The organism is Blautia sp. LMAG:36, assembly GCF_008680535.1.
Taxonomy (GTDB): domain Bacteria; phylum Bacillota; class Clostridia; order Lachnospirales; family Lachnospiraceae; genus Blautia_A; species Blautia_A fusiformis.
Map to the genome: position 1 here is coordinate 1 of NZ_NALB01000010.1, position 115343 is coordinate 115343.

Annotated in this window: 100 protein-coding genes, 1 tRNA gene, 1 pseudogene and 1 riboswitch (1 of these 103 running past the window's edge); of the genes and pseudogenes, 97 read left to right on the forward strand and 5 right to left on the reverse strand. The window is 44.8% G+C overall.

All coding sequences use genetic code 11. The annotated features are described in order from the left end of the window. The 56 genes from CCC17_RS12480 to CCC17_RS12755 all read left to right on the forward strand — a co-directional run. On the forward strand, positions 1 to 1118 hold a 1118-nt coding region (locus CCC17_RS12480; protein WP_287083205.1), incomplete at its 5' end, for an efflux RND transporter periplasmic adaptor subunit. Then, positions 1115 to 1786 carry an ABC transporter ATP-binding protein gene (locus CCC17_RS12485; RefSeq protein ID WP_015524653.1) on the forward strand — a complete coding sequence of 224 codons (672 nt, stop codon included), beginning with the start codon at positions 1115 to 1117 and terminating at the stop codon, positions 1784 to 1786. The genes CCC17_RS12480 and CCC17_RS12485, both read left to right, overlap by 4 nt. Before the next feature lie 4 nt (positions 1787 to 1790). Next, positions 1791 to 3872: a hypothetical protein gene (locus tag CCC17_RS12490; protein WP_110102462.1), complete on the forward strand. Its 2082-nt coding sequence runs from the start codon at positions 1791 to 1793 to the stop codon at positions 3870 to 3872. Between the two features lie 21 nt (positions 3873 to 3893). Continuing rightward, entirely contained in the window at positions 3894 to 5156 is a 1263-nt protein-coding gene (locus CCC17_RS12495) for an ABC transporter permease (protein ID WP_021650388.1), read from the forward strand. Between the two features lie 269 nt (positions 5157 to 5425). After that, on the forward strand, positions 5426 to 7042 hold the full coding sequence (ptsP, locus tag CCC17_RS12500) for a phosphoenolpyruvate--protein phosphotransferase (RefSeq protein ID WP_015524657.1): 1617 nt from the start codon (positions 5426 to 5428) through the stop codon (positions 7040 to 7042). 297 nt (positions 7043 to 7339) lie between these two features. Further along, positions 7340 to 8209, forward strand: a complete 870-nt coding sequence (locus CCC17_RS12505; protein ID WP_015524658.1) for a DegV family protein — start codon at positions 7340 to 7342, stop codon at positions 8207 to 8209. A 39-nt stretch (positions 8210 to 8248) separates the two neighbouring features. Then, the gene (argS, locus tag CCC17_RS12510) at positions 8249 to 10015 is read left to right on the forward strand and encodes an arginine--tRNA ligase (RefSeq protein ID WP_287083206.1); all 1767 of its coding nucleotides are present in this window, start codon (positions 8249 to 8251) and stop codon (positions 10013 to 10015) included. A gap of 275 nt (positions 10016 to 10290) precedes the next feature. Then, a complete protein-coding gene (locus CCC17_RS12515; RefSeq protein WP_279201404.1) occupies positions 10291 to 11532 on the forward strand; it encodes a serine/threonine protein kinase in 1242 nt (413 codons plus the stop codon). Next, the gene (locus CCC17_RS12520) at positions 11510 to 12418 is read left to right on the forward strand and encodes a hypothetical protein (RefSeq protein ID WP_287083207.1); all 909 of its coding nucleotides are present in this window, start codon (positions 11510 to 11512) and stop codon (positions 12416 to 12418) included. Before CCC17_RS12515 ends, CCC17_RS12520 begins: the two co-directional genes overlap by 23 nt. A 46-nt stretch (positions 12419 to 12464) precedes the next feature. Beyond that, positions 12465 to 13112 (forward strand): HAD family hydrolase, encoded by a 648-nt coding sequence (locus CCC17_RS12525; RefSeq protein WP_059085566.1) that lies wholly within the window; start codon positions 12465 to 12467, stop codon positions 13110 to 13112. Between the two features lie 32 nt (positions 13113 to 13144). Beyond that, on the forward strand, positions 13145 to 13939 hold the full coding sequence (locus CCC17_RS12530) for a CPBP family intramembrane glutamic endopeptidase (RefSeq protein ID WP_022427116.1): 795 nt from the start codon (positions 13145 to 13147) through the stop codon (positions 13937 to 13939). Between the two features lie 280 nt (positions 13940 to 14219). Then, on the forward strand, positions 14220 to 14594 hold the full coding sequence (locus tag CCC17_RS12535; RefSeq protein WP_279200381.1) for a GntR family transcriptional regulator: 375 nt from the start codon (positions 14220 to 14222) through the stop codon (positions 14592 to 14594). Beyond that, positions 14587 to 15489: an ABC transporter ATP-binding protein gene (locus tag CCC17_RS12540; RefSeq protein ID WP_021650396.1), complete on the forward strand. Its 903-nt coding sequence runs from the start codon at positions 14587 to 14589 to the stop codon at positions 15487 to 15489. The genes CCC17_RS12535 and CCC17_RS12540 overlap by 8 nt, the downstream gene beginning before the upstream one ends. Beyond that, positions 15464 to 17647: a DUF6449 domain-containing protein gene (locus CCC17_RS12545; protein ID WP_173733209.1), complete on the forward strand. Its 2184-nt coding sequence runs from the start codon at positions 15464 to 15466 to the stop codon at positions 17645 to 17647. The genes CCC17_RS12540 and CCC17_RS12545 overlap by 26 nt, the downstream gene beginning before the upstream one ends. Beyond that, a complete protein-coding gene (locus CCC17_RS12550; RefSeq protein WP_279031404.1) occupies positions 17647 to 18414 on the forward strand; it encodes a pseudouridine synthase in 768 nt (255 codons plus the stop codon). Before CCC17_RS12545 ends, CCC17_RS12550 begins: the two co-directional genes overlap by 1 nt. Before the next feature lie 179 nt (positions 18415 to 18593). Further along, complete coding sequence (rpsB, locus tag CCC17_RS12555; RefSeq protein ID WP_044960678.1) at positions 18594 to 19337, forward strand: 30S ribosomal protein S2; 744 nt, start codon at positions 18594 to 18596, stop codon at positions 19335 to 19337. A gap of 36 nt (positions 19338 to 19373) precedes the next feature. Next, positions 19374 to 20312 (forward strand): translation elongation factor Ts, encoded by a 939-nt coding sequence (gene tsf / locus CCC17_RS12560; protein ID WP_173741048.1) that lies wholly within the window; start codon positions 19374 to 19376, stop codon positions 20310 to 20312. Between the two features lie 290 nt (positions 20313 to 20602). Further along, positions 20603 to 20717, forward strand: a riboswitch (FMN riboswitch). 275 nt (positions 20718 to 20992) lie between these two features. After that, a complete protein-coding gene (gene ribD / locus CCC17_RS12565) occupies positions 20993 to 22120 on the forward strand; it encodes a bifunctional diaminohydroxyphosphoribosylaminopyrimidine deaminase/5-amino-6-(5-phosphoribosylamino)uracil reductase RibD (protein WP_173722393.1) in 1128 nt (375 codons plus the stop codon). After that, a complete protein-coding gene (ribE, locus tag CCC17_RS12570; protein ID WP_004844978.1) occupies positions 22102 to 22755 on the forward strand; it encodes a riboflavin synthase in 654 nt (217 codons plus the stop codon). The genes ribD and ribE overlap by 19 nt, the downstream gene beginning before the upstream one ends. 18 nt (positions 22756 to 22773) lie before the next feature. Next, positions 22774 to 23991 (forward strand): bifunctional 3,4-dihydroxy-2-butanone-4-phosphate synthase/GTP cyclohydrolase II, encoded by a 1218-nt coding sequence (locus tag CCC17_RS12575; RefSeq protein WP_015524672.1) that lies wholly within the window; start codon positions 22774 to 22776, stop codon positions 23989 to 23991. A 29-nt stretch (positions 23992 to 24020) separates the two neighbouring features. Beyond that, on the forward strand, positions 24021 to 24494 hold the full coding sequence (ribH, locus tag CCC17_RS12580) for a 6,7-dimethyl-8-ribityllumazine synthase (RefSeq protein ID WP_006427673.1): 474 nt from the start codon (positions 24021 to 24023) through the stop codon (positions 24492 to 24494). Positions 24495 to 24509: 15 nt separating this feature from the next. Then, the gene (locus tag CCC17_RS12585; protein WP_059085572.1) at positions 24510 to 25160 is read left to right on the forward strand and encodes an HAD family hydrolase; all 651 of its coding nucleotides are present in this window, start codon (positions 24510 to 24512) and stop codon (positions 25158 to 25160) included. Between the two features lie 104 nt (positions 25161 to 25264). Beyond that, a complete protein-coding gene (locus CCC17_RS12590) occupies positions 25265 to 26344 on the forward strand; it encodes a tetratricopeptide repeat-containing glycosyltransferase family 2 protein (RefSeq protein WP_173760949.1) in 1080 nt (359 codons plus the stop codon). Positions 26345 to 26466: 122 nt separating this feature from the next. Then, positions 26467 to 27090 (forward strand): collagen-like protein, encoded by a 624-nt coding sequence (locus CCC17_RS12595; RefSeq protein WP_173760947.1) that lies wholly within the window; start codon positions 26467 to 26469, stop codon positions 27088 to 27090. A gap of 126 nt (positions 27091 to 27216) precedes the next feature. Further along, on the forward strand, positions 27217 to 28599 hold the full coding sequence (locus CCC17_RS12600; RefSeq protein ID WP_334296240.1) for an MATE family efflux transporter: 1383 nt from the start codon (positions 27217 to 27219) through the stop codon (positions 28597 to 28599). Positions 28600 to 28738: 139 nt separating this feature from the next. Continuing rightward, positions 28739 to 29875: a flagellin lysine-N-methylase gene (fliB, locus tag CCC17_RS12605; RefSeq protein WP_059086870.1), complete on the forward strand. Its 1137-nt coding sequence runs from the start codon at positions 28739 to 28741 to the stop codon at positions 29873 to 29875. 139 nt (positions 29876 to 30014) lie between these two features. Beyond that, the gene (locus CCC17_RS12610; RefSeq protein ID WP_114002638.1) at positions 30015 to 30497 is read left to right on the forward strand and encodes a LeuD/DmdB family oxidoreductase small subunit; all 483 of its coding nucleotides are present in this window, start codon (positions 30015 to 30017) and stop codon (positions 30495 to 30497) included. A gap of 3 nt (positions 30498 to 30500) precedes the next feature. Then, positions 30501 to 31751 (forward strand): 3-isopropylmalate dehydratase large subunit, encoded by a 1251-nt coding sequence (locus CCC17_RS12615; RefSeq protein WP_114002618.1) that lies wholly within the window; start codon positions 30501 to 30503, stop codon positions 31749 to 31751. Positions 31752 to 31886: 135 nt separating this feature from the next. Beyond that, a complete protein-coding gene (locus CCC17_RS12620; protein ID WP_015524680.1) occupies positions 31887 to 32378 on the forward strand; it encodes a LeuD/DmdB family oxidoreductase small subunit in 492 nt (163 codons plus the stop codon). A gap of 21 nt (positions 32379 to 32399) precedes the next feature. After that, the gene (locus tag CCC17_RS12625; RefSeq protein ID WP_114002619.1) at positions 32400 to 33644 is read left to right on the forward strand and encodes a 3-isopropylmalate dehydratase large subunit; all 1245 of its coding nucleotides are present in this window, start codon (positions 32400 to 32402) and stop codon (positions 33642 to 33644) included. A gap of 215 nt (positions 33645 to 33859) precedes the next feature. Further along, the gene (locus CCC17_RS12630; protein ID WP_287083208.1) at positions 33860 to 35299 is read left to right on the forward strand and encodes a L,D-transpeptidase family protein; all 1440 of its coding nucleotides are present in this window, start codon (positions 33860 to 33862) and stop codon (positions 35297 to 35299) included. A 375-nt stretch (positions 35300 to 35674) separates the two neighbouring features. Continuing rightward, positions 35675 to 36469 (forward strand): CoB--CoM heterodisulfide reductase iron-sulfur subunit B family protein, encoded by a 795-nt coding sequence (locus tag CCC17_RS12635; protein ID WP_022426047.1) that lies wholly within the window; start codon positions 35675 to 35677, stop codon positions 36467 to 36469. Further along, the gene (locus CCC17_RS12640) at positions 36466 to 36855 is read left to right on the forward strand and encodes a 4Fe-4S dicluster domain-containing protein (RefSeq protein ID WP_015524685.1); all 390 of its coding nucleotides are present in this window, start codon (positions 36466 to 36468) and stop codon (positions 36853 to 36855) included. The genes CCC17_RS12635 and CCC17_RS12640 overlap by 4 nt, the downstream gene beginning before the upstream one ends. A gap of 4 nt (positions 36856 to 36859) precedes the next feature. Continuing rightward, entirely contained in the window at positions 36860 to 38848 is a 1989-nt protein-coding gene (locus tag CCC17_RS12645) for a CoB--CoM heterodisulfide reductase iron-sulfur subunit A family protein (protein ID WP_059085575.1), read from the forward strand. After that, a complete protein-coding gene (locus CCC17_RS12650) occupies positions 38839 to 39282 on the forward strand; it encodes a hydrogenase iron-sulfur subunit (protein ID WP_015524686.1) in 444 nt (147 codons plus the stop codon). Before CCC17_RS12645 ends, CCC17_RS12650 begins: the two co-directional genes overlap by 10 nt. Then, positions 39270 to 40244 (forward strand): 4Fe-4S dicluster domain-containing protein, encoded by a 975-nt coding sequence (locus tag CCC17_RS12655; protein ID WP_118063564.1) that lies wholly within the window; start codon positions 39270 to 39272, stop codon positions 40242 to 40244. The genes CCC17_RS12650 and CCC17_RS12655 overlap by 13 nt, the downstream gene beginning before the upstream one ends. Before the next feature lie 3 nt (positions 40245 to 40247). Then, positions 40248 to 41285, forward strand: coding sequence for a 4Fe-4S dicluster domain-containing protein (locus CCC17_RS12660; RefSeq protein WP_195656003.1), 1038 nt, complete (start codon positions 40248 to 40250; stop codon positions 41283 to 41285). Then, positions 41278 to 42132 carry an FAD/NAD(P)-binding protein gene (locus tag CCC17_RS12665; protein ID WP_015524689.1) on the forward strand — a complete coding sequence of 285 codons (855 nt, stop codon included), beginning with the start codon at positions 41278 to 41280 and terminating at the stop codon, positions 42130 to 42132. The genes CCC17_RS12660 and CCC17_RS12665 overlap by 8 nt, the downstream gene beginning before the upstream one ends. Positions 42133 to 42401: 269 nt before the next feature. Further along, positions 42402 to 43079 carry a 2Fe-2S iron-sulfur cluster-binding protein gene (locus tag CCC17_RS12670; RefSeq protein ID WP_021652990.1) on the forward strand — a complete coding sequence of 226 codons (678 nt, stop codon included), beginning with the start codon at positions 42402 to 42404 and terminating at the stop codon, positions 43077 to 43079. A 13-nt stretch (positions 43080 to 43092) separates the two neighbouring features. Further along, a complete protein-coding gene (locus CCC17_RS12675) occupies positions 43093 to 44703 on the forward strand; it encodes an FAD-dependent oxidoreductase (RefSeq protein ID WP_022426050.1) in 1611 nt (536 codons plus the stop codon). 50 nt (positions 44704 to 44753) lie between these two features. Further along, positions 44754 to 45596, forward strand: coding sequence for a fumarate hydratase (locus CCC17_RS12680; RefSeq protein ID WP_015524694.1), 843 nt, complete (start codon positions 44754 to 44756; stop codon positions 45594 to 45596). Position 45597: 1 nt separating this feature from the next. Next, positions 45598 to 46161 carry a Fe-S-containing hydro-lyase gene (locus CCC17_RS12685; RefSeq protein ID WP_022426051.1) on the forward strand — a complete coding sequence of 188 codons (564 nt, stop codon included), beginning with the start codon at positions 45598 to 45600 and terminating at the stop codon, positions 46159 to 46161. A gap of 251 nt (positions 46162 to 46412) precedes the next feature. Continuing rightward, on the forward strand, positions 46413 to 47468 hold the full coding sequence (locus CCC17_RS12690; RefSeq protein ID WP_161208510.1) for a Fic family protein: 1056 nt from the start codon (positions 46413 to 46415) through the stop codon (positions 47466 to 47468). A gap of 14 nt (positions 47469 to 47482) precedes the next feature. Next, a complete protein-coding gene (locus CCC17_RS12695; protein ID WP_161208508.1) occupies positions 47483 to 48985 on the forward strand; it encodes a class I SAM-dependent DNA methyltransferase in 1503 nt (500 codons plus the stop codon). 49 nt (positions 48986 to 49034) lie between these two features. Continuing rightward, complete coding sequence (locus CCC17_RS12700; RefSeq protein ID WP_287083209.1) at positions 49035 to 50189, forward strand: restriction endonuclease subunit S; 1155 nt, start codon at positions 49035 to 49037, stop codon at positions 50187 to 50189. A 16-nt stretch (positions 50190 to 50205) separates the two neighbouring features. Then, positions 50206 to 50664, forward strand: a complete 459-nt coding sequence (locus tag CCC17_RS12705) for a DUF3990 domain-containing protein (RefSeq protein ID WP_161208501.1) — start codon at positions 50206 to 50208, stop codon at positions 50662 to 50664. Then, positions 50665 to 51126 (forward strand): hypothetical protein, encoded by a 462-nt coding sequence (locus CCC17_RS12710; RefSeq protein ID WP_021651847.1) that lies wholly within the window; start codon positions 50665 to 50667, stop codon positions 51124 to 51126. 48 nt (positions 51127 to 51174) lie between these two features. Then, positions 51175 to 52143: a site-specific tyrosine recombinase/integron integrase gene (xerA, locus tag CCC17_RS12715; protein ID WP_021651848.1), complete on the forward strand. Its 969-nt coding sequence runs from the start codon at positions 51175 to 51177 to the stop codon at positions 52141 to 52143. Between the two features lie 35 nt (positions 52144 to 52178). Next, positions 52179 to 53336: a restriction endonuclease subunit S gene (locus CCC17_RS12720; protein WP_287083210.1), complete on the forward strand. Its 1158-nt coding sequence runs from the start codon at positions 52179 to 52181 to the stop codon at positions 53334 to 53336. 95 nt (positions 53337 to 53431) lie between these two features. Continuing rightward, entirely contained in the window at positions 53432 to 54367 is a 936-nt protein-coding gene (gene rhuM, locus CCC17_RS12725; protein ID WP_287083211.1) for a RhuM family protein, read from the forward strand. A gap of 28 nt (positions 54368 to 54395) precedes the next feature. Further along, positions 54396 to 57743 (forward strand): DEAD/DEAH box helicase family protein, encoded by a 3348-nt coding sequence (locus CCC17_RS12730; RefSeq protein WP_287083212.1) that lies wholly within the window; start codon positions 54396 to 54398, stop codon positions 57741 to 57743. 541 nt (positions 57744 to 58284) lie between these two features. Then, on the forward strand, positions 58285 to 59679 hold the full coding sequence (gene mgtE / locus CCC17_RS12735) for a magnesium transporter (protein ID WP_227573802.1): 1395 nt from the start codon (positions 58285 to 58287) through the stop codon (positions 59677 to 59679). 248 nt (positions 59680 to 59927) lie between these two features. Further along, positions 59928 to 61319: an alanine/glycine:cation symporter family protein gene (locus CCC17_RS12740; protein ID WP_015524707.1), complete on the forward strand. Its 1392-nt coding sequence runs from the start codon at positions 59928 to 59930 to the stop codon at positions 61317 to 61319. 135 nt (positions 61320 to 61454) lie between these two features. Further along, positions 61455 to 62057: a bifunctional phosphoserine phosphatase/homoserine phosphotransferase ThrH gene (gene thrH, locus CCC17_RS12745; RefSeq protein ID WP_287083213.1), complete on the forward strand. Its 603-nt coding sequence runs from the start codon at positions 61455 to 61457 to the stop codon at positions 62055 to 62057. 16 nt (positions 62058 to 62073) lie between these two features. After that, positions 62074 to 62922: an alpha/beta hydrolase gene (locus tag CCC17_RS12750; RefSeq protein WP_173754270.1), complete on the forward strand. Its 849-nt coding sequence runs from the start codon at positions 62074 to 62076 to the stop codon at positions 62920 to 62922. Positions 62923 to 63099: 177 nt separating this feature from the next. Beyond that, entirely contained in the window at positions 63100 to 64206 is a 1107-nt protein-coding gene (locus CCC17_RS12755; protein ID WP_287083214.1) for a DUF362 domain-containing protein, read from the forward strand. A 599-nt stretch (positions 64207 to 64805) separates the two neighbouring features. Here CCC17_RS12755 and CCC17_RS12760 read toward each other — a convergent pair. Further along, on the reverse strand, positions 64806 to 65393 hold the full coding sequence (locus tag CCC17_RS12760; RefSeq protein ID WP_021650917.1) for a cytidylate kinase-like family protein: 588 nt from the start codon (positions 65391 to 65393) through the stop codon (positions 64806 to 64808). 309 nt (positions 65394 to 65702) lie between these two features. On the opposite strand from CCC17_RS12760, the gene CCC17_RS12765 reads away from it, so the two are divergent. The 11 genes from CCC17_RS12765 to CCC17_RS12815 all read left to right on the forward strand — a co-directional run bounded on the left by CCC17_RS12765 (position 65703) and on the right by CCC17_RS12815 (position 77469). After that, positions 65703 to 66035 (forward strand): ABC transporter permease, encoded by a 333-nt coding sequence (locus CCC17_RS12765; protein WP_287083215.1) that lies wholly within the window; start codon positions 65703 to 65705, stop codon positions 66033 to 66035. 163 nt (positions 66036 to 66198) lie between these two features. Continuing rightward, positions 66199 to 68244 (forward strand): M28 family peptidase, encoded by a 2046-nt coding sequence (locus CCC17_RS12770; protein WP_287083216.1) that lies wholly within the window; start codon positions 66199 to 66201, stop codon positions 68242 to 68244. A 20-nt stretch (positions 68245 to 68264) separates the two neighbouring features. Then, positions 68265 to 68900: a GNAT family N-acetyltransferase gene (locus CCC17_RS12775; RefSeq protein WP_173739986.1), complete on the forward strand. Its 636-nt coding sequence runs from the start codon at positions 68265 to 68267 to the stop codon at positions 68898 to 68900. 11 nt (positions 68901 to 68911) lie between these two features. Continuing rightward, entirely contained in the window at positions 68912 to 70588 is a 1677-nt protein-coding gene (locus CCC17_RS12780) for an alpha-glucosidase (protein ID WP_287083217.1), read from the forward strand. A 122-nt stretch (positions 70589 to 70710) separates the two neighbouring features. Next, complete coding sequence (locus tag CCC17_RS12785) at positions 70711 to 71523, forward strand: FAD binding domain-containing protein (protein ID WP_015524716.1); 813 nt, start codon at positions 70711 to 70713, stop codon at positions 71521 to 71523. Then, on the forward strand, positions 71520 to 71990 hold the full coding sequence (locus CCC17_RS12790; protein WP_015524717.1) for a (2Fe-2S)-binding protein: 471 nt from the start codon (positions 71520 to 71522) through the stop codon (positions 71988 to 71990). The genes CCC17_RS12785 and CCC17_RS12790 overlap by 4 nt, the downstream gene beginning before the upstream one ends. Continuing rightward, positions 71987 to 74281: a xanthine dehydrogenase family protein molybdopterin-binding subunit gene (locus CCC17_RS12795; protein ID WP_287083218.1), complete on the forward strand. Its 2295-nt coding sequence runs from the start codon at positions 71987 to 71989 to the stop codon at positions 74279 to 74281. The genes CCC17_RS12790 and CCC17_RS12795 overlap by 4 nt, the downstream gene beginning before the upstream one ends. A gap of 1 nt (position 74282) precedes the next feature. Continuing rightward, positions 74283 to 75347, forward strand: coding sequence for a DUF6077 domain-containing protein (locus CCC17_RS12800; protein WP_195635104.1), 1065 nt, complete (start codon positions 74283 to 74285; stop codon positions 75345 to 75347). Between the two features lie 34 nt (positions 75348 to 75381). Continuing rightward, a complete protein-coding gene (locus CCC17_RS12805; protein WP_015524720.1) occupies positions 75382 to 76212 on the forward strand; it encodes a hypothetical protein in 831 nt (276 codons plus the stop codon). A 207-nt stretch (positions 76213 to 76419) separates the two neighbouring features. Next, positions 76420 to 76491: transfer RNA gene (locus CCC17_RS12810), tRNA-Arg, on the forward strand. Positions 76492 to 76548: 57 nt separating this feature from the next. Then, positions 76549 to 77469, forward strand: coding sequence for an SH3 domain-containing protein (locus tag CCC17_RS12815; protein WP_022426066.1), 921 nt, complete (start codon positions 76549 to 76551; stop codon positions 77467 to 77469). 65 nt (positions 77470 to 77534) lie between these two features. Here CCC17_RS12815 and CCC17_RS12820 read toward each other — a convergent pair whose 3' ends face one another. Then, positions 77535 to 78071, reverse strand: a complete 537-nt coding sequence (locus tag CCC17_RS12820; RefSeq protein WP_114002560.1) for an N-acetylmuramoyl-L-alanine amidase family protein — start codon at positions 78069 to 78071, stop codon at positions 77535 to 77537. Between the two features lie 112 nt (positions 78072 to 78183). On the opposite strand from CCC17_RS12820, the pseudogene CCC17_RS12825 reads away from it, so the two are divergent. From CCC17_RS12825 to CCC17_RS12860, 8 genes and pseudogenes are all read left to right on the forward strand, one after another. Then, positions 78184 to 78834: pseudogene (locus CCC17_RS12825) on the forward strand (pseudouridine synthase); the annotation flags it as partial. Positions 78835 to 78919: 85 nt separating this feature from the next. Next, positions 78920 to 80881, forward strand: coding sequence for an NAD-dependent DNA ligase LigA (gene ligA, locus CCC17_RS12830; RefSeq protein WP_287083219.1), 1962 nt, complete (start codon positions 78920 to 78922; stop codon positions 80879 to 80881). A 91-nt stretch (positions 80882 to 80972) separates the two neighbouring features. Then, positions 80973 to 81905 (forward strand): homoserine O-acetyltransferase MetA, encoded by a 933-nt coding sequence (gene metA / locus CCC17_RS12835; protein WP_287083220.1) that lies wholly within the window; start codon positions 80973 to 80975, stop codon positions 81903 to 81905. Positions 81906 to 82231: 326 nt separating this feature from the next. Next, the gene (locus CCC17_RS12840) at positions 82232 to 83047 is read left to right on the forward strand and encodes a methyltetrahydrofolate cobalamin methyltransferase (protein ID WP_021650848.1); all 816 of its coding nucleotides are present in this window, start codon (positions 82232 to 82234) and stop codon (positions 83045 to 83047) included. A gap of 54 nt (positions 83048 to 83101) precedes the next feature. Further along, entirely contained in the window at positions 83102 to 83734 is a 633-nt protein-coding gene (locus tag CCC17_RS12845) for a corrinoid protein (protein WP_015524728.1), read from the forward strand. Between the two features lie 91 nt (positions 83735 to 83825). Then, positions 83826 to 85526 carry an ASKHA domain-containing protein gene (locus CCC17_RS12850; RefSeq protein WP_287083221.1) on the forward strand — a complete coding sequence of 567 codons (1701 nt, stop codon included), beginning with the start codon at positions 83826 to 83828 and terminating at the stop codon, positions 85524 to 85526. 16 nt (positions 85527 to 85542) lie between these two features. Then, positions 85543 to 86082 carry a DUF2284 domain-containing protein gene (locus tag CCC17_RS12855; protein ID WP_161208484.1) on the forward strand — a complete coding sequence of 180 codons (540 nt, stop codon included), beginning with the start codon at positions 85543 to 85545 and terminating at the stop codon, positions 86080 to 86082. A 15-nt stretch (positions 86083 to 86097) separates the two neighbouring features. Next, entirely contained in the window at positions 86098 to 86880 is a 783-nt protein-coding gene (locus tag CCC17_RS12860) for an arylamine N-acetyltransferase family protein (RefSeq protein ID WP_287083222.1), read from the forward strand. 21 nt (positions 86881 to 86901) lie between these two features. On the opposite strand, the gene CCC17_RS12865 is transcribed toward CCC17_RS12860, so the two are convergent. Further along, positions 86902 to 88482 (reverse strand): PucR family transcriptional regulator, encoded by a 1581-nt coding sequence (locus tag CCC17_RS12865; protein ID WP_287083223.1) that lies wholly within the window; start codon positions 88480 to 88482, stop codon positions 86902 to 86904. A gap of 261 nt (positions 88483 to 88743) precedes the next feature. Here CCC17_RS12865 and CCC17_RS12870 point away from each other — a divergent pair, with 261 nt between their 5' ends. The 8 genes from CCC17_RS12870 to ybaK all read left to right on the forward strand — a co-directional run bounded on the left by CCC17_RS12870 (position 88744) and on the right by ybaK (position 98097). Then, on the forward strand, positions 88744 to 90144 hold the full coding sequence (locus CCC17_RS12870) for an MFS transporter (RefSeq protein WP_110102181.1): 1401 nt from the start codon (positions 88744 to 88746) through the stop codon (positions 90142 to 90144). Positions 90145 to 90198: 54 nt separating this feature from the next. Continuing rightward, positions 90199 to 91212, forward strand: coding sequence for a uroporphyrinogen decarboxylase family protein (locus CCC17_RS12875; protein ID WP_092068993.1), 1014 nt, complete (start codon positions 90199 to 90201; stop codon positions 91210 to 91212). Positions 91213 to 91303: 91 nt separating this feature from the next. Further along, complete coding sequence (locus CCC17_RS12880) at positions 91304 to 91726, forward strand: hypothetical protein (RefSeq protein ID WP_287083224.1); 423 nt, start codon at positions 91304 to 91306, stop codon at positions 91724 to 91726. Positions 91727 to 92118: 392 nt separating this feature from the next. Next, complete coding sequence (locus tag CCC17_RS12885) at positions 92119 to 92715, forward strand: zinc dependent phospholipase C family protein (RefSeq protein WP_022426477.1); 597 nt, start codon at positions 92119 to 92121, stop codon at positions 92713 to 92715. Between the two features lie 263 nt (positions 92716 to 92978). After that, positions 92979 to 94991 (forward strand): C40 family peptidase, encoded by a 2013-nt coding sequence (locus tag CCC17_RS12890; protein WP_278654541.1) that lies wholly within the window; start codon positions 92979 to 92981, stop codon positions 94989 to 94991. Between the two features lie 85 nt (positions 94992 to 95076). Further along, positions 95077 to 96285: a transglutaminase domain-containing protein gene (locus CCC17_RS12895; RefSeq protein WP_278654540.1), complete on the forward strand. Its 1209-nt coding sequence runs from the start codon at positions 95077 to 95079 to the stop codon at positions 96283 to 96285. Between the two features lie 49 nt (positions 96286 to 96334). Next, positions 96335 to 97594 (forward strand): DUF4203 domain-containing protein, encoded by a 1260-nt coding sequence (locus CCC17_RS12900; RefSeq protein WP_059085598.1) that lies wholly within the window; start codon positions 96335 to 96337, stop codon positions 97592 to 97594. 23 nt (positions 97595 to 97617) lie between these two features. Further along, the gene (gene ybaK, locus CCC17_RS12905) at positions 97618 to 98097 is read left to right on the forward strand and encodes a Cys-tRNA(Pro) deacylase (RefSeq protein WP_278654539.1); all 480 of its coding nucleotides are present in this window, start codon (positions 97618 to 97620) and stop codon (positions 98095 to 98097) included. Positions 98098 to 98182: 85 nt separating this feature from the next. Here the strand turns inward: ybaK and CCC17_RS12910 are convergent, their stop codons facing one another. Then, a complete protein-coding gene (locus tag CCC17_RS12910) occupies positions 98183 to 99823 on the reverse strand; it encodes an ABC-F family ATP-binding cassette domain-containing protein (protein ID WP_021650411.1) in 1641 nt (546 codons plus the stop codon). A 341-nt stretch (positions 99824 to 100164) separates the two neighbouring features. On the opposite strand from CCC17_RS12910, the gene CCC17_RS12915 reads away from it, so the two are divergent. The 14 genes from CCC17_RS12915 to CCC17_RS12980 all read left to right on the forward strand — a co-directional run bounded on the left by CCC17_RS12915 (position 100165) and on the right by CCC17_RS12980 (position 115065). Then, positions 100165 to 100578, forward strand: coding sequence for an RrF2 family transcriptional regulator (locus CCC17_RS12915; RefSeq protein WP_110102187.1), 414 nt, complete (start codon positions 100165 to 100167; stop codon positions 100576 to 100578). A 244-nt stretch (positions 100579 to 100822) separates the two neighbouring features. Beyond that, the gene (gene nifJ / locus CCC17_RS12920) at positions 100823 to 104368 is read left to right on the forward strand and encodes a pyruvate:ferredoxin (flavodoxin) oxidoreductase (RefSeq protein WP_015524748.1); all 3546 of its coding nucleotides are present in this window, start codon (positions 100823 to 100825) and stop codon (positions 104366 to 104368) included. A gap of 113 nt (positions 104369 to 104481) precedes the next feature. After that, positions 104482 to 107256, forward strand: coding sequence for a YfhO family protein (locus CCC17_RS12925; RefSeq protein WP_287083225.1), 2775 nt, complete (start codon positions 104482 to 104484; stop codon positions 107254 to 107256). Continuing rightward, entirely contained in the window at positions 107253 to 108200 is a 948-nt protein-coding gene (locus CCC17_RS12930) for a glycosyltransferase family 2 protein (protein WP_287083226.1), read from the forward strand. Before CCC17_RS12925 ends, CCC17_RS12930 begins: the two co-directional genes overlap by 4 nt. Continuing rightward, positions 108181 to 108609: a GtrA family protein gene (locus CCC17_RS12935; protein WP_287083227.1), complete on the forward strand. Its 429-nt coding sequence runs from the start codon at positions 108181 to 108183 to the stop codon at positions 108607 to 108609. The genes CCC17_RS12930 and CCC17_RS12935 overlap by 20 nt, the downstream gene beginning before the upstream one ends. Further along, complete coding sequence (gene cobT, locus CCC17_RS12940; RefSeq protein WP_015524753.1) at positions 108609 to 109661, forward strand: nicotinate-nucleotide--dimethylbenzimidazole phosphoribosyltransferase; 1053 nt, start codon at positions 108609 to 108611, stop codon at positions 109659 to 109661. The genes CCC17_RS12935 and cobT overlap by 1 nt, the downstream gene beginning before the upstream one ends. Before the next feature lies 1 nt (position 109662). Beyond that, positions 109663 to 110190 carry a bifunctional adenosylcobinamide kinase/adenosylcobinamide-phosphate guanylyltransferase gene (locus CCC17_RS12945; protein ID WP_270614513.1) on the forward strand — a complete coding sequence of 176 codons (528 nt, stop codon included), beginning with the start codon at positions 109663 to 109665 and terminating at the stop codon, positions 110188 to 110190. Next, positions 110187 to 110963 (forward strand): adenosylcobinamide-GDP ribazoletransferase, encoded by a 777-nt coding sequence (gene cobS / locus CCC17_RS12950; protein ID WP_287083228.1) that lies wholly within the window; start codon positions 110187 to 110189, stop codon positions 110961 to 110963. Before CCC17_RS12945 ends, cobS begins: the two co-directional genes overlap by 4 nt. A 27-nt stretch (positions 110964 to 110990) precedes the next feature. Continuing rightward, positions 110991 to 111371 (forward strand): bifunctional adenosylcobinamide kinase/adenosylcobinamide-phosphate guanylyltransferase, encoded by a 381-nt coding sequence (locus CCC17_RS12955; protein WP_287083229.1) that lies wholly within the window; start codon positions 110991 to 110993, stop codon positions 111369 to 111371. Then, positions 111364 to 111963, forward strand: coding sequence for a histidine phosphatase family protein (locus CCC17_RS12960; RefSeq protein ID WP_270486606.1), 600 nt, complete (start codon positions 111364 to 111366; stop codon positions 111961 to 111963). The genes CCC17_RS12955 and CCC17_RS12960 overlap by 8 nt, the downstream gene beginning before the upstream one ends. A gap of 3 nt (positions 111964 to 111966) precedes the next feature. Next, positions 111967 to 112782 carry a DUF975 family protein gene (locus CCC17_RS12965; RefSeq protein ID WP_287083230.1) on the forward strand — a complete coding sequence of 272 codons (816 nt, stop codon included), beginning with the start codon at positions 111967 to 111969 and terminating at the stop codon, positions 112780 to 112782. Continuing rightward, positions 112754 to 113617, forward strand: a complete 864-nt coding sequence (gene yqeB / locus CCC17_RS12970) for a selenium-dependent molybdenum cofactor biosynthesis protein YqeB (RefSeq protein WP_330577342.1) — start codon at positions 112754 to 112756, stop codon at positions 113615 to 113617. Before CCC17_RS12965 ends, yqeB begins: the two co-directional genes overlap by 29 nt. Positions 113618 to 113671: 54 nt before the next feature. Then, complete coding sequence (gene yqeC, locus CCC17_RS12975) at positions 113672 to 114364, forward strand: selenium cofactor biosynthesis protein YqeC (RefSeq protein WP_287083231.1); 693 nt, start codon at positions 113672 to 113674, stop codon at positions 114362 to 114364. A gap of 116 nt (positions 114365 to 114480) precedes the next feature. Further along, on the forward strand, positions 114481 to 115065 hold the full coding sequence (locus tag CCC17_RS12980; RefSeq protein ID WP_287083232.1) for a nucleotidyltransferase family protein: 585 nt from the start codon (positions 114481 to 114483) through the stop codon (positions 115063 to 115065). 223 nt (positions 115066 to 115288) lie between these two features. On the opposite strand, the gene CCC17_RS15120 is transcribed toward CCC17_RS12980, so the two are convergent. Further along, a protein-coding gene (locus CCC17_RS15120; protein WP_334296242.1) for a DUF6783 domain-containing protein crosses the window boundary here: on the reverse strand, positions 115289 to 115343 show its end. Its footprint extends 215 nt past the window's final position; only the last 55 of its 270 coding nucleotides appear in the window; the start codon falls outside the window, past its right edge; its stop codon occupies positions 115289 to 115291.

A 115343-nucleotide genomic window follows, 5' to 3' on the forward strand; every position in this document is an offset into this window, starting at 1 on the left:
AAGCACAGCTGGCTTTGGACCGCCTGAAAAACGAACAGTTAAGTATATCTGATCAGATCACCACACTGGAAGCTGAGAAAAAGAAAGCTACAGCGGATAATCAGCTTTCCTATACAATAGAGATCGAAACACAGAAAATGAATCTCAAGAAGAATGAATATGATCAGAAAAGCAAACAGGCAGAAATCGATAAGCTTTCCCAGGCAACGCAGAATACCGAGGTGCGCAGTGAGATCGATGGAGTGATCCAGAAGATCGATACCTCCAAGATGGGCGGTGATGATTCTGAGGGCGTGGAGGATACGCTGACAGAAGGCACGACGGATTCCACAGATTCCAGTTCCGGAGACAGTTCCGGCAATGCATTTATCACGATCCTGAGCACAGGCGCTTATCGTGTAAAGGGAACGGTAAATGAAATAAACCGTGATTCGATCATAGAGGGGACACCTGTGATCATCCGTTCCAGAGTGGATTCTTCAAAAACCTGGAAGGGCACCATGGGCTCTGTTGACATGGATAATTCTACCAGCAACAGCAGTTCGGATATGGCAATGTTCGGAATGTCCAGTGCCAGTGATGATCAGACATCATCCAGTACCTATCCGTTTTATGTGAATCTGGATTCATCTGAGGGTCTGATGCTGGGGCAGCATGTGTATATTGAACCGGACGAAGGACAGGATGAGAAGAAGTCCGGTATCTGGCTGAACGATTATTTTATCGTGGATGCGGATACAGACAGCCCATATGTCTGGATCGCAAACGGTCAGAACAAGCTGGAGAAGAGAGATGTCATATTAGGACAGTATGATGAAGATCTTGGGGAATATGAGATCGCAGACGGACTTTCTGAAAAAGATAAGATCGCATTTCCGACAGATGAGCTGAAAGAAGGTATGTCTGTCACAGAAGGTACTGCAGATCAGACTACAGCGGCGATGTGGGATGATTCCGAGGATGATGAAAGTATTGATGATTCTGCGTACACGGAAAGTGATGGCTCAGAGCCTGAAATGATCGAAGATGGAGCGATCGACAGTGACATGATGGATGCGACAGACGATATTTCTTCGGGAGATGACCTTGTTCCGATGGAAGGAGCGCCGACAGAATGATTTTGGATTTAAAAGGAATATATAAGGATTATCAACAGGGGAAAATGACGGTACCTGTATTGAAAGATGTAGATTTTTCCATGGAGGAGGGAGAATATGTGGCGATCATGGGACCTTCCGGTTCCGGAAAGACTACACTGATGAATATTATTGGATGCCTGGACAAACCTACCAAGGGAACTTTTCTCCTGAATGGAGAAGATATTGCCAAATGTACAGAGAATGAGATGTCAGATATCCGTCTGAAAACGATCGGATTTGTATTTCAGAGCTTTCATCTCCTTCCAAGGCAGAGTGCGTTGACAAATGTGGAACTGCCGCTGAATTATGCAAGGGTTCCCAAAAAGGAGCGCCGGGAACGTGCACGAAAAGCTCTGGAGCGTGTAGGCCTTGCCGACAGGGTGGATTTTAAGCCCAACCAGCTTTCCGGAGGACAGATGCAGAGAGTGGCTATTGCAAGAGCGATCGTAAACAATCCCAAGCTTTTGCTTGCAGATGAGCCTACCGGGGCACTGGATACGAAATCGGGGGCACAGGTTATGGAACTGTTTCAGAAGCTGAACGATGAGGGAGTTTCTGTGCTGATGATCACACATGACCCGGAGATCGCGGCACATGCCAAACGGGTTGTTATGATCCGTGACGGTGAGCTGCAGGAAAAGAGGTGATAGAATGAAAGTGGTGAAGAGAGTGATCGTTGGTGTACTGGTTGCGGCATTGGCAGCCGGAGGAATCTACACAGGGCTTATGCATGTGAAAGAATCCAAGGTAACAGAGGTGCCGGTAACCAGCGTCAGCAATCTTCAGACGGACTGGTATTCGGAGACAACACTGGATGGAACCATCACCACGAATGTTTCTCAGAATGTAAATATGGATAAAGATATGATCATCGAGAAAATATATGTATCCCAGGGTGATGATGTAAAAAAAGGCGATAATCTGATCTCCTTTGATATGACACTTGTAGAGATGGAACTGAATATTGCAAAGCTGAAACAGCAGAAGCAGGAGCAGGATCTGACCAAAGCACAGAACCGTCTGACAAGTCTTCAGAATGGAGGTCCCATCGAAGACAGTACAGACAGTACTGATGATACGGACCTGAATCTTACAGGTGGTGATACAGGAGGTGACGGAGAAATGACAAATACCGATACACCTTCCGGAAGTGACGGAGACGAGGATATGCAGTCAACTACCGGTTCCGCGGCTACTACAGATGGTAGCTATCTTGCAGCGGCTTCCTCCAGGCCATTACTTCTCAGTGCCTTTACAGATACAGAAGGAGATCTTGAAGATTCTGCAGAGGAAGTTACCGAAGAAATGCCGTCCGGAGAAACGACGGACAGTGAAACAGAGCAGATGACCGGAGATGACACAGCGGATATGGAAGAGGATACAACTGCATCCGATGAGGATCTGATCATGGATCCGACCTACCAGGATCCTACTGCCAATGATATTACAGACGGAGAGACTACGGACTGGGGTTCCGGAGAAGATGACACCCCAACGGTATCTCCGACACCGACTCCCACACTGGGACCCAATGAGCTTCCTGATCCCAATATAACAGAACCGGAAATTCCGGGGATCACAGATGGTGAACCGGAATTTTATCAGAAGCTGGATTATACTTCTCAGCCGTTTACAGGAACCGGTACGGAAGAAGATCCCTATGTTTTTCTTGTAAGCAGTGCCAAAGGCAAAGTTACGGTGATGGGATCCTTCTTTAACAGAATGGCGGGATACAGTGAGGATGGAACCAAAGTGGTCCAGAAAGGCGGCAGCTGGTTCCAGCTGGAGTTTCATGAGAATGATACCATTGCTGATTTTCAGGACAGAACACTTTCCTGTACAGGATATTATCTGATCGATGGAAGTCTTCTTGAAAATCCGGTATATATGTATGCGGAAACAGAATTTACACTGGACGAGGCTTCCAAATATGACAAAAATGATGATGAGATACCGGATGACAGCGGTGATGGAGATGACGGTACTGATGGCACAACCATGTCAAGAGAGGATGCGATCAAGATCCAGAAAAACAAGATCGCAAGTTTGAAACTGGATATTGAGGAAAATAATCTGAAAATCACTAAGCTGGAGAACAAAATAAAAAACAAGCTGATAACAAGCAAACTGGATGGAACGGTTGCTTACATCGGAGATGAAGTCACAGGTTCTTATAATGGAGATGCTTTTCTGAAAGTAAAAAGCAAAGATGGTTTTTATGTTACCGGAACGGTCAGCGAACTGATGCTGGATCAGATGAAGGAGGGAACACTTCTTCAGTGTACCAGTTATAATTCCGGCAGCTTTGAGGCGAAGGTACTGAATGTATCCGATTACCCGGTGGATTCTTCAAATGCTTATTATGGTGGAGATTCTAATCCCAATGTATCGTATTACACCTTTAATGCAGAGATCACAGATCGTTCATTGCAGTTTACCGACCAGGATTATGTGACGGTATCTCTGAAGTCAAATAAACTTGCCGAAGGCAGTATGGTTGTGATGAAGGCATTTATCCGTACGGAAAATGGAACCAGCTATGTATACAAAGACGTGAAGGGAACACTGAAAAAGCAGCAGATCACAGTGGGAAGCATTGTAAACAGCGGATATTATGCAGTTGTAACTTCAGGTCTGAAATCCGATGATCTTCTTGCTTTCCCATATGGTGATGCCGTGAAGGAGGGAGCCAAGACAAAAGAAGTGACTTTGGATGATATGTACAATGAATAAATAACAGGAAGGAGAAATTTCATGTTTGAAAATATACGCCTGGCTTTTCAGGGAATATGGTCACATAAGATGAGATCCTTTCTGACCATGCTGGGTATTATTATTGGTATTGCATCTATTATTGCAATTGTATCTACGATCAAAGGTACCAGTGAGCAGATCAAGGAAGATCTGATCGGGTCCGGAAACAATACCGTACAGGTTATGCTCTATGACGGAGACAGTACATACGATATGGATTATGGTTCTTACGGAAGCTCGGCCACACCGCCGGTTATTTCTGATTCCCAGAAAACGGCGATCGGAGACTTGGATCATGTGATCAGTTCTACATTTTATTACAGTAGCCAGTCTGCCAGTGTTTATTATAAAAACACAAGCTTTCAGGGCGGAACCGTGTACGGGATCGACAGCAATTATCTGAAAACGATGGGATACCTGGTCCAGTCCGGGCGGGGATTTGTACAAAAAGATTATGACAGCTACCGAAAGGTTGCTCTTGTGGATTCCAATGCTGCACAGAATATTTTCGGAAGTGAGAGCCCTGTAGGGAAAACCATTGAGGTGGGATCAGAACCGTATATCATTGTAGGTGTGATCACTCAGAGTGAGGACAGCATGCCGAAGATCAATACGATTTCTGAATACGAGGAATATTCGCAGACGATCATGGGAAGCGTGATGATCCCGGATACTACCTGGCCTGTTGCATTTAAATTTGATCAGCCGCAAAATGTGACAGTCCGTGCAGACAGCACAGATAATATGAGTTCTGTAGGAAAAGCAGCAGAGGATATTCTGAATACAGGAATCCAGAATGAAAAAAACAAATCGAACTTTAAATATAAAGCGGAAGACATTATGGAGAAGGTTAAGAATCTCCAGAAGCTCAGCGAAAGTACCAATCAGCAGCTGATCTGGATCGCAAGTATCTCCCTGCTTGTTGGTGGTATCGGTGTTATGAATATTATGCTTGTATCTGTCACAGAACGTACCAGCGAAATCGGACTGAAAAAAGCTATCGGAGCAAGAAAAAAAGTGATCCTGGGACAGTTTCTGACGGAAGCTTCGGTGCTGACCAGTATCGGAGGAATCATTGGTGTGGTCCTTGGGATCATCCTGTCAAAAATGGTGTCTCAGGTGTCAGGAGCACCAACAGCCATCAGCGTTCCGGCAATTATCGGTTCGGTGGTATTTTCCATGCTGATCGGTCTGATCTTCGGACTTCTCCCATCTGTAAAGGCAGCTAATCTTAATCCGATCGATGCCCTTCGAAGTGAATAAAAAGATATACATACATATAGCATCTGCAATTGCCGGAAGGATTCCGGCGGCAGATGCTTATTTTTATATCTGAAAGTATTGTTCAGGTTTTATGAAGCTCTGCGGTCTTTATTTTGTCACTTTTGCTGTATATATGACAAAAAAAGAAAGTATAAATAGAGTTTTTACAGGTTTTTTAGAGATCATAAAAAAATCGTGGCAGAATCTTTGGATAGTATGATATAATACACCATAAGTGGGCAAATATAAAAACAGAAGGAGATAATTTCATGAAGGTTTTGGAAGGTAAATCTGTATTTTCCGGTATTGCGATCGGTAAGATCTCAATCCTCCAGAAAGTTGACGCCAGTGTTAAACGTGTTCACGTGGAGGATCCGGAAGAAGAGGTAAAGCGTGTGGAGGCAGCCAGAGAGCAGGCTGTGGCACAGCTTCAGAAGCTTTATGACAAGGCTCTTCAGGAAGTTGGAGAGTCCGGAGCGGCAATCTTTGAGGTTCATCAGATGATGCTGGATGATGATGACTATCTGGATTCCATCCACAACATTATCCGTACAGAGTCTGTAAATGCAGAATATGCGGTTGCAACAACTGGTGATAACTTCTCATCAATGTTCGCACAGATGGACGACGATTATATGAAAGCAAGAGCAGCTGATGTAAAGGATATCTCAGACCGTCTGGTACGTGTGCTTTCCGGCCATGGAGATGGAGAGCTTGAAGCATCCGAGCCGGTGATCGTGGTTGCAGAGGATCTTGCACCAAGTGAGACTGTACAGATGGATAAGAGCAAGGTTCTTGCTTTTGTCACAAGAAAAGGTTCTTCTAACTCACATACTGCGATTCTTGCGAGAACCATGAATATTCCGGCGCTGATCAATATTGAATACGATGAGTCCATGGACGGTAAGATGGCAGTCGTAGACGGAAAGAGCGGAAATCTGATCGTTGAGCCGGATGCAGAGACCCTTAAAAAATATGAGGATATGCGTGCCGATGAACTTGCACAGCGTGCAATGCTCAAAGAACTGAAAGGTAAAGAAACTGTTACCAAGAGCGGTCGTAAGCTCCACCTTTATGCCAACATCGGAAGTACAGGTGATGTTGCGAATGTACTTGCCAATGATGCGGAAGGCATCGGACTTTTCCGAAGTGAGTTCGTATACCTGGAAAAAGAAGACTATCCTACAGAGGAAGAGCAGTTCCAGGTTTACAAGACCGTAGCTCAGAATATGGCCGGCAAAAAAGTTATCATTCGTACTCTGGATATCGGAGCGGACAAGCAGATCGATTATTTTAATATGGCGCATGAGGAGAACCCTGCAATGGGATATCGTGCGATCCGTATCTGTCTGGACCGTCCGGAAGTATTTAAGACACAGCTGAGAGCGCTTTTCCGTGCAAGCATGTTCGGAAATATTTCCATCATGTATCCGATGATCATCTCTGTAACAGAGGTGAAGCAGATCAAGGCTATTGTAGCAGAAGTAAAAGCAGAGCTTAAGGAACAGGGGATCCCGTTCCGTGATGACGTGGAGCAGGGTATCATGATCGAGACTCCGGCAGCTGTTATGATCAGTGATCTTCTTGCAAAAGAGGTTGATTTCTTCAGTATCGGAACCAATGATCTGACCCAGTATACACTGGCTATTGACCGTCAGAATGCAAAGCTTGACAACATTTATGATTCCCATCATGAGGCAGTTCTCCGTATGATCCAGATGGTTGTGGATAATGCACACAAAGAAGGTATCTGGGCCGGAATCTGTGGTGAGCTTGGTGCGGACACTACACTTACTGAGAGATTTGTAGAGATGGGACTGGATGAGTTGTCCGTATCTCCGACATTTGTTCTTCCGGTTCGAAAGATCGTAAGAGAAATGAAATAAAACACAGATCATAAATAGATAAGGATATTTTTGATAAATAGTGTGACAGCTGCTGTGCATAAATATTTGTATGGCAGCTGTTTTTTTTAGTTACTGTTTGCGGTTACTGTTCACTGGTAATATTCCGCGAGGTGTTTTTTGTGAGCGAAGGTCACAGAAAATTTCCAATTGTGATATAGAAAAAAATATGATACACTAACATCATGGCTTTCTACAGCAGTTCAAAGAATTAGTTCATCAGGGGCTGATGCATTAATTCTTTGAACTGTGAGATAACAGACCAGGAGGAGAGAAAGAATGGGCAAAATTGCCATTGTAACAGACAGCAACAGCGGTATCACACAGGCCCAGGCCGAAGAGCTTGGCGTTTATGTGATACCGATGCCGTTTTATATTAATGAAAAAATGTATCTTGAAGGTGTAACTCTCACACAGGAAGAGTTTTATGAGAAGCTTAAGAAGGATGAACCGATCTCCACATCTCAGCCAAGTCCGGCTGATCTCTGTGATCTGTGGGACAAGCTTCTGAGAGATTATGAGGAAATCGTTCATATTCCGATGTCAAGCGGATTGAGTGCATCCTGTTCTACTGCAATGGGACTTGCTATTGATTATAATGGTCGTGTTCAGGTAGTGGATAATCAGCGGATTTCCGTAACACAGAGACAGTCTGTAATGGATGCTAAGATGCTTGCCGAGGCAGGAAAAAGTGCTGCAGAGATCAAGAAGATCCTTACAGATCAGAAACTCGATTCCAGTATTTATATCACACTTGACACCCTGAAATATCTGAAAAAAGGTGGCAGGATCACACCGGCAGCAGCAGCCATCGGAACAGTTCTGAACCTGAAGCCTGTACTTCAGATCCAGGGAGAGAAGCTGGATGCCTACGCCAAGGTCCGTGGCAAGAAGCAGGCCAAACGTGCCATGCTGAAGGCAATGAAGAATGATTGGGAAACACGTTTTAAGGAATACGCATCTGACGGTGAGATGTGTCTTCAGGCTGCTTATACAGGAAATCTGGAAGAAGCAGAAGAATTTAAAAAAGAGATCCAGGAGGTATTTCCAGGAATGGAGATACATATGGATCCCCTTTCCTTAAGTGTTGCCTGCCATATCGGTTATGGTGCCCTTGCAGTCGCATGTTCAAGAAAAGTGACGTTATAAGCATAAAATACAGAAACAAAGATATGAGGAGTTTGAAACATGAAGAAGATTATGGAACAGATGGCGGAAGAACTTTCCGCAGCATTTGAAAAAGCAGGTTATGATCCGTCCTACGGAAAAGTTACTGTTTCCAACAGACCGGACTTATGTGAGTATCAGTGTAACGGTGCTATGGCAGGAGCCAAAGCATATCACAAGGCACCGTTTATGATCGCTGATGATGTGGTAGCACAGCTGTCAGACAGCCGGATCTTTTCCAGAGCAGAAGTTGTAAAGCCTGGATTTATCAACCTGGATGTGAAACCGGAATTTGTTGCAGAATACATGAATAAGATGGCAGAGGACGAGAAGCTTTCTGTTGAGACTGCCAAGAATCCGAAGACGATCATTATCGACTATGGCGGACCAAACGTTGCCAAGCCGCTTCACGTAGGACATCTCCGTTCTGCGATCATCGGTGAGAGCATCAAGCGTATCGGACGTTTTGTAGGACATAAGGTGATCGGTGATGTACATCTTGGAGACTGGGGCCTTCAGATGGGACTGATCATCACCGAGCTGAAACACCGGAAACCGGAGCTGGTATATTTTGATGACAGCTTTACCGGTGAATATCCGGCAGAAGCACCGTTTACTATCAGCGAGCTGGAAGAGATCTATCCATGTGCCAGTGGGAAGTCAAAAGAGGATGAGGCTTACCGTAATGAGGCACTTGAGGCAACCCATCTTCTTCAGCAGGGAAAACAGGGATACATGGCTCTCTGGAATCATATTATGAATGTATCTGTAACAGACCTTAAGAGAAACTATGCGAATCTGAACGTAGATTTTGACCTCTGGAAAAAAGAATCCGATGCACAGCCATACATTCCGGATATGGTAGAGGATATGAAGAAGCGAGGATTTGCCTATGAGGATCAGGGCGCTCTTGTTGTAGATGTAAAAGAAGAGAGTGATACCAAGGAGATTCCTCCATGTATGCTTCTGAAATCAGACGGAGCTTCTCTCTATACGACCACAGACCTTGCTACTATCGTAGAGCGTATGAAACTCTTTCAGCCGGATGAGATCCTTTATGTTGTTGACAAGCGTCAGGAGCTGCATTTTATCCAGGTATTCCGCTGCGCAAGAAAAACCGGTCTTGTAAATCCGGAGACCAAGCTTTCCTTCCTTGGTTTCGGTACCATGAATGGAAAAGACGGTAAACCGTTTAAGACAAGAGAAGGCGGTGTTATGCGTCTGGAGAATCTGATCGCAGATATTGATGAGGAAATGTATCGTAAGATCGTGGAGAATCGCAGTGTAAAAGATAAAGATGCAAAGGATACTGCCAAGATCGTAGGACTTTCCGCAATCAAATACGGAGATCTTTCCAACCAGGCGACCAAGGATTACATCTTTGATGTTGACCGCTTTACATCCTTTGAGGGAAATACAGGTCCGTATATCCTTTATACTATCGTTCGTATTAAGTCGATCCTGAACCGTTATGTGCAGGAGGGAGGAGATTTAAGTACAGGTAAGATCCTTCCGGCAGTCAATGCCAGTGAGAAGAACCTGATGCTTCAGCTTTCCGGCTTTGCAGCAATGGTTGAGAACGCTTTTGAAGAAAAAGCACCACATAAGATCTGTGCATATATCTATGAGGTATCCAATGCATTTAACAGCTTTTACCATGAGACCAAGATCTTAAGCGAAGAGGATCAGGCACAGAAGGAATCCTTCCTTCAGTTGCTCCAGCTTACAAGAAGAGTGCTTGAGACAAGCATCGATCTTCTTGGATTCTCTGCACCGGATCGTATGTAAGGTATAGCTTTGCAGATACAAACACTATGAATAATGACAGACCGCCGGATAAAGAGACATTTTTGTCTGCTATATTCGGCGGACTTTTTTATATAGAAAGTTCTTTGCAAAAAGAACAGGACGTGCTATAATAGGACTTATCCTAAACGAGGGCAGATCACGAATTTCTGCCTGACTATAAGTTATCTGATTTTTTTCAAACCGGAATTCACCGGATTATCCCAAATCAATAAGAAACGTAATCATAAATATTGTCTGACAGAAATGAGAGGAAGGTGATCTGTCTGATCGGAAATGTTCTGAAAGAACGTTATTGCATTGTAGAACAAATTGGACATGGCGGAGGTGGAAGCCTTTATCTGGCAAAAGATATGGAGCTTGGTATCTGCCGTGCAGTGAAAGAGATACCGATCGCAAAGAAAAAAGAAGCCAGACTCATGCAGCATCTGGAATATCCTGCAATACCGAAGATTATCGATTATGTGGAAACAGGGGAGTATTGTTATCTGATCATGGAATATATCAAGGGTCAGTCGCTGGGAGAACTTCTCCGTTCAGGAAAACGGTTTTCTTTACGGGAAATCCTTGCTCTGGGAAAGGAGATTGCCAGAGTATTGGAATATCTTCACAGTCGGAAGCCACCGGTCTGTTACGGGGACCTGAAACCGGATAATCTTATGTTTTCTGAAACCGGGCATCTGTATCTGATAGATCTTGGAAGTGCCATGTTCGATCATGGAAAAAGAAAACAGATCTGTGAAGGAACGAAAGGCTATGCGGCGCCGGAGCAGTATCAGGGCTACTTAAGACCGGGAAGTGATATTTATGCTCTGGGGAAGACCCTGGAAAAGCTTTGCGGAAAAAAGAAATGGCAGTGGTTTTTATATCCGGATTTTTTCTGGCTTCTGTTCCGATGTACCAGAAAACAGGAAAAATACAGATATTCGGATATGTCAGTGGTTCAGAAGAAAATCCAAAAGCTGGAAAACAGATATCGGATGATCACTTGGAGAAAACGATTTCTGGAAGCGGCAGCTGCAGGGATTCTGATAGGAACACTGATCTTGATAGCAGGATTGCTGAAAACGGAAGAATTTTCTGTGGCGATCTCAGAAGTAACAGATTTGTATTACGAAGCCAGACAGTATCCGGAAGACTCAAAAGATCGGGAAAAGTGCTGTATGGCAGCGGAAAAGAGACTCCAGAGGTTAAGTAGAAATTATGGGGAAAAAGAACAGCAGCGTCGTATTGAGCTATTGCTGGCATGGAATGCGGAGCTTTTGTGTGAACCGGAAAAAGCGGCTTTATATTATGAAAATCTTCTTTTGTATGATGCAGAATATCCTGTGGCCTACGGGGAATATGGGATGTTTCTTATTCGGACCGGTCAGAAAGAGGCCAGCAGAAAGCTGTGGGAAGATTATAAAGAGAAAGAAAAAGCGGAATTACTGGATGACAGTGAAAGCAGAAATCTGCAGCTTTGGGAGGAGATCAATGAGAAAAAGAAGAGAAAGTGATCAGAAAAAACCAAAAGAAATGAAAATTCCTAGTAGGAAAACCTGTTTTATTGTTTTGTTTCTGCTGGTCTTATGCAGCTGGATGATCCCTTCCATTGCTGTCTATGGATTTGATGTGTCAGGAATGGATAGTTTTGATACCGGCGGATTTGATATGAATGTGGGAGAAGGAACCGGACAGCTGCCGGAAGACTGGGAAGAAAGCTATGCAGGAGAAGGAAGTGATGATAGTAATTGGAACAGAGAAGAAGGAAATACTGAGGAGTATTCCGCTGCCTGGGTAGAATCAGAGAATGATCAGGAGGAGTCTGCACAATGGAATTTAGATTTTCAGACAGATGAGGTACGTTCTCAGGAAGAAAGCTTTATGGAAAATGGAAATACTGCGGCAGAAGTAGAGATAGCTGATACACCTGCGGAAAAACTGACGGAAACGCCGATACCAACAAAACTGCCAATACTGACTGAACAACCAATCCCCATACAGACAGTGACAGCAAGTCCATCTGTAACGTTGACTCAAAAACCAGTTCGAAAGTCAGTGACAGATGCATCAAAGAGGGAGAAGAAGCAAAATCCGGCATTATCTTACTATCGGACAGAACCAACAGGAACGTCGGATAGGAAAAAAGAAAAAGAGCAAAAACCGGTGATCCGAATGAAAACAGACGGTAACAGGATCCGGATAGAGATCAGTCCGGATATTCCGTTCCAGATCCTTTCATTTCGGATCAATGGAAAAGAATGTGATTTTTACTGGCAAGGAAAAAAGCTTCTGGCGGAATTACCGAAAAAAAGCAGAAATCCCTGGAAAGTAGAACTCATAGGTTTTGTGAAATCCGGGAAGCTGTACTATGAAACCATGGACTTACCAGAAAAACAGTGATACAATAGGCATACTTACTGATTATTTTATACAACAGGAGGAATTTATGTATAAGGCAATCTTTTTTGATCTGGACGGAACACTGACAGAATCCGGAGAGGGGATTACGAAATCTGTACAGTATGCACTGGAGAAGCTTGGAGTTTCGGCACCGGAGCTGGAGCCATTGAAGGTTTTTGTGGGTCCGCCGCTTCTGGAACAGTTTATGAAATATGCGGGATTTGATAAAGAGACAGCACAGAAGGGAATTGAATATTACAGAGAGCGGTATTCAGAAAAAGGAATGTATGAGAACACCGTTTATCCGGGTGTGGAAAACACTTTGGCAGAACTGAAACGTCGTGGCTACCGGCTGGCAGTGGCGTCTGCGAAACCGACCTTTTACGTAACACAGATCATGGACCATTTTAATCTGAGCCGGTATTTTGAGGTGATCGCCGGGACGGACCTCAATGGACCGAAAGTAACCAAATCTCAGGTGATCGAGGAAGCTCTGGAAAGAATGAGCCTTTCTGACCACCGTGACCAGGTGATCATGGTGGGTGACAGAGAACATGACATTCTTGGAGCCAGACGATGCGGGATCCAGTGTGTGGCTGTATCTTACGGATATGGAAGCAGAGAAGAACTGGAAAAGGCACAGCCTCTTCAGATCGTAGCTTCCGCAGATGAACTTCTGAATTTTTTCGTCTGACCCCTCTGCACAGACAGAATATTTTTCAAATAGTGTGGAGGGAGCTTTATCCGGCAGGAATCCATTATCTTATCGGACAGATCCTCGGAAGCGCCGTGCTTCTCTGGCTGGCAGGGCATGTCGGCAACGCACAGGAAAGGTACTATAGTTATACGCTGGTGATCACCGGACTTACCGGAGTGTTGGTTATGTTTCCGGCAGTATATTTTTATCGGAAGGATCGTATAGGAAGGCTGATCGGCGGTTTGACTTCCGTTGAGGAACAAAGGCTATCTATTCCTGAAATGCTGCTTCTTCTTGCTGCTGGAGCCGGATTTGCCCAGTATGCCAATGTGCTAGTGGCGATCCTGCAGAACTGGATCTCATCCAGCTATGGAGAGACGATGACGAAGATTACTTCAGGAAAGAGTTTATTTATGATGATCTTCTGGATGGGAATCATAGCGCCTGTTGCAGAAGAAATGATCTTTCGCTGGCTGATCTATCTGCGACTTCGGGATCACTTTTCAGTGCTGGTTTCCGCTGTGATCTCTGCGGCGTTTTTCGGAATTTATCACGGAAATGTCCTGCAGGCTGTGTATGCGTTTGTTCTGGGAGGGATTTCTGCGTGGTTTCTGGAGATGGGCGGTAATAAGTGGACCAGTGTGCTGATGCACATCGGAGCCAATACCTGGATACTTATTTTCAGTGAATACGCCCAGACTCTGGTGGAAAAAGCCGGAGCAGGAAGCCTTCTGATGATCTATGGTGTTTTTGCGGCAGCGATGATCGGAGGATATCAGTATTTTGCACGCCGGGGAGAAAAACGTGGCTACCGGGCTGTCTGATCCAATGTGGAACACGAATGTCTGCCTGCTACTGGATCAGGCAGAGTGATAGATGAATATTTGCTTTACAGAGAATCTGTAGTGGAATCATAGTATAAGGATGCCATTACAGATTTTTTTTATAAAAATATGCCGGAATCTTTTGCTGCCGGTAAATTTATATAGATTTTATATTTATTTAAGAGACCATTTCTTGCGTACCTTTGTATCATGTGCTATCATAAGTGTATTAAAAGAATTAATACACTTAATACACAGATTACAGAGAAAGGAGCGTCGTATGTTATTCTTGGACTATCAGGACAGACGTCCCATTTACGAACAGATCGTAGAGAAATTCCGGATGCTGATCCTGTCAGGAGCTGTGGAGCCATCTTCCAAGATGCCGTCTGTGCGGCAGCTGGCCGTGGAATTATCCATCAATCCCAATACCATCCAGCGGGCATATATGGAACTGGAGCAGCAGGGGCTGATCTGTCCGGTGAAGGGAAAAGGTAGTTTTGTCACAGACAGCAGCAGGATCAGGCAGATCGGTGTGGAAGAAACCTTAAGTGAGCTGAAAAAGATCACAGAAAAGGGAATGGCTCTGGGAGTAGGGGAGGAAGAAATGATTGATGTGATCTGCTCATGCTATAAGGAGGGAAACGATGATTGAGATAAAAAACTGTAGCAAAGCTTTTGGTAAGATACAGGCAGTAAATAAGGTCACCATGGATATCGGGGAACGGGAGGTTTTTGGACTGATCGGTTCCAACGGTGCGGGAAAAAGTACTCTGCTTCGTATCATGGCCGGGATCATCCGTCAGGACAGAGGAGAGGTGCTGATGGATGAAGAACCGGTTTTTGAAAATGAAAGGATCAAAGAGCATTTTTTCTACATCCCGGACGATGCATATATTCCGGCAAATTACAATGCTCTGGACATGGCAGAATTTTACCGTTGTATTTATCCGGGATTTCAGCAGGCGCGTTTTGAGACAATGATGAAGCAGTTTCATCTGGATGGAAAACGAAAAATCAGCACTTTTTCCAAGGGAATGAAGAAACAGCTTCTGGTGATCCTGGGAATCAGTACAGGAACGAAATATCTGTTTTGTGATGAAACCTTTGATGGCCTGGACCCGGTAATGCGCCAGGCAGTAAAAAGTATTTTTGCATCGGAGATCATGAGTCGTGAATTTACGCCGGTGATCGCTTCCCACAATCTTCGGGAGCTGGAAGATATCTGCGATCACATCGGGCTTCTTCATCAGGGAGGAATTCTCCTTTCCAGAGATCTGGAGGATATGAAATTCCACATCCATAAGATCCAGTGTGTACTTACTGACAAAAAGAAAGAAGAAGAATTAAAGAAAGAGCTGGATGTTTTGAAAACAGAGCATCAGGGCTCCCTGTTGCTTATTACTGCAAGGGGAACAAGAAGAGAGATCATGGAGAAGATACAGGCAAAAAATCCTCTTTTCTGCGAAGTGCTCCCACTGACTCTGGAAGAAATATTTATCAGCGAAACGGAGGTGGCAGGCTATGAAGTCAAAAATTTATTCCAGTGAGTATATGAAATCCTCTTCTAAAGGACAAAGATGGATCCCGGCATTTGCCATGATCGCATTTCTCCTTGCATTTCCGGTAGCGGAACTTATTCTGATGGGAAAATGGAATGAGCGCAGTTATACTCAGAGTCAGCTTTCCTATCTGTATTCCAGCCTGTGGAACAGTGACTTTCTCACAATGGGAGCAGCTGTGGCTGCGGTAACCGCATTTTTTGCAGCAGTAAGCGGCTTCTGGTATCTGTATTCCCCGAGAAAAGTGGATTTCTATCACAGCCTTCCGGTAAAGCGAAGTGCACTGTTTCTGCACAGAGTATTGTTGGCTGTTCTTTATTATCTGGTGCCATATGTGATCATGGAATTTGCTGCGGTATGCATCGGGGCAGCCAGAGGATATTACAGCCTTTCCATTATGAAAAAGGCACTGATCCTGCTGGTGCTCCATCTCCTGATGTATCTTCTGGTGTATTTTTCCACAGTGCTGGTGATCGCCTGCACCGGTACCATGTTGATGGGAGCACTTGCATGGGCAGGGCTGTTTACCTACAGTATCGTTCTGGCAGTGATGCTGCAGTTAAGCGGACATTTATTTTTTGATACCTGGTACGAGGGCAGTTACGGAATTCTGGCAGCAGTGCGGAATCTGGGATCTCCTCTTATGGTGATCGTAAGCTTTATAGATAGATACAGCAGCGGAAGCTTTGGAAAGCAGTTGCTGATACTGATCCTTACGCTGTTTATCATGGCAGCACTTTCCTGGATGGCATTTTGTAGACGAAGGTCAGAGAATACCGGAAAAGCTCTGGTATATACCTGGATGGAGCCGGTCTTAAGTGCCCTGATCACAATACCATCCGGACTGGGGATCGGTCTGATCTTTTATATGATTCCGGAAGATTCATCCAAAACAGCATGGTGGATCTTCGGAATGATACTGGGAACGATCCTGGTCCATGGAATTCTGGAAGTGATCTATGAAATGGATTTTCGCAGATTTTTCCGCGGAAAAGTGCAGCTTATGATCTTTGGAGGTGTTGTGGCAATCTGTGCGCTGACCATGAAAATGGATCTTCTGGGATATGACAGTTATTTTCCGGCTTATGACAATCTTCAGGGAGTTGTGATAAATGTAAGCAATCTCTCATATGCAGAGCAGCTTTGCAATGTGGAAAAAAAAGAAGACGGAATCTATAAGATCCGGTATACTGCTACCTCAGACAATAGTTCTGGTCTGCTGGATCAGCCGGTAATGAAAAGTAAAGCATTATATAACAGTCTGAAGGATATCAGGCTTCAGAATGAAAAAGGAAAAAAATCAGGAAGGCGCATGTATGTGCGCTACATAAATAAACAGGGATTCAGTGTATGCAGAGGCTATATTGTATCCTCTGCACAGGCACAGAATCTTATGGAAGCCCTGTATGATGAGCAGACATGGAAAGAAGACAGATATTCATTTTTTCAGCTGGACAAACAGTATCTGAAAGAGGTCACCGGTATTTTCTGTGACGGAGATATTCAAACCTTATTTGAGAAAAATGCAGAGAAGCGTCAGGCGCTGGCAGAGGCGTTGAGAAAGGACATTCTGGAAAACGGCGGTCAGACAGTAAAAGACCAGCCATGTGCAATGCTGATGTTCGATTATGCGGGAATTCCGTCAGAAGGATACATGGATGAATGGGGAATGAATGTACCGGCTGTGCAGGAAGGAGAGAGGGTGTCTACCTCCGTTCTGGTGTATCCGGCATATAAGAGAACACTTGCAATTTTGGAAGAAACAGGATATCCTCTTTCTATGGATAAGCTGTCTGTTGAGTATATTGATGTTTATTACTTCAGCTCCGAAGCTGCCGGCGAAGATGATGAAGTTTTTTCCGACACTGAGCCCATTTCGGATCTTGAAGAAACAGATAACGGTTATAAAGTCCGTTACGATAAAAAGGAACAGCTGGAAGCTCTGAAAAAATGTATCCGTCCATCACAGCTGGTAAACGGATGGACTATCTGGAATGCAGATGCCACAATGGAAGTGGTTCTGGAAGGACAGGAGAGCACCGGCGGGGATTCCGGACTTTATATGACATTTGCCGGTGAGATCCCGGATTTTATCAAAGCAGATGCAAAGGCAGCCCATGTAACAGAATGGGAGGTAAATGATTAATGGAAAAACCAGTCCGGCTAGATAAATTTCTGGCAGATGCCGGCGCAGGTACAAGAAGCGAGGTAAAAAAATACATACAGAAGGGTCAGGTGCAGGTTAACGGGAAACCTGTGAAGAAACCGGAGCTGAAAGTAACAGAAGAAGATCAGGTGGTTATGAACGGGCAGGAGATCCATGCTGCACCGGAATATGTATACTATCTTTTTAACAAGCCGGCAGGCTGTGTCAGCGCAACGGAGGACTCCAGAGATAAAACGGTTCTCGACTACATTGAAGAGAAAGACAGAAGAAAGGGTCTTTTTCCGGTGGGACGCTTGGATAAAGATACAGAAGGCTTTCTTCTGATCACAGATGACGGTCCTCTGGCACACGAGCTTCTTTCTCCGAAAAAGCATGTGGATAAGACCTACTATGCAAAAGTATCCGGGAAAGTGACAGAAGAAGATGTCGTGAAGCTGGCAGAAGGCGTGGATATCGGGGAAAAAGATCTCACACGACCGGCAAGGCTGGAGATCCTTTCCACCTGGGAGTCCGGTACAGAATCTGCAGAAGCCGGTAAGAACTGGGAATCTGAGATCCGACTTACCATCCACGAGGGAAAATTCCATCAGGTAAAACGGATGATGGAGGCACTGGGAAAAAAAGTAACTTATTTGAAAAGACTATCCATGGGGCCGCTGGCGCTTCCTTCAGATCTTCCGACAGGAAAATATCGTTCGCTCACCGAAAAAGAGCTGGAGCTTCTGAAGTCTGCCGGAAACCGCTGAAAAACAGAAAAAAATTGGAAAAATCCCCTTTACATAAGGGGATTTTCTATGCTATAATTCAGAAGTTGCAAAAATAAGCACGCACGGCGATTCTATAAGGATGGTGCCCTACGGTGTGAGGATGGGTCCAGAGAGAAGGCGACCTGTGCGGAAGAATTTAACCAAAAAGGAGAAAAGACATGAGCGTTATTTCAATGAAGCAGCTTTTAGAGGCAGGTGTTCATTTCGGACATCAGACAAGAAGATGGAACCCTAAAATGGCTCCGTACATCTACACAGAGAGAAATGGTATCTATATCATCGATCTTCAGCAGTCTGTAGGAATGGTTGACGATGCTTACAATGCAGTAGCAGATATCGTTGCCAACGGTGGACACATCCTTTTCGTAGGAACTAAGAAACAGGCTCAGGATGCTATCCGTACAGAGGCAGAGCGTTGTGGAGAGTTCTTCGTAAATGAGAGATGGCTTGGTGGTATGCTTACAAACTTCAAGACAATCCAGAGCCGTATCGCAAGACTGAAAGAGATCGAGACAATGGAAGCTGATGGAACATTCGACGTACTTCCTAAGAAAGAAGTTATCGAGCTTCGCAAAGAGCTTGTTAAGCTTCAGAAGAACCTTGGCGGAATCAAAGAGATGAAGAGAATCCCGGATGCTATCTTTATCGTAGATCCTAAGAAAGAGAGAATCTGCGTACAGGAGGCTCATACACTTGGAATCCCGCTTATCGGTATCTGCGATACTAACTGTGATCCGGAAGAGCTTGACTATGTGATCCCGGGAAATGACGATGCTATCCGTGCAGTAAAACTCATCGTTTCCAAGATGGCTGACGCTGTTATCGAGGCTAAGCAGGGAACTGCTGAGGCAGATGGCGAGATCGAGGCTGAGTCTGAGGAGTTTGCAGCTACAGAGGAATAATTCGTATAAACAGAATATTTCAGGAGGAAACGAACAATGGCTATTACAGCAGCACAGGTAAAAGAGTTAAGAGAGATGACCGGCGCCGGAATGATGGATTGTAAGAAAGCTCTTACATCTACAGATGGTGATATGGATAAAGCAGTTGAGTTCCTGCGTGAGAAGGGTCTTGCTACAGCACAGAAGAAAGCAAGCCGTATCGCAGCAGAGGGTCTTTGCAAAACTCTGGTAACAGAGGATGGAAAGAAAGCAGTCGTTGTTGAGGTTAATGCTGAGACAGACTTCGTTGCAAAGAATGAGAAATTCCAGAGCTATGTTGCAGATGTTGCAGCACAGGCACTTAACACAACAGCAGCTGATATCGATGCTTTCCTTGCTGAGGCATGGGCACTTGATACAACTAAGACTGTAAAAGAGGCTCTTGCAGCTCAGATCGCAGTAATCGGCGAGAACATGAACATCCGTAGATTTGCTCAGGTTGAGGAGCAGAACGGATTCATCGCTTCCTACACTCATATGGGTGGAAAGATCGGCGTTCTTGTAGACGTTGAGACAGATGTTGTTAACGATGCTGTTAAAGAGATGGCTAAGAACGTAGCTATGCAGATCGCAGCTCTGAAACCGCAGTACACAAGCGACAAGGAAGTAAGCGCTGACTATATCGAGCATGAGAAAGAGATCCTTATGGCTCAGATCCAGAACGACCCGAAGGAGTCCCAGAAACCGGCTAAGGTTATCGAGGGAATGATCACAGGACGTATCAAGAAAGAGCTCAAAGAGATCTGCCTTCTTGACCAGACATACGTAAAAGCAGAGGACGGAAAACAGTCCGTTGCTAAATACGTAGAGCAGGTAGCAAAAGAGAACGGCGCTAAGATCCAGATCAAAGGCTTCGTTCGCTACGAGACAGGCGATGGCCTTGAGAAGAAAGAAGAGAACTTCGCTGAGGAAGTTGCAAAACAGATGAACGCATAATCTTACAGTTCGCATAAGAATTTGAATCGTAATTTTATCATGTAAATCAATGAAAAACCTTGAATTTCCTATGAAAATGGGATGATTCAAGGTTTTTTTGCGTATTGGGGAATAAATTCGAGACTGTGAGAAAAAGTCTGTAAATAAGATTCTTCTATGATATGCAAGGGTGGCAAGCCTGAAAATCAGGCTTCTCACCCTTGTTTTATATATAACAGTGGTAGGGCGGTGGAATTTAAATAAAAAATTTACACTTTACAAATAACAGATAAAGTATTAAAATAAACAAAAGATATCTTCAGGGCAGGGTGTGATTCCCTACCGGCGGTAGAGCCCGCGAGCCGAAAGGCATGATCCGGTGAGATTCCGGGGCCGACAGTATAGTCTGGATGGAAGAAGATGATAGTACAGTTGATTTTTGTATGAATGAATGTAGTATCAGAGCTCTGAGATGGTGATCCATTTCAGAGCTTTTTATGTAGGAAATAATCAGACATTCATTTATTGATCATATGTAACAGATCAATTCCACCCTGCAGATATTTCTGCAGGCTTTTTTTGTATTTGGCACATCGTTTTTGAAATAAATATACCACTCACTTGTCTGTGAATCCGATTGCACAGGTCTAAAAGCCTTAGCGTACCAGACAAAGAACAGGAATAAGAAAGAAGGAATAGAAATGACGGATCAGGAATATATGCTTCGGGCGATTCAGCTGGCCAAAAAAGGAGAAGGCTGGACGAATCCCAATCCGATGGTAGGGGCAGTGATCGTAAAAGACGGAAGGATCATCGGGGAAGGCTATCATAAAAAGTATGGAGAACTTCACGCAGAACGTAATGCTATTGCTTCTCTTACAGAACCAGCAGAAGGTGCGGTGATTTATGTTACACTGGAGCCTTGCTGTCATCATGGAAAAACACCTCCATGTACGGAAGCGATCATTGAACAGAAGATCAGAAAAGTGGTGATCGGTTCCCGAGATCCGAATCCGAAAGTGGCAGGAAAAGGTGTACAGATGTTAAGGGAAGCCGGTGTAACAGTAGTTGAAGATTTTATGAGAGAAGAATGTGATCAGCTGAATCCGGTGTTTTTCCATTATATTACTACGAAAACCCCATACGTGGTGATGAAGTATGCCATGACACTGGATGGGAAGATCGCAACGAAGACAGGAGCATCAAAATGGATCACCGGAGAAGCGGCAAGAAAAGAAGTACAGCATATGCGGCATCAGTACATGGGGATCATGGCAGGTATTGGAACTGTGCTTGCAGATGATCCGATGTTAAACGTCCGGGTAGAAGGCTGGAAAAGTCCTGTCAGGATTGTGTGCGACAGTAAGCTCAGGATCCCGCCGGACAGTCAGATCGTAAAAAGTGCGGAAAAGTACCGGACGATCGTGGCTTATGCAGATCAGAAAAATACAGAAGAAAAAATAAAAATATTACATACCATGGGAGTTGAGACCATTTACTGTCCGGATGAAAAGGATCAGATAGACCTTAAGAAGCTGATGACAGATCTTGGAAACAGGGGTATTGACAGCATCCTCCTGGAGGGAGGCGGTACGTTAAATGACAGTGCCCTGCGAGCCGGAATTGTAAAGGAAGTACAGGCTTTTGTGGCACCAAAGCTGTTTGGTGGTGTGGCCGGGAAGACACCGGTAGAAGGTATCGGAGTTGAATTCCCGTCTGAAGCAGTAGAACTGAAATATACAGATATCTGCCAGATCGGTGAGGACATCCGGATAAGATGTCAGGTGTGTGAGAAAAAACAGGAGGAATCATGTTTACAGGAATCGTAGAAGAGAAAGGAAAAGTCCGTTATATACAGCTGACAGGAGAATCAGGGATCCTGGCAGTGAAAGCCCGGAAAGTCCTGGAAGGGACAAGGATCGGTGACAGTATTGCTGTGAATGGTGTGTGTCTGACAGTTACGTCGATCCAGCCGGACGGATTTACTGCCGATGTGATGGCAGAGACGATCAGAAGAAGCAGTCTTGGCAGTTGTAAAGCTGGAAGCCAGGTAAACCTGGAACGTGCAATGGCTGCAGATGGCAGGTTCGGGGGACACATAGTAAGCGGTCATATTGATGGAACTGGAGTGATACGTTCCATGCTCCGGGAAGAAAATGCCATCTGGGTATCAATTGAGACATCGCCACAGATCTTGCATCTGATCGTGGAAAAAGGATCCGTTTGTATTGATGGAATCAGCCTGACAGTTGCAAGGGTTGATGAAGCTGGTTTTCAGGTGTCGGTCATTCCACATACAGGAGAAGAAACCACCCTTTTGGAAAAGGTGCCGGGGGATCTGGTTAATCTGGAAAATGATGTGATCGGAAAATATGTAGAAAAACTGCTTGGCATCAGAAAAAATGAAGAAGAGAAAAAAGAATCCGGAATTACGATGGAGTTTCTTGAAGAATTCGGCTTTTAGAACAGGAGGATATACAGTATGTCACAAAATTATCAGTACAACACAATTGAAGAGGCACTTAGGGATCTTAAGGAAGGAAAAATAATTCTGGTCACAGATGATCCGGACAGAGAAAATGAGGGAGATCTGATATGTGCGGCAGAGTTTGCGACCCGGGAAAATATTAATTTCATGGCGACTTATGCAAAGGGTCTTATCTGTACACCGATGAGTGCAGAAATTGCGGCGAGATTGAATTTTCCGCCGATGGTTGCTGAGAACACGGACAATCACAGTACAGCATTTACCGTGGCAGTGGATCACGCAGATACAACCACCGGTATCTCTGCGGCAGAACGCTCCTATACCATTATGAAGTGTGTGGATGATCAGTCAAAACCGGAGGATTTCAGAAGACCGGGACATGTATTTCCGCTTATTTCCAGAAAAGGCGGGGTTCTGGTACGAAATGGTCATACGGAGGCAACAACAGATCTTATGAGACTTGCCGGACTGAAAGAATGCGGCGTGTGCTGTGAAGTTATGAAAGAAGATGGCACTATGATGCGTACATCACAGCTATGGGAAATGGCAAAAGAGCATAACCTTACATTTATTACGATCCGTGATCTGCAGGATTATATAAGAATACATGAAAAGCATGTAAAGGAGGAAGCAGCTGCAAACCTCCCAACGCAGTACGGTGATTTTAAAATGTATGGCTATATCAATGACATTACAGGAGAGCATCATCTGGCACTGGTAAAAGGTGATCTAGGAGATGGTGAGGATGTGCTTTGCCGTGTACATTCGGAGTGCCTGACAGGAGATGCATTCGGATCGCTCAGATGTGACTGCGGCCTGCAGCTGCAGACAGCGATGCGCCAGGTAGAGGCGGAAGGCAGAGGGATCATTCTGTATATGAGACAGGAAGGCAGAGGGATCGGACTGATCAATAAGATCAAAGCCTATGCGCTTCAGGAACAGGGATATGATACCGTGGAGGCTAATGTGAAGTTAGGGTTTGCACCGGATCTCAGAGAGTACTGGGTTGGGGCACAGATACTGTCAGACCTTGGTGTGAAATCATTAAGATTACTGACCAATAACCCGGATAAAGTCTATGGGCTTGGCGAATTCGGGCTGAAGATCAATGAGAGAGTACCTTTGGAGATTCCGGTACAAAAATATGACCGGAAGTATATGAAAACGAAGCAGGAAAAGATGGGTCATATTTTTAAAGAAATAAATTTATAAAAAACAGCAAATAGCAGGAGGAAGAAAAAATGAGACAGATCAATTTAGTAGAAGGAAAAGTAGTAGCACCGGAGGGAATGAAAGTTGGTATCGTGGCAGCGAGATTCAATGAGATCATTGTGAATAAATTATTGGGAGGGGCAGTCGACGGACTGGTAAGACATGGAGTAGAAGAAGAGAATATTACTGCAGCATGGGTGCCGGGAGCATTTGAGATTCCGCTTACAGCACAGAAAATGGCACAGTCAGGAAAATATGATGCAGTTATCTGCGTGGGAGCTGTCATTCGTGGAGATACTTCACATTATGATCTGGTGTGCAATGAATCTGCCAAGGGGATCGCACAGGTTGAACTTGCAACAGGGATCCCGGTCTTATTCGGAGTGATCACGACTGAGAATATCGAGCAGGCTATTGCGCGTGCAGGAAGCAAAGCGGGAAATAAAGGCTATGACTGTGCGTTATCTGCGATCGAGATGGTCAATCTGATGAAGCAGCTCTAATAGACAGGAAAATAAATGATGACAAAAACGATCATATTCGATTATGATGGAACGATCCATCATACCCTTGGAATCTATGAACCGGCATTTCGCGAAACCTATCAGTGGCTGACAGAACAGAAGGCTGCAGAAGAACGGGAGATAGGCTCGGCGGAAATTGCCGGCTGGCTGGGATTTAACAGTAAGGAGATGTGGAATACATTTTTGCCGGAGCTGGATCAGAGCTATAAAGAGCAGGCGAGCAGGATGGTAGGAGAACTGATGGTCAGACAGATCAGGAAGCATAAGGCAGTGTGGTATCCGGGAGCAGAGGAGATGCTTACAGCCTTGAAGAACCGGGGATATCATCTTGTGATCTTAAGTAACTGTAAAGCTTCCTATCGTGAGGCGCATTGGAAGGAATTTGGGATGGAACGATGGTTCGATCATTTTTATGACTGCGAATCGTATGGATTCCGTCCAAAGACAGAAATTGTGCAGGAAATCATCCGGGAATATACAGGCCCTTATCTGGTGGTCGGAGATAGGAGGCAGGATCTGGAATGTGCCAGAGCCTGCAAAAGCCCATTTATAGGATGCCTGTATGGATATGGTGAGAGCGGGGAGCTGAACGGAGCAGATCGTCTTGCGGAACATATAGAGGATATACCACAGTTGGTGATATGAGGATGAGTTCAGCTTTATCCGAAAGTAGAAGCTGTACACTGACAGAAGGCATAGGACTGACGGGAACGGCATAAATATTATAAAAATCCGAAGGATCCTAAAATATGATTTCCCTCAGTCTATGTATGATCGTAAAAAATGAAGAAGCAGTTCTTGAGAGGATCTTGAAGCCGGTTTCTCAGGTGATGGATGCGATCTTGATCGCAGATACCGGTTCTTCAGACAGAACAAAAGAGATCGCGGAGCAGTATACGTCGCAGGTGTTTGATTTTCCCTGGTGTGATGATTTTTCTGCTCCGCGTAATTTTCTTCTGGAAAAAGTCCGCACCGATTACTGGATGTGGCTGGATGCGGATGATGTCCTAGATGAAGAAAATCTGGAAAAACTGAAGAGTCTTAAAGAAACTCTGGATCCCGGAACAGATGTTGTAATGATGGAATATGCGGCAGGGTTTGACCAGAGCGGGAGAACAACATTTTCTTATTTTCGGGAGCGGATAATGAAAACATCCAGAAATTTCAGATGGAATGGGGCAGTTCATGAAACTGTGATTCCGGAGGGAAATATCATTTATTCAGATGTGGTGATCCGGCACCGGAAATGTGGAAAAGGTGATCCGGACCGTAATCTTCGCATTTATGAAAAAATGCTGGCAGGAGGAGAAACGCTGGAACCTAGACATCAGCTTTATTATGGGAGAGAACTGTATTATCATCAGCGTTATCCGGAGACAGAGGCTGTGTTGGTGGAGTTCCTGAAAAATCCGTCCGGATGGCTGGAAAATAAGATCGATGCCTGTTTTGTACTTGGACAGTGCTACCGGAAAATGGGAGAAAAAAAGTACGCACTGGAAGCTTTTCTGTACAGTCTGACTATGGATGTGCCGAGGGCGGAAATCTGCTGTGAGGTCGGTAAGATCTTTCTGGAAAGAGAGCTGCCCAGACAGGCTGCCTACTGGTACGGGCAGGCGCTCACTGTGCCTTCAGATAAGAAAAAGGGTGGATTTTTTATGGCTGAGTATCATGGGTTTGTGCCATATATGCAGCTTTGCGTTTGTTATGATAAAATGGGATGCCCGGAGCAGGCATTCTTTTTTCATAAGAAAGCGATGGAACTGAAGCCGGAAGATCCGGGAGTATTGTATGACCAGAAATATTTCCGGGAAAAATATGGTCTGGCATAAAAGAAAAGATATCTTTATTATATTTTTCTGGCAGGGTACAAGCTTGCGGGGATCCTATGCACAGGTAAAAGCTGTTGTCATATACTGTAGGGAAAGTTATTTTCCTATGAGGTGATCGAAGAATGCTGTTCAGGCATCGAAAACGTAAGGAAATGGAAATGCAGCAGGACAGTCATGAGGATTTGTCCTGTATGTCCTGTTATGGAAATCATAGTTCCTGTGGATGTGACAGATGTGGAACAAGAGGCTGCCCAGGCCCTGTGGGACCTACAGGACCAACCGGTCCCAGAGGCTGTCCGGGAGTTCCGGGTCCTATGGGTCCTCAGGGACCGCAGGGGGAACCGGGAATACAGGGATATACGGGAGCCACTGGTCCGGCTGGAGCAACGGGTCCAGCGGGAGTCATCGGTCCGACGGGAGCAACAGGAGCCACCGGTCCTGCAGGAGTAACAGGTCCGACGGGAGCAACGGGAGCCACCGGTCCAGCGGGAGCAATGGGAGCGACAGGAGCAACAGGAGCAACAGGAGCCACGGGTCCAGCGGGAACGACGGGGGTAACAGGTCCGGCTGGTGCGATCGGAGCCACCGGTCCAGCAGGTCCAACAGGAGCAACAGGAGCCACCGGCCCCGCCGGAACAGTAACCCCGGCAGCTGCTGTTGGAAATGCAACAACGGTAGATGATATTGTGGAGGATTTTAATGCACTTCTTGCAAACCTTCGTGATGCAGGACTCCTGGAAAGATAGTGAAATGATAAACACACGTTACTGTGCGGCTGCGTATTTTATGCAGCCGCTGCATATTCTCCATAAAAATATTTCATTGTAGCTTTCCGACGAAAGGTGCTATAATATTCTTATGTAAGTATGAACATGGGGGATGAAATCGTGAAAAAAAACAAGTATGAGATCGATATGTGTAATGGGTCGATCATGGACAAGCTGATCTCGTTTTCACTGCCGCTGATGCTGTCCGGTATCCTGCAGCTGATGTTCAATGCAGTGGATATCGTGGTAGTGGGACGTTTCAGTGGAAGTGAGGCGCTGGCGGCAGTAGGCTCCACTACCGCACTGATCAATGTGTTTACCAACCTTTTTATCGGGATCTCTCTTGGTGCCAATGTGCTGGCAGCCAGATTTTATGCTGCCGGTAAGGATGAAGAAATGTCAGAAACAGTACATACATCGATCCTGCTGGCTCTGATCAGCGGGATCATCATGGCATTTCTGGGAGTGATCTTTGCCAGAATCTGCCTGGAGCTGATGGATACGCCGGAGGATGTGATCGATCTTTCTACTCTTTATATGCGTATCTATTTTCTGGGAATGCCGTTTTTTATGCTGTATAACTATGGCGCAGCAATTCTGCGTGCAGTGGGAGATACCAAGCGGCCGTTGGTCTTTTTGATCATTTCCGGTTGCGCCAATGCGCTTCTGAACCTGTTTTTTGTGATCATTTGTCATTTAAGTGTGGCAGGTGTCGGAATCGGAACCGTGATTTCTCAGCTGATCTCCTGTATCCTTGTTCTCCGATGCCTGTATCAGACAGAGGGAAGCTATCAGCTGCGTTTTTCGAGTCTGTCCATAAATATGGAATATCTGAAACAGATCTTTCAGGTAGGGCTTCCAGCAGGAATCCAGAGTACAGTGATCAATTTTTCCAATGTGCTGCTCCAGTCCTCTGTAAATTCTTTTGGCTCCATTGCAATGGCAGGATATACGGCAGCAAACAATATCTTCGGATTTCTGTATGTGTCTGTAAATTCAGTTACCCAGGCCTGCATGAGCTTTACCAGTCAGAATTATGGTGTGCGAAAACCGAAACGTATGGACCGGGTGCTTGTTGACTGTATGATCCTGTCCTTTGTCGTATCCTTTGCCATGGGCTGTGGTGCATACTTTTTCGGTCCGCAGCTTCTGAAGATCTATACGGAAGACCCTAAGGTTATCCAATGCGGAATGGAGATTCTTGTCTATACCACAGTTACCTATTTCCTTTGCGGACAGATGGATCTGTTTCCGGGAGCACTGCGCGGAATGGGACGCTCTGGTGTGCCGATGATCCTGTCTATTATCGGAACGGTCGGCCTTCGAATTGTGTGGATTTTTGGAATTTTCCCGGCTCACAGATCACTGAAAGTACTGTTTATTTCTTATCCGGCATCCTGGATCCTTACGATCATCATGCAGGTGACCTGTTTCTGGTTTGTAAGGCGGAAAGTTCACAGGCAGCTTCTGGGAGAGACTGCAGAATAAAAACGAATACACAGAATATCAGAAAAAGCGGATAGAATTCCGCTTTTCTGTGTTTACGGGGAAAATAAAACAGGTCAACTCATGTCCATTTTGCAAACAGGAGACATTGGAGCTGGAAAATAAAGAATATGGAGGAAACATGGAATTATTAAAACCTGATTATTACGACGAATTTACCTGTATTGCAGACAAATGCACCATCAGCTGCTGCAGGGAATGGAAGATCAACATAGATGATGAAACCTACAGAAACTGGAAAACCATCCAGCCGCCGTCAGAGGTGCCCGGACACAGAAGCTGCCTGCAGGCCTATACCATGAAAAAGGACGGCAGCCGGATCATGAAGATGACGGAAGAGCACGACTGTCCTTTTCTTGCAAAGAACAGACTGTGCTATCTGGTAAGTGCTTATGGGGATTCGATGCTTTCAGAGACCTGCCAGATTTTTCCAAGGGAGATCCATGAATTTCAGGATCATAAGGAAGCGACCATGATGCCCTGTTGCCCGGCTGTCCTGGACATCTGGAAGGAGAAGAAAAGAATCGCTTTTCCGGAAACTCCAAAAGAAAAGGAACAGCCGCTTTTTCTTGTGCGCCGGAAGGTTATGGATCTTATAATGGATCCTGAAAAAACACCGGAGGAAATCCTTCTTGAAAGTTTTTATGTTCTGAAGGAACTTCACTGGAACATGCCGCTTACCACAGAGCTTGTGGAAGATTATTTTTCAGAGAAAACGATTCGCCAACTGGAACATGCTATTAATGAAATAGAGCTGCCTGTTCTGGATACCATGGACGAATGCAATGAACTTTTGCAGGACCTGGCTGTAAATTACCGGAAAGAGGGACTTTACCGGAAATATCTGGAGCCGGTGATGGAACTTGCGGAGGAATTGTCCGAAGAATATGAGGAAGAGGAACTGGTGGAAGCCCGGGAGGATTTTTATCGGAAATTTCGTGTATATGAAGACCTTCTCCGGAGCTTTCTTGCCAACGAAGTATATTCAGATCTTCTGACACCGGAGGGAGATTTGGAAGATGCCCTGGTCCATATGCAGTGGATCGGTATGGAATATGCCACCATCCGCCAGGCTGTTTTTCTTCGGTGGCAGAAAGATGGACGGGGATCTCTTCCCTACGAAACACTCCGGGATTATATGGTAGTGATCTCCAGAATGACCGGATATGAGGAAGACGATATCCGGGAATATCTTGAGAACAGTTTTGAAGAGCTTCTGTGGGAGTGGGGATATTTTGCGCTGATCACAGGGAAATGACTTTATAACTTAAAGTTATATTAAGTATTAAAAATATACATTTTAATTATATGACGTTTTGTGTTAGAATATAGGACGAAAAGGGTAACAGAGGAATGTTAACCCGGAAATGGATAACGATCAGAAAGGAACTTGTTTTATGGATAAGGGAACAATTTTTAAATTTCATAATGACCTTGATACCGATCAGATCATTGCATCCCAGTATCTGCTTCTGCCGAATTTGGATGAAATGAAGGACCACACATTTGAATCACTGGATCCGGATTTTTCCAAAAAGGTTAAACCGGGAGATTTTGTAGTTGGAGGAGAGAACTTCGGATGCGGATCCTCCAGAGAGCAGGCACCGGGTGTTCTTAAGGCACTTGGAGTAAAGGCAGTTATTGCGAAATCTTTTGCTCGTATTTTTTTCCGTAATGCCATTAATATCGGACTTCCGGCAATTGTCTGTAAGGATCTCCCGGATGCTGTGAAGACAGGAGATACCCTGGAGCTTCATATGTCCGAGGGAACTGCTGTTGCCAATGGTAAGACTTATTCCTGCACAAAACTGCCGGAATACATGCAGAATATACTGAATCAGGGCGGCCTTATCGCTTCTCTGAACCGTGAGGAGGAATAAGAGATGGGAATGACGATCGCAGAAAAAATCATCGCGGCAGCGGCTGGAGTGGACAGTGTAAAACCCGGAGATATCTATACGGTTTCACTGGATCATCTGATGAGCAATGACGGAACCACACATCTGACTGTTGATATGTACAACAATAAATTAAAAAATCCTCATATTGCAGATACAAAGAAGCTGGTATTAATCGTAGACCATAACGTACCGTCTGACAGCCCGAAAACAGCGGCATCCCAGAAAAAGATGAGAGATTTTGCAAGAGAAAATAATATTGATTTCTGGGAAGGAAAGGGTGTCTGCCACCAGATCATGATCGAGAATTATGTCCGTCCGGGACAGCTGATCTTCGGTGCTGACAGCCATACCTGTTCCTACGGAGCACTTGGTGCTTTCGGTACCGGTGTAGGATGCACAGATTTCCTTTACGGAATGGTGACCGGAACATCCTGGGTCATGGTTCCGGAAACCGTAAAATTTAACCTGACAGGGAAGCTTCCTGAGGGTGTTTACGCAAGAGATCTGATCCTTACCATTATCGGTGAGATCGGGGCAAACGGCTGCAACTATCAGGCAATGGAGTTTACCGGTGAGGGCGCCAGAACCTTAAGCATCAGCGACCGTATGGCACTTTGCAACATGGCTGTTGAGGCTGGTGCGAAGACAGGAATCTTTGAGGCTGATGATAAAGCTCTGGAATATCTGAAAGAGCATGGACGTGAGCCAAAAGCGGTATATCATAGCGATCCGGATGCTGTTTACGCAAGAGAGTATACCTTTGATCTTTCAAAAGTCCGTCCGGTTGTAGCGAAGCCAGACTTTGTTGACAATGTGGTTCCGGCTGAGGAAACCTGCGGCATCAAGATCAACGAAGCGTTCCTTGGCTCCTGCAATAACGGCCGTATTGAAGACCTCCGTGTAGGCGCAGAGGTGATCAAAGGCAAAAAAGTTGCAGAGGGAGTTCGTTTCCTGGTTGTTCCTGCAAGCCAGACCATTTATCGTCAGGCATTAAAGGAGGGGCTTATCGATATCTTCATGGAAGCAGGGGCTATTGTTATGAACCCGAACTGCAGTGTATGCTGGGGAAGCTGCCAGGGTGTTATCGGCGAGAATGAGGTTCTGATCAGCACAGGAACCCGTAATTTCAAGGGACGTGCAGGGCATCCGAGCTCCAAGGTTTACCTGGGATCTGCGGCAACAGTTACTGCATCTGCCGTTGCAGGTGAGATCGCAACTGCTGACAGAGTATAAGAGTTTCAGAAAAGATTTAAATAATATATTCAGAAATTATCAGAGGATGATCCGTTTCGGCGTGGGTTCTTATAACAGAGCAGACAGAAAACATTTGCCTGATGATACGGAACGGAATAAACAGGAGATATACATATGGAAGCATTTACAGGAAAAGTGTGGGTACTTGGTGATGATATTGATACGGATATCATTATCCCGACGGAGTACCTTGCACTGAAAACCATTGACGATATGAAACAGTACGGATTCAGCCCCCTTCGTCCGGAGCTGGCCGGACAGATCCAAAAGGGCGACATTATTGTAGCAGGAAAGAACTTCGGATGCGGATCCTCCAGAGAGCAGGCACCGGAGATCATCAAGGCACTGGGTGTGCAGTGTGTCATTGCGAAATCTTTTGCCCGGATCTTTTTCCGCAACTCCATTAACAACGGCCTTCTTCTTATTGAGCAGCCGGATCTTCATGACAATGTAAAAGAGGGAGATCAGGTTACGGTAGTAATGAATGAGCATGTAGAGCACAATGGAAAACAGTACCCGATCGCTTCTCTTCCGGAGAATCTGATGGATATCATCCAGGCTGGCGGACTGGTAAAAGCCATGCGTAAGCTGAACGGCCTGGACTAAAAAACGGAGAGGAGAGAAATAATGGGCGAGACGATCATTGAAAAAATTATCAGACATAATACAGGCAAGGCAGTAAAACCTGGTGATATCGTGACGGTCAATGTGGACAGAGTGATGATCCATGATATCTTTATTCCGTTTGTAGCGGAAAAATTTGAGGAGATGGGCTTTCAGAAGCTGTGGGATCCGGACAAGGTTGTTCTGATCTATGACCATCTTGTACCGGCAAGTCAGCAGGATGATACCAGACATTTCCATGTGGGAGATGCTTTTGCAGCTAAATATGGCATGAAAAACGTACACAGAAGTGACGGTATCTGTCATCAGCTTATGACTGAGGCAGGTTATGTTAAACCCGGTAATATTGTATTTGGCACAGACAGCCATACCACGACTTATGGATGTGTCGGTGCGTTTTCTTCCGGCATCGGTTACACAGAGATGGCCAGCATCTTGGGAACAGGAACCATGTGGATCAAGGTTCCGGAAACCATAAAGGTTGTGATCGACGGAGAACTTCCGGAGAATGTCATGTCCAAGGATATCATCCTCCGCCTGATCGGTGACCTTCGTGCAGATGGAGCTACTTACCGTGCTCTGGAATTTTGCGGAAGCACCATTGAAAATATGTCTGTGGCAAGCCGTATGACTATGGCGAATATGGCAATTGAGGCCGGTGCGAAATGTGCACTTTTCACACCGGATGAGAAGACAGCTGCTTACTGCAACGTAGAGCTTGATGATTATCAGAAGAGTCTTGTGGGAGATGAGGATGCTGTCTACATGAAGACCATAAGTTATAAAGCAGAGGATTTTGTGCCGGTAATGGCATGTCCGTCTCAGGTGGACAAGATCCGTGATGTCAGTGAGCTTCAGGGTGAGACCATCGACCAGGTATTCATCGGTTCCTGTACCAACGGACGTCTGGAGGATCTTATGGCGGCAGCAGAGGTGCTGAAGGGCAAAAAGGTTGCAGACTTTGTAAAGCTGATCGTGACTCCTGCCAGCCGCAAAATTTACCGTCAGGCTATTGAGCTTGGCATTCTGGATACTCTTGCGGAAGCAGGGGCTATCATTACACATCCGGGTTGCGGACTTTGCTGCGGAAGGACCGGCGGAATCCTGACAGACGGTGAAAAGGTCGTGGCAACCAACAATCGTAATTTCCTGGGACGTATGGGAACTTCCAAGGTTCAGATCTATCTGGCATCTCCGAAAACAGCAGCAGCCTGTGCCGTTGCAGGCAAGATCGTAATGCCGGAATAAGAAGCAGAAGATTCTGAGAGAAATACTGTTGCCAGAAACAGATAAAGAAACGTATGAGAAAGACAGATTTTCGCAGAGGCGTCAGTCTGTCTTTTTTTACCGGATCAGAAGGATCCGGGATAAGTCATTTTTACAGAAAATGGGATTTATTGTATTATAATAACAGCCAGTGTGACAACATAACATATATTACATAAGACTCGAGGGATAAGGGTATGGAGAAAAGATCAACCATCAGTAAAAAGACACTGAAGATCATACTTGGGATCTGCATTGGCGTAACGATCCTGGCAGTGGCAGGGTTATTTGTCTATACATACTTGGCAGATCACAATACGCTGGGACGGAAGATTTCCATATGGGGAGTGGATGTTTCCGGACTGGATGCAAAGCAGGCAGAAGAAAAGATCACTGCGGAATTTGCAGATCGTCCGGTATCCTTTCAGGAAAATGATCAGGAAGTTTACAGTACTACTTTGAAAGAGCTGGGCTACAGTCTCAATGAAGAAGCCCTTCTGAGTAAGCTTACAGAAATTCAGAAACAGCGGGAAGAGAGCCGGAAGCTTTTTCCAAAGGAAGAAAATATAGAACCGGAATGTCAGATCGAGGAAGATGAGGAGCAGGAAAAGCAGGCTCTCGATCTTTCAAATTTCGGTACGGAAGAAAGAAAAGCTTCTGTTGATGCAGCCATTCAGTACAATAAGGAGAAAAAAGAATTCACCCTTGTGAAACAGGTACAGGGGACGGAAATCGATCCGGATAAGCTGGAGACTACCGTGGACACAAATCTGAACGCAGCATTTGATACGGCTCTGCTTGGGGATACCATCACAGTACCGATCAACAAGCATGTGTATGTAAGCCCGACGGTCACTGTAACAGAGGATATGAAAAATAAGATTACAGACCTGAACAGCCAGCTGAAGAAATACCGCAGCAGTACAGTAACTTATACATTCGGAAGTGAAACGGCTGTTCTGGATTCCGATACGATCACATCCTGGCTGAAGGCTGAGGGGGAGACGCTGACTTTGGATGAAAAAGCCATTAAAGCCTACATCAGTGAGCTTGCCAATAAATACAATACCATTTATGTTCCCCGCACCTTTCATACATCTACGGGAACGGATGTGACCATTGAGGGAAATGAGTACGGATACCGGATCGATCAGGACGGAGAATATGCTCAGCTTCTGGAAGACCTGAAAAGTGGTACTGCTGTAACAAGAGAGCCTGTTTACAGCAAAAAAGGATACCAGAGAAACGGAACAGACGATCTGGCAGGCAGTTACATAGAGGTCAGTCTGGATGCACAGCATTTGTGGCTGTATAAGGACGGAAGCCTTGTGACGGAAACAGATATTGTCAGCGGTAAGCCGGTGAAGGGGCGTGAAACATATCGTGGTGCATGGCCGATCGCCTACAAGGCGAGTCCCTTTAACCTTACCAGCAATGAATATGGTTACGATGTAAAGGTTAATTACTGGATGCCTTTTGTCTACGGACAGGGACTTCATGATGCGTCCTGGCAATCATCCTTTGGCGGGAACCGTTATAAAACCAACGGAAGCCACGGCTGCATCAATCTGCCTAAGGATCAGGCAGCACTGATCTATAACACCATTGATGCAGGTTATCCGATCATTATTTACTGATAGGAGCAAAAAAGCTTCGGAGAGATCCGGAGCTTTTTTTATGCCCGAAAATGAAAATTATCATGGAAGCAGGATCGTAAATGATAAGGTTTTTCAAAAGTACGTTAAAAAAAACACAAAAAAATATCGAAAAAGCCTTGTCGAAACAGAAATAACATGATATGATGATTTCGGAAATCGAGCTAATACACTTCTTAATTGCGGAGGAAGAGTGTTTTTCTCTTTTATTTGGGTGCAAATTGATAAAAAAACTCAAATAAGTGTTAGTTGAGATTTCATTTTTTTATTCATGTATCGTTAAAAAAAAGACAATATATGAACAAGAATATCTACTATAAACGTCAGATTTTAGACTAAGAAAGGATAATGAAAGGTATGAAGTACAGTTATTATCCGGGTTGCACCCTGAGAACAAAGGCCAAAGATCTGGATGAGTATGCCAGAGCCAGTGCCACAGCCCTTGGGTTTGAGCTTGAGGAGATCGAGGACTGGCAGTGTTGTGGTGGTGTTTATCCGCTTGGCACAGACGAGATCGCCACAAAGCTTTCTTCCGTCCGTGCGTTAAACCAGGCAAAAGAAAAAGGCCAGGATCTGGTGACGATCTGTTCAGCCTGTCATCATGTGATCAAGCGTGTCAATGATGATATGAAAAATGTGGAAGATATCCGGACCAGAGCCAACAATTATATGCAGTTGGAAGCTCCCTATGAAGGAGAGACAACCGTTCTCCATTATCTGGAGGTTCTCCGGGACAGAGTCGGTTTTGATAAACTGAAAGAAAAAGTAGTAAATCCTTTTACCGGAAAGAAGATCGGAGCCTATTACGGATGTCTGCTTCTGAGACCTGGAAAGATCATGGCATTTGATGATCCGGAAAATCCAAGGATCATGGAGGATTTTATCCGTGCCCTTGGCGCTGAGCCTGTGATCTATCCTTACAGAAATGAATGCTGTGGAGGATATATATCCCTGAAAGAAAAAGAAATGTCACAGAATATGTGTGAAAAGATTGAAGAAAGCGCAGCAGGCTTTGGCGCAGATATGCTGATCACTGCCTGTCCGCTCTGCAAATACAATCTGAATAAAAATTCCGGAAATAAAATGCCGGTTTACTATTTTACAGAGCTTCTGGCAGAAGCCCTTGGCGTCAAAGAGGAGGTGGCAAAATGAGAGATAACCATTCTGCTGCGGAAAAAATAAAGGAGATCAGCGGGACCAATCCTCTGAAATGTATGAAGTGTGGCAAATGCTCTGCTACCTGCCCATCCTTTGACGAGATGGATATCAAGCCTCATCAGTTTGTGTCCTACGTGATCAATGAAAATATCGAAGCACTTGTAAATTCAGCATCCCTGTGGAAATGTCTTTCCTGTTTTGCCTGTGTGGAGCGCTGTCCGCGAGACGTAAAACCCGGAAAGATCATTGACGGGGCAAGACAGCTGGTTGTTCGGGAAAAAGGCGGAGACTATCTTTCACCAAATGAAATTCCGGAGCTTCTTGATCCGGAGCTTCCTCAGCAGCTGCTTGTAAGTGCGTTCAGAAGATACAGGAGGTGAGAAAGTGCAGAGAATCGGTGTATTTGTCTGCCATTGCGGAAGTAATATTGCCGCTACGGTAGACGTGAAAAAGGTTGTGGAGATCATTGCAAAAGAGCCAGGAGTTGTCCATGCAGAAGATTATCAGTATATGTGTTCCGAAGCAGGACAGTCCAGGATCCAGGAAGCCATCCGTGAAAAAAATCTCACAGGAGTGGTTGTCTGTTCCTGTTCTCCGCGTATGCATGAGGCAACTTTCCGTAAAGCAGCGGAAAAGGCCGGCCTGAATCCATACATGGTGGAGATCGCAAATATCCGTGAGCACTGTTCCTGGATCCACAAGGATATGCAGGAGGCTACGGAGAAGGCCGTGATCCTTGCAAGAGCAGCAGTAGCAAAAGTCAATTTAAATGCTCCTCTTCAGCCGGGAGAAAGCCAGGTTACAAAGAGAGCCCTGATCATCGGAGGCGGTATCGCCGGAATCCAGACGGCTCTTGATATTGCCGATGCAGGCTATGAAGTTGATATTGTGGAAAAAACACCAAGTATCGGCGGAAGAATGTCACAGCTTGACAAAACCTTCCCTACTCTGGATTGCTCCGCATGTATCCTTACTCCAAAAATGGTGGAGGCTGCAGCTCACGAAAAGATCAATATCTATACATACAGTGAAGTAGAAAAAGTTGCAGGTTTTGTAGGAGATTTTACTGTTGATATCCGCAAAAAAGCGCGAAGTGTCAACATGGACAAATGTACAGGCTGTGGAGTCTGCCAGGAAAAATGTCCTTCCAAAAAGATTCCCAATGAGTTCAACAGAGGGCTGAACAACCGGTCAGCTATCTATACTCCGTTTGCACAGGCGATTCCAAATGTTCCTGTGATCGACAGAGAGCATTGCCTGAAATTTAAGACAGGCAAATGTGGTGTCTGCTCCAAAGTATGTCAGGCAGGAGCCATTGATTACGATCAGCAGGATGAGATCGTAACACAGAAATACGGAGCGATCGTTGTGGCAACCGGATTTGATACCATCAAGCTTGACAAATATGATGAATATGCATACAGCCAGAGCAAGGATGTGATCACATCTCTGGAGCTGGAGCGTATCATGAATGCTGCAGGACCTACAAAAGGACATCTTGAGCGCCTCTCCGATGGAAAAGCACCGAAGGAGATCGTATTTATCCAGTGTGTTGGAAGCCGTTGCTCCGATGACCGTGGAAAGCCATACTGTTCCAAGATCTGCTGTATGTACACAGCTAAGCATGCCATGCTGATCCGTGATAAATATCCGGATACCAATGTGACGGTATTTTATATTGATGTCCGTACACCTGGTAAAAACTTCGATGAGTTTTACAGAAGAGCAGTTGAGCAGTATAACGTAAACTACATCAAAGGTCAGGTAGGAAAAGTAATTCCGCAGCCGGATGGAACACTTCTTGTTCAGGGCTCGGATCTTCTTGATAATAAGCAGATCTTCAAGAAAGCAGATATGGTAGTTCTTGCAACAGCCATTGAGCCAAATCCGGATGTACGTAAGATCGCTACCATGCTTACTGCAAGTATTGACACCAACAATTTCCTTACAGAAGCCCATGCAAAGCTTCGTCCTGTAGAATCACCGACAGCAGGAATTTTCCTTTCCGGTGTATGCCAGGGACCAAAGGATATCCCGGAGACAGTTGCCCAGGCAGGAGCTGCGGCCGTAAAGGCCATAGGACTTCTTGCAAAGGACAAGCTGACAACCAATCCATGTACGGCAAAATCCGACGAGCTTCTCTGTAACGGATGCTCTACCTGTGCAAATGTATGTCCTTACGGAGCGATTTCCTATGAGGAGAAACAGGTCAACGATCACGGTATCCGTGAGACAAGAAGAGTTGCGGTTGTCAATACAGCACTTTGCCAGGGCTGCGGTGCCTGCACAGTAGCCTGCCCGTCAGGAGCCATGGACCTTCAGGGCTTCTCCAACAGACAGATTATCGCGGAGGTGGATGCAATATGTCGATAGAAACAAAGGAAGAATTCAGACCAAAGATCGTGGCATTCTGCTGTAACTGGTGCAGCTACGCCGGAGCAGACCTTGCCGGAAGCAGCCGTTTGAGCTATCCGGCGGATGTAAAGATCATCCGTGTTCCATGTTCCTGCCGTGTCAATCCCATGTTCATCCTCCGTGCCTTTGAAAAAGGAGCCGATGGTGTGATCATGTGCGGATGCCATCCGGGAGATTGCCATTACAGTACCGGAAACTATTATGCAAGAAGACGTATGACACTTCTGTTTTCAATGCTGGATTATATTGGGGTGGAAAACGGAAGAACACGTGTGGAATGGGTATCTGCCGCAGAAGGCGTGAAATTTTCACAGACTATGAATGAGTTTGTTGAGAAGATCCATTCACTTGGTAAAAACGTGAGATTGGAGGATATAAGATGCAGGAGCTGATAAAACGTGCAAAAGAACTGCTTGCAGATGGCACGGTAGTCCGGGTTCTTGGGTGGAAAGCCGGAGATCTTGCCTTTAATCCGGAACCAGCCTATTTTGAAACACCGGAATCTCTGGAGGATTTTGTCTATGATGGATTCTGCGGTGCCAATTTAAGCAAATATATGATCGAAGCTTCCAAGCTGGAAGGAAAAACCATGGTCTGTCTGAAGCCCTGCGATACATATAGCTTTAACCAGCTTTTGAAAGAGCATCGTGTAGACAGAGAAAAAGCCTATATCGTAGGTGTTGGCTGTAAAGGAAAGCTGGATATTGAAAAGATCCGCAAAATGGGGATCAAGGGTATCCGGGGAATTTCCGGAGCAGAGATTACCGGAGATGCAGAGACATTGACTGTGGATACTGTTTACGGAGAAAAAACCTGTGCATACAAAGATGCCATGCTGGAACGCTGCCATGTATGTAAAGGAAAAGAGCATAAAATTTACGATGAACTGATTGGTGAGTCAAAGGAGACAAAGGACGCTGACCGTTTCGCAGAAGTTGAGCGGATCGAGGCAATGAGTCCGGAAGAAAAATTTGCATTCTGGCAGAGCGAGCTGAGTAAATGTATCCGCTGTAATGCCTGCCGTAATGTATGTCCGGCCTGCAGCTGCCGCAAATGTGTTTTTGACAGCAACAAGTTCGACAGCGCCCAGAAGGCAAATGTGGATTCCTTTGAGGAAAAGATGTTCCATGTGATCCGTGCCTTCCATGTAGCCGGAAGATGTACGGACTGTGGCGAGTGCAGCAGAGTCTGCCCGCAGGGAATTCCCCTTCATCTGTTTAACCGTAAGTTTATCAAGGATATTGATGCGTTTTACGGTGAGTATCAGGCAGGCGAGGATGCGGAGTCAAAGGGTCCGCTTACCAGCTTTACCTTTGATGATGTAGAGCCAGGGATCGTGGCAGAAAGGGGATAATGTATGTATAAGATCGCAGTAGAAAATCTGCCGGCATTATTCCGGAAAATTGCCGCAGACCAGGAATTATATTTACCGGTAAAGGTAAGTGAGCAGGTGAACTTCAAGGCATGGAGCGAGGATGCAGAAGTTTCCCTTGAAACACTGAAAACCGTGAAATCACCGAAGGATGCTTTCTTTCCGCAGAGTGAAAATCTCTATGCCTGTAAAAAGGACGGAAAAAATATCAGCATTGAGCCTCAGGCGCTGAAAGACCAGAATTTTGTCGTATTTGGAATGAGAGCCTGTGATGTACAGGGCGTGAAAGTTCTCGACAATGTGTTCCTTGGGGATCCGGTGGATACTTTTTACCAGGCAAGAAGAGAACATGGAACTATCGTAGCTCTTGCCTGTCATGAACCGGAGGAAAGCTGCTTCTGTAAAGTATTTGGCATTGATGCTGCAGATCCGGAAGCAGATGTTGCAGCCTGGATCATCGAGGGAGAACTTTTCTGGAAGCCTCTCACAGAAAAAGGAAATGCTCTGACAGAAGCTGTGAAGGAGCTTTTGGCAGATGCTGATGAGACAAAGGTAGAAGAGGAGAAGAAGGCAATCCGTGGTATTATCGAGCTTCTTCCATATACACATCTTTCACTGGAAGGATGGGCGCAGGAAGAATACATGGACCGTTTCAATTCTCCTGTATGGGAGAAACTGTACAAGCCTTGTCTTGCCTGCGGAACCTGTACCTTCGTATGTCCGACCTGTCAGTGCTATGACATTAAGGATTACGATACAGGGCACGGTGTTCACCGTTACCGCTGCTGGGATTCCTGCATGTACTCTGATTTTACCATGATGGCTCACGGAAACAACCGTACCAGCCAGATGCAGAGATTCCGTCAGAGATTTATGCATAAGCTTGTTTATTATCCGTTAAATAATGACGGCATGTTCTCCTGTGTTGGCTGCGGCCGCTGCGTGGAGAAATGTCCGGAATCTTTAAATATCGTAAAAGTCATCAAGGCCTTTGAAACACAGGGAGGTGAAAAGAATGAGTGAATGTACCTGTCATAAAAATTATACACTGGATACGCTGATCCCCAAGGTTGGCGTGATCACAGATATCCGTCAGGAGACACCGGATGTAAAAACCTTCCGTGTGGAAGCTCCGGAGGGTGGAAAGCTTTTCGAGCATATGCCAGGACAGTGTGCCATGGTCTGTGCACCAGGCGTCAGTGAAGGTATGTTTTCCATTACTTCTTCTCCGACTGTAAAGGATTATCAGGAATTCAGCATCAAAAAATGCGGATCCCTTACCGATTATCTCCACAGCCTTCAGGTTGGAGATGAGATCGCAGTCCGCGGACCATACGGAAATCATTTTCCGGTGGAAGATAAGTTAAAGGGAAAAAATCTCCTGTTCATCGCAGGTGGAATCGGTCTGGCACCTCTTCGTTCCGTGATCAATTATGTGCTGGATAACCGTGAGGATTACGGAACAGTAGATATTCTCTATGGTTCCCGTTCCGCAGATGATCTGGTGCAGCTTAAGGAAATCCAGGAAGTATGGATGAAAACAGAAGGTGTAAATGTATATCTTACCATTGACCGTGAGCAGGAAGGCTGGGACGGTCATGTAGGATTTGTTCCGAATTATCTGAAGGAGATTGGTTTTGATACCAATAAGACCGCTCTGGTCTGCGGCCCGCCGATCATGATCAAATTCGTTCTGGCAGGACTGGAAGAGCTGGGCTTCTCCAGAGATCAGGTATATACCACACTGGAGCTTCGTATGAAATGCGGTGTCGGAAAATGCGGCCGCTGCAACATCGGAGACAAATACGTCTGCAAAGACGGCCCAGTATTCCGATGTGATGAGGTGGATGAATTACCTAATGAGTACTAAGTTATAGATTGCACCTTAAGAAACTTTCAAATATATGCGCTGGTTATAGCCAGTACACAGCCATGTGGAACAGCCATCTCGCTAAGATGCCCATTTTAGGAGCGATTTTAGCGGCGCTGAAATCCAGTACTTACGAAGACTTAGGAGTGAAGGCTCTCCTGAACTCCTTAGTCGCAGTTAGTACTTAGTTCAGCAGAGCGTTGCGACGGGCACGTGTGAGATGGCTGTTCCACATGGCGTACGATTTGGATAAAAGAAAGGACACCAACATGGAAAATAATATGGTAAACGTATATTTTTTCGGTAAAAAATACAGCGTTCCCGGTGATCTGACCATTATGACAGCTATGGAATATGCCGGTTACACATTAAAAAGAGGATGCGGCTGCAGACACGGATTCTGCGGTGCCTGTGCGACCATCTACAGGATCAAGGGACAGAATGAGCTGAAAACCTGTCTCGCCTGTCAGACACAGGTGCAGGAGGGAATGTATGTGGCAAGTATCCCGTTCTTCCCTACAGACAAGAGACTTTATAATATAGAAGATCTTAAGCCGAACCAGCAGGTAATGATGGAGCTTTATCCGGAGATCTACAGCTGCATCGGATGCAATGCCTGCACAAAGGCCTGTACACAGGACTTAAATGTCATGCAGTATATTGCATATGCGCAGAGAGGCGAGCTTGAAAAATGTGCAGAGGAATCCTTTGACTGCGTAAGCTGCGGCTGCTGTTCCGTAAGATGTCCGGCAGGAATTTCCCATCCGATGGTAGGCCTTCTGGCAAGACGTCTCACCGGAAAATATATTGCGCCGAAAAGCGAGCATCTGGAGAAACGTGTGGAAGAGATCCACGAGGGCAAATTTGACGATATGATCGAGAAGATCATGCAGAAGCCGATCACAGAGATGCAGGAACTTTACAACAGCAGAGAAATCGAGAAGTAGGAGGGCGTAAAACATGTATGCACCATATCCAGAAAATATGATGGAATCCATCAAAAAGGTAGAGGCTACAAGAGCGGAGCGTATGGCAACAGAGCCAAGACGTCTGAGTGCAGATGAGAAAGATGCTCTTCTCAAAAAATTCCATCCGGACTATAACCCGGATGCATTTGCAGAGATTAAGGTAGGACCGAACAAGGGACAGAAAGCACCACTGGAACTGACAAAAATGCTCCATTCAGAAAGCCGTCTGCTCAACGAAAAAATCGATCTTACAAAAATCGATTATGATGTAGATGTACTGATCATCGGCGGTGGTGGAGCAGGCTCTTCCTGTGCCATCGAGGCCCACAACGCAGGTGCCAACGTTATGATCGTTACAAAACTCCGTATCGGTGATGCCAACACCATGATGGCAGAAGGCGGGATCCAGGCAGCAGATAAAGAAAATGATTCCCCGGTACAGCATTATCTGGACTGCTTTGGAGGCGGACATTTTGCCGCAAAACCGGAGCTTGTAAAAAGACTGGTAATGGAAGCACCGGATGCGATCAAATGGCTCAACGACCTTGGTGTTGAGTTTGATAAAGCAGAAGACGGAACCATGGTCACTACACATGGCGGCGGTACCTCCAGAAAGAGAATGCATGCTGCAAAGGATTATTCCGGATCAGAGATCATGCGTACTATCCGTGATGAGGTCTTAAATCTTAAGATCCCGGTAGTGGAATTTACATCCGCTGTAGAACTTCTGAAGGATGAAAAAGGTCAGACTGCCGGTGCAGTTCTTCTCAACATGGAAACCGGAGACTATTCCGTTGCAAGAGCAAAAACAGTTGTAATTGCAACCGGTGGTGCAGGAAGAATGCATTATCAGGGATTCCCGACCTCCAATCACTACGGAGCAACTGCTGACGGACTCGTGCTTGGATACAGAGCAGGCGCTTCCCTTCTTTACCAGGATTCTATCCAGTATCATCCAACAGGTGCGATCTATCCGTCACAGATCCTTGGTGCCCTGGTAACAGAGAAGGTTCGTTCCGTTGGTGCACAGCTTGTAAATGCAAACGGAGAGGCTTATATTCATCCGCTGGAAACCCGTGACGTAAATGCTTCCGGTGTTATCCGCGAGTGTGAGGAAGGCCGTGGCGTGGAAGTTCCAGGTGGACGAAAAGGTGTATGGCTGGATACTCCGATGATCGAGATCCTGGGCGGTGAGGGAACTATCGAAAAGAGGATCCCTGCCATGTTCCGTATGTACATGAATTACGGCATTGATATGAGAAAAGTCCCGATCGTGATCTACCCGACCCTTCATTATCAGAACGGTGGTCTTGAGATCAACGGAGACGGCTTTACAAAAGAAATCCCGAACCTTCTGGTTGCAGGAGAGGCAGCAGGCGGAATCCACGGAAGAAACCGACTGATGGGCAACTCTCTTCTTGATGTAATTGTATTCGGACGAAATGCAGGTAAAAAAGCAGCTGCCAAATGCAAAGAGGTAGAGCTTGGCACTATGAATCTGGATCATATCAGAAAATATGAAGAGGAACTGAAAAATGCAGGAGTTGATACAGGAGACGTATCTCCTATGCTTCTGCCGAAATATGCCCGCCACGAACGTTAACAATATGTTATGATAATAAAAACATATGAGATAAGCGAAAGGAGTCTATTATGAGAGAAATCGAAGTAAACAGACTTACAGAGATTATCGAAAAACTCTGTATCGAAGCCAATGAACATCTCCCGGAAGATGTGAAGGATGCTATCAAAACCTGCCGTGCCTGCGAGGACGGCGAGATCGCAAAAGGTGTCCTTGATAACATTATCGAGAATTTTGATATTGCGGACAGTGAGAATGTTCCGATCTGTCAGGATACCGGAATGGCATGCGTATTCCTTGAAATTGGCCAGGATGTCCACTTTACAGGCGGAGATTTAAATGATGCCATCAATGAAGGTGTACGCCGCGGATACGATAAAGGTTACCTGAGAAAATCCGTTGTCAAGGATCCGGTACGCCGTGGAAACACAGGTGACAATACACCGGCTATGATCTATACAGAGATCGTTCCTGGAGATCAGGTGAAAGTAACTGTAGGACCAAAAGGCTTCGGAAGCGAGAATATGAGCCAGATCCGTATGTTCAAGCCATCTGCAGGCCTTCAGGGAATCAAGGATTTCATTCTTGAGGTTGTAGAAACTGCAGGTCCGAACCCATGTCCGCCTATGGTAGTTGGTGTTGGTATCGGAGGAACTTTTGACAAATGTGCACTTCTTGCAAAGAAAGCGCTGATGCGTCCTCTGAATACAGAGAACCCGGATCCTTACTATGCAGATCTTGAGAAAGAGATGCTGGAGAAGATCAACAAGCTTGGTATCGGACCTCAGGGCTTTGGCGGAAAGACCACAGCTATCGGTCTGAACATTGAGACTATGCCTACTCATATCGCAGGTATGCCATGTGCAGTTAACATCAACTGCCATGTAACACGTCATAAAACGGAGGTGCTTTAATATGGAAAGAAGAAAGATCACACTGCCTCTGACAAGAGAGCTGGCAAGAACTCTCCATGCAGGCGACCAGGTTTTACTGACAGGAACCATCTATACATCCCGTGATGCAGGTCACAAGAGAATGTGCGAGGCCCTTGCAAAAGGAGAAAAGATTCCTTTTGATCCTACAGATGCTACTATTTACTATGTAGGTCCGACTCCGGCAAAACCAGGCGAAGTCATCGGCTCCGCAGGCCCTACAACCAGCGGCCGTATGGATGCCTATGCACCGACTATGATGTCCGTAGGCGCCAGAGGAATGATCGGAAAAGGTGCCCGCCTTCCGGAAGTCGTAGATGCAATGAAAAAATATGACGGCGTATATTTCGGAGCCATCGGCGGTGCAGGGGCACTTCTTGCAAAATGCATCAAAAAAGCAGAGCTTATCGCTTACGAAGACCTCGGAGCAGAAGCACTCCGCAAGCTTTATGTGGAAGACATGCCGCTTGTAGTCATCATTGACAGCGAGGGAAATAACCTCTACGAAGAGGGGCGTGCAGAGTACCTGAAAGACCATGCAGAATAATCTTTTGCTCTACAATATGATATTGTGATATATTTCAAAAAGGAATAAAAAAAGGATAAAAGTCCGACAGTAAATGCTGAAAATCCGTGCAGAAGCATTTATTGTTGGGCTTTTTAATTTTATCATTTCACTTTCAATTTAATCATTCTTGAGAAAATGATCAAATTAAAGTTGACAATGATAAGATTGATTTATATACTTGAAGTAAATAAAATCGAAAAAAGAGTGATAAAGAAGGTGATGAAAAATATATGAGACAGTTTGATTATCGGGAAAAGTGGAAAAATCTGTTGACTCCTGAAATTGTATCTTACCTGACACAGATACATGAATTTAAAGGAGAACAAACTCTTTTTATTGAGGCCAAAGCAGATACTCTTACACAATTAGTTGAAATCGCCAAGATTCAAAGTACGGAAAGTTCCAATAAAATAGAAGGTATTTATACATCAGATATCAGATTGCGGGAATTGGTAAAAGACAAAACAAGGCCAAGGACAAGAAATGAACAGGAAATTGCCGGATACAGAGATGTATTGAATACAATTCATGAAAGTCATGACCATATCCCACCAAAGTCTGCGATTATTTTACAGCTCCACAGAGATTTGTATAAATTTGAAAGCTACAATATTGGAGGGAAATATAAAACTGCGGATAATATAATTGAGGAAGAAGATTCCCGGGGAATAAAAAAAATACGGTTTAAACCAGTACCGGCCTGGGAAACACCGGAAGCAATGGAAGAACTATGCAGAGCATTTGAAGAGGCAATGGCAACAGGAGAAATAGATCCACTTCTTTTGATTCCAATGTTTATTCTGGATTTCCTATGCATACATCCGTTTAATGACGGCAATGGAAGAATGAGCCGTTTACTTACACTATTACTTTTGTACAGATCCGGCTATATTGTGGGAAAATATATCAGTATCGAGAGAATGATAGAAAATTCAAAGGAATTATACTATGAATGTTTAAGGGAAAGTTCTGAGAACTGGTATGAGAATAAGAATGATTATATACCATTTGTAAAATATATGCTTGGCGTTATCGTAGGAGCATACAGAGAATTTTCTTCAAGGATAAAATTGCTGATAACGCAGAATATATCAAAACCGGAGCGAATAGAAGAGATTATAAAAAATAATCCGGGTATAATTACAAAAAAAGAAATCGCAGAAAAATGTCCGGATATCAGTGTGGTAACGATACAGAGAACACTGGCAGAATTACTGACAGCAGAAAAAATTTTAAAAATCGGCGGTGGCAGGTATACGAAATATACCTGGAATAATGAACGATAGATGGGAGATAAAAAATGATCACTGGTGAATTAAAAAACAAAATAGATGGTTTATGGGATATATTTGCGGCAGGAGGACTTGTCAATCCACTGGAAGTAATCGAACAGATTACATACCTGATGTTTATTCATGATCTGGATGATTCCGATAATATGCGTGCAAGAGAAAGTGCAATGCTTGGCTTGCCATTTCAGAGTATTTTTTCCGGAGAAGTAAAAATAGGTGAGAGAACAATTGACGGAAGTCAGCTGAAATGGTCCGTATTCCATGATTTTCCGGCAGACAGAATGTATATGATCATGCAGGAATGGGTATTTCCGTTTATAAAAAATCTTCATAATGATAAAAACAGTGCATATTCCAAATATATGGACGATGCGATATTTAAGCTTCCGACACCACTCCTTTTATCCAAAGTGGTGGATTCTCTGGATGAAATTTACAAACTTATGAATGAAATCCAGACAGCAGATGTCAGAGGAGATGTATATGAATATCTTCTTTCAAAAATAGCTCAGTCCGGACGGAATGGACAGTTCCGTACACCAAGACATATTATCCGGATGATGGTTGAGATGATGGATCCGTCCAGTGATGAGATTATCTGTGATCCGGCATGTGGAACCTCCGGATTTCTGGTTGCAGCAGGAGAATATCTGAAAGAAAAAAGAAAAGAAGAAATTTTTTATGATAAGCAGAAAAAAGATCATTACATGAATCATATGTTCCATGGATATGATATGGACCGCACCATGCTTCGTATTGGAGCCATGAATATGATGACTCACGGAATAGAAAATCCTTATATTGAGTATCGGGACAGCTTATCTGATCAGAATGCAGATAAAGATCAGTATTCCCTTGTGCTGGCAAACCCACCTTTTAAAGGAAGCCTGGATGCAGAGTCCGTTTCCGGAGATCTTCTTAAAGTTTGCAAGACAAAGAAAACAGAACTTTTATTTCTGGCTTTGTTTTTGAGGATTATGAAAATTGGAGGCAGATGTGCCTGTATTGTACCAGATGGTGTACTTTTCGGATCATCACGGGCACATAAATCCATCCGTAAGGAAATTGTTGAAAATCAGAGACTGGAAGCTGTAATATCTATGCCTTCCGGTGTATTTAAACCCTATGCAGGAGTATCCACAGCAATCCTTATTTTTACAAAAACAGAACATGGCGGAACTGATCAGGTATGGTTTTATGACATGAAAGCAGATGGCTTCAGTCTGGACGATAAACGTACTCCGGTTACAGAAAATGACATTCCGGATATTATAGAGCGTTTCAAAAACCTTGATAAAGAAGCGGACCGGAAGCGAACAGACCAGTCATTTATGGTACCGAAAAAAGATATTGTGGAAAATGATTATGACCTCAGTATCAATAAATACAAAGAAATTGAATACACCCCGGTGGAATATCCGCCAACATCAGAAATCATGGCCAATATCCGGGAGCTGGAGCTGGAGATTGGAAAAGAAATGGATGAGTTGGAGAGGTTGTTGGGATTATAGAAGAAAGGATGGCAGATTCGAAAATTCGGATTTGTGTGGAATGATGTAGATGGAAAAATGTAAACTTGGTGATATATGTGAGATTGTATCAGGGAGTACACCTAAAACTACTATAGAAGAATATTGGGATGGTGATGTCAAATGGATAACACCGGCGGAGCTCAATGAGAATGTATATATAATTAATGATAGTGTACGGAAAATTACGAAATTGGCGGTTGAAAAAACAGGCTTATCTTCATTTCCAGAGGGAACAGTGATTCTTTCGACAAGAGCGCCTATTGGCAAAGTTGCTATTGCTGGATGCGAAATGTATTGTAATCAAGGGTTTAAAAATTTGATATGTTCGGAGAAAATATTTAATAAATATTTATATTGGTTCTTAAAAGGAAATACTATGTTTTTGAATTCGCTTGGTAGAGGTGCAACATTTAAAGAAATATCAAAGGCAATAGTTTCAGAAATCGAAATAAATGTTCCTGAAATAGAAGAGCAACATGAAATAGTAAAAATTTTGGAAAAAGTAAATACCATTATTAGGTTTAGAAAACAAGAATTATCGGTGTTAGATACTTTAGTCAAAGCCCGATTTGTCGAGATGTTTGAGAACAAAACAGAATACGATCAATTTAGATTGGAAGAAATTGCGGACATTGTTTCAGGGATAACTAAAGGAAGAAAAACAAAATGTGGAGAATTGCGAGAAGTGCCATATATGGCTGTTTCAAACGTAAAAGATGGATATATTGATTGGACAACTGTTAAAACAATATTAGCAACAGAAGATGAAATAATTCAGTATAAATTATTGCCAGACGATGTCTTAATGACTGAGGGTGGAGATCCAGATAAACTAGGAAGAGGAGCTATTATATCTTTACCACCGAAAGATTGTATTCATCAGAATCATATATTTAGAGTACGATTGGATGAAACACGAATATTACCGCGATATTTTTCAGCTTATTTACAAAGCCCGCAGGCAAAAACATATTTCTTGAGAGCAGCAAAACAAACGACAGGTATAGCAAGCATAAATATGCGGCAGTTGAGAGGATTGCCGACAATTGTGCCACCTATAGAACAGCAATTAAAATATGTTTCTTTTAGTGAACAAGTAGACAAATCAAAAGTTAAAGTACAAAAAGCACTGGATGAAACACAAAAGTTATTCGATAGTCTGATGCAACAATACTTTGGCTAGAAAGGAGAGAAGCTGAATGGCGATAATGACGGTGTATCATGGTGGATATCAGGCTTTAGAGAAACCGGAAATCAGAAAAGGTCGTAATACAAAAGATTTTGGAACTGGTTTTTACTGTACGATTATAAAAGAACAGGCTCAAAGATGGGCCAGGAGATATGATACGAAAGTTGTATCTGTCTATGATGTGCGTTTAAAATCGAATCTGAAAATAAAAGAATTCAAAGATATGACAGAAGAATGGTTGGATTTTATAATTGCATGTCGGAGTGGGAAAGACCATGAATATGATATTGTAATCGGTGCAATGGCAGACGATCAGATTTATAATTTTGTTTCTGATTACATGGACGGTACGATTACCAGAGAACAGTTTTGGGTTCTGGCAAAGTTCAAGTATCCAACTCATCAGATAGCATTTTGTTCCAAAGAATCATTGAAATGCCTGAAGTATAGAGATTGTGAGGTGCTATAAATGGCAGGAGAAGGACATGAAAGCAAAAAAGATAATGATTTATTTTACACATGCAGCCTGATCGATTACATTGCCAGGAAAACAAAGAATACACGGGCAGATGTTGTAAATAAACTTGGAAAGCAGAGAATTGATAAAATCTATGACCTGGCAGATATTTACCATTGTGACAACATTGACAGAGTCAGTGAGGATTTTATTGAAGAAGCAGGAATGCAAGAAGGAAATTTTAACAATGTGGGTGATTGTAAATACAGCATTCCATCACATTGGGACATTGGAAAAGTATATAAGCGGCTGATAAAAATGGTTGCTGCAGATGAAAATATTGGAATCGTAGATGCTTTAATAAAAGTATACAATTCCTTTATCAGTGCAAAGATTGATGACTACAACAGCAGTGTATATTACGAAAATCCGTCATATATATTTGAATCGTACCGAGAAAACAAAATGCTATAAACAAAATGGTTGAAGGATGCTGGTATATCTTGAAAGGAGTATGCCAGTATGGAAGAAAAAATAGTAAAAATACTGAATGAAATGTCAGAATATCTGTCAATTACACAAATGAAAAAACTTCAGGAAGTAATCTTAAAAGTATGTGCAGAGAATGAAGCTGACAAAATGGAAATATCCAATATAGATTTTCTTAAAATGTTTCTGGACGCAAAGAAGATAGAAGGTTGTTCAGAAAGAACTATTCAATATTATAAAGTTACGGTAGAACATTTGTTATCCCATATTGAAACATCTGTAAGGAAGATTACAACAGAAGAAATACGGACATATCTGGCAGAATATCAGAAAAATAATAAATGTTCAAATGTTACGGTGGATAACATTCGAAGAAACATTTCCAGCTTTTTCTCCTGGTTAGAGGAAGAAGATTATATTTTAAAAAGTCCTATGAAACGGATTCATAAGATTAAAACTAAAACGGTAGTAAAAAGCGTTATTACAGATGAAGGAATTGAACGACTTAGGGATAACTGCAAAGAAATCAGGGATCTGGCAATTATAGATTTACTATATTCTACAGGAATACGAGTAGGTGAACTGGTAAATCTGAATGTTGATGATATTGATTTAGAAGGGCGTGAGTGCATTGTATATGGAAAGGGAGACAAAGAGCGACGGGTATATTTTGATGCAAAAGCGAAGGTGCATTTAAAAAAATATATTGATCACCGAAAAGATAATAATTCTGCATTGTTTGTAACCCTGGATGCACCACATGATAGGCTAAAAATAAGCGGAGTGGAAATTCGTTTAAGGGAATTAGGAAGACGAATTGATCTGGAACGCATTCATCCCCATAAATTTCGAAGAACCATGGCAACCAGAGCAATAGATAAAGGAATGCCAATAGAACAGGTGCAAAAAATATTAGGACATTCACAAATTGATACAACGATGCAGTATGCGATGGTGAATCAAAACAATGTTAAAACATCTCATCAGAAATATATGAGCTGACTTTTATTCAAAATTCGGATTTGTAGTGAGGGCATATGAGATATAAATTAAAAGAGATATTTGATTTGCAGATGGGAAAAACACCATCAAGAAATAATCCAGATTATTGGTGTACAGAAGATAATAAATGGATTTCCATAGCGGATTTAACAAAGGCAGGAAAGTATATTTCCGATACAAAGGAATTTTTATCAGATGCTGCAGTCAAAGAGAGTGGAATAAAAATTATTCCTGCCAATACAGTTATTATGAGCTTTAAGTTATCAATTGGAAAGACTGCAATAACAGCAGAAGATATGTATTCTAATGAAGCGATAATGGCATTTCATGATAAGCATGCTGTTGATATCCTTCCAGAGTATATATTTTATTTGTTTAAATATAGAAATTGGGATGAAAGTAGTAATAAAGCTGTAATGGGAAAGACTCTCAATAAAGCGACTTTGTCGGAAATGGAGATAGATGTTTGCTCTATAAAAAAACAGAGAGAAATTGTTGCTGTTCTTGATAAAATGATGCGTGTTTTAGTAAATAGAGAGAAGGAATTATTTTTATTAGATAACCTTATTAAAGCCCGATTTGTCGAGATGTTTGGTGATGCTGTAGATAATCCTATGGGATGGGAAAAGAAGCAACTTCAAGAGATTGTTACTGATGATTGTACTATATCATATGGCATTGTACAGACCGGAAATGACCAAGAAGAGGGAGTGCCAGTATTCAGACCTGTTGATATTGTCAATAGAATTCCCAAGTTGGAAGAGTTAAAAAGAACTACTGAGGAAATATCCAATAAATACAAGAGAACGATATTAAAAGGTCATGAAATGCTTATAACAGTTCGAGCTAATATCGCTGATACTTGTATTGTTGGAAAAGAATTCAAAGGATGCAATGTTGGAAGAGGTATTGTCCCTATTAGAACTCAAGAGAACATTATGGTGTTAGAATTCTTAAAATATCTTATGGATAGCAAGCATTTGAATGACGATATTAAAAGTAAAGCCAAGGGCATTACTTTGATTCAGTTGAATATGGAAGATTTGAGAGAGGTAGAGCTTATTGTTCCACCTATTGAACAGCAAAAGGCATTTGTGGAGTTTGCGGAACAAGTCGACAAATCAAAAGTTATCAATCAGCTTTTACAGAAATGGAATTATATGTGTCACGTTACAATCGAGAAAGTAAAATAAAGCAAAAGAAATGTTTTACGGAGATACGTGAGAGAAATTACTTACTACGAGGGGGATGAAATTTACAATGGTATATTTTCAGAAGAGGGTTAAATATGCAAAATGAAATAATTTTATTTGAAACTGCTGATAAGGAAATAAAATTAACTGTGTCTGTCAAAAATAATACCGTATGGCTTAATAGGAATCAGCTAGCTAAATTATTTGGAAGAGACGTAAAGACAATTGGTAAACATATTAATAATGCATTAAAAGAAGAACTGGATAATTCAGTTGTCGCAAATTTTGCGACAACTGCTTCAGATGGAAAAGTGTATCAAGTAGAACATTATAATTTAGATATGATTATTTCTATAGGCTATAGAGTCAAATCTAACAGAGGTGTAGAATTTAGAAAATGGGCAAATAATGTTCTGAAACAGTATATCCTACAAGGCTATGCAATCAATAAAAAAAGATTAGAAGCCTTACAGAGAACAGTAAATATTCAAACCAAAATGCTTGCATGTACTTTGGAAATAGATGAAGCAGAGGTGCTAAAAGCTGTTGATTTATATACAAATGCCTTGATGTTATTAGACCAGTATGATCACCAGTCGATTAAAAAGCCTGCAGGAAATAAAGCCATATACAGAATTACATACGAGGATTGTAGAAATATGGTGAATGCAATGGAAGATTCATTTCATTCGGATGTCTTTGGTGTTGAAAAAGAAACGGGGAAAGTTGAAGGTATTTTTGCAGCAATTTACCAAAATGTTTTCGGAGGAGAGGTTTATCCTTCTTTAGAAGAGAAAGCCGCTAATCTTTTGTATTTTATGATAAAAGATCATCCCTATGCTGATGGATGTAAGAGAATTGCTGCATCGTTATTTTTGGAATTTTTAGCTCGCAATGATGTACTCTACAAAGATGGACAGAAAAGGATAAGTGATGGTGCATTAGTAGCAATTACATTGATGATTGCAGAGTCAGATCCAAAAGAAAAAGATATTATGGTTAATTTGGTAATGAATTTATTGTCAATGTAAAGTGAAAGTAAAAGAGGGAGATTTCACAATGGTAACAAACTTTGATTACTTAAAAAATGAATCAAAATTCTCTGCATTTGCGAATGTTGCCATCTCTGCAGAGAAAATTATATTAGCAGATCCGGATGCGAGTATTCTTAACAGCCGGCGGGCTATGGAATTTGCTGTGAAATGGTTGTATTCTGTGGAGAACAGTTTGCAGATTCCGTACCAGGATAACCTTCACACTTTGATGAATACAGAGGAATTCAGACAGTTAGTGGGACCGGATCTTTGGAAACGGATGGATTATATCCGCAGATGTGGAAATAGTGTGGCACATAGCAATAAAAAACCTGGCAGAGATGCAGCGATGCTCTGTCTTGAAAATCTGTCGATTTTTTTAGATTACGTTGCATATTGTTATGGAGAACAGTATCAGGAACATCCATTTGACAAATCGATTATTGATGGCAGAATTGAGAAGGCAAAGGCATCCAGGGAAACAGCCAGAAAAACAAAGGAAACACTTCTGAAAGAACAAGAAAAAACTGCCCAGCAGGAACTGGATCTACAAAAACTGATGACAGAAAATACTTTTCTCAGGGAAGAACTGTCCGCACGTCACGAGAAACAGCAGCAGACATATGTTCCGAAACCTCTGGATCTATCTGAATATGAAACCAGAAAACTTTACATAGATTCCATGCTCATTGATGCAGGGTGGACGCAGGGAAAAGACTGGTTAAATGAGATGACTGTGACAGGAATGCCGAATAAATCAGGGATTGGACGTATTGATTATGTTCTTTATGATGATACGAGTAAACCTCTGGCAATTATAGAAGCAAAACGTACCTGCAAGGATATTGCTGAGGGCAGGCAGCAGGCGAAACTTTACGCAGATCTGCTGGAAAAGAAATATGAACGACGTCCGGTAATTTTCCTTACCAATGGTTTTGAAACCCGGATCATAGACGGACAATATCCAGAAAGAAAATGTTCAGTTATTTATTCCAAACGGGATCTGGAGAAATGGTTTAACCTTTTGAGTATGCGTACAAGCCTGCAAAATATTTCTGTAGATAAAAAGATAGCAGACCGCTATTATCAGGAAGCCGCGATAAAAGCAGTATGCCAGAGCTTTGATGAAAAGAATCGGAGAAAAGCCCTGCTTGTTATGGCCACAGGTTCCGGAAAAACCAGAACAGTAATGGCTTTGTGCAAGGTACTGGTTGATGCGGGCTGGGTAAAGAATATACTTTTTCTGGCGGACAGAAATTCACTGGTAACACAGGCGAAAAGAAGTTTTGTAAACTGGATGCAGGATTTTTCCTGTACAAATCTGGTTGAAGAAAAGAATAATTATATGTCGCGATGTGTTTTCTCCACATATCAGACCATGATAAACTGTATTGATACGATAAATGACAAAGAAGGAAAAGTTTTTACCAGTGGTCATTTTGATCTGATCATTTGTGATGAAGCGCACAGATCCATCTATAATAAATATAAAGATATTTTTACATATTTTGATGCACTGCTTGTAGGACTTACCGCAACACCGAAAGATGAGATTGACAAAAATACATATGAAGTGTTTGAACTGGCAAACGGAGATCCCACTTATGGATATGATCTGGCGCAGGCGGTTAAGGATGGATATCTGGTTGATTATCTTTCGGTGGAATCCAGGGTGAAATTTATTGATCAGGGAATTGTATATGATGAACTTTCAGAAGCAGATAAAGAAATCTATGAAAATACTTTTGAAGACGAAAATGGAAAGCTTCCGGAAGCGATAAATTCGGCTGCATTGAATACCTGGATTTTTAACGAAGATACCATTAAAAAAATTCTTCATGTCCTGATGAGAGATGGAATTAAAATTGAATACGGACAGAAGATTGGAAAAACAATTATTTTTGCGAAAAATCATGATCATGCGGAAAAGATCCTTGAGATTTTTAATAAGGAATATCCGCATTTAAAGAATTATGCTATGGTGATCGATAACAGAATGAAATATGCACAGAGTGCAATTGATGAGTTTTCAGATCCGAAAAAACTACCGCAGATCGCAATTTCTGTAGATATGTTAGATACCGGAATTGATGTACCTGAAGTTCTTAATCTTGTATTCTTTAAGAAAGTTATGAGTAAAGCAAAATTCTGGCAGATGATCGGACGAGGAACAAGACTATGCCCGGGATTGTTGGATGGGGAAGATAAGAAAAAGTTTTACATTTTTGATTTTTGTGGAAATTTTGAGTTTTTCCGAATGAATAAAGGAAAAGCAAGCGCAAATCTGATGGCGTTGCAAAGTGCAGTTTTTAATCTTCAGTTTGAGATTTCGTACAAGCTTCAGGATATTAAATATCAGACAGATAAATTAACTGCGTACAGGACTGCACTTGTAAAGCACATGACTGAAAAAGTAAAAGAGCTCCCAAGAGATAGTTTTACAGTTCGCCAACATTTGAAATATGTAGAATTATATTCAGAAGAGTCGAACTATCAGATGCTTACTTATGAAGATACTTTACTTGTACGGGAAGAGGTTGCACCCTTGATTTTGCCTGAAAGTGATGAAGTAACAGCAGTACGTTTTGATGCACTTATGTATGGAATAGAACTTGCATCTCTGGTTGGAAAGAAATATACAAGTGCGCGAAAAGATCTTTTAAAAAAGGTTTCCGGAATTGCTGGTGTGGCAAATATACCGGAGATTCAGGCACAAACAGGGCTGATCGATCAGATTTTGCATACAGATTATATGGAAAATGCAGGAATCAATGAATTTGAAAATATCAGGGAAAATCTGAGAGATCTTATGAAGTATATTCCGGATAAGAGCAGGAATAAATATATGACCAATTTTACAGACGAAATTCTTTCAACGGAATGGAAAGAAGCAGAATTGGAAAACGATGATCTGGAAAATTATAAAGTACGGGTAGAATATTATGTCCGACAGCATCAGGATAACCATGTAATAGCTAAGCTGAAAAAGAATCAGTCACTTACAGAAAAAGATGTAGCTGAACTGGAAAAAATTCTCTGGAGCGAGCTTGGTACAAAAGAGGATTATGAAGCAGAATTTGGCAGAAAGCCATTGGGAGAATTTGTCAGAGAAATGGTAGGTCTTGATATGAATGCAGCAAAGGAAGCTTTTTCAAAGTATCTTGAGGATGTAAATCTGGACAGCAGGCAGATTTATTTTGTAAATCAGATCATTGAGTATATTGTTCATAATGGAATGATGAAGGATCTTTCTGTTTTGCTGGAATCTCCGTTTACGGATCGTGGGAGCATTTCGGAAATCTTTACAGATATGGGTGTTTGGCTTGGAATAAAAAAAGTCATTGATACGATCAACGCAAATGCTGCTGCATAAACATCCACCTCTGTAAAACATAAAATTTCAACCGGATTTACAATAAATTTAACCATAAATCCGGTTGACAAAACCCGGCCGGGAACGTTATAATGGCCGGGTTGATAAGATATTTTAAGAAAAAAGGCAGGTGAACAGAATGGACAGTTGTGATTCTCATGGGCGAAGTTGTAGCTCTCGGAGTGAAAGATGGAAAAAACAGAGAGGGATGAGGCTGTTCCATTCTGTTTTAAGTGTACAGAATATCTGTGGGAATATTATGTCTGTATATCAGAAGGATATATATGACAGGATATATAGGTGACACCAGAATCTGTACGGTATTATTACATTATAATTGTAGCAGGATTATAATAGATATCTTTTTCATTCTTCTCATTCTGAGAATCTTACAGTAAGGCGATCATGTATAAATTCATTTCGCTTTATACTCAAATCCCAAGGAAACACAATCGAAAATCAAACAGCACATAGACATGCTTTAACATGTCTGTTTTTGGTGTGCGTGTTTTGTGCGAAACTATGTGAGGAGGATGAGAAAATGACAAAAAGGAATCAGGATTTTTCAAAAGATATTCTGAGTCTGATCCGAAGCAGTGTTTCTCCGGCAGTTTTAAGTGAAAGGCTGCAGGATTTCCACGAAAACGATCTGGCGGAAGTATTAAGAGAATTAAGCACTGCGGAGCGAAGCAGACTATACCGTATCCTGGAAAGCAGTATGCTGGCAGATGTTTTTGAGTATCTGGAGGAAGAAGAAACTGTACAATATCTGGAAGAGATGGATGTAAAAAAAGCGGCAGCCATTCTTTCCAAAATGGAAACCGATGCTCTGGCAGATGTTTTAAAGCAGATCGATAAAGAAAAACGCAAGCTTCTGATCCAGCTTCTGGATGAACAGGTGCGGAAAGATATTGAAATGATCCGCTCCTTTGATGAGGATGAGATCGGAAGCAGAATGACAACGAACTGCATTGTGATCCGTGAAAATCTGACCGTAAAGCAGGCCATGAGTGAGCTGATTTCCCAGGCGGCAGATAATGATAATATTTCTACGATCTTTGCAGTGACGGACAGAGGGGAGTTTTATGGAGCCCTGGATCTGAAGGATCTGATCACAGCAAGACAGGACCACCCTATGGAAGAGCTGATCGTAACTTCCTATCCATATGTGTATGGTACTGAGCAGATCGACGACTGTATGGAACGGCTGAAGGATTATTCTGAAGATTCCATTCCTGTATTGGACGATGACAATCGTTTCCTTGGAGTGATCACATCCGCAGGGATCATCGATCTGGTAGACGATGAGATGGGAGAGGATTATGCAAAGCTGGCTGGTCTGACTGCAGAGGAAGATCTGAAAGAACCTCTTTTTGAAAGCATGAAAAAAAGAATGCCCTGGCTGATCGTTCTTCTGGGCCTTGGTATGGTGGTATCTTCTGTTGTGGGAATGTTTGAAAAAGTAGTTACCTGTCTGCCGATCATCATGTGCTTTCAGTCTCTGATCCTGGATATGGCAGGAAATGTTGGAACCCAGTCCCTGGCTGTAACCATCCGTGTACTGATGGATGAAACGCTGACGGGCAGACAGAAAGCAGAGCTTGTGCTGAAGGAAATGCGGATCGGTCTTTGCAACGGTGGTCTGCTCGGTATTCTGTCTTTTGTACTGATCGGATTGTATATTTTCTTATTCAAAGGAAAAACACTCGTATTTGCCTATGCGGTATCCGGCTGTATCGGATTATCTCTGCTGGTGGCCATGCTGGTATCCAGTGCAGTAGGAACCTGCATACCGCTGTTTTTCAAAAAGGTTGGTGTGGACCCGGCAGTAGCCTCAGGTCCTCTGATCACTACGATGAATGACCTTGTAGCCGTGATAACATACTATGGAATGAGCTGGATATTCCTGATCGAGATGTTCCACCTGGCTGGCTGAGAGTAAAATGCAGCTATGCTCATAAAAATAGACAGATATCAGAAATCTGTCGAATAACAGAAAAGTTACCAATACAAAAAAATTCCGGATCGAAAGATTCGGGATTTTTCTTTACATACAAACAGAAAGCTATTATAATGAAAGACACGCTTTGCCCGTTTAAAACGTTGCAGAAATAAATACAAACAACGGGCAGAAAAAGAGAACAAAACGATCACATGGGGTGATTGGGGAAAGGAAACAGTAACATGATAGTAACAATGATCGAAAAGGTCTATACATTTCTGTGGGGAGATCTGATAAGGATCCCGCTTCCGGGAGGAAGTACGCTGGGAATCTCACTTCTGATCCTGCTTCTGATTCCGACCGGTATCTATTTTACCATCAGGACAAAGCTTCTGCCAATCCGTCTTTTTCCGGATATGGTACGAGCCCTGTCAGAAAAGAAAAGTGACAAAAATAATCTTTCAGCATTTCAGACGCTGATCGTATCTACAGCTACCCGTGTGGGAATGGGAAACCTGGTCGGTGTGGTAGCTGCGATTTCGGCAGGAGGTGCAGGAGCGGTATTCTGGATGTGGATCACGGCGCTGATCGGTTCCTCCACTGCTTTTATCGAAGCGACCCTGGCACAGCTCTATAAAGAAAAGGATCCTCTATATGGTGGCTACAGGGGCGGTCCTGCCTACTATATCCACCGTTACTGGGAAGAAAAACAGGGCAGAAAACGAAAAAAGGTTCTGCTTTCCGTTCTGTTTGCCATTTCCGGCCTGATCTGCTGGTGTGGGATCAGTCAGGTTATCAGCAATTCCGTCACGGCGTCTTTCAAAAATGCTTTTGATATTCCGCCGCTGTATACTACCATCGTGCTGGTAGTGATCGCAGCTGTGATCGTGCTTCGGAAGAATGCAACGGTTAAAGTTCTGGATCTTCTGGTGCCGGTGATGGCAGTGCTTTATTTTGTGATCACGCTGTTTATTATATTTACAAATCTTGGAAGTATGCCGGGAGTATTTAAACGGATTTTTGAAGAAGCTTTCGGATTTCGTCAGGCTGTTGCCGGCGGATTTGGCGTCGTGCTGATGAACGGAGTAAAAAGAGGCCTTTTTTCCAATGAGGCGGGAAGCGGCTCCGCTCCCTGTGCAGCAGCGGCAGCAGAATGTGACAGTCCGGTAAAAGCCGGATTTGTCCAGGCCCTGGGTGTATTTGTGGATACGATCGTGATCTGCAGCTGTACAGCTATGATCATGCTTCTGGCCCCGGAAGATCTGGTACAGGGGCTTTCCGGAATGGAACTTCTTCAGACTGCCATGCATTATCATATGGGGCAGTTTGGAGTGATCTTTATTGCTGCAACACTGTTTATGTTCAGCTTTTCCACATTCCTGGGAATCCTGTTTTATGCAAGAGGCAATGTGGCTTATCTTTTTGGTGATAACTGGGGTTCACAGACAGGATATAAGGTGCTGGCACTGGTGATGCTGTTTATCGGTGGGATCGCGGCTTACACATTTGTATGGGATCTGGGAGATGTAGGAATCGGCCTGATGACGATCTTTAATATTTTCATGCTGTATCCTCTTGGGGAAAAAGCACTGAAAGAGCTGAAAATCTATGAATCGGAAAAGAAGAAAAAATAAAACTGTTTACAGACCTTGAGAGCATATGGTAATATCAGGGTAAAGCGCTAAAAGATTAAAGAGTTCTGACAGCCGGAAGAAGTCAGACTCTGTGAAATATCAACGGTAAGTTGGATCAAGAGGAGGATATGAAAGATGTATATTACATGTCTGGACGTAGAAGGTGTACTGGTACCGGAAATCTGGATCGCATTTGCAGAGGCAAGCGGAATCCCGGAGCTCAAGAGAACGACCCGTGATGAGCCGGATTATGATAAGCTGATGAACTGGAGACTTGGAATTCTGAAAGAGCATGGTCTGGGACTGAAAGAGATCCAGGAGACTATTGCAAAGATCGATCCCCTTCCGGGAGCAAAGAAATTTCTAGATGAGCTGAGATCCTTTTCCCAGGTGATACTGATCAGTGATACCTTTACACAGTTTGCAACTCCACTGATGGAGAAGCTTGGATGGCCGACACTTTTCTGTAATTCCCTGGAAGTAGCAGAGAACGGAGAGATCACAGGCTTTAAGATGCGCTGTGAGAAATCCAAGCTGACAACTGTGAAGGCACTGCAGTCCATGGGATTTGAGACTATCGCAAGTGGAGATTCCTACAATGATCTTGGAATGATCCAGGCAAGCAAAGCAGGCTTCCTTTTCCGCAGTACAGAGCAGATTCGTGCAGATCATCCGGAAATTCCGGCTTACGAAGAGTACGATGAACTTCTTGCAGCGATCAGAGAAGCAATGAAATGAAGAAGGGAAAGTCGGAATGATCAACGAAAGAATTGTGATCGAAGAAAAAACAAAGGACTATAATGAGGCATGGATAGAGACCTATTTCTGGCAGGAGTCGGAAGAACTCTATCCGGGACAGAAGCGTCCGGTCATAGTGATCTGTCCGGGCGGAGCTTATGGCATGACTTCTGACAGAGAGGCAGAAGCCATTGCTGTCCGGTTTATGGGAATGGGCTATCACACAGTGGTACTTCGTTATAGTGTGGCACCTGCCAGATATCCGGTGGCTCTCCGTCAGCTGGCAAAAACAGTAGCTCTTCTCAGAGAGAACAGTGATAAGTGGCATATTGAAAAGAATAAGATCATTGTGTCCGGTTTTTCGGCAGGAGGCCATCTGGCAGCTTCTCTGGGAGTGTTCTGGAATACTGAGGAGCTTGCCGGGATCACGGGAATGGAAAACGAGCGGATCCGTCCCAATGGCATGATCCTGAATTATCCGGTGATCACTTCAGGGAAAGCTGGCCATGAAGAAAGCTTTCGAAATCTTCTGGGAGATCGTTATGAGGAGCTGAAAGATCGGATGTCTCTGGAATTTCAGGTTACGGAAGATACACCCAGAACCTTTATCTGGCATACCTTTGAGGATCAGACGGTGCTGCTGGATAATACACTTCTCTTTGTTCAGGCACTCTATAAAAAGGGCATTCCAGTGGAGTATCACGTTTTTCCGCAGGGTCCCCATGGAATCGGCTTGGCAAATGAGCTGACTGCCAACGAAAACGGCAGAGGGATCGCAAGAGCCTGTGAACCATGGAGTGAGCTTGCAGGAAAATGGCTGAACCGTGAATTCCCATGGTGGAATGGAGCAAAGATCGAAAGATAATACGAGACTGCTATGTCGGATAAAATATCCTTTTTACCGGGAAACCGGTAGAGAGGGTATTTTTTATAATTGTGATGACTGCTGTATTTGTCGGCTGTTTTGTCTGGCCTGTCTGATGAAAAAAGCTTTGCTATAGATCAGTATTCACATTTCAGAAAGAAAGGAATTTTGATAATTATGGATAAAAATCAGATTTTTATTACCAGTGGCACGGAATATAAAAGAATGACAAAGGAGCTTCTGGAAAAAGCGAATCTTCAGTCCCATATCGGGGACAGAAAGAAAAAGATCGGGATCAAGCCGAATCTGGTTTCTCCTTCGGAGGCTTCCTGGGGTGCAACGACTCATCCGGAAGTGGTTGCAGGAATTATCGAGTATCTGAAGGAGCATGGCTTCCGGGATATGGTGATGCTGGAGGGATCCTGGGTAGGAGATAAGACAAGGGAGGCCTTTGAGACCTGTGGCTTTGACAGGCTTGAGGAAGAGTATCAGGTGCCGTTCTGGGATATGCAGAAGGATAAAGGTATTTCTGTGGACTGTGGCGGCATGGAGCTGAATGTCTGTGAGCGGGTAAAGGAGCTTGATTTTCTGATCAATGTGCCGGTTCTGAAAGGCCATTGTCAGACAAAAATCACCTGTGCCCTTAAGAATATGAAGGGGTTGATTCCAAATAAGGAAAAGAGACGGTTTCATTCTCTGGGGCTTCATAAACCCATTGCTCATCTGAATATGGGGATACAGCAGGACTTTATTGTTGTGGATAATATCTGCGGGGATCTGGATTTTGAAGATGGCGGAAATCCTGTTGTGATGAACCGGGTGATTGCTGCCTGTGATCCGGTTCTTGTGGATGCATATGTGTGTCAGATGATGCATTATGAGGTAGCTGAGGTTCCTTATGTGAAGCTGGCAGGTGAGCTTGGAGTGGGCTGTTCAGATATTTCAAAAGCAGATGTCAGATTTCTGGAGGATGGTGCGGATCAGAGGATGCCGGTATCCAGAAAGGTTGTGGAGCTTGCAGATGCCGTGGAGGAGGTGGAATCCTGCAGTGCCTGCTACGGGTATCTGATCCCGGCATTGGAGATGCTGAAGGAAGAGGGGCTTTTTGAGAAGCTGGATGAAAAGATCTGCATCGGGCAGGGGTATCGTGGTAAGACGGGAGTGCTTGGTGTGGGACACTGTACCTGTAAGTTTCAGAATTATGTGGAGGGGTGTCCGCCGTTGGAGGGGGATATATATGAGTTTTTGAAAGAGTATATTGGTGAACGGACGCCGGGGAAGTGACAGTCCTCCGGGCCGGACTCCGTCGGGGGATGCTGCTAAGGTTCCGTGAGCCGGCTAAAACCATTGCGGAAGGGCCCAGAACTCGCCTTCGGCTCAAACAGCTGGGCCCTTCCGCAATAACGCCGTCTCCCGCAACCTAACCATCATCACCCCTTCTCCGTAGCAGCCCGGAGGACTGTCACTTCCCCGGCTGACGTTTCAGCCGGAGAGGTAGAAGCGGACGCGTGGTGTCCTGTCCTTACGTTTTGATGAGTTGAGCGTCCGCAGTTGGAGGTGTGGGAAGAATAGCGTCTGGTCAATAAATATTTTGGTGTTGCTCAATGTGTTGGAATGGTGGGAAGGATACGTCTTCTTGTTGAAAGGTGTTATGCCGATGAGATCGGCACAGCCTGGCGTTTTAAACAAACGCAGAATCCATCGCCCTGTCAGTAACGTAACATAGCCAAAACGTACGGTTCATGGCGGGGCCTGAGGGAAGGGGTGCAGGGGAGGGAAAACGGCCTTTCGCAACTACGAGTGCTTCCCCTCCCCTGCGGTTTCACTTACGCTTCCAAAGCGTAAAAACATTTTTCAGAAAAAAATTTTCAGAAAAAAGAATCCTAAAGACATCTCTTTACAATCTCAATAATCTGCTCCATAGAAAACCGGCTGCTGTCAATACAGAGATCATACTGTGTCATATCCAGCCATTTGCTGTCTGTAAAGTATTCATAGTAAGCTTTTCTCTCTTTATCCATTTTTTTGACCAGCTTCCGTGCGCTGGCTTCTTCTCTGCCGGTACGGCGTATCACATTCTGAACTCTTTCCTCAAAAGGTGCATGGATAAAAAGTTTAAGTGATTTATCCTTCAGGATATTGGTCGCACAGCGGCCGACAATTACGCAGTCCTCTCTCTGCGGAAGGGACAGGATGATCTTTCTCTGGAGATCATAGAGCACATCGTTCATTGGTACAAAAGAGAAATTATCTGTAAACTGTAGCTCACTGTCAACGGGAAATACCCACTGACTGGCTTTTTTCTCGTCTACCTTTGCCAGGGTGTCGAAGGGGATATTGTTTTTCTTGGCAGCCATGTCGATCAGTTCTTTATCATAAAAACCGATGTCCAGGTTTTCAGCCAGAGTCTTGCCGATAAGGCGTCCGTTGCTTCCAAACATACGATTGATGGTGATAATACGTTTTGCCATAAAGATACCTCCTTTATTTCGGACCGAAAGCAGGAATATCTGATTTTCGGTAGTTTTTCTTACTTCTTTTATAACATATTTCGGTAAAAAATACCAGAAAATAATATATAATTTTTAAAATAATATTTAATATATACAAAAAATAATGGCAACAGACAGAAAATATAATTAATTATTTGTATTTGCATATGAAAAATATCATACCTTTTTCACCGGGTTTTCACAGATCACACAAAGACTTTACACATTTTTTTAAAAATATTTTTAAAACAGAGAGAACATACACAGCATATTTGGAGGTTAAGAAAAATGAAACGACGGCATAAAAGGCTTATGGTGATCATCCCGTTTTCCACTATGACCAGGCTTGCGGATAATGTACTGGATGTGACCATGTTTTACGCATCCGGAGCAGATGAGGATAGCCTGGAGCCGGCAGAAAATGCGCTTACAGAGCTCCTGATGGAACGCTTTGAGCAGGACGAAGACGCTTTTTCCATTGTGGATCAGTCAGAGATCATGGAAGCCATGTCCGGTGTCACCAACACCATGTCTCTGATGATCGGTGTGCTTTTTGGCCTGTATCCGGCTAATAAGGCAGCATCCAGGAAGCCTATTGATGCGCTTCGGTATTCCGGCTAAAAAGAAATTATAATAACGTGATTTGTGAGATGGATTTTTTGTCAGAACAAATCGCGTTTTTTTATCTGGAAATCCGCACATTGATAAGGTATAATCTATAACAGTTAGAGGAATATCTCTGCCGGGAGGACGGAACTGCCGGCAGGGAACTGCCGAGAAAGGGATGACAGTAAATTTGAACATCGTGGAGAAATGTGTTTCATGCCTGAATATAAAAGAATCTTATGATCTGGCCAGGCGCATGGAACAGGAAAAAACAAATCCGGTTCTGGGATACCGTACAGCAGGCTCCCTGGCAGAGCGAAAAACCGGAGATATGCTTTTGGAAGAAATGAAAAAAGCCGGTCTCACACAGGTAGAAAAAGATAAGATCCGTGTGGATGCATGGGAATTTAAAAAAGCTGTGATGCGCTGCCATGACAGAGAGGGAACCTGCCGGGAGATCCAGCTTGGCGCATATCAGACAGATTTTAAGACCAATGGCTTTCAGAGGTTTGATCTTGTATATCTTGGAAAGGGTACAGCTGACGAATATAAGGATATCGATGTGAAAGGAAAGCTGGTTCTTATCGAGATCAATCAGAGAGAAGAATGGTGGATCAACTACCCGGTGTATCAGGCACACCTGAAGGGTGCAGCAGCTCTGATCGCCGTACAGAGCAGAGGATACGCACAGATCGATGATACGGCTTTGAATGCACAGGATATCGCAGGACCTTCCTGTGCGCCTGCATTTTCCATGTCACGGGCAGATTTTCTTATGATCCGTCAGCTGATGGAGGAAAAAAATGAGAATGGGAATCGTGTTCCGGAGCTTTCCGTGGAATTTGATGCGGACACAGAGGTGATCAAAGACCAGTATACCTACAATATCGTTGGCAAAATCCCGGGAACCGATTCGGATTCCATGATCCTGTTAAGTGCTCACTATGATTCCTATTTTGAGGGATTTCAGGACGATAATGCGGCAGTGGCCATGATCATTGGAATTGCCAGGGCGCTGCTCCGTGGTGGCTATAAACCTCGCCATACTATTGTGGTATGTGCTCTTGCAGCAGAAGAATGGGGGATTTCCGACACAAAATATGACTGGTCCACAGGTGCTTACCGCCAGGTATTTGAGGCGAGACCGGAGTGGCAGGGGCACGTGATCGCAGATCTGAATTTTGAGCTTCCGGCTCATGCACACAGTACCAGAGATGCAGTACGATGTACCTATGAGTATGCGGATTTTGTGCGCAGCTTCGTGGATGCTGTGCAGATGCCGGAGGGGATTTATCCGGAGGGCATGACCACGTTGTATCCCATTGAAACCTGGTCTGATGATTTTACCATGGCTATTTCCGGGATCCCGTCCATGGTCAATGATTTCAGCGGTGGTCCGTTTATGGAAAATTATTATCATTCCCAATATGATAACCAGGATGTTTATGAGGAAGAGGTATACACATTCCATCATGAATTTTATCTGAAACTTCTTCTGGCTATTGACAGCCTTGCTCTGCCGCCAATGGATTTCGGGCGGGTACTGGACCAAAGTATTAAGACCCTGGATACGGATCTGTGTATGCAGACCGGCGCCGACAGTACACTCCTTCTGAAAAAAACAGAAGAGGCAAAAAAAGCGGCTGCCATCCTTGCAGAGCAGGTACGGCACTTCAACAGCCTTCCGGAAGAAAAACGTGACTGGAAAAAAGCCGATGCCATTACCGAAAAGCTTCTCGGTGTATTCCGGAAATCCCAGGATTATCTGGTACGTCTGGACTGGGATGACAATGTGATCTTTCCGCAGCAGGCAGTGCAGAACAATCTTTATGCACTGAAGAAAGCGATGGGATATCTGGAAAAAGGAGAGATCGCACCTGCGCTGGAGGCTTTTTACAGTATTGACAACAACTGTTATGCCTTTCAGTTTGAGCGGGAAGTCTTTTATCATTTTACGGAATATATCTTGAAGCAGTCCCCGGATCGCCTGATGTGGGGAAAGGGCAGGATCATCCACCATGAGAACCTTTATGATCTTGTGGAAAGTCTGAAGGAAAAGAAGCCGGGTGACAGCCTGGAGGCAGAAAAGCAGAGCCTCAAGGAAGCCTGGGAAAGACAGAAGCGTTATTATGCGGATGATATTGAATATCTGATCCGTGTAGCGGAAAAGCTCAGGAATCTGATCTGCGAGGTCAGTGATATGTTTGAAAAAGGAACAGAATAAAACCATACCTGGAGGAAAGAATGGAAAGCCATAATTTATACCGAGTGAAAGAAGAAGATCTGGATAAGCTGATCCGGATATTGACCGTATGTTTTTCGGAGGATCCTCTGTATCATGCACTGATCCCGGACAGGGATACCAGAGAACGGCTGATGCCGGAGCTTTTTACCTGTGATCTTACGGAGTTTTTTGAGACCTGCGAGATTTATGCAGATAGCAGTGAGTTGAACAGTATCCTGGTAGTATCCGACGGAACGGAGCATGAAGCAGCCTTACATAATCTGATGGTGGATTTTTTTGCCCTTCTGAAAACAGATGGCTATCTGATCAAAGAGGATCCAAGTCTTGCGACCTTGCGGAAATTCATCCAGGGAAAAGACTATCTGAATTCCAGCTGGACTTCCCAGCTTCATACAGCAGAAAGACTTCATGTGATCTATCTGGCAGTGGCGCCGAAGATGCAGCATCACGGTCTTGCTGAAAAGCTGATGGATGAGGTGATCAATTATGCGGACAGGCATAAGTTGATGATCTCTCTGGAAACCCATAATCCGGCAAATGTTTCTATGTATGAGAAATTCGGATTTAAATTATACGGCATTGTACAGAAAAAAGGATTTGATCTGAAGCAGTACTGCATGATCAAACAGGCATAGGAGGAATTACGATGAAACGAAAATGGTGGCATGACAAAGTGGTATATCAGATATACCCCAAGAGCTTTTATGATTCCAACGGAGACGGAATCGGAGACATCCCAGGAATCATCAGCAAGCTTGATTATCTTAAGGAACTGGGAGCAGATATCCTCTGGCTTTCCCCAATCTATAAATCTCCCCTTGCAGACCAGGGATATGACATTGCAGATTATTATGCGATTGATCCGAGGTTTGGGACCATGGAGGATATGGATCGTCTGATCGCAGAAGCAAAAAAAAGAGAAATGTACATCCTTATGGATCTGGTGGTAAATCACTGCTCCGATGAGCATGAGTGGTTTCAGCAGGCTATTAAGGATCCGGACGGAAAGTATGGAAATTTCTTTTATATCCGGGACAAAAAGGATGATAAAGCTCCCTGCAACTGGAGAAGCTATTTCGGTGGTCCGGCATGGGAAGAGCTTCCGGGACATCCGGATAAACAGTATCTTCATGTATTCCACAAGAAGCAGCCGGATCTCAACTGGGAGAATCCTGAAGTAAGAGAGGAAGTCTACAAAAACATCCGCTGGTGGATGGAAAAAGGGCTTGGCGGATTCCGTATTGATGCCATTATCAATATCAAGAAGAAGCTTCCGTTTTCCGATTATCCTGCCGATCGTGCAGATGGGCTCTGCAGCGTCGGGAGGATGCTGGAGGAGGCAGAAGGGATTGGAGAATTTCTGGGAGAGATGGCTGAGAAGTGCTTTCATCCCTATGATGCGTTTACTGTAGGAGAGGTCTTCAATGAAAAGGAAGATGAGATCAAAGATTTTATCGGAGAAAACGGATATTTTTCATCCATGTTTGATTTTGAAGAAACCTGTTACGGAAAGAGCGAGGATGGCTGGTATGCATCCAAACCGTACCTGACTCCGGAAGAGTACAAGAAGTGTATTTTCCATACGCAGAAAAAGATCGGGGATACCGGCATGATCTCCAACATTATTGAGAATCATGATGAGCCAAGAGGTGTCTGTCACTATATTTCTCCGGAAGACCGCTGTCCGGATTCAAGGAAGCTCCTGGCAGGTGTTTATTTCCTGCTGAAGGGAATTCCGTTTATTTATCAGGGGCAGGAGATCGGTATGGAAAATATGGAGTTTACTTCTATGGATCAGATCGATGACATCAGTACCATCGATGAATACCAGGTAGCGCTCCGTGCCGGATGCAGTGAAAAAGAAGCGCTTGATGCTGCTTCCGCATTTTCCAGAGACAATGCCAGAACTCCGGTACAGTGGAGCGCAGAGAAAAATGCGGGATTTTCAGAAGGAGAGCCGTGGCTTGGGGTCAATCCCAATTATAAGGAGATCAATATAGAGTCCCAGTTAACGGATAGTAACTCCCTTCTTTCTTTCTACAAAAAGCTGACTGCACTGAGAAAAGCTCCGGAATATAAAGAAACGCTTGTATACGGAACATTCGCTCCATATCAGGAAGAACAGAAGAATCTGATCGCATATACAAGAAACGGTGAGAAAAATCTTCTGATCCTGGGAAATATGCAGGCACAGTCACAGAAGGTATCTTTGCCGGGAGAAGTAAAAGAGGTGCTTCTGAATAATCAGAAAGCTGTGGAGATCACAGAAAAAGAGATCATTTTGAAACCGTATCAGTTTATCGTTCTGGAGACCGCTGTCTAATGCGGCGTCAGAACAGCAGAGAAAAAAACAATAGCTATTTAGCTGACAGTCTGTTAAAATAAATGTTCGGCTGAAAAAACAGCCGTAAAGAAAGAGAATGAGAATTCAGAAGGGAATAAAGTATGCTGAAGATAAAGAATTACGTAAAGGCAGAAAGCCTTGAACAGGCATATGAACTGAACCAGAAAAGAACAGCCTGTGTGCTGGGCGGTATGGTCTGGCTGAAAATGGGAAACCGGAACATCATGACAGCCATTGATCTGTCAGGTCTTGGGCTGGATACTATTACAGAAACAGAAGAAGCATTTGTGATCGGCTGCATGACACCACTTCATGCGCTGGAAACCCACAAAGAGCTGAATGCCTATACAAACAGTGCTATCCGTGAAAGTGTACGGCACATTGTGGGTGTGCAGTTTCGAAACTGTGCCACAGTGGGCGGAAGTATTTTCGGAAGATTCGGATTTTCCGATGTACTGACCATGTTTCTGGCACTGGATACCTGGGTGGAGCTGTACAATGGCGGAACCATTCCGCTGGCACAGTTTGCATCCATGGAAAAGGATAACGATATCCTGGTAAATATCATTGTAAAAAAACAGCCGCTGAACAGTGTGTACTTAAGTCAGCGGAACAATTCCACAGATTTTCCTGTGCTCACCTGTGCGGCCGCTCTTATTGGCGGAAAAGCAAGAACTGTCATTGGGGCCAGACCCGGAAAAGCAATGATCGTGGAAGATGAAGAGGAAATCTTAAAAGATTTTGTACAGATGAATGCACAGCAGAAAAAGGATGCAGCAGCATCTTTTGCCGCATATGCGGCGGAACATGTTTCTACAGACAAGAACATGCGTGCTTCAAAAGAATACAGAAGTCTTCTTGTGAAAGTCCTTACAAGAAGAGCCTGGGAAGAGATCGGAGGGAGAGCAGAATGAATATCACTTTCTGGCTGAATGGTGTAAAACGGCAGGCAGAGGTACGTCCGGATGAACTGCTTCTGGATTTCCTGCGGAAAAACAGCTGTTACAGCGTAAAACGTGGCTGTGAGACTGCAAACTGTGGTCTCTGTACTGTGCTGATGGATGAACGTCCGGTACTGTCCTGCTCCATGCTGGCTGCCCGCGCAGACGGGAAACGGATCGTGACTCTGGAGGGAATGCAGGAGGAAGCAAAGGAATTCGGCGCTTTTATGGCAAATGAGGGAGCAGAGCAGTGCGGCTTCTGCAATCCGGGATTTATCATGAATGTATTTGCCATGTTAAAGGAACTGGAGGATCCCACAGAAGAGGATATCCTGGAGTATCTTTCCGGAAATCTGTGCCGTTGCTCGGGATTTGTGGGACAGACCAGAAGTATCCTGAAATTTCTCGACTATAAAAAAGGACAGGAGGAAGGAAAATGAAATACGTAAACAAGCCGGTGCCAAAAACAGATGCAATGTCGCTGGTAACCGGAAAACCGGTCTATACCGATGATCTTGCACCTTCTGACTGCCTGATCGTCAAGATCTTAAGAAGTCCTCATGCCAATGCCTGGGTGGAAGAGATCAAGACAGATGCTGCAAAGAAGATCGAGGGGATTGCCTGTGTTCTGACCTATGAGGATGTTTCCCACAAAAGATTTACTCTGGCCGGGCAGACAGCGCCGGAGATCAGTCCATGGGATCGCTATATCATAGATAAGCATGTGCGTTTTGTAGGGGATCCGGTTGCCATCGTAGCCGGTGAGACAGAAGAGGCAGTAGATAAAGCCCTGAAACGCATTAAGGTAAAATATCGTGTGGAGGAAGCAGTTCTGGATATCCACACAGCCAAGGATAATCCCATTCTGGTGCACCCGGAGGATGACTGGTATATGCCGATCCCGGCCGGCGGAGATAATAAGCGTAATCTCTGTTCCTCCAATGTAGAAGAAGTGGGTGATGTGGATGCCATGCTGGAAAAATGTGCGTATACAGTAGATCAGGTTTACCACACAAAGGCAAATCAGCAGACCATGATGGAGACCTTCCGTACCTACTGTTATATGGACCATTTTCAGAGACTGACGGTGGTTTCTTCCACCCAGATCCCGTTCCATATCCGAAGGATCGTAGGAAATGCGCTGAACATTCCGTCTTCCAAAGTTCGTGTGATCAAGCCTCGTATCGGCGGGGGCTTTGGTGCAAAACAGTCTTCTGTCAGTGAGGTTTTCCCGGCACTGGTAACATGGGTTACCGGGCGTCCGTCCAAGATCATTTTTTCCAGAAAGGAATCCATGATCGCGTCTTCTCCGCGTCATGAGATGGAAGTCCATATCCGTATGGGTGCAGACGAAAACGGTATTGTAAAGGCAATCGATCTTTATACTCTTTCCAACACCGGTGCCTATGGAGAGCATGGGCCTACAACCGTAGGACTTTCAGGCCATAAATCCATTGCGCTGTATCGTCATACGGAAGCCTACCGTTTTGCCTATGATGTTGTTTACACCAATATGCAGGCAGCTGGTGCTTATCGTGGCTATGGTGCCACACAGGGTATTTTTGCTGTGGAGTCCGCAGCAGATGAGCTGGCTCATAAGATGGGGATGGATCCGGTAAAATTCCGCGAGCTGAACATGCCTATGGAGGGAGAGGCACTTCCGGGATATCCGGATGTACCGATCAACGGCAGCTGTACCATGGATAAATGCCTCGCCCGTGCAAAGGAAATGATCGGATGGGATGAGAAATATCCGTTCCGTGATATGGGTAACGGCAAAGTACGGGGTGTCGGTATCGCTATGGCCATGCAGGGCTCATCTATTGCAGGGATCGATGTCGGCGGAGCAGACATTAAATTAAATGAGGATGGTTCCTATACCCTGGCACTTGGATGTTCTGATATGGGAACCGGCTGTGATACCATTCTTGCTCAGATGGCAGCAGACTGTCTGGATACAGATATGAAAAATATCGTGGTATTCAGTGTGGATACAGATATTTCTCCCTATGATTCCGGTTCTTATGCATCTTCCACAACCTATGCAACCGGAAATGCCGTAATCCAGGCCTGCGGAGAACTCAGAAAGAGAATCCACGCTTTTGGCGCACAGATGCTTGGAGTATCTGCAGAGGATTCTGATTTTGACGGAGAAAAAGTCCGCACAGAAGACGGAAAAGAGGTAACGCTGCAGCAGATCGCAGGAAAAGCGACCTGTGGAGTCTGCAGTGAGCTTCAGGTTGTAAAAGAATATTCTTCTCCGATCTCTCCGCCACCGTTTATGGTAGGTGCCGCTGAAGTGGAGGTCGATAAAGAGACCGGACAGATCGATGTCATTGATTATGTGGGCGTGATCGACTGTGGAACTCCGATCAATCCAAATCTTGCCAGAGTGCAGGCAGAAGGCGGTATCGGTCAGGGAATCGGAATGGTTCTGTATGAGGATGTGCAGTATACAGATAAGGGAAAGATCCGTAACAATTCTTTTATGCAGTATAAGATCCCCAATCGTATGGATATTCCGAAGGTGCGGATCGAGTTTGAGAGCAGCTACGAGAAGACAGGTCCTTTCGGCGCAAAATCCATTGGTGAGCTTGTGATCGATACACCTTGTCCGGCTATTGCCAATGCGGTTTATAATGCAACAGGTGTACGTGTCAGAGAGCTCCCGATCACTCCGGAGAAGGTTGCAATGGGAATCCTTGCCAGAGAAGCCGGAGAGAAGGTGTGAAATGCAGGAGCTGATACTGGCAATTGCCGGACTGATCCTGGAGCTGCTGGTATTTTTTTGTACAGGAAGTCTGCTGACACGGATACTGAAAATGAAGGCGGAAGTAACCATGGAACTGGTCTTGGGATATCTTCTGTATTTTGCGGCTTTTGAGATACTTGCAGTTCCTATGACCCTGAAATGGGTAAAACTGAGTACCTTTTCGTATCTGTGGATGGTGATCATGGCAGCTTGTGTACTGGCAGCATGTCTGTTTGCGCATAAACTTTGGAAGGGACAGCTGGACCGGATAGGAGAAACATTTCGGAAGCATTCACTGCTGCTGCTTTTGACCGCTGCGGCAGTGATCCTGCAGTGTTTTCTGGTGGCTGCATATCAGGACGTTACTGCAGATGCAACACATTATATTGGTGCAGTAAGCACTTCCGTGTATACAGACACTCTTGCCCGATACAGTCCGCTTACCGGTGTTATCCAGAGAAATTTTAATCTCCGCTATGATCTTTCTGCATATCCGATGAACAATGCGGTGTGGTGTGTCCTTCTGGGCATCCACCCGATCGTTCAGTCCAAGGTCGTGATGTCTGTGATCAACATGCTGATGATCAATCTTCTGATCTACCAGATCGGAAAAAGCTTTTTTCGTGGAGATGAAAAAAAAGCAGACCTGATGGTTCTTTTTGTGTGTCTGATGCAATTGTTTTCTTTTTCTATCTATACAACAGGAACCTTTGCGTTTATGCGGGTTTATGAAGGGAAGGCCCTGCTGGCAAATATTTCCATTCCGGCAGCGCTTCTGGTAAGTATACGGCTCTGGCTCAACAAAGATGGCAGAAATAAAGAGAGCTGGGTGCTGCTTTTCATTGCTGCAGTCAGTGCGTTGACGTTTTCAGGATCCTCCCTTATTTATCCTGCAGTAGTCAGTACGGCGATCCTTCCGGTGATGGTGCTGAAGAAAAAGATTTCCTACGCGATTCCCTATGCGCTTTGTATGCTGCCGGGATTTTTGTATGCCCTGGTTTATTTTTCGGCGAAGCTTGGATGGATCGCATTTCCGGCATCATAGGAAACTGGGAAGATACTATGGATAGGAGAAGAAAATGGCGGGAGTAACGATCGAAGAACTGGGACTGCGTTTTGTGCAGATCTGTATGGAAAATTACTGGAGTGGATGCTTGCTGCCTGTATTTTTTCTGGCAGGTATACTCTGGGATATTTTTTACCGCAGGAGAAAAGAATCCAGAGTGTTCCTGTATTATCTAGTCTTTCTGGCACTTACGGTATATAATCCGGTTCTTGTAAAATATGTGATACCAAAGGTACATTTTGAAAGTGAATATTATCGTTTTATCTGGATCCTTCCGGTGATCCCGGGTGCTGCCTATTATGCTGTACGGATCGTGGAAGCGGTAAGGTTTCGATGGCTGAAGGCTGTAACAGCGCTGATCCTTGCGGCAGTGATCGTCACTACGGGGACACCTGTTCCCGGCATTGCAAAAGATTATGTGATGGCGGAAAACATCTATAAAGTCCCGAATGAGCTGCGCTCAGTATGCGATGTGATCCATCAGGACTGCGATAAAGAACAACCCAAGGTTGTTTTTGACAATGAGCTGAATCTGGTGGCTAGACAGTATGATCCGTCACTGATCCTTGTTTTGGATCGTAATTTTATCCTGTATCGTGCAGGAAGTACTGTGGTAGGAAACTACGAAAACAGCAAGGCCTACCAGATCCAGAAAGTGATCATGGATGTGATAAGTTATCAGATGGATGTAGGGATCGATAAGTTCCGGCAGGTATTGAAAAGAACGGAAACCGATTATCTTGTTCTTCCGGTAGATCTTACAAATCATGACTATATCCGTCAGGCAGGATGTACCCCTATTGCGCAGACAGAAAAATATGTGGTATACAGGTTTGAAGGGTGAATATATTCGCCCTTTTGGCCTGAAAAAATGACTAAAGTGCGTAAAATGATACGGAGAACGGAGTGAACAGCAACCATAAAATGTGTGATGAATATGTACTGTTTAAAAAAATCTTTACAATTTCATGGATTTGTGTTAAAATCATAAACAGTGTAAACCTACTTTGATAATTTCATACCTGAATTTAGAAGTTATGTTTTTCATTATGCACCTGTAGCTCAGTGGATAGAGCAGTGGTTTCCGGTACCATGTGCGGGGGTTCGATTCCCTTCAGGTGTGTTACCCGGAACAGTGGGAATTGTTCCGGCGTGTTGTTATGATAAGGAGGACAAGAACTTGGATGATTTCAGAGAATGGTTATCAGATAACCTTCGCTATTTTATGTTAGGCGGAGCCATTCTGGTGATCGTGCTTGTTCTGATCTTTGGCGTTCGCGCCTGTGTTGGAGGTAAGAAGGGGAATTCCAATAAAGATCAGACAACAGCCCAAAGTAACCAGGAAAATGATCCTTCTTCTCCGGCAAATGATGGGGAGACAGACGAGAAGAAAGACGCCAGTTCCGCGGCAGATACGGATGCGGAGACAACCATGGAAAAAGCCAGCACGGAAGTAACCGAGCTGATTCAGAGCTATTATAAAGCTTTTGGGGAAAAAGACATTGCAACACTTAAGACGATTGAGGACGGATTTACGCCGGCTGACGAGTCGCAGATTAATTCAAGGGATTATATTGATGGGTATGAGGTACAGAATGTTTACGCTAAGAAGGGACTGACGGACGATTCGTATGTCGTTTATGTAGTCTTTAATTATATCTGTACTGGAATTGAGACTCCGGTTCCGGCACTGAGCCAGTTTTATGTGGAGACGGGCAGTGACGGCAATCTGAAGATCAAAGGTGGTGCTGATGACGATGCAGATATCAGTGCTTATGTGAAAAAACTGGAATCTGAGAAGGATGTGCAGGAGCTTATCACAAAGGTAAAGACGGACTATGAAGCTGCGCAGGAGAGTGATCCCTCTCTGGCAGAATTCCTTCAGGGCCTTGGTGAAGATGCCAGTGCTTCCGCAGATGCAGGAACAATGCTTACAGTTACAGAGGATTGTAATGTTCGTGCTTCCGCAGATTCAGAGGGTGAGGTTATCGGTGGTTTTTCTGCAGGAACGGAAGTTGAAAAGAAAGGGCAGGAAGGCGACTGGATACAGGTTGATTATGATGGACAGACCGGTTATGTCTATAGTGGTCTGTTAGAATAATAAGGGTTAATAAAATGCAGGTTCCGGAAGAACCTGCATTTTTGTTGCTCTGATATAACGAAAGATCATTTTTTGAGTGAACCGTCTGCTGCCAATGTGTATTTTTTTCCATTTACGGTGATGGTTCCGGTCTGCATGATTCCGTCTTCGTCCAGATAATAACGTTTTTTGCCTAGGGTGATCCAGCCGGTCTGCATGATTCCGTCCTTATTGAAATAATATCGATGACCATCTGTGTCGGTAAGCCATCCGGTATAGGCGGTTCCGTCAACCATAAATTTCCAGTTGGTGCCATCCGGTGTCCAGACTCCGTTTTCTGCCTCCGGCGAAACCTTTTCTGTTTCGGGAATCTCTGTGGGAACAGGAGACGGTGTGGCGGAAGGTGAGGGAGCGCCGGAAGATATCGATGCATCTGTATGGTGATCGCGATCTGAACTTGGTTCAATGGTCGAAATATCGCTGGTATTTATGGAAACTACGGAAGTACTGCTGCTTTCAAAAGGACCGGCCGATGACTGGGTAAAGAGAATACCGCAGATCAGACACAGGAAAACAGCGACAAAGATCAGCAGCCGGTTCATACGTGGAGTATGCTCTGACATGATTTTCCTCCTGATATTTAAGTATATTTCTGTTTATCATACAATAATGAGCAAGAAAATACAAGAAAAATAACCGGTTGCGAACACGTGGGAAAAAATATATAATAGAACAATGGACGAAAAAATCAGAATCAATAAATATTTAAGCGATATAGGAGTCTGCTCAAGAAGAGAGGCAGACCGCCTGACAGAAGCGGGGAGAGTTACTGCCAATGGAGAACTGGTTTCCACAGGAATGAAGATCCTTCCGGATGCGGAGATCTGTATTGACGGAAAGCCTGTAAAAAAACAGGAAAAAAAGATCCTGCTTCTTTTTCATAAACCAAAAGGGATTGTCTGCAGCACCAGACAACAGCGGAATGAGATGACAGTAACAGAATATCTGGATTATCCGGTGCGGATCTATCCCATAGGACGGCTGGATAAAGATTCCGAAGGACTGCTTCTCCTTACCAATGAAGGAGATCTGGTGAACCGTATCATGAAGGCGGGGAACTACCATGAAAAGGAATATCAGGTGACCGTGAATAAACCGGTGACAGAAGAATTTATCCGTGGTATGGGCGGCGGAGTGCCGATCCTTGATACGGTCACACGTCCCTGCAAGGTTACAAAAACAGGGAAAAACAGTTTTCGTATCATCCTTACCCAGGGTCTGAACCGCCAGATCCGTCGTATGTGTGAATATTTCGGATATAAAGTCGTAACACTGAAACGTGTTCGGATCATGAATCTGTATATTGATGGTCTGGAAGAGGGGAAATATCGTGAGATCCGGCCGGAAGAACGAAAAGAACTGGAGGAGATGCTTTCCTCCGAAAAATCAGAAAAAAGGACGGGAGGAAGCCATGAACGAATCATCCATAAAAAAAATGAAAGAGCTGGGAGAAAAGCTCCGGGAAGCGTCCAGGGCCTATTATCAGGAAGACAGGGAGATCATGTCCAACGTGGAGTACGACGCCCTGTACGACACTCTGAGCGCACTGGAGAAAGAAACAGGGATCGTTCTGGCAGACAGTCCAACCGTTAATGTAGGATATGAGGCAGTGGAGCAGCTCCCCAAGGAGGAACATGAGAGACCGATGCTGTCTCTGGATAAGACCAAAGAGAGAGAAGCTTTGAGAGAGTTTATCGGGGAACATCCTACACTTTTATCCTGGAAGCTGGATGGCTTAACGATCGTGCTTACCTATGAAAACGGAGAGCTTATAAAGGCAGTTACCAGAGGAAATGGTATTGTGGGAGAGGTTATTACCAATAATGCCAGAGTATTTAAGAACATACCTTTGAAAATTTCTTTTAAAGGGAGACTGGTACTTCGCGGAGAAGCCATCATTACTTATTCGGATTTTGAAAAGATCAACGAAACCATCGGAGATGCAGATGCCAAATACAAAAATCCCAGAAATCTCTGCAGTGGTTCTGTCCGCCAGCTGAATAACGAAATTACAGCGAAGAGAAACGTACGGTTTTATGCTTTTTCTTTAGTGAGTGCGGAAGGCGTGGATTTCCGGAATTCCAGGGAGGTGCAGTTCCGGTGGCTGAATGAACAGGGCTTTGAGGTTGTGGAATATCGAAAAGTCACAGCGGAAACTCTGGATGAAGCGATGGATTACTTTGCGGAAGCAGTTACGACCAATGATTTTCCGTCAGATGGGCTTGTGGCATTGTATGATGATATTGCTTACGGAGAATCTCTGGGAACTACAGCCAAGTTTCCAAGGAACGCCATGGCATTTAAATGGGCCGATGAGATGCGTGATACGAGACTTCTGGAGATTGAGTGGAGCCCGTCCAGGACCGGACTGATCAATCCGGTAGCAATTTTTGAGCCGGTGGAACTGGAAGGAACCACAGTGAGCAGGGCCAGTGTGCATAACATCAGTATCATGAAGGAACTGAAGCTGGGGATCGGAGATACCATTCGTGTATACAAAGCAAATATGATCATTCCTCAGATCGCGGAAAATCTGACCGGAAGCGGTAATGCACCGATCCCGCATACCTGCCCGGCCTGCGGACAGGAAACGGTAGTGAAGAAAGAAAACGATGTGGAATGTCTTTTCTGCGTCAATCCGGGGTGCCCGGCCAAGAAAATTAAATCCTTTGGGCTTTTTACAAGCAGGGATGCCATGAATATCGACGGACTTTCCGAGGCAACACTGGAGAAATTTATTGCCAGGGGATTTATCCATGACTTTGGCGATATTTTTGAGATCAGCCGGTATAAAGATGAGATCGTGGAAATGGAAGGCTTTGGGCAGAAATCCTATGATAATCTTATGGAAAGTCTTGAACGGGCGAAAGAGACTACACTTCCAAGGGTGATCTACAGTCTTGGGATCGCAAATATCGGTCTGGCTAATGCAAAAGTGATCTGCCGCCATTTTGACAATGATCTGGACAGGATACGTCATGCCAGTCTGGAAGAGGTCAGTGATATTGATACCATCGGGCCGGTCATTGCCGGAAATCTGGTAGCTTATTTTAGGGATGAGGATAATAATCGCCGCCTGGATCATCTGATGAGATTTCTTCATATTCAGGAGGACAGTCCCAAACAGGAACAGATCTTTGAAGGAATGAATTTTGTAATCACAGGAAGTCTGGTGCACTTTGGAAATCGAAGTGAGGCCAAAGAGCTGATCGAATCCCTGGGAGGCAAGGTTACCGGTTCAGTTACCAAAAAGACCAATTATCTGATCAATAACGACATCCAGTCCAATTCATCCAAAAACAAAAAGGCAAAAGAACTGGGGATTCCGATCCTTTCAGAAGAAGATTTTCGGAAACTTGCCGGAGTGCAGTAAAGGCCGTACAGACTGGAGATACTTTTTATCTGAAGAAAAAAGCCGAGCGGCTCCTTTATAAGAGACGCTTCATATATAAGGAGGGCAAACAATGCCGATCAAAACACAGGGGGATCTTCCGGTAAAGGAGATCCTGGAGAGAGAAAATATATTTGTAATGGACGAAAAACGTGCCATGCACCAGGATATCCGTCCGATCCAGATTCTGATCCTGAATCTGATGCCGCTGAAAGAAGAAACAGAGTTGCAGCTTCTGCGTTCTCTTTCCAATACACCGCTGCAGGTGGATGTGACATTTATGGCTGTGGAGAGCCATGAAGCCAAGAATACATCTCTCAGCCATCTGAACAAGTTTTATGAAACATTCACCGATATAAAGGAAAGTAAATTTGATGGAATGATCATCACAGGAGCACCGGTGGAGCAGATGCCTTTTGAGGAAGTGGATTACTGGAATGAGCTGACTGAGATCATGGATTGGACTGAGAAGCATGTGACTTCCACGATCTTTCTCTGTTGGGCAGCGCAGGCCAGTCTTTATCATTTTTATGGCCTGGAGAAAAAACCTCTGGATAAGAAAATGTTCGGACTTTTCCAGCACAGGGTACTGAACCGTAAGATCCCGCTGGTCCGGGGCTTTGATGATGTATTTCTTGCGCCGCATTCCAGACATACAGAAGTTCCTATTGCAGATATCCATGCATGCAAAGACCTTACGGTCCTGGCGGAAAGCGAAGAGGCTGGTCTGTTCCTTGCAATGGCAGAGGGAGGACGTAAAATCTTTGTTATGGGACATCCGGAATACGACCGCGTGACTTTGGATGGCGAATATAAGAGAGACCTTGCCAAGGGTCTGCCTATTGAAATCCCGAAGAACTATTACAAAGATGACGATCCAAACAACAAACCACTCCTCACCTGGAGGGCCCATGCCAACAACCTGTATACGAACTGGTTGAATTATTACGTATACCAGAGCACTCCGTATGACCTATACGGGACACCGGATTTCAGGGAAATTTAAGGAATATGAAATAAGTGTTAGCATAAGCTCATAAATCGTAGACAAAGCTATGATTTATGGGCTTATTTTAGATTGCTGCTTACGAAGGTCTTTCCTGAAAAACATTCCTACAAAATGTAGGAATAAATGCAATATTTATGGTATGAAATGCGGCTGGTCTTTTGCATTTATTTTGATACAATCATTATATAAAAGACATGGAACTGAAATAAGAATTCCTGGTTACTGTTCATTGGTAATATTCTGCGAAGCGTGTTACTGAGAATGGAATGAACAGTAACAATTCTTGATGCAGGCCAGAATATGTTAATGGGAGGATAAATAATATGATAATCATAGGTGAAAAAATCAATGGATCCATCCCCTCTGTGGCGGAGGCGATCGCAAACAGAGATGCAGAATTCATCAAGCAGCGGGCACTTGCTCAGGCAAACTCAGGAGCAAGCTATATCGATTGTTGCGCATCTGTTCCGGAAGCAGAAGAAGTAGAAACCTTGAAATGGATGATCGACTGTATTCAGGAAGTGACAGATCTTCCGATTTCCGTAGACAGTCCCAGCGCAGATGTCCTTACAGAAGCTTACAAATTCTGCAGAAAACCGGGTATTTTTAACTCTGTATCCGGTGAGGGAGATAAGATCGATAAGATTTTTCCTCTTATGGCACAGCCTGAAAATAAAGGGTGGCAGGTTATCGCACTTCTAAGCGATGATACAGGTATCCCCAAAAGTGCGGAAGACAGGCTGAAGGTATTTGACAAGATCATGGCAAAAGCGAAAGAGTACGGAATTTCACCGGATCGTATCCATATTGATCCATTGGTTGAGATGCTCTGTACATCTGAAGATGGTATTGCGATGAACGTGGAAGTAATTTCAAGTGTCCGTAAACAGTATCCGATGATCCACATTACAGCGGCGATCAGCAACATTTCCTTCAATCTGCCGGTACGTAAGCTTATCAATTTCGGATTTGTGGTACTTGCAATGAATGCCGGCCTTGACAGTGCGATCATGGATCCTACAAACAGAGATATGCTTGGACTTGTATATGCAACAGAGGCATTGCTTGGTTTGGATGATTATTGTATGGAATACATCGGAGCATACAGAGAAGGTCTGATCGGACCTGTAAAAAAATAAATAAAACGCATATGCGGAATGCGGATAAAAAATAAAAAGCGGAGGTGTTTGATTATGTCAAAAATCACAGAAGTAGCAGAATTGGTAGAAAAAGGAAAAGCAAAACTTGTAGGTGCAGCTGTACAGTCAGCTCTTGATGAAGGCTGTGAGGCAACAGAGATTCTTAACAGCATGATCGATGCAATGGCTGTTGTAGGTGAAAGATTTAAGAACGGAGAAATCTTTGTTCCGGAAATGCTGGTAGCAGCCCGTGCAATGAAAAAGGGTGTTGAGGTTCTGAAACCGCATCTTGCATCCGGCGCTACAGGAAGTATGGGAAAACTTATCATCGCTACTGTAGCAGGAGATCTTCATGATATCGGAAAGAATCTTGTTGCAATGATGATCGAAAGTGCCGGCTTTGAAGTTATTGATCTCGGTGTTGATGTACCTGCATCGAAGGTTATTGAATGTTACAAAGAAAATCCGGATGTTAAGGTAATTGCACTTTCAGCGCTGCTCACAACTACAATGCCGGCTCTGAAGGATACAGTTGCAGCACTTAATGCGGAAGATTTCAGAAGCAATGTTAAGATCATGGTTGGAGGAGCACCGATCACGAAGGAGTTTGCAGATGAGATCGGCGCAGATGGATATTCAGAAGATGCAGCAAGCGCAGCAGTTCTTGCAAAAGCTTTGGCAGCATAAGGAAAAATAAAATAGGCCGCTCTGTATTGTCTGTGCATGGCATAGACGGCAGAGCGGCTTTTGCTTTACAGTGACCATCGGAGGGATGAAAATGTACCGAATAAAATTTATCAGGGAGGAAAAGGAGATTCTGGTGGAACCGGGTACCAGGATCCTTGAGGCGGAAAGAAAAGCAAAGCTGGCTCCTGATGCACCTTGCGGAGGCCGGGGAAAGTGCGGGAAATGTCGTGTTAAAATAGAAGATCACATGGTGCTTGCATGTCAGACGGAAATCCACAGTGACCTTGAAGTAGATACATTGTCCGGATGCCAGGAAGAGGAGATCCTTACAGAAGGAATGCAGAGACCGGTTGCGTTCAGGCCTGATCTGAAACAGAAAAAAGTGATTCTTAAGAAACCGGAGACAGGAGACAACCGCTCTGAATGGGAGCGGCTGACAGAACAGCTGGATGTGGAAAAACCTGTTCTGCCTGATACTGAAATTGCATCGAAGCTTTACGGCTGCAGAAAAGAAGCAGAAGAATGGTATGTGATCTGTGCAGGAAATGAGATCCTGGATATCAGCAGAGAAGAGAAAAAAATCTGTTTTGCGGCTTTTGATATAGGTACAACGACGGTGGTCGGCTATCTTATGGATGCATTGACCGGGAAGCAGCTGGCTCTCAAGAGCAGAATGAACCCACAGACTCAGTATGGCGCAGATGTGATCATGCGGGCGGATCATGCTCTGGAGCATGGCGTAGAGCAGCTGACCGGCTGCATACGGAATGCGGTTGATGAAATGCTCCAGGAACTGGCAGAGGAAGCAGGAAGAAGCACATTAGATATCTGTCAGGTATCTGTGGTAGGAAATACCTGCATGCATCATCTTTTTCTTGGGATTTCTCCGGCATCGCTGGTCCATGCACCGTATAATCCGGCGATCAGTCAGGGGCTTACACTGAATGCAGAGCAATATGGGCTCCATATCCACAGAAAGGGGCAGCTGCTTATGCTGCCTGATATAGCCGGGTATGTAGGGGCAGATACCTGTGGCTGCATTTTGACGCTCAGACAGGATCAGCAGAACGAGATCAGCCTTATGATCGATATTGGAACGAACGGGGAGATGGTCCTCGGAAATAAAACGAGATTAGCCTGTTGTTCAACAGCTGCCGGTCCGGCATTTGAAGGTGCAAAGATCGAGTGCGGGATGCGCGGAGGAGCAGGAGCAGTAGATCATGTAGTATACAAAGATGGAAAATGGGAATACACGACTATAGGAAATAAGGCTCCGGCAGGCTTATGCGGTTCAGGTCTGATCGATCTTGTGGCGCAGCTGTATCTGGCTGGTTTTATTGATGAAAGTGGTCATCTGGAAAGCGGCCAGAAAAAGGCGGGAGTGTTTGTGCTGGTACCTCCGGAAAAGGCGGGAAATGACAGGGGCGTTTATCTGACACAGAAGGATATCGGAGAGGTGCAACTGGCAAAAGCGGCTATCGCAGCGGGAATTTTTCTTCTTATGAAAAGACTGGAGATCACGGAAAAGGATATTAAACAGGTCTATCTTGCCGGTGCATTCGGCAATTATATGAATCCGGAAAGTGCGGCAGCGATCGGGATGTTCCCGGCTGAGCTGCTGCCCAGGATACAGCCGGTGGGAAATGCAGCCGGAGAAGGTGCCAGGATCGCGCTTCTGAATGAAGAGGAAAGAAAAGAAATGGATCGGACTGTCAAAAATATGGATTTTGTGGAGCTGGCAGCTTCGCCGGAGTTCCAGGACTGTTTTGTGGATGGCTTATGCTTTCCGTAATGCGAGGAGAATGGATATGCTTAATATAAAAGAACTGGAAGAAATGGGAAAAAAGGCAGGATTTTCTTATGTAGCACTTCTGAAGAGCGATTCGATCCAGCTTATGCCGGAGGTAAGGGAAATGTGCAAAAATAATACCTGCCATATGTATGCAAAACGCTGGAGCTGTCCTCCCGGATGCGGAGATCTTGAAGTATGCAGAAAAAAGATAGAAAAGTACAGGGAAGGCATTATTGTTCAGACAGTGGGGAAACTGGAGGATCCGCTGGACGGAGAGACGATGATGGAGACCGAAGCGGTTCATAAACAGAATTTTTATGAATTTGAAAAAGTGCTCAGAGAAAGATGGCCGGGTATGCTCCCCATAGGGGCCGGGTGCTGTACAAAATGTAAAACGTGTACATATCCGGATGCTCCATGCCGTTTCCCCGAACAGGCATTTTCTTCGATGGAAGCCTATGGAATGCTGGTAACACAGGTATGCCAGGCAAATGGTCTGGAATACTATTATGGTCCCTGTACGATCGCCTATACCAGCTGTTATCTTCTTGAATAGAACAGGAGTGAAAAAATGAATGACAGAGAACGGGAGGCATATCTGAACAGGATCGGATATGAGGGTGAATTAAGAACAGATAAAAAATGTCTGGAAAAGATAATGGACCTTCATCTTTGCAGTATTCCCTTTGAAAATCTGGAAGTTTTTGACGAGGGAAGGATTCCTTCTCTGAGGTCGGAAGATATTTATGAGAAGATCATTGTCAGAAAACGAGGCGGATATTGCTTTGAGCTGAATAAATTGTTTTATGAGCTTCTGAAAGCTTTGGATTTCCGTGTGATCCCTGTGGCGGTAAGGATATTGTGGAACCGGGAAGAGCTTCCGCCGGTCCTGCACCGGGCAACCCTTGTTATTTTTGAGGAAGGAAGCTATTACTGTGATGTAGGATACGGAGGTCCCGGTCCCAAGAAGCCGGTTCTTATGAAGGATGGTATCCACAGAGAAAAAAACGGATGGTACCGTGTTAACATGAAGCCGGGAAATACAAACGGAGAGATACTTGTTGAACGAAGGAAAGAAGAAAAATATCTGCCAATACTCAGATTTTCACAGACTCCTACAGTAGAAGCAGATTTTGAACTGCTGAATTTCTATTGTGCAAAATCTCCGGATGTATTATTTACCAGAAAAAGAGTGGTAAGCATCTGCAGACCGGAAGGAAGTGTTGCGCTGACCGGGGATGTTCTTACGGTCCAGAAGGAAGATGGATCCATTGAAACGAAAATAAGTGATTCAGAAGAAACCATCAGGCTATGGATGGAACATTATTTCGGATTGGAGTTTTTACAGATATAAACAGAAAAAAGGACCAGGTTGTCAGGTGACAGTCTGGTCCTTTTCCTGCAGAAGAAAGCAGAGCTGCAGAAGAAGCCGGTCTTTCGGATTATCCAGATCAACCTTTGTGAGCTTCTGGATGCGCTCCAGACGGTAGGTCAGGGAACTTCTGTGTATAAAAAGTTCACGGGCTGTCTGAAGAGAATTGCGTTCATGCTCCAGATAGACCTTGAGTGTGTGATACAGCTCAGTATTGTTTTTTCGGTCATAATTCTGCAGTGCATCCAGCCGTGAAGAGACCAGAAGCTCGGGGCTGATCTGATGGCTGATCTGGGAAAGCATATATTCCAGAAGATAAGCATCAAAATGATAGCACCAGGCCATGCTCTGGCTTTTTTTGCCCAGGCGCAAGGCGGAAACAGCCTGAATATAGCCCTGAGGGATCAGGAGAAAATCACGAAATTCAGAGCTTACCCCCATTTTAAAAAGCCCTTCGCGCAGGATGATCGCAAGTGAACTGATAACATCGGAAGATACAGAGTGCTTAAAGGACAGATTAACGATCACAACGATTCCCTGCTGATAGGTAAAGGCCAGACCTTCCGGGATCTGGGCTTCAATGTGTCCCAGTGTGGCGATGGAGGAGTGCATACGGTCATCCTGCTGCTGGGTTTCCAGACGAAGTACAAGATACCGGTCATGGCGATTCCAGTTCAGATACTGGATCTGATCGGTAACTGCCTGTAGTTCTGTGAGCTTTCCGGAAAGATACTCCGTGAAAAACTGCCGGGAGTCATTTCCCATTGAAATTTGGAACAGATTGTGCCGACGGATGCACAGCTCGATAAAGGAGCCAAGATACTCAAGAGCAGAAAAATGTCCGGGCTGTATCTCCGTCTGGAGCTCATCCACACAAAGCCGGCCCTGATAATTGCCGCTGACCCAGAGATTCATGTAGAGGATACGGTAACCACGGAGCTCTTCGGAATAAATATTGGCGCCGTGGGTGATAAGTGTGCGCTGGTATTCGGCGTCAAGCTTGAAATCCTGAATCAGGCTTAAAGGTGCGATGAGTCTTCCTGTACGCTGGTCATGGACCCATTCAGACATACCGGTTACGTGCCGGGGAGAAGAAAGGATATAGAAGTTGGTGTCGTGGGCAAAAACCGGATTATGAAATATATCCAGACTGGCTTCCAGCATCTCATTCAGCGGATCGATACTTCCAAGTGCAAGCTGGAGTTTACTGTCCCAGTCAGAATACCTGTCAAAGGTCTGCTGTATTTGGTTGAAGACCTCAGAAAAAGAAAGGGTTCCCTTAATGTGAAGGATCCTGCAGCTTTCGGAAAAGCAGGAAAGATCACCGGAGCCCACCACTACAAATGCGATGTTCTGGTATCGCAGGAAGCTTTCGGAAAGAGAATTGCCGAAGACAAGATAAAGGTAGCATGGCTTCAGCAGAGCTCCTGCCTGATATATGCGAAGACCATCCAGCGTCAGGGGGTCTTCACGGCAGAGGATGGAAACATCCTCTTTTTTCTCCGCAAAATCGTCAGCAATGATCTGGAGATTAAGATGGAAGCCGGTATGCGGGCTATTCACGAAATGATCTGTTTTGTTCAAAATATTTCCTCCAATTCATAAAAACCTTGTATTTATAGGAAATTATAACATATTAGACGGAAAATAAAAAGAAAACGGAGAGGAAATTATTTGTGCATATTTACAATAATAACTGTACAAAAAGTATGAAGCATTGGAGAAAGAATGAAGAAGTGTGCGGATTTACGAACAGGAAAAAAACAACTATACTATAACCATCAAAGGTAACGTGCAGTTGTGGAAATGGCCGGCCCCACAAAAAACAGCGAAGGGGGAAAGAAAATGAGTAAAAATGAAATACCGAAACAAGATCCGAAACAGAAAAAGGGTCTTACAAATGCCCTGAAATATTTCTTTGGTGTTGGTGATGCCGGATTTGTTCTTATGAGTAATATTGAGACATTTTACTTTATGACATTTCTGACGGATCTGGCTGGTTTTGCAGCTGGTGTAGCTGGTGTGATCAATTCCGTATTTACCATTGTTGATGCATGTCTGTCCTGGCTTTACGGAGGAATCATCAATGGCACAAAAGCAAAGAAATGGGGGCGTTATCGTTCCTGGCTGATCATGGTTCCGTGGATGGTGCCGTTTCTGTACGCATTCATGTTCATACGTGTCAGTGATAATGAATGGCTTTCGGCAGTGGTGATCATTGCCGCATCCATCGCATCTCATGTGGCATGGAATTTCAGCTATGTTGCCAACGCAACCCTGATCAGTGTTGTTGGTAAAACACCGGAAGACAAAGCAACGCTTGCATCCTCCAGGGCAACCTGGAATAACATAGGCGGTCTGTTGTTTTCCTATATGGGTCTTCCATTTGCAACACTTCTTGCCGGATATGTCGGTGAGAAAAATAAATTTGCAGCAGCAGCTTTCTGCCTGGGTATTCTGATGGTCGTAACCTATTTTGCCCATTTCAAGATGACGGAAGGCTATGAAGAGATTGAAACGGAAACAGCAGGAAAGAAAAATGACAAAACAAAGATCACGATCAGAGAGATGTTTGCTTCCCTGTTTCAGAATCCGCCTCTTATGGTCCTGATGCTGGCAGATCTTGCAAAATGGTGTGTGAAATTTGTAACAGCAGCATCGGCTATTTACTATTTCAGGGATGCAATGGGAAATCCGGGACTGATGACCACTTATCTTCTCTGTGTTGCCATCGGTGCCATCATCGGAGCTTTTTCCATGAGATACATTGCAAAAGCAATATCGTCCCGTACAACTATGATCATTGCTTATGCAGGAATGGCAGTATCACTGTTCCTTGTATATATTTTCTATGGAAATGCAATGACAGTGATCGCCCTTATGACACTTGCCCAGTTCTTCTATGGTATGGCTTTTGCAGCTTCACCTGCACTTTATGCGGACACTGTAGTGTATGCAACATGGAAGAGTGGAAAAGATGCATCCGGATGGATCATGGGATTACAGAATCTTCCGCTGAAGATTGCCGTATTCTTAAGAGGAACGATCCTCAGCGCCTGTCTTGTGGCGGTAGGCTGGAAATCCGGAGTTGTTCTTGAGGGAACGGCCCGTCAGGGAATGACGATTTCCTTTGCACTTGTTCCTGCTATTTTCTGTCTGGCAGGTCTTCTGCTTCTGGTGTTTGGATTTAAGATCACAAAGGAAAAGGTTCTTCAGTATCAGGCTGAGATTGACGCAAGATCATAAAGATAAGTGATCGGGTATTTTGAAAGATCACAGGATAATAAAGGAGGAAGCATTATGTTGAAAGCATCGGAGATTTTACTTGAAACGATAAAAAAGGACGGCAGGCCAGAACGACTTCTGAGACAGTATGAGGGTGCGACCTTTTACCCGCCGAACCCGGCAAATAATTATGTGCGTGGAAACCGTCACCGTGGTATGGAACCTATGAAGGATCTTTTCGGAACTGAGATCCTCTGGCCTCAGGAACAGCTGGCTGCAATGCCACATGTAACAGAGGACAACAAGGTCATTGATGATATCACAGAATGGAAAGAGCAGCTGGTGATCCCGGATATTGTCGGTCAGTGCTCGGATCCGGCTTTATGGGAACCATTTAAACAGAAGGCACAGGAGATAAAGGATTCAGGAAGCCTTTTCATGGCATTTATGCCTACAGGTGTTTTTGAGAGGCTTCACTTCCTGATGGGATTTGAGGATATGCTGGTGAACTTCCTTCTTGAGCCGGAGGATATGATGGATCTCTGCAATGCCATTGGGGAGTACCGTTTCCAGCTTACAAAGCTGATCGTTGATAATCTCCACCCGGATATCATCCTTTCCCACGATGACTGGGGTTCCAAGCAGTCCCTGTTCATCAGTCCGGACACATGGAGAGAATTTATCAAACCACAGTATGAAAGATCCTATAAATATATGAAAGACCATGGAGTGATCATCATGCATCACGCAGATTCCTTCATGGAACCAATCATAGAGGATATGGTTGATCTTGGGATTGACATCTGGCAGGGAACACTTCCGCAGAATGATATTCCGAAGCTCCAGAAACAGCTGAACGGAAGAATGACACTTATGGGCGGAATCGATGCTTCGATTGTAGACCGTGTGGATTCCACAGAAGAAGAGATTCGCAAGGAGGTCAGAAGAGCATGTGAGGAGTATGCACCACACGGACATTTCATTCCATGTATTACCTATGGAGGTCCCGGTTGTCTGTTCCCTCATGTAGATTCAATTATTGATGACGAGATTGAAAAATATAATAAAGAGGTATATGGAATTCATTAAAAGCGCCAATTGAATAAAAAAGAACCTCAAGGTATGATTGAGTTGCATCTTGGCGGATGTAAACAAAACAATCAAGCACTGGAGGTTCCAAATGAATTATACACAGAATGAAAAGATTGAGCAAGTAACAGATTCAACAATGGTTGTCGGAGTTGATATCGGAAGCCAGATACATTATGCAAGAGCTTTTGATAACAGAGGACGCGAACTTACAAAACGTATTTTTTCTTTTCATAACGATCTGGAAGGGTTCAATTCTTTCAACCTTTGGGCAGAGACACTTAAGACTGAGAATAAAAAGACTGCAGTTCTGATAAGAGACCTGGTATACAGCCGTGACGGGATCATGAAGCAGCACAACATATCTGCAAACAGGATCCAGAGATGGCTTGCAATACATTTCCCGGAATATCTGGGATTATATACACGATTTGATGCAATAAGCGGCCTGGCAGTGCTTGAAAAAGCACCATTGCCAAAAGATGTGATTGCGCTTGGAGTAAATGGGATCTGAAAGATCTGGCATGATAAAAAGATGCGTGGCAGAGGAGTTACTGAAGATAGGGCAAAGACCCTGGTTGAAGCTGCGCACAACAGTGTTGGACTTGATGGAGGGATTGGAACAAAAAGTGAATTATATATGCTGCTTGGTTTCCAGCACGGTTTATCTTTACGGAGAACCGAAGACAAGTACCGTCTGGGCATCTATTGACCTGAAGCAGCGGCAGCTTTTTGATCTGGATTAAAATTTACATAATCTTTATTTGATTATTTGAAAAAACAGTGCTATAGTAAAGTTGGTTCCGGTAAACGGATGATTTATGGATCCCAGAAGAGGACCGGGCGGAACCAAATTACTGTTGACCGGTCAGGATCTGGATCAGGAAAGAAGGAAGAGGGAAAAAATTGCGTAAAAAATCACATATACTGTTAGGCAGATACCTGGCTGACCAGATGTCTGAGGTGTACAGTCTCCAGCAGCACAGAAAAGCGTTTTGCCTGGGCAATATCATGCCTGATCTGAAACCATCGTTTCTCACCACCAGACATGAGTTTTTCGGAACATTCGATCACCTCCAGAATAAGATGAGGGCGCTTGTCGAGAAGAACCCGGAGGAAGAGAATGCCAGAGTATACTGGAGAAGATTCGGTGAGGTCATGCATTATATGGCTGATTATTTTACTTTTCCTCATAACAAAACATACAAAGGAAATCTTGCAGCACATAATTCTTATGAAGCTGAGCTGAAGAACCGCCTGAGAGAATGTATCCTCAGCGGCGCAGCAGACAGCCAGCTGGAAGAAGCGAAGCAGTTTGAAAGCTTTGAGGAACTTGTGGAATATATCCGTGAGCGTCATGCATATTATCTGGAAAGCCCGCGGTGCATTGCCGATGACATCCGTTTTATCCTTCGGGTGTGCTATCAGGTTGTACAGGGGATTTTTCAGCTCTGTGTCAGAAAACAGTTTCATATGGGTGGACAGCCGGCAGTGACTGTCTGACAGTATATAAAAAGCCGCAGTGTGTGAGAGCACTGTGGCTTTTTCACGTTATGGTAAACTCTAAAAAATCTTACAAAAATGTGAATAAAAAGTGAAAAATAGATGAATTGAAGGAGATATCCTACCAGAACAGTTGATTTCACGATTTTCGTATGCTAAAATAAATTGAATTAAACTTTAAGTTATCAAACGGTTTAAGGCAGACCTTTATTATAGGGGAAGTAAAGGGATGTTCAAGGAAAGAAGGGAGCATCTTAATAAATATGAAGAACAAGTACCTGAATAAGTTTTTTTGCATCACGATGTTATCAGCTATGGTACTGGCAATTCCAACCGGAGTAAAAGCCGCCGAGGAAGCAGATAATGTTGTTGCTGAGGAAGGTGTTTCAGGAAACGGGAGCGAGGTAAGTGAACCGGAACCAGAAGTTCCGGCAGAACCGGTGCCGACAGCTGCACCGGAACCGGAAATAACTGCTGCACCTGACCCGGAACCAACTACAGCGCCGGAGCCAACAGATACACCGACACCTGCGCCGACGGAAACACCGGAGCCAACTGCAACACCTGCGCCGACGGGAACACCGGAGCCGACAGCGACACCTGCACCAACGGCAACACCGGAACCGACAGCGACACCTGCACCAACGGCAACGCCGGAGCCAACCGCAACACCTGCACCGACGGCAACACCGGCCAGGGATGACTCTGCAAAGGTACAAGCGGTGATCCGGAAGATCAAAGCACTGGCAGGCAGAACGATCACAGCAGCAGATAAAGCGGAGATAGATAGCGTACGTGCAGCTTATGAGGCACTGTCTAATACAGAAAAGGCCAAGGTTACGAATTATAAGATCCTGACTGAGGCAGAAGCCAAGCTTGCAGCTGTCGACAAGAACGACAGTGATAACAAAAAAGGCAACAAAAAAGATGATAGCAGCACGGAAGATAACAAGAATACAGAGATCACAGATGGAAATAACGCCACAGCAACACAGATCGGAGATCCTGTTTATGTGACAAATATGGTATCCAATCTCCATGCGGGCAAGGATTTTTATCTGGATAGTCTTAAGAGCAATTATCATCTGTCCTTCTCTGATGATTTTGCTTCTGTAATGGAAGAGATCGAAAGAGAATATAAAGAGAAGAACAAGCTTACCGATACGGAGAATACACTTCTGGTAAGAAACTGGCAGGATATCCTTGCTGTTTATATTTACGAAAAGAGCAAAGCAGGAGCAACGTCATTTACATTGGATGCATCCTGCAAGGATGATCTGGCAAGGATCTTTGCGGAGATGAACCCCATCGTCAGGGACAAGCAGGATATTACCAAGATATCCTACGGAAATCGTAAGATCAACTACTACATCAAGAAGAACAATATTGCAAAGGAAGACAGAAGCGTCCTTAAGAAATATGTGGAAACAGACTGTAAGCTTCTCTGTGCGGTAGTTACCGCATCCAAAGGCTTTGTCCGTGAAAGCGTGGGAGACAATGTTTCTGAGGATCGTGTAGATGTTATCACCGCAGCGTATTCACTGGTTGGTAAGGTCGGATATTTCTGGGGCGGCAAATCTACGGTGATCGGAGAAGATCCAAGTTGGGGCTCCGTTGAGAAGGTATCAGCAGACGGCAGCAGAAGCTCCGGTACGCTCCGTGCATATGGTCTGGACTGCAGCGGCTTTGTTACCTGGGCAGTGATCAATGGATATAAGGATCAGGGAATGCAGGCAGCAGTTGGAGATGGAACCTCTGACCAATGGGAGAAGGCCGGTGTTGTCAGCGAAGCAGATGCACAGCCAGGAGATCTGGTATTCCAGAGAGGACCGGAAGCAGGAAGCAACAACCACGTTGGTATCCTGTGCGGAAAGACGGATTCCGGCGACTGGATTGCAGTACATTGTTCCTCAAGCAAGAATGGTGTAACGGTTGGTGAGGCATACAGTGCAAGCTTCCGTTATATCAGAAAGCCATCCTTCTATCAGGATACAACAGCGGAGGAAAATAAGACCACAGCTACAGAGAATGATGTTCTGACAGAGGAGAGTGCAGAAAAGCTCCTCACGGATGTGGTTAGATCTGATGCACTGAAGGATGCACTGGCATCCGGTGATACTGTTTCCAGTGACCTTCTTGCAGATTTTAAGAATAAGGCTTTGCAGGAGGATGAGGAAGAAGATGAAGTTGAGACGCTGACTCTGGATCAGGAGACCATGGACGATGCAGTGGATACATTTGATGATGATGTAGAAACACTGGAAATGGAAAACTAAGGGACAGCGATTGAAGATAAGGGCAGTCTCCCACGGGAGGCTGCCCTTTCTTACAATCGCTGCTTCAGACATAGGACATGATATTATGAAAAAAAGAAATTTCTGCCCCATGGCAGCCGCAGTGCTTACAGCTGCAGTGATCCTTCAGCCCTTTAGCACTTCGGCAGGGGCACTGGGTCAGATCCGCTCCATAGCAAAGAGCATTATTTCAGGCGAACCAAAGGAAGTAGAGGAACTGCGTCAGATGGAGGTTGCCCAGAGCGAAGAAGGGCATCAGGAATATTATTTCAAACAGCTTACGGAAGAAGAGCAGAGAGTATATCGGGAGCTGCTGAAAGGAATCCGTGTCCGGGAAAAGGAGTTTTATCTGACGATCTCCGATGATGACAGTATTGACAGAAGCTATCATGCAGTATTGAAAGACCACCCGGAGATATTCTGGGTCCACAATCGTGAAAAAATCTACAAAACTACGTATTCAGACAGTGATTACTGCGTTTTTACTCCGGGCTATACTTATACAGACGGCGAGATCGATGAGATACAGACGGCGATGGAGCAGAGCTTTCAGGAGGTCAGAGCCCTGATCCCGGAGGATGCCAGTGACTACGAGAAGGTACGCATTGTTTATACGTATGTTATTGACCATACCCAGTATCAGACCGGGGAGGATGATCAGAGCATAGCAGGTGTTTTCTGGAAAAAATCCGCAGTCTGTGCCGGATATGCAGGAGCTGTCCAGTATCTTCTGGAAAGGCTGGATATTCCCTGTATTTATGTGGACGGAAGCACAAAAGGAAGTACAGAGGGTCATGCATGGGATATTGTAAAAATAGGCCAGGAGTATTATTATGTAGATGCTACCAATGGGGATCAGCCGGATTTTTTAAATGGAGATGCCGCACAGCTGGAAGAACATAAGACGATCATTTACGATTATCTCTGCCCTTTCCCGGAAGAATATGAAAAAACCTATACACCATCGGAAGAACTGACAGTTCCGGCATGTACTGCGAAGGATCTGGATTTTTATGTGCTGAACCAGGGGTACTTTGAAGATTACAGCTGGCAGGACATATATGATTATTGTAAGATGAGACTGGATAATGGTGCGGCTGTAGTGCGTTTCAAGTTTGGCAGTCAGGAGGCTTTTTCCGAAGCCTGTCAGGAACTGCTGGATGATGGTGTGGTACAGAATGTGGCACAGTATTATATGAAACTTCACGGACTTGGTCAGGTGGAGTATCATTATGGAGTGATGGATAATTTTTATACCATATATTTTATTTTCTGAAACATCTTCGGGAAGATTTCCGGAGGTTTTGGAAAGAGAGGAGTAAGTTATGAATATGGATATGTTGTCAAGAGGATTTGACATACTGCAGAGAGCAGGAGGTATGGAACAGATCAGCCAGCTGATGGTGATCGTATATGGAGTGCTCTGCGTTTTCGGGCTTTTGAACTGTATCCTGGGATATCGTATCCTCCGGTTCTGGATGATGATCTTTGGATTTATCATCGGAGCAGGCGCCGGCTTTGGTGTAACCTATATGTCCGGTGTTCAGGATAAAATGGTGATCGCAGGTGCCATGGCGGGACTGGGGATCGTACTGGCTGTTGTTTCGTTTCTGATCTACAGGGCAGGAATCTTTGTACTGGGATTTGGTATCGGAATAACATTGAGTATCTATCTGGTCCATCCGACCAGTTCTTTTTCTTTTTTCCTGTGCATCCTTATCGGCGTGGGACTGGGAGTACTTGCTATGCGTTATGCGAAAGGAGTGATCATTGTCGGAACCAGTATACTGGGTGGTGTTCTGGCAGGATTATCCATTGCAAAGATCGCAGGGCTGGCGCAGTTTCCATATGGTGTCGGTATGGCAGCGGGAATTGCGATTCTTGGTATGCTGATCCAGTTCGCCATCAACAAAGACCGATACGATGAGGAAGATGACGAAGAAGAGGATGACGACGATGGAACTCTGCCGGAGGAGACCAGGAAGCCGGCAGGAAGGGACCGTAGAGGAAACAGTCGTGAATACACCTCTGACCGTAACAGGGACGATCACAGATATACATACGAAAACCGGGCAAACGATGACCGGGAAAGCCGGGGTGAAAGACGTTCCCGCAGACCATCTGACAGAGAAGGACGCAACTCTGACAGACGAGAAAGAAATTATGCAGACAGCCGAAAAAGATCCGGAAGCGAAAGAAACAGCAAAGGCAGTTCCACTGAAAGAAGAAGCACTTCCGGAACCTCCGGCAGAAACAGAACCTCCGACAGAAATTATGCTTCGGATGACAGAAGAGGCCGCAGATACAGCCAGAGCAGCAGCACCAGGGAACGAAGGAATGCAGGAACGGGAAGCAGATCCCGCTATGCAGATCCGGAGGATCATGAAGACTATGATCGTTTTGATGAGTCGGAAAACAGGGACAGCTATGAAGATTTTGAAAAACTGCAGCAGAAAAGACGCCGGATGGATATTGAAAATATGGCGGATTTTGATGAGCAGGAAGAATATGGAAATTACAGGAATGACCCGGATCTGATGAATGATGAGGATCTGGATGAGCTTGATGAGTGGAAAGACAACTGAGAAAAATCCGAGGAGTGACAGAAATGGGAAAAGAAGCCAAAACAAACGCGATGAGAATGCTGGATCGAAAAAAAGTAAAATATGAAGCAATCGCATATGACTGTGGAGAGTTCATAGATGGGATCCACTGTGCAGACATCACAGGAGCCCCTCATGATCAGTCCTTTAAGACCCTGGTCATGGAAGGGAAAAGCGGCGGCTACTATGTGTTTGTAGTTCCGATCGAGAAAGAAGTGGACCGTAAGGCTGCTGCAAAGTCTGTAGGCGAAAAAACAGTAGATATGATCCATGTAAAGGATCTTACAAAGATCACGGGCTATATCCGCGGAGGCTGCAGCCCTCTTGGAATGAAAAAAAATTATCCGGTGGTGTTTGACCAGTCTGCCGAAAAATTTGATGAGATCTATGTAAGTGGTGGAAGAGTAGGCCTTACCCTGAAGGTACCGCTTAAAGATCTTCTGGATGTAACACAGGGCAAGCTTGCTCCGATCACCATGGAGTAAGCGCATATAAAACAGATAAAAAAACTCCCCTGACTGCCTGTAAAGGCGGAAACAGGGGAGATTTTTTGTTACAGAAGCATGGGATTTAGTTATCCTGTGCGTCCTCTTCGTTAACCTGGAATACGTGACGCTTCTTGGCCATTTCGTCGCTGGCAAGATACTCGTCGTAAGTGGTGATCTTGTCTACCAGCTTGCCGTTAGGAAGGATCTCCATGATGCGGTTTGCAGTTGTCTGTACAAACTGGTGATCGTGTGAGGTGAAAAGGATCACTCCCGGGAATTTGATCAGTCCGTTGTTCAGTGCTGTGATAGACTCCATATCCAGATGGTTGGTTGGCTCATCCAGGATCAGGATATTGGCACCGGAGATCATCATCTTGGAAAGAAGACAGCGAACCTTCTCACCACCGGAAAGAACACGGACACGTTTTACACCATCCTCACCAGGGAAAAGCATACGGCCAAGGAATCCACGGACGTAGGTTGCGTCCTTGATCTCGGAGTACTGTGTCAGCCAGTCGGTGATAGTAAGGTCGTTATCGAATTCCTGTGTATTATCCTTCGGGAAATATGCCTGGGAAGTGGTAACGCCCCATTTGTAATTTCCTTCATCCGGCTCCATTTCACCTGTAAGGATCTTGAAGAAGGTTGTGATGGCCTGCTCGTTGGCGCCCACAAAGGCAACCTTATCTTCACGACCGAGAGTGAAGGAAATGTTGTCCAGAACCTTTACTCCATCAATGGTCTTGGACAGATTTTCCACCATGAGGACCTCGTTTCCGATCTCACGGTTCGGGCGGAAGTCGATGTATGGATATTTACGGCTGGAAGGACGCATGTCATCCAGCTGGATCTTTTCCAGGGCACGCTTTCTGGAAGTCGCCTGCTTGGATTTGGAAGCATTGGCGCTGAAACGGGAGATGAACTCCTGGAGCTCTTTGATCTTCTCCTCTTTCTTTTTGTTGGCCTCTTTCATCTGCTTGATCAGAAGCTGGCTGGATTCAAACCAGAAGTCGTAGTTTCCGGCATAAAGCTGGATTTTGCCATAATCGATATCAGCAGTATGTGTGCAGACCTTGTTCAGGAAATAACGGTCATGGGATACTACGATAACCGTATTGTCAAAATTGATCAGGAACTCCTCCAGCCATTCGATAGCAGGAAGATCCAGGTGGTTGGTCGGCTCATCAAGAAGAAGGATATCAGGATTTCCGAAAAGAGCCTGTGCAAGAAGAACCTTGACCTTCATACTACCGGTAAGGTCTGCCATCTGTGTATAGTGGAACTCGGTGTCGACTCCGAGACCGTTGAGAAGAGTAGCAGCATCGGACTCTGCTTCCCATCCGTTCATCTCTGCAAACTCACCCTCGAGCTCGCTGGCACGGATGCCATCTTCGTCTGTGAAATCTTCTTTTGCGTAAATGGCTTCTTTCTCTTTCATGATCTGATAGAGTCTTTCATTACCCATGATGACAGTATCCAGAACCGGATAAGCATCATATTTGAAGTGATCCTGCTGCAGGAAAGAAAGTCTCTGACCGGGGGTGATCACAATGTCGCCCTTGGTAGGCTCGAGCTGACCGGAAAGGATTTTGAGGAATGTAGATTTTCCTGCGCCGTTGGCGCCGATCAATCCATAACAGTTACCCTCTGTAAATTTGATGTTAACGTCTTCAAACAGCGCTTTTTTTCCAACGCGCAGTGTGATGTTATTTGCTGAAATCATATCATACCTCTTTTTTCATTAAATAAATATCGTTTCAATTACATACGAAAGCATTACAATCGTTTCCTATTGTACCGTAAACTGAAAAATTTGCAAGCTGTATTTTCCTTTTTTCGGCTAAATAAAGGAAAAACAGGGGATTACTATGAATCACAGGAAAATAATAACCTTTTATTATATAAAAAAATGGGTTATACTGTCGTATGTGGTAATGAAGTATTCCGGGGATATGGATATCCGGCTCTCTGGCACATCAGAAACACCCAGGAACGTGGCAGATCGGATGGAATGCGGAAACTATCATAAATCAGCAGCTTAGTTGAACAGAAGAGAGGTTAAAAATGTTTATCACCAGAGAAAGCGATTATGCGATGCGGGTTATCCGCGCATTGATGTGGGAGCCGCGTTTGAGCGTCAGCGAGATCTGTGAGAGGGAATCGATCACAGCACCCTTTGCATACAAGATACTGAAGAAGCTTCAGAATGCAGGGCTCGTGGAAGGATACCGCGGAGTTCATGGCGGTTACGCGCTGAAGAGAGATCCGGAAGAACTGTCGTTATATGAGATATACAGTGCGATCGATCCGGATATGTCCATCATTGAGTGCCTGAACGGCACATATCAGTGTCCAAGGAACGGACAGGACGGAGTTCCCTGCCATGCACATGATGAGCTTAAGGAGATCCAGGATCAGCTGTGGACAATGCTCCGTCGGAAATCCATGAAGGATCTTTTCGGAAAAGAGGAGAAGTGATTCCCGAATGTGAGTTGGGATAAGCGTATGAGATGATAAGGAGAGCAGTTTGGAGAGGAAAAATTCCGAACAGCTCTTTTTTATTTGTGAAAAAGATAACGGCGTTTGTACAGGATAATATACAAAAAACAATGAAAGAAAATGGACATAACTGGGAATCTATGATATAATAACCAATGGAATTTTAGGCCTTCATAAGCCTAAATAATATATTTTTTAACAAACCTTTAAGGAGGAAAAAACAATGGCAAGAAAGATGAAAACCATGGATGGTAACCATGCAGCCGCTCATGCATCATACGCTTTTTCTGATGTAGCTGCTATTTACCCGATTACCCCTTCATCTGTAATGGCTGAGGCTACAGACGAGTGGGCAACTCAGGGAAGAAAGAACATCTTTGGACAGGAAGTACAGGTTACAGAGATGCAGTCTGAGGCAGGTGCAGCAGGTGCCGTTCACGGTTCTCTGGCAGCAGGTGCCCTGACTACAACCTACACAGCTTCCCAGGGTCTTCTGCTTATGATCCCGAACCTTTACAAGATCGCTGGTGAGCAGCTTCCGGGAGTTATCAACGTATCTGCCCGTGCACTTGCTTCCCACGCACTTTGTATTTTCGGTGACCATTCCGACGTTATGGCCTGTCGTCAGACTGGATGTGCAATGCTTTGTGAGTCTTCTGTACAGGAGGTTATGGACCTTACACCGGTTGCTCATCTTGCAGCAATCAAAGGAAAAGTTCCATTCATCAACTTCTTCGACGGATTCCGTACATCTCATGAGATCCAGAAGATCGAGACATGGGACTATGAAGATCTGAAAGATATGGCAGATATGGACGCAATCGCAGAGTTCCGTAACCGTGCTCTGAACCCGAACCATCCATGTCAGAGAGGTTCCGCTCAGAACCCGGATATCTTCTTCCAGGCAAGAGAGGCATGTAATCCATATTATGACGCTCTTCCGGCAGTTGTTCAGGAGTACATGGACAAAGTTAACGAGAAGATCGGAACAGACTACAAACTGTTCAACTACTACGGAGCTGCTGACGCTGAGCACATCATCGTAGCTATGGGTTCCGTAAACGATACCATCGAGGAGACCATCGATTACCTTATGGCAGCTGGCAAGAAAGTCGGTGTTGTTAAAGTTCGTCTTTACAGACCATTCTGTGCACAGGCTCTTATCGATGCAATCCCGGATACAGTTAAGCAGATCTCTGTTCTTGACAGAACAAAAGAGCCAGGAGCTCTTGGCGAGCCTCTGTATCTTGATGTTGTTGCAGCTCTTCGCGACAGCAAGTTCAGCGATGTTAAGATCTTTACAGGACGTTATGGACTTGGTTCCAAAGATACAACACCTGCACAGATCGTAGCAGTATATGAGAACACTGAGAAAGAGAAATTCACAATCGGTATCGTTGATGATGTTACAAACCTTTCTCTTGAGACAGGCGCACCACTTGTTACAACACCAGAGGGAACAACAAACTGCAAGTTCTGGGGACTTGGAGCTGATGGTACTGTAGGTGCTAACAAGAACTCCATCAAGATCATCGGTGACAATACAGACATGTACGCTCAGGCTTACTTCGATTATGACTCCAAGAAGTCCGGCGGTGTTACAATGTCTCACCTTCGTTTCGGTAAGAAACCGATCAAATCCACATACCTGATCCACAAAGCAAACTTCGTTGCATGTCATAATCCGTCCTATGTTAATAAATATAACATGGTACAGGAGCTTGTTGACGGAGGTACATTCCTTCTGAACTGTGCTTGGGATATGGAAGGACTTGAGAAACATCTTCCAGGACAGGTTAAAGCTTTCATCGCTAACCACAATATCAAATTCTACACCATCGATGGTGTTAAGATTGGTATTGAGACTGGCATGGGACCAACACGTATCAACACGATCCTTCAGTCCGCATTCTTCAAACTTACAGGAATCATTCCTGAGGAGCAGGCTATCGAGCTTATGAAAGCTGCTGCTAAAGCTACTTACGGACGTAAAGGTGATGACGTTGTTAAGAAGAACTGGGCAGCTATCGATGCCGGTGCTAAACAGATCGTAGAGGTTCAGGTTCCGGAGAGCTGGAAGAACGCTGAGGACGAGGGACTCTTCATGTCTCACGCATCCCACGGTGCTCAGGAAGCTCAGGACTTCGTAAACAACATCCAGTGCAAGATCAATGCTCAGGAAGGTAACAGCCTCCCAGTATCTGCATTCAAGGATTATGTAGATGGTACAACACCATCCGGAACAGCTGCATATGAGAAACGTGGTATCGCAGTTAACGTTCCTGTATGGGTTCCGGACAACTGTATCCAGTGTAACCGCTGTGCATACGTCTGCCCGCATGCTGCAATCCGTCCGGTTGCTATGACAGCAGATGAGACAGCTAACGCTCCAGAGGGAATCAAGACACTTCCACTTACAGGAATGAAAGACTATACATTCACAATGACTGTATCCGCTCTTGACTGTACAGGATGTGGTTCCTGCGCAAATGTCTGCCCAGGAAAGAAAGGCAACAAAGCTCTTGAGATGGCTCCGCTTGAAGCTAACACAGAAGAGCAGAAATTCTTCGATTACGGTGTAACACTTCCTCAGAAGGAAGACGTTATCGCTAAATATAAAGAGACAACTGTAAAAGGCAGCCAGTTCAAACAGCCGCTCCTTGAGTTCTCCGGCGCTTGTGCAGGTTGTGGTGAGACACCATACGCTAAGCTGATCACACAGCTCTTTGGTGACAGAATGTACATTGCAAATGCTACAGGATGTTCCTCTATCTGGGGTAACTCTTCACCATCTACACCATACACAACAAACGCTAAGGGACAGGGACCTGCATGGTCAAACTCTCTGTTCGAGGATAACGCAGAGTTCGGTTATGGTATGCTTCTTGCACAGCGTGCGATCCGTGGCGGTCTGAAAGAGAAGATCGAAGACCTTGTAGCTAACGGAACAAACGAGGATGTTAAGGCAGCTGGTCAGGAATGGCTGGATACTTATGCTGTAGGCGCAACAAATGGTGCAGCTACAGAGAAACTCGTTGCAGCTCTTGAGGCTTGCGGATGTGACAAGGCTAACGAGATCCTTGCACAGAAAGACTTCCTCTCCAAGAAATCCCAGTGGATCTTCGGTGGTGACGGATGGGCTTACGATATCGGATTCGGTGGTGTTGACCACGTTCTTGCAAGCGGACGTGACATCAACGTTATGGTATTCGATACAGAGGTTTACTCCAACACAGGCGGACAGTCTTCCAAATCTACACCGACAGGTGCGATCGCTCAGTTCGCAGCAGGCGGAAAAGAGACTAAGAAGAAAGATATGGCATCTATCGCAATGAGCTATGGCTATGTATATGTAGCACAGATTTCCATGGGTGCTGACTTCAACCAGACTGTAAAAGCAATCGCAGAGGCAGAGGCATATCCGGGACCATCCCTGATCATCGCTTACGCTCCATGTATCAACCATGGTATCAAGAAAGGTATGAGCAAAGCTCAGACAGAGGAAGAGCTGGCAGTTAAGTGCGGATACTGGCACAACTTCAGATTCAACCCGGCTGCTGAGAACAAGTTCAGCCTTGATTCCAAGACACCGGATATGGAGAACTATATGGACTTCCTGAACGGTGAGGTTCGTTACAATTCTCTGCAGCGTCAGAATCCTGAGAAAGCTGCAAGACTGTTTGCTAAGAACGAGTCTGAGGCTCAGGCTAGATATGAGTATCTGCAGAAACTTATCACTCTTTACGGAGCAGATAAGAAAGAAGACTAATTATTGATCAATAGTTACTGTTTATACAGTGTGCTTGCTGATTAAGCATTAGGTGACAGGCCTGCGGTGTTTAGCGCACCGCAGGCCTTTTTTCATATACAGGAGAGACATATATGAAGAGAATTTTTTCGAAGGAGAAATCCCGGAAAGAGAAAAAAGCAGATTTTTATATTCTGTATACGATTGTTTTTGCAGCGATCTCGCTGTTTATTTACAGTTGTTTTTATTTCAATGGAAAATCCCTGATCTGGAGTCATGACGGTGTTCCGCAGCACATCAATGCATTGGCCTATTATGGAAAATATCTGCGGAATGTTCTGCAGACGCTGGTGACGGAGCATAAGCTTTCCCTTCCTATGTGGGATATGCATATCGGATACGGTTCCGATATCCTTACAACACTTCATTATTATGCGATCGGTGATCCGCTGACCTTACTGTCCGTTTTTGTACCGGAAAAAGACACAGAGATCTTATATGAGATTCTGATCTTTCTCCGCATTTATCTGGCGGGTATCACATTCAGCATTTACTGCTTTTACCGCAAGAATCCTAAACAGGCCACATTTCTTGGAAGCCTTGTTTATATTTTTGCAGGATGGACCATTTATGCGTCCATGAAGCATCCATATTTTTCCAATCCCATGATCTATCTGCCGCTGGTCCTTATGGGAATTGAAAAGATTTACAAAAAAGAAAAGCCATACCTTTTTATCTGTGCGACGGCTGTAGCGGCAATGTCTAATTTTTATTTCTTTTATATGATCAGTATCTTTATGGTGCTGTATGCAGCTTTCCGGTATTTTGGAATATTCCGCAAGCGTTCAGTAAAAGATGTATTTCAGTGGTTCCTGAAATTTGCTGGCTTTTATCTGGTCGCACTTATGATCGCTGCACTGATCTTTTTACCTGTGGTCATGACTCTGTTTGGAACAGAGCGCTTTCAGGCGCAGAATTATGTGCCACTGTTATATGACCGCATTTACTACGAAAAATATCTCGGCTGCCTGATCGGCGAAAATATGATCCAGTGGGGAGTTGCTGGATATTCCGCAGTCGCAATGGCAGGCGTGTTTGTGATCTTTTCCAAAAAGAAAAAATATACGGGACTGAAGCTAGGCTTTGTGCTTCTGAATCTGTTTTTGCTGATCCCCTTTGCAGGTCATGTACTGAATGGATTTTCATACGTGTCCAACCGATGGATCTGGGCGTATGGAATGCTGATCGCATATATTCTGGTACAGGCATATCCGGAACTGTTTACGCTGGGGATCAGGGAAAAACGACGGATATTTGTAATGCTGCTGATATATGGCGTGCTGGCACTGTTTTCAGAATCCGCCCGCACGGAACGCAATATCATGGCACTGATGATGCTGGTCCTGGCTGTGTTTACAGTGGTTTCCTACGGAAACGTATTTACACAGGGAAAATATCTCTGTGGAATGATCGTGGCCGTGCTTGTGACAAGCATCCTTCTGAATGTTTCATACCAGTATTCTTACGAAAAAGATTATCTGTCAGAATTTGAGGAAAAGGATCAGGCGCTGGAGAAGCTTCAGTCCGGACCGGACAAAGCGATCCGGTCAATGGACGATTCAGCGGTTACCAGATATGACCAGTACAAAACGGGCTCTTATGTAAACACTGCCATGTATATGGGAACCAACAGTACTTCCTATTATTTCAGTGTGGCCAATGGAAATATCAGCCGTTTCTTTGATGAGATGTATCTGAATACCCCCTGGGATTATCATTACAGCAGCCTGGACGGACGGAGTATCCTGGATTGTCTTGCCTCCGTGAAATATTTTGCCATCAAAAAAAGCGGATATGGGTATCTGCCATACGGCTATGACAGTGAAGCAGCAGTCACAAAAAAATACAGGATCTACGAAGACGAGGATTCCCTTCCCCTTGGTTATACCTATGATTCCTGGATTCCCAGAGAAAAGTATGAAAAGCTTTCCGTGACCGAAAAGCAGCAGGCACTCCTGCAGGGGGCAGTTCTTGAGGACAGCAGTCTTTCTGAGGCAGATCTGACCTTTGATGATAAGAAAGCAGATTTTACACTGGAAGCAGGAAAAGGCTGTAAGATCAAAGACGGAAAGATCATTGTGACCAAAGAAGGAGCGACCGTACAGATCGGATATCAGGGAGAACCGGAGGCAGAGGTTTATCTTGTGGCAAAAAATCTGGATTTTAATGCCTATTCTCCACGTACAGTGGTCAGTGATAAAAAATGGGATTCCATGACAGAATATGAGAAGAATACAGTACGTTATGAAGATAATAACTGGCGCTACTGGAAAGAAAGCAAGGAATCAGCAGTGGATGTTTCGCTGGGATCCGTGGACAAGACTATCCGGATCTTTACAGATAAATACAACGGCTACAGCGGAAGACATAATTTTCTTCTGAATATGGGATATAAAAACTATTCTGCAGGAACTATGACACTGACATTCTCCATGCCGGGAGAATATACCTTTGATGATCTGTATGTGGTATGTCAGCCTATGTCTTCTGTCGAAGAACAGACAGAGGAGCTTGGAAAAGAAGCTCTTCAGAATATCAAAATGGAGACAAATTGCATTCATGGAGATATCACAACCACTTCCGATAAGATCCTGGTATTTTCCATTCCCTACAGCGCAGGCTTTACCGCCTATGTAGATGGAGAAAAAACAGAACTTGTGAAGGCAAACAGTATGTATATGGGACTGGAATTAAAAAAAGGCAGGCATACGATCACGCTCAGATACTGTACACCGTATATTGTGCCCGGAATGATACTGACGGTGATCGGCCTTATCCTGTTTGCCGGGATCGTAATATCTTACCGGCGCCAGAGAAAACAAAAAGAAAGGGGAAAACAGGAGAAATGAGCCGATTATCGGTAGTTTTGCCTGCCTGTAACGAGGAACCGATGGTGGAGAAAACCTGCCGGACTCTCAGAGAGCTCCTGGGGCAGGCCGGGATCCGTTATGAACTGGTCCTGGTAGATGACGGTTCCTCTGACGGGACCTGGGCAGCCATAGAAAAAGTATCCAGGGAAGATAAAAATGTGACAGGTGTGCATTTTTCCAGAAATTTCGGAAAAGAAGCAGCAATCGTGGCCGGCCTTGCACAGGCATGCGGAGATGCGGTGGCAGTGATGGACTGTGACCTGCAGCATCCGCCGGAAATCCTCTTGGAAATGTACCGGCTCTGGAAGCAGGGCTACGAGGTTGTGGAGGGCATCAAGAAAAACCGGGGAAAAGAAACTCTTTTTCACAGAAAAAGTGCCAGATTTTTCTATCGGATCATGTCCCGTGCCACCGGCTTTGATATGGAAAACGCTTCCGACTTCAAGCTGCTGGACAGGAAAGCGGTGGAGAGTGTTCTCGCCATGCCTGAGCGCAGCATGTTTTTCAGGGCGGCATCATCCTGGATAGGCTTCAAAAGCATCTCCGTACCTTTTGAGGTGCAGGAGCGTGAGGCCGGAGAATCCAAATGGTCTGCAGGAACGCTGATCAGCTATGCGTTTCGGAATATCGTGGCATTTACAACACTTCCGCTGCAGTTTGTAACAGCCGGTGCTGTGGGCTGCTTTGTGTGCTCCCTGCTCCTTCTGGTTTATTCTCTGGTCCGGTATTTTTCCGGGCATGCGGTGGAAGGCTATACTACACTTCTGATCGTGATGCTTTTTATTGGAAGTGCTGTGATGATGAGCCTTGGGATCATCGGATATTATATCGCCAGGATCTATGAGGAAGTAAAACGTCGTCCAAGATATATCGTATCAAAGATCATACGAGGAGGAGATACCAATGAAAAAGTGGATCCTTAAATTCTATGAAAATGATGTGATCCGTTATATTTTCTGGGGTGGTTGTACGACTCTCGTAAATCTGTTAAGCTTTTATATCATGAGGGCAATGGGAATCCCGCTGATGTGTGCCAACATCATATCGATCATCCTGGCGATCCTGTTTGCCTATGTTGTGAATTCCAGATTTGTATTTCATGACCGCTGTGAAACATGGAGGGATCATATACGGCCCTTTCTGAAATTTATAAGTGCCCGTCTGGTGACCATGGTCATTGAGGTAGGTGGCGTATGGTTTCTGGCGGAGATCCTGGGATTCCGGGATATGTTTGCAAAATTCTGCACACAATTTATCGTGCTGGCGTTGAATTATATCTTTAGTAAATTTATTATTTTTACCACAGGTAAAAGGATTGGAGGTAGCAAATGATGACTTTGGATGAGGCAGTGAAGAAAGTCCGCCCTCTGGATGAAAAGGCTATGGAGGGGGCGAGAAAGAGATGGGACAGTATTGCAAAGCCCCTGCATTCTCTGGGAGAGCTGGAGAATATGCTGACACAGATCGCCGGTATCACAGGTACACCGGAGGTACGTGTGGAGAAAAAAGCAGTGGTTGCCATGTGCGCGGATAACGGAGTTGTAGAAGAGGGTGTGACCCAGACCGGACAGGAAGTGACGGCTGTTGTGGCTGAGAATTTTCTGGAAGGGACTACTACCTGCTGTGTGATGTGCCGTCAGTGTGGAGCAGAGCTTTTTCCTGTAGATGTGGGAATGGTCACAGATACAAAGGTCCGTACAGATCTTAAGGTTGCCTATGGGACCAGAAATATGACCAGAGAGCCGGCAATGACAAGAGATCAGGCGATCCGTGGCATCGAAGCCGGAATTGCCATGGCAGAGGAGCTGAAGGAAAAAGGCTATCAGGTTCTTGCAACCGGCGAGATGGGCATCGGAAATACTACCACCAGCAGTGCGGTAGCAGCTGTGCTTCTCGGAAAACCGGTGGAAGATATGACCGGACGTGGTGCCGGATTGACCAGTGAAGGGCTTGTCCGGAAGATCAATGCGATCAAAAAGGCGATCGCCTTGAATAATCCGGATCGTTCAGATGCCATTGACGTCCTGGCAAAGGTAGGTGGACTGGATATTGCAGGAATGGCAGGAGTATTCATTGGAGGAGCAGCACTTGGAATGCCGGTTGTCATGGACGGATTTATTTCCTGCGTATCTGCACTGATCGCAATAAAGATCTGCCCGCAGGTAAGTGATCATATCCTTGCGTCTCATGTATCCAAAGAGCCTGCAGCACAGCTGATCTTGAAGGAGCTTGGCAAGGAAGCGATCATCCACGCAGGCATGTGCCTGGGCGAGGGAACCGGAGCTGTGGCACTGTTTCCGATGATGGATCTGTCCTGTGCAGTATATAATTCCATGAGTACCTTTGGTGATATCAATGTAGAACAGTACGAGGAGTTGAAATAATATGCTGGTTGTTGTAACAGGAGGCAGCGGAAGCGGAAAATCTGCTTTTGCGGAAGAAACCATACTTTCCCTTGGCGAAGCCAGAAGGATCTATATCGCCACCATGCAGGCTTTTGACGAAGAAAGCCACAGGCGCATCCGCAGACACCGGCACATGCGTGCAGGAAAAGGCTTCGAGACAATAGAAAGATATACAGAGCTTGATGAGCTGCTCATCCCGAAGGACTGTGTGGTTCTTCTGGAGTGCATGTCCAATCTGGTTGCAAATGAGATGTTCCGGGAAGACGGCTTCCACCCGGAGGTGGCAGAAAAGATCACAGAAGGAGTGAAAAATCTTCTTTCCCAGGCAAAGCATGTGGTGATCGTCACCAACGAGATCTTTTCAGACGGGATCCTCTACGAGGAAGAATCAGAACAGTACAAAAAAGAGCTGGGACAGATCAATCAGAAACTGGCAGAGATGGCAGAAGAGGTTGTGGAAGTCGTATACGGGATCCCTGTATGGCATAAAGGAGGAAAGGAAGCATGAAAAGCTTATGGAACAGTTTTAAGGCAGCCTTTGCCATGTTTTCAAAGATCCCCATGCCCATGGTGGACTGGAAGAAGGAAAACATAAAATATATGATGTGCTTTTTCCCCTTTGTGGGTACTGCCATCGGCATCCTGATCTGGCTTGCAGGAGGGGTCCTCGGTGTACACGTAGCTCTGGAGCCATTTTTTCTCGCTGTGATCCTTACTGTGATCCCGGTATTTATTACCGGCGGCATTCATGTAGACGGGCTTCTGGACACATCGGATGCATTAAGCTCCTGGCAGGAACGCACAAGGAGGCTGGAGATCCTGAAGGATTCCCATGCAGGTGCATTTGCCATTATCACAGCCTGTGTATATTTTATCCTCTGGCTGGGAGCCTGGGATCAGCTCCTTGGAAATTATAACGGAATCTGTATCATGAGCCTGGGCTTTATGATGTCCAGATGTCTTTCCGGGATCGGTGTGATTACATTTCCCAAGGCAAGGACAGACGGGACTGTGGCTGAATTTTCCAGAAATGCGTCAGAGATCGCAGTGCGAAATGTTCTTATTACTATGTTTGTGATCCTTGCAGCGCTGATGATATGGGTAGATCCGGTCCTGGGTGTTCTGGCGGCTGTCAGCGCACTTCTGGTATTCTGGTGGTATCACCATATGGCTTTGAAATATTTTGGAGGGACCACAGGTGATCTTTCCGGATTTTTCCTCTGCATCTGCGAGGTCGTGATGGCACTGGTGCTTGCTCTTGGCGGCACGTTTAATCTGTAATGAAGATTTGGATGAGGTAAAAAAGATATGGAAATGATAATCGGAGGCGCATATCAGGGAAAAGCTGACTATGCAAAAGCACAGTTCCCGGATGTGGACTGGAAATTCGGAGGAGAGATCACAGAAGAGGAGCTTCTGAAGGCAGCGGGTGTTCTGGGATTTCAGGAATACATAAGAAAAGCTCTGAAGGCAGGAGAAGATCTCACCGGCCTGGCAGAAAAGCTGGCACAGCAGGATACGGATGTGATCCTTGTCAGTGAGGAGGTAGGCTACGGGATCGTTCCGGCGGATGCTTTTGAGCGGCAGTACCGTGAAGCTGTTGGCCGGGTGTGCACTGCACTGGCTGCAAAAAGCAGAAGAGTCACAAGAGTGGTATGCGGGATCGGGACGGTGCTGAAGGATGATTAGATTATATCTGATACGACATGGACAGACACCCGGAAATAAGCTTCAGCGTTATATCGGAACAACGGATGAACCACTGAGCATGGAAGGAAAGGAATTTCTGGAAAAGCTGACCTATCCCATGCCGGAGGCCCTTTACGTAAGTCCGCTCTGCCGTTGTGTGGAAACTGCGGGGATCCTTTTTCCGGGAAAAAGCTTTCATATTATCGAAGAGCTTTCCGAGTGTGATTTTGGAGAGTTTGAGAATAAAAATTATAAAGAGCTTTCCGGAAATCAGGATTATCAGAGGTGGATCGACAGCAATGGAACGCTTCCTTTTCCGGGAGGAGAAAGTCGAGAAGCTTTTAAGCACCGGAGCCTTACAGGATTTCAGAAGGCCGTCACACAGTGTATCCGTAACAACATAAAGACAGCGGCTCTTGTGATACATGGCGGTACGATCATGAACATTATGGAAGAATATGCGGACAGACCCAGGGCTTTTTATGAATGGCATGTAAAAAACGGCGGCGGTTATCTGGCAGAGCTGGAGCCTGCGCTGTGGCAGAAGGGACGGAGAGAACTCTGTGTCCGTGAAGCATATATGGAGGGTTAAGTTATGAATGAGCAGAAGATCAGTTGGAAACGCAGTGACTTGAAATGGCGTGGAAAACAGGCATTCAAAAAAAATTACTGGTCAGCAGTGCTGGTAAGTCTGGTGCTGGCTATTGTGATGGCAACCGGCGGAAGCGGTGCGGCCACAGGCAGTGCCGGAAATGCGGCAAGTCCGGATTACAGTGTTACAACGTATCGTTTGGGTACGGATATCAATGGTGTTACTTCTTATGTCAGCCATGTATTTCGCTCCCCACTGGCAGTGCTTTTTGCGCTTCTGAGTGCCAGTGCCGTGGTAGCTGTGGCTCTGATCGGAATCCTTTTCCATTTTTTTGTGGGAAATGTTCTGGAGGTAGGCGGAAGAGATTTTTACATTGAGAACCTTTATTCTGTACCCGGGCCCGGAAAGCTCCTCAGTGTATTTCGTTCCGGAAATTACGGTAATATCGTAAAAATCATGTTTTTACGGGACCTGTATCTTGTATTGTGGACGCTGCTTTTTATTATTCCCGGAGTGGTAAAATCCTACGAATATAAGATGATCCCTTATCTTCTTGCGGAATATCCGGATATGAGCACAAAGGAAGTATTTGCAAAAAGTCGTGAGATGATGAACGGCCAGAAGATGGATACCTTTATCCTGGATCTTTCCTTTATTCCCTGGTCTGTCCTTTCGGCAATTACGGCCGGGATCGCGGGACTCTTTTATGTATCCCCGTATAAGGATGCAACCTATGCGGAGCTTTATGATACTCTTGCGGCAGGAATGCCGGGAAACGGACAGCAGGTGTATGAAGATGAAAACAGCGGCATTTACTGATAAAATGATCCTTGTGAGAGGTGGCGGAGATCTGGCCACAGGAGTGATCCACAAGCTTCATCAGAGTGGCTATCAAGTCCTGATCCTGGAATGTGACCGTCCAAGTGCCATCCGCCGTCATGTGGCCTTCTGTGAAGCTGTTTATGACGGAACTGCAGAGGTAGAAGGCGTTGTGTGCAGGAGGATCACGGAGAACGATATCCGGACCCAGTGCAGGAAATGCTGGGCACAGGGAGAGATCCCCCTTCTGACAGATACCCATGGAAAATATATCCGCGAACTGGAGCCGGAGGCAGTGATCGATGCCATCCTTGCAAAAAAGAATCTTGGGACCAGCAGGGATATGGCACCACTGACTGTGGGACTTGGCCCGGGCTTTACCGCAGGGGAGGATGTGGATTACGTGATCGAGACCATGCGTGGACATAACCTGGGAAGGATCATAAAAAAAGGCAGTGCCCTGCCGAATACCGGAGTGCCGGGACTGATCGCAGGGATCGGAAAGGAACGTGTGATCCATTCACCGGCAGCCGGTAACATGAAAAACATCTGTCAGATCGCAGATCTTGTTGAAAAAGACCAGGTGATCGCCATGGTAGGTGATACGCCGGTGAAGGCTACCATTTCCGGTGTGATCCGGGGATTGATCCGGGACGGCTACCCTGTTTTTGAGGGAATGAAGATCGCGGACATCGACCCAAGGGCAGAACAGAAGAAAAACTGTTTTACGATCTCAGACAAGGCGAGGTGTATCGCAGGGGGAGTTCTGGAGGTGCTGCTTTCCTGCGGAGTGCTTCCGGGAACAGAGAAAGCTGTGAGGAATGAGAATCTGTGACCGATACAGAGCCTAGTGTCCCTGAAAGAAGTTAGAAGATAAATGGAGTGTGTCATGAAGAAAAATGAAAAAGCGCTTACTGTGGCATTCACAGGAGGCGGCGGAAAGACCAGTCTGATCCTTGGACTGGCAGAAATATTTTCCGGACAGGGAAAACGTGTGATCGTGACCACAACCACGCATATGGCATGGGAACCGGAACGTCCTTTTGCGGAGGCAGAGGACATTCCGGGAGCATGCCGGCTTATAGAACAATACGGATACGTCATCGCGGCTCATCACAAGGCCGGGCAGCCAAAGATTTCCGGCCCCGAAAAGGAGATCCTGGAAAAGCTGCCCGGCTTTTGTGATCTTCTTCTTGTGGAAGCTGACGGATCCAGGCGCCGACCCCTTAAAGTACCGGCTGTTCATGAGCCGGTGATTCCTTCTTTTGCAGATATGGTAGTAGGAGTGATTGGTCTTGACTGCATCGGCAAAAAGATCTGTGATACGTCACACCGTCCGGATGATGTGGCGGGATTTCTGGGAAAGTGTACAGATGAGCCTGTGACATGGATGGATGTGTGGAAGATCATCCGGTCTGAAGCCGGATTGCAAAAAGGCGTGGACGGGCGAAGATTTCTCGCGTATCTGAACAAGGCAGATACTCTGGAGGATCCTTGTGTGGTGGAGAAGCTTATGGCACAAGGTCAGGAGTCTGGGATCATGGTAATCTGCGGAAGCCTGCAGAGAAGTGTAAACAGCTAGTACAGCGAATATTAAGTTTCTGCTATATTGACGCAGCAGATGAAAAATCAGGCAAGTCAATATGGCGGTTACTTAATATTCGCTGTACTAGAATCGAAAGGAAGTGGAGCGGTGATATGAAGCTGGGACTGATCATGCTGGCAGCAGGAAACAGCCGGCGGTTTGGAAGCAATAAGCTGCTGTACGGGATAGACGGAATGCCGATGTACAGGCATATCCTCCTGGAACTGAAAAAAGTGAAAGCAGCACTGGAGGAACAGGGGCACAGGTGTGAGATCACAGTTGTCACACAGTATGAGGAGATCGCGCAGGAAGCAGAGAAGCTCGGCGCGAGGTTTCTTTATAATCTGCATCCGGATGAGGGGATATCTTCCTCATTGAAGATTGGGCTGCGGGTCAACCGGGAGATGGATGCTTGTCTGTTTACGGTGGCAGATCAGCCGTGGTTGCGGTGGGAGACGGTTTTGGGACTGGTGGATGTGTTTTTGAGAGATGGGAAAGGAATCGCCTGTGTGGAGCATGATGGGAAGACCGGGAATCCCTGTGTTTTTTCGAAGAAGTATTATGGGGAGCTGATGGAACTTTCCGGTGATGTCGGAGGGAAGAGGGTGGTTGTGGCACATCGGGGGGATGTGGCTGTGATGAAGGTGGAGGATGGAAGGGAGATGGTGGATGTGGATTTTGCGGACGGACGCCGGTGAGGTACCGTCTGGTTTGGGCTGGGCTTCGTCGGGGGCTGGCTTCTAAGGCGCTGGAAATCTGCTAAAACCGCTGAAAAAAATCCAGAACTCGCTCCTGCGTCGCTCAAACAGCTGGATTTTTTCCAGCAACGCAGATTCCCACCGCCTAAGAAGCGCACCCCTCCTGCAGAGCCAGCCCAAACCAGACGCTACCTCGCCGGCTGACGTGCGAAGGAGTGGAAGGCTATAGTGGAGGCGTGAGGTTGAAGAATATAGCGAAAAGAGCTGTTGACGTGTGA

Coding starts and splice junctions, on each gene's coding strand:
- CCC17_RS12775 (WP_173739986.1), top strand. CDS start 68,265: ATGGAAAGCCATAATTTATACCGAGTGAAAGAAGAAGATCTGGATAAG.
- cobS (WP_287083228.1), top strand. CDS start 110,187: ATGAAAAGCTTATGGAACAGTTTTAAGGCAGCCTTTGCCATGTTTTCA.
- CCC17_RS12545 (WP_173733209.1), top strand. CDS start 15,464: ATGAAGTCAAAAATTTATTCCAGTGAGTATATGAAATCCTCTTCTAAA.
- nifJ (WP_015524748.1), top strand. CDS start 100,823: ATGGCAAGAAAGATGAAAACCATGGATGGTAACCATGCAGCCGCTCAT.
- rpsB (WP_044960678.1), top strand. CDS start 18,594: ATGAGCGTTATTTCAATGAAGCAGCTTTTAGAGGCAGGTGTTCATTTC.
- ptsP (WP_015524657.1), top strand. CDS start 5,426: ATGAAGGTTTTGGAAGGTAAATCTGTATTTTCCGGTATTGCGATCGGT.
- CCC17_RS12675 (WP_022426050.1), top strand. CDS start 43,093: ATGTATGCACCATATCCAGAAAATATGATGGAATCCATCAAAAAGGTA.
- CCC17_RS12770 (WP_287083216.1), top strand. CDS start 66,199: ATGACAGTAAATTTGAACATCGTGGAGAAATGTGTTTCATGCCTGAAT.
- CCC17_RS12655 (WP_118063564.1), top strand. CDS start 39,270: ATGCAGGAGCTGATAAAACGTGCAAAAGAACTGCTTGCAGATGGCACG.
- CCC17_RS12850 (WP_287083221.1), top strand. CDS start 83,826: ATGTACCGAATAAAATTTATCAGGGAGGAAAAGGAGATTCTGGTGGAA.
- metA (WP_287083220.1), top strand. CDS start 80,973: ATGCCGATCAAAACACAGGGGGATCTTCCGGTAAAGGAGATCCTGGAG.
- CCC17_RS12585 (WP_059085572.1), top strand. CDS start 24,510: ATGATGACAAAAACGATCATATTCGATTATGATGGAACGATCCATCAT.
- CCC17_RS12495 (WP_021650388.1), top strand. CDS start 3,894: ATGTTTGAAAATATACGCCTGGCTTTTCAGGGAATATGGTCACATAAG.
- CCC17_RS12960 (WP_270486606.1), top strand. CDS start 111,364: ATGATTAGATTATATCTGATACGACATGGACAGACACCCGGAAATAAG.
- argS (WP_287083206.1), top strand. CDS start 8,249: ATGAAGAAGATTATGGAACAGATGGCGGAAGAACTTTCCGCAGCATTT.
- CCC17_RS12785 (WP_015524716.1), top strand. CDS start 70,711: ATGCTGAAGATAAAGAATTACGTAAAGGCAGAAAGCCTTGAACAGGCA.
- CCC17_RS12620 (WP_015524680.1), top strand. CDS start 31,887: ATGGAAGCATTTACAGGAAAAGTGTGGGTACTTGGTGATGATATTGAT.
- CCC17_RS12790 (WP_015524717.1), top strand. CDS start 71,520: ATGAATATCACTTTCTGGCTGAATGGTGTAAAACGGCAGGCAGAGGTA.
- ribH (WP_006427673.1), top strand. CDS start 24,021: ATGAGACAGATCAATTTAGTAGAAGGAAAAGTAGTAGCACCGGAGGGA.
- CCC17_RS12630 (WP_287083208.1), top strand. CDS start 33,860: ATGGAGAAAAGATCAACCATCAGTAAAAAGACACTGAAGATCATACTT.
- yqeC (WP_287083231.1), top strand. CDS start 113,672: ATGAAGAAAAATGAAAAAGCGCTTACTGTGGCATTCACAGGAGGCGGC.
- ribE (WP_004844978.1), top strand. CDS start 22,102: ATGTTTACAGGAATCGTAGAAGAGAAAGGAAAAGTCCGTTATATACAG.
- CCC17_RS12540 (WP_021650396.1), top strand. CDS start 14,587: ATGATTGAGATAAAAAACTGTAGCAAAGCTTTTGGTAAGATACAGGCA.
- CCC17_RS12945 (WP_270614513.1), top strand. CDS start 109,663: ATGCTGGTTGTTGTAACAGGAGGCAGCGGAAGCGGAAAATCTGCTTTT.
- CCC17_RS12590 (WP_173760949.1), top strand. CDS start 25,265: ATGATTTCCCTCAGTCTATGTATGATCGTAAAAAATGAAGAAGCAGTT.
- CCC17_RS12925 (WP_287083225.1), top strand. CDS start 104,482: ATGAAGAGAATTTTTTCGAAGGAGAAATCCCGGAAAGAGAAAAAAGCA.
- CCC17_RS12860 (WP_287083222.1), top strand. CDS start 86,098: ATGAATGACAGAGAACGGGAGGCATATCTGAACAGGATCGGATATGAG.
- CCC17_RS12490 (WP_110102462.1), top strand. CDS start 1,791: ATGAAAGTGGTGAAGAGAGTGATCGTTGGTGTACTGGTTGCGGCATTG.
- tsf (WP_173741048.1), top strand. CDS start 19,374: ATGGCTATTACAGCAGCACAGGTAAAAGAGTTAAGAGAGATGACCGGC.
- CCC17_RS12650 (WP_015524686.1), top strand. CDS start 38,839: ATGTCGATAGAAACAAAGGAAGAATTCAGACCAAAGATCGTGGCATTC.
- CCC17_RS12695 (WP_161208508.1), top strand. CDS start 47,483: ATGATCACTGGTGAATTAAAAAACAAAATAGATGGTTTATGGGATATA.
- CCC17_RS12505 (WP_015524658.1), top strand. CDS start 7,340: ATGGGCAAAATTGCCATTGTAACAGACAGCAACAGCGGTATCACACAG.
- CCC17_RS12875 (WP_092068993.1), top strand. CDS start 90,199: ATGTTGAAAGCATCGGAGATTTTACTTGAAACGATAAAAAAGGACGGC.
- CCC17_RS12755 (WP_287083214.1), top strand. CDS start 63,100: ATGGATAAAAATCAGATTTTTATTACCAGTGGCACGGAATATAAAAGA.
- CCC17_RS12615 (WP_114002618.1), top strand. CDS start 30,501: ATGGGAATGACGATCGCAGAAAAAATCATCGCGGCAGCGGCTGGAGTG.
- CCC17_RS12710 (WP_021651847.1), top strand. CDS start 50,665: ATGGCAGGAGAAGGACATGAAAGCAAAAAAGATAATGATTTATTTTAC.
- CCC17_RS12820 (WP_114002560.1), bottom strand. CDS start 78,071: ATGTCAGAGCATACTCCACGTATGAACCGGCTGCTGATCTTTGTCGCT.
- CCC17_RS12610 (WP_114002638.1), top strand. CDS start 30,015: ATGGATAAGGGAACAATTTTTAAATTTCATAATGACCTTGATACCGAT.
- CCC17_RS12485 (WP_015524653.1), top strand. CDS start 1,115: ATGATTTTGGATTTAAAAGGAATATATAAGGATTATCAACAGGGGAAA.
- CCC17_RS12660 (WP_195656003.1), top strand. CDS start 40,248: ATGTATAAGATCGCAGTAGAAAATCTGCCGGCATTATTCCGGAAAATT.
- CCC17_RS12765 (WP_287083215.1), top strand. CDS start 65,703: ATGAAACGACGGCATAAAAGGCTTATGGTGATCATCCCGTTTTCCACT.
- CCC17_RS12930 (WP_287083226.1), top strand. CDS start 107,253: ATGAGCCGATTATCGGTAGTTTTGCCTGCCTGTAACGAGGAACCGATG.
- CCC17_RS12600 (WP_334296240.1), top strand. CDS start 27,217: ATGGGGGATGAAATCGTGAAAAAAAACAAGTATGAGATCGATATGTGT.
- CCC17_RS12665 (WP_015524689.1), top strand. CDS start 41,278: ATGAGTGAATGTACCTGTCATAAAAATTATACACTGGATACGCTGATC.
- mgtE (WP_227573802.1), top strand. CDS start 58,285: ATGACAAAAAGGAATCAGGATTTTTCAAAAGATATTCTGAGTCTGATC.
- CCC17_RS12640 (WP_015524685.1), top strand. CDS start 36,466: ATGAGAGATAACCATTCTGCTGCGGAAAAAATAAAGGAGATCAGCGGG.
- xerA (WP_021651848.1), top strand. CDS start 51,175: ATGGAAGAAAAAATAGTAAAAATACTGAATGAAATGTCAGAATATCTG.
- CCC17_RS12685 (WP_022426051.1), top strand. CDS start 45,598: ATGGAAAGAAGAAAGATCACACTGCCTCTGACAAGAGAGCTGGCAAGA.
- CCC17_RS12965 (WP_287083230.1), top strand. CDS start 111,967: ATGAATGAGCAGAAGATCAGTTGGAAACGCAGTGACTTGAAATGGCGT.
- CCC17_RS12935 (WP_287083227.1), top strand. CDS start 108,181: ATGAAAAAGTGGATCCTTAAATTCTATGAAAATGATGTGATCCGTTAT.
- CCC17_RS12700 (WP_287083209.1), top strand. CDS start 49,035: ATGGAAAAATGTAAACTTGGTGATATATGTGAGATTGTATCAGGGAGT.
- CCC17_RS12705 (WP_161208501.1), top strand. CDS start 50,206: ATGGCGATAATGACGGTGTATCATGGTGGATATCAGGCTTTAGAGAAA.
- CCC17_RS12895 (WP_278654540.1), top strand. CDS start 95,077: ATGAAAAAAAGAAATTTCTGCCCCATGGCAGCCGCAGTGCTTACAGCT.
- CCC17_RS12870 (WP_110102181.1), top strand. CDS start 88,744: ATGAGTAAAAATGAAATACCGAAACAAGATCCGAAACAGAAAAAGGGT.
- rhuM (WP_287083211.1), top strand. CDS start 53,432: ATGCAAAATGAAATAATTTTATTTGAAACTGCTGATAAGGAAATAAAA.
- CCC17_RS12595 (WP_173760947.1), top strand. CDS start 26,467: ATGCTGTTCAGGCATCGAAAACGTAAGGAAATGGAAATGCAGCAGGAC.
- CCC17_RS12740 (WP_015524707.1), top strand. CDS start 59,928: ATGATAGTAACAATGATCGAAAAGGTCTATACATTTCTGTGGGGAGAT.
- ybaK (WP_278654539.1), top strand. CDS start 97,618: ATGGGAAAAGAAGCCAAAACAAACGCGATGAGAATGCTGGATCGAAAA.
- CCC17_RS12980 (WP_287083232.1), top strand. CDS start 114,481: ATGAAGCTGGGACTGATCATGCTGGCAGCAGGAAACAGCCGGCGGTTT.
- CCC17_RS12625 (WP_114002619.1), top strand. CDS start 32,400: ATGGGCGAGACGATCATTGAAAAAATTATCAGACATAATACAGGCAAG.
- CCC17_RS12780 (WP_287083217.1), top strand. CDS start 68,912: ATGAAACGAAAATGGTGGCATGACAAAGTGGTATATCAGATATACCCC.
- ribD (WP_173722393.1), top strand. CDS start 20,993: ATGACGGATCAGGAATATATGCTTCGGGCGATTCAGCTGGCCAAAAAA.
- CCC17_RS12795 (WP_287083218.1), top strand. CDS start 71,987: ATGAAATACGTAAACAAGCCGGTGCCAAAAACAGATGCAATGTCGCTG.
- CCC17_RS12750 (WP_173754270.1), top strand. CDS start 62,074: ATGATCAACGAAAGAATTGTGATCGAAGAAAAAACAAAGGACTATAAT.
- CCC17_RS12525 (WP_059085566.1), top strand. CDS start 12,465: ATGTATAAGGCAATCTTTTTTGATCTGGACGGAACACTGACAGAATCC.
- fliB (WP_059086870.1), top strand. CDS start 28,739: ATGGAATTATTAAAACCTGATTATTACGACGAATTTACCTGTATTGCA.
- CCC17_RS12890 (WP_278654541.1), top strand. CDS start 92,979: ATGAAGAACAAGTACCTGAATAAGTTTTTTTGCATCACGATGTTATCA.
- CCC17_RS12520 (WP_287083207.1), top strand. CDS start 11,510: ATGAGAAAAAGAAGAGAAAGTGATCAGAAAAAACCAAAAGAAATGAAA.
- CCC17_RS12690 (WP_161208510.1), top strand. CDS start 46,413: ATGAGACAGTTTGATTATCGGGAAAAGTGGAAAAATCTGTTGACTCCT.
- cobT (WP_015524753.1), top strand. CDS start 108,609: ATGACTTTGGATGAGGCAGTGAAGAAAGTCCGCCCTCTGGATGAAAAG.
- CCC17_RS12760 (WP_021650917.1), bottom strand. CDS start 65,393: ATGGCAAAACGTATTATCACCATCAATCGTATGTTTGGAAGCAACGGA.
- CCC17_RS12955 (WP_287083229.1), top strand. CDS start 110,991: ATGGAAATGATAATCGGAGGCGCATATCAGGGAAAAGCTGACTATGCA.
- CCC17_RS12535 (WP_279200381.1), top strand. CDS start 14,220: ATGTTATTCTTGGACTATCAGGACAGACGTCCCATTTACGAACAGATC.
- CCC17_RS12845 (WP_015524728.1), top strand. CDS start 83,102: ATGTCAAAAATCACAGAAGTAGCAGAATTGGTAGAAAAAGGAAAAGCA.
- CCC17_RS12635 (WP_022426047.1), top strand. CDS start 35,675: ATGAAGTACAGTTATTATCCGGGTTGCACCCTGAGAACAAAGGCCAAA.
- ligA (WP_287083219.1), top strand. CDS start 78,920: ATGAACGAATCATCCATAAAAAAAATGAAAGAGCTGGGAGAAAAGCTC.
- yqeB (WP_330577342.1), top strand. CDS start 112,754: ATGAAGATGAAAACAGCGGCATTTACTGATAAAATGATCCTTGTGAGA.
- CCC17_RS12855 (WP_161208484.1), top strand. CDS start 85,543: ATGCTTAATATAAAAGAACTGGAAGAAATGGGAAAAAAGGCAGGATTT.
- CCC17_RS12840 (WP_021650848.1), top strand. CDS start 82,232: ATGATAATCATAGGTGAAAAAATCAATGGATCCATCCCCTCTGTGGCG.
- CCC17_RS12680 (WP_015524694.1), top strand. CDS start 44,754: ATGAGAGAAATCGAAGTAAACAGACTTACAGAGATTATCGAAAAACTC.
- CCC17_RS12910 (WP_021650411.1), bottom strand. CDS start 99,823: ATGATTTCAGCAAATAACATCACACTGCGCGTTGGAAAAAAAGCGCTG.
- CCC17_RS12575 (WP_015524672.1), top strand. CDS start 22,774: ATGTCACAAAATTATCAGTACAACACAATTGAAGAGGCACTTAGGGAT.
- thrH (WP_287083213.1), top strand. CDS start 61,455: ATGTATATTACATGTCTGGACGTAGAAGGTGTACTGGTACCGGAAATC.
- CCC17_RS12915 (WP_110102187.1), top strand. CDS start 100,165: ATGTTTATCACCAGAGAAAGCGATTATGCGATGCGGGTTATCCGCGCA.
- CCC17_RS12720 (WP_287083210.1), top strand. CDS start 52,179: ATGAGATATAAATTAAAAGAGATATTTGATTTGCAGATGGGAAAAACA.
- CCC17_RS12730 (WP_287083212.1), top strand. CDS start 54,396: ATGGTAACAAACTTTGATTACTTAAAAAATGAATCAAAATTCTCTGCA.
- CCC17_RS12900 (WP_059085598.1), top strand. CDS start 96,335: ATGAATATGGATATGTTGTCAAGAGGATTTGACATACTGCAGAGAGCA.
- CCC17_RS12805 (WP_015524720.1), top strand. CDS start 75,382: ATGGCGGGAGTAACGATCGAAGAACTGGGACTGCGTTTTGTGCAGATC.
- CCC17_RS12880 (WP_287083224.1), top strand. CDS start 91,304: ATGAATTATACACAGAATGAAAAGATTGAGCAAGTAACAGATTCAACA.
- CCC17_RS12670 (WP_021652990.1), top strand. CDS start 42,402: ATGGAAAATAATATGGTAAACGTATATTTTTTCGGTAAAAAATACAGC.
- CCC17_RS12800 (WP_195635104.1), top strand. CDS start 74,283: ATGCAGGAGCTGATACTGGCAATTGCCGGACTGATCCTGGAGCTGCTG.
- CCC17_RS12550 (WP_279031404.1), top strand. CDS start 17,647: ATGGAAAAACCAGTCCGGCTAGATAAATTTCTGGCAGATGCCGGCGCA.